The organism is Enterobacter sp. Li2LvB3 (assembly GCF_056156645.1).
In genome coordinates this window covers 1-114985 of sequence record NZ_JBSICG010000014.1, presented here as the reverse complement: position 1 = coordinate 114985, position 114985 = coordinate 1, and the positions used below count along the sequence as shown (strand labels likewise).

General features: G+C 52.0%; 117 protein-coding genes, 1 tRNA gene, 2 other RNA genes and 3 pseudogenes (1 of these 123 cut by a window edge). 51 read left to right on the top strand and 72 right to left on the bottom strand.

The annotated features are described in order from the left end of the window. Positions 1–916 carry the 3' portion of an EAL domain-containing protein gene (locus tag ACS603_RS13430; protein WP_315688343.1) on the top strand. Its footprint begins 596 nt before the window's first position, so the window shows 916 of its 1512 coding nt (coding positions 597–1512); its start codon lies beyond the left edge, outside the window; its stop codon occupies positions 914–916. A gap of 199 nt (positions 917–1115) precedes the next feature. Here ACS603_RS13430 and ACS603_RS13425 read toward each other — a convergent pair whose 3' ends face one another. The 3 genes and pseudogenes from ACS603_RS13425 to ACS603_RS13415 all read right to left on the bottom strand — a co-directional run. Beyond that, entirely contained in the window at positions 1116–1424 is a 309-nt protein-coding gene (locus tag ACS603_RS13425; protein WP_474944409.1) for a hypothetical protein, read from the bottom strand. 197 nt (positions 1425–1621) lie between these two features. Next, the gene (locus tag ACS603_RS13420) at positions 1622–1867 is read right to left on the bottom strand and encodes a YmjA family protein (protein ID WP_182060569.1); all 246 of its coding nucleotides are present in this window, start codon (positions 1865–1867) and stop codon (positions 1622–1624) included. 134 nt (positions 1868–2001) lie between these two features. Further along, positions 2002–2121, bottom strand: a pseudogene (locus ACS603_RS13415) (hypothetical protein); the annotation flags it as partial. 242 nt (positions 2122–2363) lie between these two features. Here ACS603_RS13415 and ACS603_RS13410 point away from each other — a divergent pair. Continuing rightward, positions 2364–2855: a lysozyme inhibitor LprI family protein gene (locus tag ACS603_RS13410; protein ID WP_474944408.1), complete on the top strand. Its 492-nt coding sequence runs from the start codon at positions 2364–2366 to the stop codon at positions 2853–2855. A gap of 348 nt (positions 2856–3203) precedes the next feature. Beyond that, the gene (locus ACS603_RS13405; RefSeq protein ID WP_474944407.1) at positions 3204–4565 is read left to right on the top strand and encodes a YncE family protein; all 1362 of its coding nucleotides are present in this window, start codon (positions 3204–3206) and stop codon (positions 4563–4565) included. A 212-nt stretch (positions 4566–4777) separates the two neighbouring features. On the opposite strand, the pseudogene ACS603_RS13400 reads toward ACS603_RS13405, so the two are convergent. Then, positions 4778–5249, bottom strand: a pseudogene (locus ACS603_RS13400) (IS66 family transposase); the annotation flags it as partial. Positions 5250–5328: 79 nt separating this feature from the next. After that, a complete protein-coding gene (locus ACS603_RS13395; RefSeq protein ID WP_182060566.1) occupies positions 5329–5802 on the bottom strand; it encodes an OsmC family protein in 474 nt (157 codons plus the stop codon). A gap of 119 nt (positions 5803–5921) precedes the next feature. On the opposite strand from ACS603_RS13395, the gene ACS603_RS13390 reads away from it, so the two are divergent. Next, positions 5922–6572, top strand: a complete 651-nt coding sequence (locus ACS603_RS13390) for a GntR family transcriptional regulator (protein WP_474944406.1) — start codon at positions 5922–5924, stop codon at positions 6570–6572. 149 nt (positions 6573–6721) lie between these two features. Here ACS603_RS13390 and ACS603_RS13385 read toward each other — a convergent pair whose 3' ends face one another. The 3 genes from ACS603_RS13385 to ACS603_RS13375 form a co-directional block, all read right to left on the bottom strand. After that, positions 6722–7123, bottom strand: coding sequence for a hypothetical protein (locus ACS603_RS13385; protein WP_182060565.1), 402 nt, complete (start codon positions 7121–7123; stop codon positions 6722–6724). Positions 7124–7349: 226 nt separating this feature from the next. Next, on the bottom strand, positions 7350–7829 hold the full coding sequence (locus ACS603_RS13380) for a hypothetical protein (RefSeq protein WP_474944405.1): 480 nt from the start codon (positions 7827–7829) through the stop codon (positions 7350–7352). Between the two features lie 221 nt (positions 7830–8050). Further along, entirely contained in the window at positions 8051–8290 is a 240-nt protein-coding gene (locus ACS603_RS13375; protein WP_474944404.1) for a hypothetical protein, read from the bottom strand. Positions 8291–8419: 129 nt separating this feature from the next. Here ACS603_RS13375 and ACS603_RS13370 point away from each other — a divergent pair, with 129 nt between their 5' ends. Next, positions 8420–8713: a YciI family protein gene (locus ACS603_RS13370; RefSeq protein WP_182060563.1), complete on the top strand. Its 294-nt coding sequence runs from the start codon at positions 8420–8422 to the stop codon at positions 8711–8713. Between the two features lie 12 nt (positions 8714–8725). Here ACS603_RS13370 and ACS603_RS13365 read toward each other — a convergent pair. Continuing rightward, a pseudogene (locus tag ACS603_RS13365) lies at positions 8726–9052 on the bottom strand (transposase); the annotation flags it as partial. Positions 9053–9508: 456 nt separating this feature from the next. On the opposite strand from ACS603_RS13365, the gene ACS603_RS13360 reads away from it, so the two are divergent. After that, positions 9509–10108 carry a helix-turn-helix domain-containing protein gene (locus tag ACS603_RS13360; protein WP_182060562.1) on the top strand — a complete coding sequence of 200 codons (600 nt, stop codon included), beginning with the start codon at positions 9509–9511 and terminating at the stop codon, positions 10106–10108. A 142-nt stretch (positions 10109–10250) separates the two neighbouring features. Here the strand turns inward: ACS603_RS13360 and ACS603_RS13355 are convergent, their stop codons facing one another. From ACS603_RS13355 to icd, 3 genes are all read right to left on the bottom strand, one after another. Continuing rightward, positions 10251–10787 carry a response regulator transcription factor gene (locus tag ACS603_RS13355; protein ID WP_474944403.1) on the bottom strand — a complete coding sequence of 179 codons (537 nt, stop codon included), beginning with the start codon at positions 10785–10787 and terminating at the stop codon, positions 10251–10253. Between the two features lie 17 nt (positions 10788–10804). Beyond that, positions 10805–11287: an outer membrane beta-barrel protein gene (locus ACS603_RS13350; protein ID WP_474944402.1), complete on the bottom strand. Its 483-nt coding sequence runs from the start codon at positions 11285–11287 to the stop codon at positions 10805–10807. Positions 11288–11701: 414 nt separating this feature from the next. Then, positions 11702–12952 carry an NADP-dependent isocitrate dehydrogenase gene (icd, locus tag ACS603_RS13345; protein ID WP_063142859.1) on the bottom strand — a complete coding sequence of 417 codons (1251 nt, stop codon included), beginning with the start codon at positions 12950–12952 and terminating at the stop codon, positions 11702–11704. A gap of 117 nt (positions 12953–13069) precedes the next feature. On the opposite strand from icd, the gene rluE reads away from it, so the two are divergent. The 8 genes from rluE (at position 13070) to ACS603_RS13305 (ending at position 20881) form a co-directional block, all read left to right on the top strand. Further along, on the top strand, positions 13070–13723 hold the full coding sequence (gene rluE, locus ACS603_RS13340) for a 23S rRNA pseudouridine(2457) synthase RluE (protein ID WP_182060559.1): 654 nt from the start codon (positions 13070–13072) through the stop codon (positions 13721–13723). A 9-nt stretch (positions 13724–13732) separates the two neighbouring features. Beyond that, a complete protein-coding gene (locus ACS603_RS13335; protein ID WP_315688337.1) occupies positions 13733–14206 on the top strand; it encodes an NUDIX hydrolase in 474 nt (157 codons plus the stop codon). A gap of 40 nt (positions 14207–14246) precedes the next feature. Beyond that, on the top strand, positions 14247–15359 hold the full coding sequence (mnmA, locus tag ACS603_RS13330; RefSeq protein WP_446492797.1) for a tRNA 2-thiouridine(34) synthase MnmA: 1113 nt from the start codon (positions 14247–14249) through the stop codon (positions 15357–15359). Between the two features lie 28 nt (positions 15360–15387). Further along, positions 15388–16017, top strand: a complete 630-nt coding sequence (gene hflD, locus ACS603_RS13325) for a high frequency lysogenization protein HflD (RefSeq protein ID WP_014069825.1) — start codon at positions 15388–15390, stop codon at positions 16015–16017. A gap of 19 nt (positions 16018–16036) precedes the next feature. Further along, on the top strand, positions 16037–17407 hold the full coding sequence (gene purB, locus ACS603_RS13320; protein WP_315688335.1) for an adenylosuccinate lyase: 1371 nt from the start codon (positions 16037–16039) through the stop codon (positions 17405–17407). A 125-nt stretch (positions 17408–17532) separates the two neighbouring features. Continuing rightward, complete coding sequence (gene phoP, locus ACS603_RS13315) at positions 17533–18204, top strand: two-component system response regulator PhoP (protein WP_182063557.1); 672 nt, start codon at positions 17533–17535, stop codon at positions 18202–18204. Next, complete coding sequence (phoQ, locus tag ACS603_RS13310; protein WP_182060555.1) at positions 18205–19668, top strand: two-component system sensor histidine kinase PhoQ; 1464 nt, start codon at positions 18205–18207, stop codon at positions 19666–19668. It begins immediately after the preceding gene. Between the two features lie 91 nt (positions 19669–19759). Then, the gene (locus tag ACS603_RS13305; protein ID WP_182060554.1) at positions 19760–20881 is read left to right on the top strand and encodes a ribosomal protein uL16 3-hydroxylase; all 1122 of its coding nucleotides are present in this window, start codon (positions 19760–19762) and stop codon (positions 20879–20881) included. Between the two features lie 91 nt (positions 20882–20972). Here the strand turns inward: ACS603_RS13305 and pepT are convergent, their stop codons facing one another. Then, positions 20973–22196, bottom strand: coding sequence for a peptidase T (gene pepT / locus ACS603_RS13300; RefSeq protein ID WP_474944401.1), 1224 nt, complete (start codon positions 22194–22196; stop codon positions 20973–20975). 267 nt (positions 22197–22463) lie between these two features. On the opposite strand from pepT, the gene potA reads away from it, so the two are divergent. Genes potA through potD form a run of 4 tightly spaced genes read left to right on the top strand, consistent with a single transcriptional unit; the run spans position 22464 to position 26242 of the window. Then, on the top strand, positions 22464–23582 hold the full coding sequence (gene potA, locus ACS603_RS13295) for a spermidine/putrescine ABC transporter ATP-binding protein PotA (RefSeq protein WP_182060552.1): 1119 nt from the start codon (positions 22464–22466) through the stop codon (positions 23580–23582). After that, positions 23566–24423 carry a spermidine/putrescine ABC transporter permease PotB gene (potB, locus tag ACS603_RS13290; RefSeq protein ID WP_315688331.1) on the top strand — a complete coding sequence of 286 codons (858 nt, stop codon included), beginning with the start codon at positions 23566–23568 and terminating at the stop codon, positions 24421–24423. The genes potA and potB overlap by 17 nt, the downstream gene beginning before the upstream one ends. Next, on the top strand, positions 24420–25211 hold the full coding sequence (gene potC, locus ACS603_RS13285; RefSeq protein ID WP_182060492.1) for a spermidine/putrescine ABC transporter permease PotC: 792 nt from the start codon (positions 24420–24422) through the stop codon (positions 25209–25211). Before potB ends, potC begins: the two co-directional genes overlap by 4 nt. Further along, positions 25208–26242, top strand: a complete 1035-nt coding sequence (gene potD / locus ACS603_RS13280) for a spermidine/putrescine ABC transporter substrate-binding protein PotD (protein ID WP_474944400.1) — start codon at positions 25208–25210, stop codon at positions 26240–26242. Before potC ends, potD begins: the two co-directional genes overlap by 4 nt. A 47-nt stretch (positions 26243–26289) precedes the next feature. Here potD and ACS603_RS13275 read toward each other — a convergent pair whose 3' ends face one another. Further along, positions 26290–27519 carry an EAL and HDOD domain-containing protein gene (locus ACS603_RS13275; RefSeq protein ID WP_315688329.1) on the bottom strand — a complete coding sequence of 410 codons (1230 nt, stop codon included), beginning with the start codon at positions 27517–27519 and terminating at the stop codon, positions 26290–26292. A 238-nt stretch (positions 27520–27757) separates the two neighbouring features. On the opposite strand from ACS603_RS13275, the gene ACS603_RS13270 reads away from it, so the two are divergent. After that, positions 27758–29689, top strand: coding sequence for a methyl-accepting chemotaxis protein (locus ACS603_RS13270; RefSeq protein WP_474944399.1), 1932 nt, complete (start codon positions 27758–27760; stop codon positions 29687–29689). Positions 29690–29748: 59 nt separating this feature from the next. Here the strand turns inward: ACS603_RS13270 and cobB are convergent, their stop codons facing one another. From cobB to lolC, 5 genes are read right to left on the bottom strand one after another with little or no spacing between them, the layout of a single operon-like run. Then, positions 29749–30570 (bottom strand): Sir2 family NAD+-dependent deacetylase, encoded by an 822-nt coding sequence (gene cobB / locus ACS603_RS13265; RefSeq protein WP_182060488.1) that lies wholly within the window; start codon positions 30568–30570, stop codon positions 29749–29751. 14 nt (positions 30571–30584) lie between these two features. Next, the gene (nagK, locus tag ACS603_RS13260) at positions 30585–31496 is read right to left on the bottom strand and encodes an N-acetylglucosamine kinase (protein ID WP_446492786.1); all 912 of its coding nucleotides are present in this window, start codon (positions 31494–31496) and stop codon (positions 30585–30587) included. A 54-nt stretch (positions 31497–31550) separates the two neighbouring features. After that, complete coding sequence (lolE, locus tag ACS603_RS13255) at positions 31551–32795, bottom strand: lipoprotein-releasing ABC transporter permease subunit LolE (RefSeq protein ID WP_474944398.1); 1245 nt, start codon at positions 32793–32795, stop codon at positions 31551–31553. Then, on the bottom strand, positions 32795–33496 hold the full coding sequence (lolD, locus tag ACS603_RS13250) for a lipoprotein-releasing ABC transporter ATP-binding protein LolD (RefSeq protein ID WP_010429765.1): 702 nt from the start codon (positions 33494–33496) through the stop codon (positions 32795–32797). The genes lolE and lolD overlap by 1 nt, the downstream gene beginning before the upstream one ends. Then, entirely contained in the window at positions 33489–34688 is a 1200-nt protein-coding gene (gene lolC / locus ACS603_RS13245; RefSeq protein ID WP_182060486.1) for a lipoprotein-releasing ABC transporter permease subunit LolC, read from the bottom strand. Before lolC ends, lolD begins: the two co-directional genes overlap by 8 nt. A gap of 257 nt (positions 34689–34945) precedes the next feature. Between lolC and ACS603_RS13240 the strand changes: the two genes are divergently transcribed. From ACS603_RS13240 to ldtC, 3 genes are all read left to right on the top strand, one after another. Further along, entirely contained in the window at positions 34946–36019 is a 1074-nt protein-coding gene (locus ACS603_RS13240; protein WP_474944397.1) for an acyltransferase family protein, read from the top strand. Between the two features lie 145 nt (positions 36020–36164). Beyond that, positions 36165–39611: a transcription-repair coupling factor gene (gene mfd, locus ACS603_RS13235; RefSeq protein ID WP_474944396.1), complete on the top strand. Its 3447-nt coding sequence runs from the start codon at positions 36165–36167 to the stop codon at positions 39609–39611. Positions 39612–39766: 155 nt separating this feature from the next. Next, positions 39767–40729 (top strand): L,D-transpeptidase LdtC, encoded by a 963-nt coding sequence (ldtC, locus tag ACS603_RS13230; RefSeq protein WP_474944395.1) that lies wholly within the window; start codon positions 39767–39769, stop codon positions 40727–40729. Between the two features lie 76 nt (positions 40730–40805). Here the strand turns inward: ldtC and bhsA are convergent, their stop codons facing one another. Then, positions 40806–41063 carry a multiple stress resistance protein BhsA gene (gene bhsA, locus ACS603_RS13225; RefSeq protein WP_315688324.1) on the bottom strand — a complete coding sequence of 86 codons (258 nt, stop codon included), beginning with the start codon at positions 41061–41063 and terminating at the stop codon, positions 40806–40808. A gap of 245 nt (positions 41064–41308) precedes the next feature. Here bhsA and ACS603_RS13220 point away from each other — a divergent pair, with 245 nt between their 5' ends. Both ACS603_RS13220 and ACS603_RS13215 read left to right on the top strand, forming a co-directional pair. After that, positions 41309–41944: a TetR/AcrR family transcriptional regulator gene (locus ACS603_RS13220; protein WP_182060481.1), complete on the top strand. Its 636-nt coding sequence runs from the start codon at positions 41309–41311 to the stop codon at positions 41942–41944. Between the two features lie 205 nt (positions 41945–42149). Then, positions 42150–44348 carry a TonB-dependent siderophore receptor gene (locus ACS603_RS13215; protein ID WP_474944394.1) on the top strand — a complete coding sequence of 733 codons (2199 nt, stop codon included), beginning with the start codon at positions 42150–42152 and terminating at the stop codon, positions 44346–44348. Positions 44349–44410: 62 nt separating this feature from the next. On the opposite strand, the gene ACS603_RS13210 is transcribed toward ACS603_RS13215, so the two are convergent. The 8 genes from ACS603_RS13210 to hinT form a co-directional block, all read right to left on the bottom strand. Next, positions 44411–44950 (bottom strand): glycine zipper 2TM domain-containing protein, encoded by a 540-nt coding sequence (locus tag ACS603_RS13210; RefSeq protein ID WP_182060479.1) that lies wholly within the window; start codon positions 44948–44950, stop codon positions 44411–44413. A 192-nt stretch (positions 44951–45142) separates the two neighbouring features. Beyond that, positions 45143–46447 (bottom strand): NAD(P)/FAD-dependent oxidoreductase, encoded by a 1305-nt coding sequence (locus tag ACS603_RS13205; protein WP_182060478.1) that lies wholly within the window; start codon positions 46445–46447, stop codon positions 45143–45145. A gap of 236 nt (positions 46448–46683) precedes the next feature. Next, positions 46684–47226 carry an alpha/beta hydrolase YcfP gene (ycfP, locus tag ACS603_RS13200; protein ID WP_182060477.1) on the bottom strand — a complete coding sequence of 181 codons (543 nt, stop codon included), beginning with the start codon at positions 47224–47226 and terminating at the stop codon, positions 46684–46686. Between the two features lie 34 nt (positions 47227–47260). Further along, the gene (gene nagZ / locus ACS603_RS13195; RefSeq protein ID WP_182060476.1) at positions 47261–48286 is read right to left on the bottom strand and encodes a beta-N-acetylhexosaminidase; all 1026 of its coding nucleotides are present in this window, start codon (positions 48284–48286) and stop codon (positions 47261–47263) included. A gap of 11 nt (positions 48287–48297) precedes the next feature. Continuing rightward, on the bottom strand, positions 48298–49122 hold the full coding sequence (gene thiK / locus ACS603_RS13190) for a thiamine kinase (RefSeq protein ID WP_182060475.1): 825 nt from the start codon (positions 49120–49122) through the stop codon (positions 48298–48300). Then, entirely contained in the window at positions 49103–49747 is a 645-nt protein-coding gene (lpoB, locus tag ACS603_RS13185; protein ID WP_474944417.1) for a penicillin-binding protein activator LpoB, read from the bottom strand. The genes thiK and lpoB overlap by 20 nt, the downstream gene beginning before the upstream one ends. A gap of 13 nt (positions 49748–49760) precedes the next feature. Beyond that, a complete protein-coding gene (locus ACS603_RS13180) occupies positions 49761–50135 on the bottom strand; it encodes a YcfL family putative periplasmic lipoprotein (RefSeq protein ID WP_182060474.1) in 375 nt (124 codons plus the stop codon). 1 nt (position 50136) lies between these two features. Next, a complete protein-coding gene (gene hinT / locus ACS603_RS13175) occupies positions 50137–50496 on the bottom strand; it encodes a purine nucleoside phosphoramidase (RefSeq protein ID WP_014069796.1) in 360 nt (119 codons plus the stop codon). Positions 50497–50849: 353 nt separating this feature from the next. Here hinT and fhuE point away from each other — a divergent pair, with 353 nt between their 5' ends. Next, complete coding sequence (gene fhuE / locus ACS603_RS13170; RefSeq protein ID WP_474944393.1) at positions 50850–53042, top strand: ferric-rhodotorulic acid/ferric-coprogen receptor FhuE; 2193 nt, start codon at positions 50850–50852, stop codon at positions 53040–53042. Between the two features lie 121 nt (positions 53043–53163). Here fhuE and ptsG read toward each other — a convergent pair whose 3' ends face one another. From ptsG to yceD, 14 genes are all read right to left on the bottom strand, one after another. Then, positions 53164–54597: a PTS glucose transporter subunit IIBC gene (ptsG, locus tag ACS603_RS13165; protein ID WP_182060472.1), complete on the bottom strand. Its 1434-nt coding sequence runs from the start codon at positions 54595–54597 to the stop codon at positions 53164–53166. 298 nt (positions 54598–54895) lie between these two features. Further along, positions 54896–55690, bottom strand: a complete 795-nt coding sequence (locus tag ACS603_RS13160; protein WP_182060471.1) for a metal-dependent hydrolase — start codon at positions 55688–55690, stop codon at positions 54896–54898. Between the two features lie 10 nt (positions 55691–55700). Further along, positions 55701–56705, bottom strand: a complete 1005-nt coding sequence (gene holB, locus ACS603_RS13155) for a DNA polymerase III subunit delta' (RefSeq protein ID WP_474944392.1) — start codon at positions 56703–56705, stop codon at positions 55701–55703. Further along, positions 56702–57343 (bottom strand): dTMP kinase, encoded by a 642-nt coding sequence (tmk, locus tag ACS603_RS13150; protein ID WP_315688319.1) that lies wholly within the window; start codon positions 57341–57343, stop codon positions 56702–56704. Before tmk ends, holB begins: the two co-directional genes overlap by 4 nt. After that, positions 57333–58355, bottom strand: coding sequence for a cell division protein YceG (gene yceG, locus ACS603_RS13145; protein WP_182060468.1), 1023 nt, complete (start codon positions 58353–58355; stop codon positions 57333–57335). Before yceG ends, tmk begins: the two co-directional genes overlap by 11 nt. Then, the gene (pabC, locus tag ACS603_RS13140) at positions 58352–59167 is read right to left on the bottom strand and encodes an aminodeoxychorismate lyase (protein ID WP_315688318.1); all 816 of its coding nucleotides are present in this window, start codon (positions 59165–59167) and stop codon (positions 58352–58354) included. Before pabC ends, yceG begins: the two co-directional genes overlap by 4 nt. A 119-nt stretch (positions 59168–59286) precedes the next feature. Further along, positions 59287–60528 (bottom strand): beta-ketoacyl-ACP synthase II, encoded by a 1242-nt coding sequence (fabF, locus tag ACS603_RS13135; RefSeq protein ID WP_182060466.1) that lies wholly within the window; start codon positions 60526–60528, stop codon positions 59287–59289. Positions 60529–60617: 89 nt separating this feature from the next. Beyond that, complete coding sequence (acpP, locus tag ACS603_RS13130; RefSeq protein ID WP_003857954.1) at positions 60618–60854, bottom strand: acyl carrier protein; 237 nt, start codon at positions 60852–60854, stop codon at positions 60618–60620. A gap of 154 nt (positions 60855–61008) precedes the next feature. Then, the gene (gene fabG / locus ACS603_RS13125) at positions 61009–61743 is read right to left on the bottom strand and encodes a 3-oxoacyl-ACP reductase FabG (RefSeq protein ID WP_014069787.1); all 735 of its coding nucleotides are present in this window, start codon (positions 61741–61743) and stop codon (positions 61009–61011) included. Between the two features lie 12 nt (positions 61744–61755). Continuing rightward, complete coding sequence (fabD, locus tag ACS603_RS13120) at positions 61756–62685, bottom strand: ACP S-malonyltransferase (RefSeq protein WP_315688317.1); 930 nt, start codon at positions 62683–62685, stop codon at positions 61756–61758. 16 nt (positions 62686–62701) lie between these two features. Further along, positions 62702–63655, bottom strand: coding sequence for a beta-ketoacyl-ACP synthase III (locus ACS603_RS13115; RefSeq protein ID WP_182060464.1), 954 nt, complete (start codon positions 63653–63655; stop codon positions 62702–62704). A 6-nt stretch (positions 63656–63661) separates the two neighbouring features. Then, a complete protein-coding gene (plsX, locus tag ACS603_RS13110; RefSeq protein ID WP_182060463.1) occupies positions 63662–64696 on the bottom strand; it encodes a phosphate acyltransferase PlsX in 1035 nt (344 codons plus the stop codon). Between the two features lie 79 nt (positions 64697–64775). Next, positions 64776–64949: a 50S ribosomal protein L32 gene (gene rpmF / locus ACS603_RS13105; RefSeq protein ID WP_003857964.1), complete on the bottom strand. Its 174-nt coding sequence runs from the start codon at positions 64947–64949 to the stop codon at positions 64776–64778. A gap of 16 nt (positions 64950–64965) precedes the next feature. After that, on the bottom strand, positions 64966–65487 hold the full coding sequence (yceD, locus tag ACS603_RS13100; RefSeq protein WP_182060462.1) for a 23S rRNA accumulation protein YceD: 522 nt from the start codon (positions 65485–65487) through the stop codon (positions 64966–64968). Between the two features lie 140 nt (positions 65488–65627). Between yceD and ACS603_RS13095 the strand changes: the two genes are divergently transcribed. After that, the gene (locus ACS603_RS13095; protein WP_315688316.1) at positions 65628–66212 is read left to right on the top strand and encodes a Maf family protein; all 585 of its coding nucleotides are present in this window, start codon (positions 65628–65630) and stop codon (positions 66210–66212) included. Between the two features lie 87 nt (positions 66213–66299). Here ACS603_RS13095 and rluC read toward each other — a convergent pair whose 3' ends face one another. Beyond that, positions 66300–67247: a 23S rRNA pseudouridine(955/2504/2580) synthase RluC gene (gene rluC / locus ACS603_RS13090; protein WP_182060460.1), complete on the bottom strand. Its 948-nt coding sequence runs from the start codon at positions 67245–67247 to the stop codon at positions 66300–66302. A gap of 571 nt (positions 67248–67818) precedes the next feature. On the opposite strand from rluC, the gene rne reads away from it, so the two are divergent. Then, positions 67819–70914: a ribonuclease E gene (rne, locus tag ACS603_RS13085; RefSeq protein ID WP_474944391.1), complete on the top strand. Its 3096-nt coding sequence runs from the start codon at positions 67819–67821 to the stop codon at positions 70912–70914. Between the two features lie 48 nt (positions 70915–70962). On the opposite strand, the gene ACS603_RS13080 is transcribed toward rne, so the two are convergent. Next, positions 70963–71895, bottom strand: coding sequence for a LysR family transcriptional regulator (locus ACS603_RS13080; RefSeq protein WP_474944390.1), 933 nt, complete (start codon positions 71893–71895; stop codon positions 70963–70965). Here ACS603_RS13080 and ACS603_RS13075 point away from each other — a divergent pair. Then, positions 71777–73219: an MFS transporter gene (locus ACS603_RS13075; RefSeq protein ID WP_474944416.1), complete on the top strand. Its 1443-nt coding sequence runs from the start codon at positions 71777–71779 to the stop codon at positions 73217–73219. The genes ACS603_RS13080 and ACS603_RS13075 overlap by 119 nt on opposite strands. A gap of 78 nt (positions 73220–73297) precedes the next feature. Here ACS603_RS13075 and flgL read toward each other — a convergent pair whose 3' ends face one another. The 11 genes from flgL to flgB form a co-directional block, all read right to left on the bottom strand. Beyond that, positions 73298–74251, bottom strand: coding sequence for a flagellar hook-associated protein FlgL (gene flgL / locus ACS603_RS13070; protein WP_474944389.1), 954 nt, complete (start codon positions 74249–74251; stop codon positions 73298–73300). 15 nt (positions 74252–74266) lie between these two features. Then, positions 74267–75907 carry a flagellar hook-associated protein FlgK gene (gene flgK, locus ACS603_RS13065; RefSeq protein WP_182060455.1) on the bottom strand — a complete coding sequence of 547 codons (1641 nt, stop codon included), beginning with the start codon at positions 75905–75907 and terminating at the stop codon, positions 74267–74269. Positions 75908–75982: 75 nt separating this feature from the next. Further along, entirely contained in the window at positions 75983–76939 is a 957-nt protein-coding gene (gene flgJ / locus ACS603_RS13060; protein ID WP_315688312.1) for a flagellar assembly peptidoglycan hydrolase FlgJ, read from the bottom strand. Beyond that, positions 76939–78036: a flagellar basal body P-ring protein FlgI gene (locus ACS603_RS13055; protein ID WP_182060453.1), complete on the bottom strand. Its 1098-nt coding sequence runs from the start codon at positions 78034–78036 to the stop codon at positions 76939–76941. The genes flgJ and ACS603_RS13055 overlap by 1 nt, the downstream gene beginning before the upstream one ends. Before the next feature lie 12 nt (positions 78037–78048). Next, complete coding sequence (flgH, locus tag ACS603_RS13050; RefSeq protein WP_182060452.1) at positions 78049–78747, bottom strand: flagellar basal body L-ring protein FlgH; 699 nt, start codon at positions 78745–78747, stop codon at positions 78049–78051. 57 nt (positions 78748–78804) lie between these two features. After that, positions 78805–79587 (bottom strand): flagellar basal-body rod protein FlgG, encoded by a 783-nt coding sequence (gene flgG, locus ACS603_RS13045; protein ID WP_014069773.1) that lies wholly within the window; start codon positions 79585–79587, stop codon positions 78805–78807. An 11-nt stretch (positions 79588–79598) separates the two neighbouring features. Beyond that, the gene (locus ACS603_RS13040) at positions 79599–80354 is read right to left on the bottom strand and encodes a flagellar basal body rod protein FlgF (protein WP_109081055.1); all 756 of its coding nucleotides are present in this window, start codon (positions 80352–80354) and stop codon (positions 79599–79601) included. A 20-nt stretch (positions 80355–80374) separates the two neighbouring features. Next, positions 80375–81643 (bottom strand): flagellar hook protein FlgE, encoded by a 1269-nt coding sequence (gene flgE / locus ACS603_RS13035; protein WP_474944388.1) that lies wholly within the window; start codon positions 81641–81643, stop codon positions 80375–80377. 26 nt (positions 81644–81669) lie between these two features. Continuing rightward, positions 81670–82377: a flagellar hook assembly protein FlgD gene (gene flgD / locus ACS603_RS13030; RefSeq protein WP_182060450.1), complete on the bottom strand. Its 708-nt coding sequence runs from the start codon at positions 82375–82377 to the stop codon at positions 81670–81672. Positions 82378–82388: 11 nt separating this feature from the next. After that, positions 82389–82793, bottom strand: a complete 405-nt coding sequence (flgC, locus tag ACS603_RS13025) for a flagellar basal body rod protein FlgC (protein ID WP_014069769.1) — start codon at positions 82791–82793, stop codon at positions 82389–82391. Positions 82794–82796: 3 nt separating this feature from the next. Beyond that, positions 82797–83213: a flagellar basal body rod protein FlgB gene (flgB, locus tag ACS603_RS13020; RefSeq protein ID WP_182060449.1), complete on the bottom strand. Its 417-nt coding sequence runs from the start codon at positions 83211–83213 to the stop codon at positions 82797–82799. A 157-nt stretch (positions 83214–83370) separates the two neighbouring features. Here flgB and flgA point away from each other — a divergent pair, with 157 nt between their 5' ends. From flgA to flgN, 3 genes are all read left to right on the top strand, one after another. Further along, a complete protein-coding gene (flgA, locus tag ACS603_RS13015; protein ID WP_182060448.1) occupies positions 83371–84060 on the top strand; it encodes a flagellar basal body P-ring formation chaperone FlgA in 690 nt (229 codons plus the stop codon). A 93-nt stretch (positions 84061–84153) separates the two neighbouring features. Further along, positions 84154–84447 carry a flagellar biosynthesis anti-sigma factor FlgM gene (gene flgM, locus ACS603_RS13010; protein ID WP_182060447.1) on the top strand — a complete coding sequence of 98 codons (294 nt, stop codon included), beginning with the start codon at positions 84154–84156 and terminating at the stop codon, positions 84445–84447. Between the two features lie 4 nt (positions 84448–84451). Beyond that, complete coding sequence (flgN, locus tag ACS603_RS13005; protein ID WP_014069765.1) at positions 84452–84877, top strand: flagella biosynthesis chaperone FlgN; 426 nt, start codon at positions 84452–84454, stop codon at positions 84875–84877. A 59-nt stretch (positions 84878–84936) separates the two neighbouring features. On the opposite strand, the gene murJ is transcribed toward flgN, so the two are convergent. The 4 genes from murJ to rimJ all read right to left on the bottom strand — a co-directional run bounded on the left by murJ (position 84937) and on the right by rimJ (position 88772). Then, on the bottom strand, positions 84937–86472 hold the full coding sequence (gene murJ, locus ACS603_RS13000) for a murein biosynthesis integral membrane protein MurJ (RefSeq protein WP_474944387.1): 1536 nt from the start codon (positions 86470–86472) through the stop codon (positions 84937–84939). A 129-nt stretch (positions 86473–86601) separates the two neighbouring features. Continuing rightward, positions 86602–87525: a Gfo/Idh/MocA family protein gene (locus ACS603_RS12995; RefSeq protein WP_182060445.1), complete on the bottom strand. Its 924-nt coding sequence runs from the start codon at positions 87523–87525 to the stop codon at positions 86602–86604. A gap of 2 nt (positions 87526–87527) precedes the next feature. Continuing rightward, positions 87528–88178 carry a YceH family protein gene (locus tag ACS603_RS12990; RefSeq protein WP_182060444.1) on the bottom strand — a complete coding sequence of 217 codons (651 nt, stop codon included), beginning with the start codon at positions 88176–88178 and terminating at the stop codon, positions 87528–87530. Positions 88179–88187: 9 nt separating this feature from the next. Further along, on the bottom strand, positions 88188–88772 hold the full coding sequence (rimJ, locus tag ACS603_RS12985) for a ribosomal protein S5-alanine N-acetyltransferase (RefSeq protein WP_182060443.1): 585 nt from the start codon (positions 88770–88772) through the stop codon (positions 88188–88190). A 236-nt stretch (positions 88773–89008) separates the two neighbouring features. On the opposite strand from rimJ, the gene mdtH reads away from it, so the two are divergent. The 9 genes from mdtH (at position 89009) to ACS603_RS12940 (ending at position 95683) form a co-directional block, all read left to right on the top strand. Continuing rightward, positions 89009–90217 (top strand): multidrug efflux MFS transporter MdtH, encoded by a 1209-nt coding sequence (gene mdtH, locus ACS603_RS12980; protein WP_182060442.1) that lies wholly within the window; start codon positions 89009–89011, stop codon positions 90215–90217. Between the two features lie 125 nt (positions 90218–90342). Next, a complete protein-coding gene (locus ACS603_RS12975; RefSeq protein ID WP_182060441.1) occupies positions 90343–90903 on the top strand; it encodes a lipoprotein in 561 nt (186 codons plus the stop codon). A gap of 128 nt (positions 90904–91031) precedes the next feature. After that, positions 91032–92078 (top strand): dihydroorotase, encoded by a 1047-nt coding sequence (pyrC, locus tag ACS603_RS12970; RefSeq protein ID WP_474944386.1) that lies wholly within the window; start codon positions 91032–91034, stop codon positions 92076–92078. A 75-nt stretch (positions 92079–92153) separates the two neighbouring features. Beyond that, positions 92154–92399, top strand: coding sequence for a DNA damage-inducible protein I (gene dinI / locus ACS603_RS12965; RefSeq protein WP_182060439.1), 246 nt, complete (start codon positions 92154–92156; stop codon positions 92397–92399). Positions 92400–92680: 281 nt separating this feature from the next. After that, entirely contained in the window at positions 92681–92935 is a 255-nt protein-coding gene (bssS, locus tag ACS603_RS12960; RefSeq protein WP_014069756.1) for a biofilm formation regulator BssS, read from the top strand. 115 nt (positions 92936–93050) lie between these two features. Further along, positions 93051–94169: an N-methyl-L-tryptophan oxidase gene (gene solA, locus ACS603_RS12955; protein ID WP_474944385.1), complete on the top strand. Its 1119-nt coding sequence runs from the start codon at positions 93051–93053 to the stop codon at positions 94167–94169. Between the two features lie 61 nt (positions 94170–94230). Further along, positions 94231–94344 (top strand): DUF2770 family protein, encoded by a 114-nt coding sequence (locus tag ACS603_RS12950; protein WP_315688308.1) that lies wholly within the window; start codon positions 94231–94233, stop codon positions 94342–94344. Positions 94345–94536: 192 nt separating this feature from the next. Then, on the top strand, positions 94537–95103 hold the full coding sequence (locus ACS603_RS12945) for a cytochrome b (RefSeq protein ID WP_446492754.1): 567 nt from the start codon (positions 94537–94539) through the stop codon (positions 95101–95103). Between the two features lies 1 nt (position 95104). Then, positions 95105–95683 carry a YceI family protein gene (locus tag ACS603_RS12940; protein ID WP_315688306.1) on the top strand — a complete coding sequence of 193 codons (579 nt, stop codon included), beginning with the start codon at positions 95105–95107 and terminating at the stop codon, positions 95681–95683. Positions 95684–95725: 42 nt separating this feature from the next. Here ACS603_RS12940 and trhO read toward each other — a convergent pair whose 3' ends face one another. Beyond that, the gene (trhO, locus tag ACS603_RS12935; RefSeq protein WP_182060434.1) at positions 95726–96775 is read right to left on the bottom strand and encodes an oxygen-dependent tRNA uridine(34) hydroxylase TrhO; all 1050 of its coding nucleotides are present in this window, start codon (positions 96773–96775) and stop codon (positions 95726–95728) included. Between the two features lie 222 nt (positions 96776–96997). On the opposite strand from trhO, the gene ACS603_RS12930 reads away from it, so the two are divergent. The 3 genes from ACS603_RS12930 to ACS603_RS12920 all read left to right on the top strand — a co-directional run bounded on the left by ACS603_RS12930 (position 96998) and on the right by ACS603_RS12920 (position 99786). Continuing rightward, a complete protein-coding gene (locus ACS603_RS12930) occupies positions 96998–97924 on the top strand; it encodes a Kdo(2)-lipid IV(A) acyltransferase (protein WP_474944384.1) in 927 nt (308 codons plus the stop codon). Between the two features lie 138 nt (positions 97925–98062). Beyond that, positions 98063–99313, top strand: coding sequence for a multidrug efflux MFS transporter MdtG (gene mdtG / locus ACS603_RS12925; protein ID WP_315688304.1), 1251 nt, complete (start codon positions 98063–98065; stop codon positions 99311–99313). Positions 99314–99411: 98 nt separating this feature from the next. Continuing rightward, positions 99412–99786 carry a MysB family protein gene (locus tag ACS603_RS12920; protein WP_315688303.1) on the top strand — a complete coding sequence of 125 codons (375 nt, stop codon included), beginning with the start codon at positions 99412–99414 and terminating at the stop codon, positions 99784–99786. 8 nt (positions 99787–99794) lie between these two features. Here ACS603_RS12920 and ACS603_RS12915 read toward each other — a convergent pair whose 3' ends face one another. The 3 genes from ACS603_RS12915 to mdoG all read right to left on the bottom strand — a co-directional run bounded on the left by ACS603_RS12915 (position 99795) and on the right by mdoG (position 104182). Then, complete coding sequence (locus ACS603_RS12915) at positions 99795–100022, bottom strand: YceK/YidQ family lipoprotein (protein ID WP_182060430.1); 228 nt, start codon at positions 100020–100022, stop codon at positions 99795–99797. Between the two features lie 85 nt (positions 100023–100107). Next, positions 100108–102636 (bottom strand): glucans biosynthesis glucosyltransferase MdoH, encoded by a 2529-nt coding sequence (gene mdoH, locus ACS603_RS12910; protein ID WP_182060429.1) that lies wholly within the window; start codon positions 102634–102636, stop codon positions 100108–100110. After that, positions 102629–104182 (bottom strand): glucans biosynthesis protein MdoG, encoded by a 1554-nt coding sequence (gene mdoG, locus ACS603_RS12905; protein ID WP_182060428.1) that lies wholly within the window; start codon positions 104180–104182, stop codon positions 102629–102631. The genes mdoH and mdoG overlap by 8 nt, the downstream gene beginning before the upstream one ends. Before the next feature lie 255 nt (positions 104183–104437). Between mdoG and mdoC the strand changes: the two genes are divergently transcribed. After that, the gene (gene mdoC, locus ACS603_RS12900; RefSeq protein WP_182060427.1) at positions 104438–105577 is read left to right on the top strand and encodes a glucans biosynthesis protein MdoC; all 1140 of its coding nucleotides are present in this window, start codon (positions 104438–104440) and stop codon (positions 105575–105577) included. Between the two features lie 36 nt (positions 105578–105613). Here mdoC and ymdB read toward each other — a convergent pair whose 3' ends face one another. The 5 genes from ymdB to csgB form a co-directional block, all read right to left on the bottom strand. Further along, complete coding sequence (ymdB, locus tag ACS603_RS12895) at positions 105614–106156, bottom strand: O-acetyl-ADP-ribose deacetylase (RefSeq protein ID WP_182060426.1); 543 nt, start codon at positions 106154–106156, stop codon at positions 105614–105616. Positions 106157–106263: 107 nt separating this feature from the next. Beyond that, positions 106264–106584 carry a type 1 fimbrial protein gene (locus ACS603_RS12890; protein ID WP_315688301.1) on the bottom strand — a complete coding sequence of 107 codons (321 nt, stop codon included), beginning with the start codon at positions 106582–106584 and terminating at the stop codon, positions 106264–106266. Positions 106585–106748: 164 nt separating this feature from the next. Beyond that, positions 106749–107081, bottom strand: a complete 333-nt coding sequence (gene csgC, locus ACS603_RS12885; RefSeq protein WP_166716973.1) for a curli assembly chaperone CsgC — start codon at positions 107079–107081, stop codon at positions 106749–106751. A gap of 61 nt (positions 107082–107142) precedes the next feature. After that, complete coding sequence (gene csgA / locus ACS603_RS12880; protein ID WP_182060424.1) at positions 107143–107592, bottom strand: curli major subunit CsgA; 450 nt, start codon at positions 107590–107592, stop codon at positions 107143–107145. Positions 107593–107634: 42 nt separating this feature from the next. Further along, the gene (gene csgB / locus ACS603_RS12875) at positions 107635–108090 is read right to left on the bottom strand and encodes a curli minor subunit CsgB (protein WP_182060423.1); all 456 of its coding nucleotides are present in this window, start codon (positions 108088–108090) and stop codon (positions 107635–107637) included. 763 nt (positions 108091–108853) lie between these two features. Here csgB and csgD point away from each other — a divergent pair. The 4 genes from csgD to csgG are packed head-to-tail and all read left to right on the top strand — an operon-like array spanning position 108854 to position 111195. Then, a complete protein-coding gene (gene csgD, locus ACS603_RS12870; protein WP_166716974.1) occupies positions 108854–109504 on the top strand; it encodes a biofilm master transcriptional regulator CsgD in 651 nt (216 codons plus the stop codon). 4 nt (positions 109505–109508) lie between these two features. Next, entirely contained in the window at positions 109509–109898 is a 390-nt protein-coding gene (csgE, locus tag ACS603_RS12865) for a curli production assembly/transport protein CsgE (RefSeq protein WP_182060422.1), read from the top strand. Positions 109899–109921: 23 nt separating this feature from the next. After that, positions 109922–110335 carry a curli production assembly/transport protein CsgF gene (gene csgF / locus ACS603_RS12860; RefSeq protein WP_014069736.1) on the top strand — a complete coding sequence of 138 codons (414 nt, stop codon included), beginning with the start codon at positions 109922–109924 and terminating at the stop codon, positions 110333–110335. 26 nt (positions 110336–110361) lie between these two features. Beyond that, positions 110362–111195, top strand: a complete 834-nt coding sequence (gene csgG, locus ACS603_RS12855; protein WP_182060421.1) for a curli production assembly/transport protein CsgG — start codon at positions 110362–110364, stop codon at positions 111193–111195. A 43-nt stretch (positions 111196–111238) separates the two neighbouring features. On the opposite strand, the gene ACS603_RS12850 is transcribed toward csgG, so the two are convergent. The 4 genes from ACS603_RS12850 to ghrA form a co-directional block, all read right to left on the bottom strand. Further along, positions 111239–111721 (bottom strand): DUF1097 domain-containing protein, encoded by a 483-nt coding sequence (locus tag ACS603_RS12850; RefSeq protein WP_182060420.1) that lies wholly within the window; start codon positions 111719–111721, stop codon positions 111239–111241. A 96-nt stretch (positions 111722–111817) separates the two neighbouring features. Continuing rightward, positions 111818–112372, bottom strand: coding sequence for a TorD/DmsD family molecular chaperone (locus tag ACS603_RS12845; RefSeq protein ID WP_182060419.1), 555 nt, complete (start codon positions 112370–112372; stop codon positions 111818–111820). Between the two features lie 20 nt (positions 112373–112392). Continuing rightward, positions 112393–113130 (bottom strand): phosphatase, encoded by a 738-nt coding sequence (locus tag ACS603_RS12840; RefSeq protein ID WP_182060418.1) that lies wholly within the window; start codon positions 113128–113130, stop codon positions 112393–112395. A gap of 83 nt (positions 113131–113213) precedes the next feature. Next, complete coding sequence (ghrA, locus tag ACS603_RS12835) at positions 113214–114152, bottom strand: glyoxylate/hydroxypyruvate reductase GhrA (protein WP_474944383.1); 939 nt, start codon at positions 114150–114152, stop codon at positions 113214–113216. Between the two features lie 231 nt (positions 114153–114383). Between ghrA and ACS603_RS12830 the strand changes: the two genes are divergently transcribed. The 3 genes from ACS603_RS12830 (at position 114384) to ACS603_RS12820 (ending at position 114833) form a co-directional block, all read left to right on the top strand. Then, positions 114384–114471 (top strand) — tRNA-Ser (locus tag ACS603_RS12830). 44 nt (positions 114472–114515) lie between these two features. Further along, positions 114516–114653, top strand: a non-coding RNA gene (locus tag ACS603_RS12825) — RtT sRNA. Positions 114654–114697: 44 nt separating this feature from the next. Then, positions 114698–114833, top strand: a non-coding RNA gene (locus ACS603_RS12820) — RtT sRNA. Positions 114834–114985: the final 152 nt, after the last annotated feature.

Below are 114985 nucleotides of genomic sequence, written 5' to 3'. Positions count from 1 at the left end.
ACGGTGGGATTTATGTGTGATTGTCAAGCACCATGATGCAGGTCTGGCGTCGTTATCCATTGCAATATTTATCCTGCTTACCATTGTCTTATACTTTATCTGGATATCCATTTCGCTCTATTCGTTCAGGCTTTACGAAGACCGTTTCTCACTGGAAAAGACGCTAATCAAAGCCGTGAAAGCAAACACCATCGGCGTTCATTACCAGCCCATCGTACGCCCGGGCGATAAAAAAATCGTCGGTGTAGAGGTTCTTTCCCGCTGGCGAGACAGTAACTATATGGATGTCTCACCCGAACTCTTCATCCCTCTCATTGAAAAGTTCGGGCTTTATGATAATTATTATACCAATATCATTAAGAAATCTTTCGCAGAGATATCCAGCCTCGTGAACGAACATCAGTTATTAATTTCATTGAACGTCGGGCGTATCGAAATTGAAAACGGGATGTTCAGTAAAATTTTGCGTCGCGAGTGTCTGCTCAACAACATTCCGTTGTCGCTGATCAAAATCGAGCTTTCTGAAAAAGCGGTTGCCCATCACGGTATTCTTATTGATTTTTGCAAAGAATTAAAATCAATGGGGGTTAAAATATCTATCGATGATTTCGGTGTACAGAACTCGAACATTGCAAGGTTAGCCAACCTCGAATATGACGAAATTAAAATAGACAAATCTCTCGTAGACGGCATCAGTGAAAGCCATAAAAGAGATATCTTCGTTATCTTTTGCGATGCACTTTTAAAGCTGAACAAAACGCTTGTTTTTGAAGGGGTGGAGAATGAAACACAATATGCGTTTATCTCTTCACGCTACCGTGATTCGCTGATCCAGGGCTGGTATTTTTCAAAATCACTCAGCCGAAACGAACTGTCGAAAATCCTCACAGGCTCAGTCAACTCCCCCAGTCGCTAGCGTAACGGGATAACAACGCGTCCAGTTGTTATTGATGCGCACTGCAACCTCTCCGTAACGCTGTGATCCGTGCTCAAGAAAGAACAACCTCAGGGACACAGGTAAACGTTCCGCCCCATAGCGCAGCAAAGTCGTATGCAAGAATGGCGCGGGTAACGGTGTGTGCGTGGCGCAACAGTAGCTCGTCTTTCCTGGGGGGTTAAGGACTTCTTCGCAAAAAGTCTGGCGAAGGGCTGGAGCAGGATTTTCGGGTCCAAGACTGTCGTTCACTGAACAGCAATTCAATGCCCCCGGACATCTGCGGCTGAAAACCTGTCGCCAGAGCAAACTTCTGAGGTGCATAATACGCTTGTATCAGGTTACCCGTATCTATACTCTCACGCCAAATCGCCAGCGCTTCTAAGTTGGTTGAGCTGTAGAGGTTGTCTAACTCAGGCGTTTGTATTTCATATTCCAACAATAAAGCCGTCATATTCAGGCTGTAGATTAGCCTGGCAAAATCACTCATTTGGTAAAAACGTGAAACTATCTTCAGCGGTTCCCTTGATACTCTTTTTCCTGACGCTTATGTTCGCCCTGTTCGTCGAACAGCCCTCTTCGCACGTGGTACGAAAAAAATGCCTGTGGTCCGATAGCGTCATGCTGAGCTGCATAGCAAAACATCAGGGCAAAACGTTTTAAGAGTACGGCACGGCGCTTTTGCCGTTACTCGTTACCCCATTGATTCAGGAAGTTGGCGATATCATCAATGCGCAACGCATTAATGCCAGCTTCACTGGCCATCTCTTGCTGCGCTTCTTCGCTGATTTCTTCGTTGTTCATTAAACGGGTGAGCAGCAGCTGGAAATAGTTAGCAAGCGAATCGCGCTCTGCCTCGCTCACCGTCTCAGCGGCTTCAGTCGAATACTCGTCTACGATGTCGTAGTATTTCAGGGGGATGTCGTTGTTCATCTTGTCTCTCGTCTGGCGATTAGCGGGTTCTGCAGTGCGCATCTTAAGGGTAAACGCCTGCTTCTTACAGATAAACGACACGAAAAAAAACGGGAACCCATCGGCTCCCGTTCTTGTTTAACCCAGAGTCTGGATTACATGTTCGCGATAATCGCATCGCCAAACTCTGAACATTTCAGCAGCTTAGCGCCTTCCATACCTTTAACAATCAGGTCTGCGGCTTCGAACCATTCCATATGGCGCAGCAGTAGTTTTAGTAATCAAGATTAGTCGATTGGATTTAATGGTTCACAGGCAACTATCTCAATGATTTTTACCTTCTTCATAACTAGCTGATTTTGTATGGTTTACGTAGAGTTTTGATAACCACTTTGCTGCTAAATGGAGGTAACTTTGAAAACTTCGGTCCTCATTCAGAAATTACCCAGGCAGGGTGCTCTTTGCATTCGAGATGTGCTACTGTCGATATAACAATAATCTTTAATAACTTCCCAATATGTCTCAACTACACTATCGCCTGATACCGCTAGCTATTTTATTAGGATACGGTTTACAAGGTCATGCCGAAGTTCCGCTGCCAGGCAGTGTACTCAAAGATAATGCCGAAACTTTTGAGATAGCTTGCCCTGACAATCCCCAGCAGACCACCATTGATATGAATGATTGTATGGGCACAAAACGTGATGCAGTTAAGTCTGTCGAAGCGAAGTATGTAAGCGCAGCACGTCAGCGCATTTTGGCAACACGGGATGAGCAGACCCTTAATGCCTTTGAGGCAGAAAATAAGGCGTGGGACATTCTGATTGATACGGCATCAAATGCTACTGGTGTAGAGTGGCAGGGAGGTAGCATTCAGGGGGTTAAAGCTGCTGATCGTGAAATAGCTCTGATTGAATTAAGGATTCATAACCAGTGGCAGAACTGGCTGCGCTATGAAGACTCTACCCCGCCGATACTACCGGAGCCACTATTCCAGAACGTAGAATGAGGTACTAAAAACTGCGCATGATACACCAATGTACTGTGGGTACTCTTCGGCGCTTTCACACTCTTACCCGCTCCCTGTTGAATAACACAGTTTGTTGTTAGTCACTTCAGCTTCTGGCACACTGCCGCCCTAACCGAAAAATCTCCAGCTCGTTCATCCGCTTACATCACCCCCCCCTGCATTTAAGATATCATCAAAAACAGTAATGATAATTATTTGCATCTGTATGGTATGTTGATTGCGCTTATAACAAGACATATTTCTCATAGCGGAAGGTAAGACTCAGTGCGTGGGGAATAACGTCTGGCTGCATTGAGATGCAGCATCAATACAGTTTATGGAGATAAGATGAGAAGAATTTCAGTCCGTTCAATGTTGCTGGCCTCCACTATTGCGATGTCAACCGCCACAACGGCATACGCCGATAGCCAATGGGTAGCCGCCAGCACCACCTTTCCGGGAAGTGTCCGTGCCGGATCACGGGAAGTTCCTGTTAAGCCCGGAGATAAAACGGTTATAACGATTAAGAGCCTGCAGGCGGGGGCGACCGTCACCGTGCTGAATGGCGCTGAAGTCCTGACACCGAAACCACTGACCGCTGACGAGAAGGGAAACCTTACTATTCCACTAAACGTTCCGGCCGATGCTGCTACAGGTCTTCATCCACTCACTGTGATCACGCAAAATCCCGCGAGCGTTTCGCAGGTCATGCTGAAATTATCCCAGGTTGTTCCCCCGAAAAACACCGAGGCTTTCAGGCTGCAACACGTTTCCGTCGGCGAGCGGGCTTATCAGTCGGCAGTTTCGGCCGACGGGAAGTTGTTCGTGACCTCTGCACGCGGCCCGAAGGATGGTAGCCGCCTGATGAGGATGAATGCCGCAACGCTGGCTGTCGAAGCGGAGGCTACGCTGCCTAAAGACAAAAAGGGTGGGCAGATTGGCGTCTTCGGCGTCGGTGTTGATAATGTCCATCATCATGTCTGGACGACGAACACGCTTGCCGAGACGGTGACCGTCTATGACGCCAAGACCCTTTCCGTTGTGAAAGTCTTTCCCGAGGGATCTGTCGCACATCCACGCGATGTGATTGTTGATGAAGCCCACAATCGGGCCTATGTCAGCGCGGCGTTGACCGGTTTTATCGAGGTATATGACACAAAAACGCTGGAACACATCGGTCAACTTGAGTTCGTGGTGGAGCGTGGCAAAAACCTCTTTAACAATACCGATCTTGCCCTCGATAGTGCTGGTGGGAAACTCTATGGCGTCAGCCGCGATACGCCATGGGTAGGTTGGATTGATCTTAAAACGGGCAAGAGCACGACGGTGAAGGTACCTGAGGCGCAAGGCGCAACCGACATCGCTCGCGATCCGGAGAGCGGCCGTCTTTACGTCGTTTCCCAGGAGACGAACAATGTCGTGGTTCTTGATGCGGAAGGCAAGGTTCTCGCTGATACTTACATTGGTGCCGGGGGCGTATCTGTCGTCTGGGATCCTGTGACGTCGCAGGTTTTCGCCGCCACCCGTGCAGGCGGAACCGTTGCTGTTCTGGACAAGGACGGTAAACTGGTCGCTAATATCCCGATGGACGAAACGCCAAACCACCTCACCGCCGCGACTGATGGTGCCGTTTATCTGGTGTCCATGTATGGAACTGCCGGGGATAAAGCTCAAACAGGTTCAGTGACGAAAATCACTCCTAAAAAATAGCGACATGAGTCCGCTATGTTATTCGCGGGCAGACCGGCTGACATTATTATTAGCCCCTGCCCCCTATATGGTGGGGGTATGTTCCCGATGTATCTGACCGAGATTCATATCCTCTTACTTGACACTGGCTGACGTGTATCGCTATCCATAAACACTTATTTTCAATAATACCCGGCATTGGTAAGCTCCCCACCAAGGACGTAGGGTAAAAATTAGTTTACAGAGAGGGTGACGTTCCATGGCAGTAACTCTTTCAGCCGGTTGGCGGACCAGATGTTGATGACGTGACGTAGCCACGTTTCCGGCTCGATGCCGTTGAGATCAGACTGTACATCGCTGCCGCACTGCCACCACCATCAGAGCCGAAGAACATGTAGTTACGGCATCCCAACGTAACCACACGGAGCGCGTTTTCACACAGGCTATTGTCGTTCCCCAATTCGATAGCATACAGCACCCCGATACGGCTGAGCGCCTCTGTTGTTACTGCCGTTGGATGGCGAACATGTACATCGTGGATCTTGCGTCGGACATGCCCATGCAGGCCGCTTCGGTTACCCGCCCAATTTCATAGAGGGCGTTGTAACCCGCGTACGCATCGGCCTGCAGGATACCGTTGTAGTCCGCCAGATGTCGCTGCGGGTGGATACCTTTGCGGTCGGGAGAGTAGGAGAACCACACCGCTGCTGGCACGGAGCGGACGTCGAGAATTATCAGACCTACCTGTGCCGCCTCTAACGGCCTAATGAACTTCTTCTGGTATTTAATCTACACTGTGGGTTATGACTGGCTGGCAGGAGATCTGGAAATTCAGTGAGTTGGCAATAAAACAAAGTTCATGCGCACGGTGATGAAGATGCAAAGCACGTTCAATATCATCACCTTTTCGGAGAGTTATTTCAGGTTTAAGACAAATTCCAGTGAAGCACCCTTTTTCCCCTTCAAGCATTGTGCCTTCAGCCCGGTCAATATACGAATAGACGCTTATCCCCGCTTCGGCGCATAAGTGCAGATACCATAGTTTGTGGCAGGCTGATGCCGAGGCAACAAGAAGATCTTCCGGATTCCAGCGAGCGGCATCGCCAAGAAAAGCCGGATCTGATGATCCCAAAATGACAGATTTTGAACCTGATGTTATTTCATAATTGCGATCATAGGCTTTATAGGATTCAGTACCTCTCCCTGTATTTCCTTTCCACTCAATATTCACCTGATAATGATGCTCACGCTTGCCCATGCCCGATCTCCTGATGAGTAAAACTTATTGATTTTCTTGATGTTAAGGAATTTAACTCCCGATTAACTAGACTCAATATATCAAATGGTATACCATTATTCCATGAGTTTATGGAGTAAATGATGAACCTGACCAGCCAATCCACTGCAGACCTGCTCGCTATTGAGCTAAGAAAGTTGATTAATAACGGAACCCTTCGTGACGGCGACAGACTTGTCGAAAGGGATCTTGCTGCCCATTTTTCTGTAAGCCGCATACCCATGAGAGAGGCCATCAGACAGCTGGAGCATGATGGCCTGGTTGATATTTATAGAAATCGTGGTGCAGTAGTCAGGACCCTTTCCGTAGACGATCTGGACGAGATATACCAACTTCGGGCATTACTGGAAGGTGAGGCTATTTTTCACGCTGTAAAGGCTCTGAATGAGGATACTCTGGCAAGAGCTGAACTGGCGCACTCCTTGCTTGCTTCTACGGCCGATTTTGAAAACCAGGGTGTATTGAACCGTGAATTTCATGACCTTCTTTATAGTGGATGCAAAAATCAACGTTTGCTGACGCTGATTAATGATTCCCGCAATCAGATTGAGCGCTATGAATATCTACAGCGGCAGCTGCTCGCTAAAACCCAGGCGTTTCAGGACGATCATGCTGCCATTTTAGCGGCTTGTCAGGAGCGTAACGCCGGGAAAGCACGAGATGAGGTGATTCGGCACATTCACATAGCAGGGAAGCTTTTGAAAGCATTCGTCAGCAGCAAAACTGCTTAGCGGTCCGAAAAAAAAGAAATACTGAAGGCATTCGTCCGCTCATGGCACGCAACGGACCGCCTGAAGCGCCGCGAAATATGCTATGCGCGACGCTTAAAAGTAACAAATGCGATGGCCGCAAAATAAGCGCATCAGCATGTATGGTGGATTTAACCAAAAACATGCATAGTTTCCAATTGCTTTTTTTTCATTTCATTACAAGAGGATAAAAAATTATCTTTAAAATCTGATGGGGGAGTTCTTAGTTGCTGTACTACCGCTTTATTTACTTCTAACTCCCGTAATTGTGCAATTGTGCTTCTACGAATCGAGGAGAGAAAAAAATCCCCTGCATTTTCTTTATGACTCTCCAAATAATTAGTTAGTATTTGAGACGATGCTTGAATTGCTTTTTCCTCAGAAAAACCCAAAGTAAAGCGAGCGTAGATGACATTGTATTGGTATAGACATGCTGCTTCAGCCATTTGTTTCGCTTGCTCCCCTGGGGAGGGTTGATTTGCCCACGATTGGGAAGTGACGAGCAATATAAGCAGTAACAATTGTTTTTTCATGTGTAGAATCCCTACCATTGTGAATGCAATATTTATAACTTTGAAGCCTGGCATTGACAACAACCGCTGACCTGCTCCCCGTTGACCAATTAAGACTCTTGTTCTCAATGTCCGCTCCTGGCACAGAGCAGAAGGGCTAACATCCCGCAGTCAGTAAGTAACGGATGTTTACAAGCACTCTTACTGCTGACAATGATCGCAGCCAAGATAAGATAGGTGGTGTCACTCAATCTATCCAGGTTACAGGTTCACCAATATAAGTGTGTGTGCAGCAACGGCAAGTCACCTTAACATCATTTCTCGTAATCGAAGGGTTTACCTGTTGCAGAACTCCATTCTTATCAACAAACAAACCCGGGTAAAAACTGCTTTCGCCAATGCAGACTAAATCCCTTCGCTGATGCTCATGTAGCGCGACCAACCAGAATACCGGCTCGGTGGTATCAAGACGTCCACATACTTCACTGAATATTTCATTCCACGGTTTGCCAATCTGTTTGATCAGAAAATAAAACAATGGTGTGTAGTCTCGGCCACGCTTCTGTCTGCCATGCATTGTCTCGCGCTTTACCAGTAGCTCATCTCCGACTTTTTTGCGATTGCGTTCCCACCGATACTCAGCACCTGGATTATTAGAATGATGCCGCGTCGTTGTGTTGACGCTGCGATATAGTTTACGGGACTTATTCTGTTGATGAATACGCATAGCTCGATCTCGTGCATCCTTTCATTTGTGGGTCAGTAGCCCCTTTTGGACCTGGATTCAATAGTGTGTGGTTGTATTAAAAACGGTCATACTTAAAGGCTGTCTCATTCTGCTCAAATATCGTCCTACTGACAACTACCAAAGGGCCGCTCCTGGCACACAGCGGGCATCTCAGCTTTGCCCCATCCCGGATATCTGAACTTAGCTTTGAAAAAATCCCATCACAATACCCTCTCCATGTTGCGCAGGATCCAGTAGCAGTTTTCGCTGCCGTCAATGGTCTTGTCGGCATAGTCTGGCTGATAATGTTCAATCCACTGGTTAGCATCAGCCTGGCTAAAGTGCCAGTTCTTCTCCCTCAGTCTGGCAATGAAGCTTTCCGTGCTGAGATAGAGGTAGCCTTTTGGGTTGAGCTGTATTGCCTCGATGAATGCAGCCCTTATCTCGTGTGGTCTCGGCATATAACACATCACAAAATACTGTATTCATATGGTTCTTCCCCGATCATGGTAGAAAGTCACAGGGTTACTTTATCCTTACCTTACAGAGTGATACCATTTTTAACACCTTCCTTTTACAGGGATTATAAAATGAGCATCATTTATGTTGTTGTTTTAACTTATGTAAAGCCACTAGAAGAAGTTGACTCTCAAATTTCAGAACATGTTGAATGGCTTAAAAAAGGCTACTCAGATGGTGTGTTTTTGGCCTCAGGAAGGAGAGTTCCCCGTAATGGCGGTGTCATTATCGCAAAGTGCGACAGTATTGAATCATTGGAAGAACGCCTCAGCCAGGATCCCTTCCAAAAGTTAAATATCGCTAAAGCTGAAATAATACCATTCGAAGCCACTATGAAGGCCGAGTTTCTGGAAAATATGTTCTGACCATGCATCGGCTCAATAGCTCATATTGAGCCGACCATAATGGAACATTACTGCTACTTTGAAACGTTCTTTGTTCCGGTATCATCTGGACTTGATTCTGAGCAACCGTATTTTCCTGTTCAGCGATTCGGCGCTACCGTTTGAAACCCGGTGCTTCATTGCATTCAAGATCCCATAGAGTCGTTTACGTAACGTCCGTGTAGCGCTTGTCAGTAGGGGAATGCCAACATCTTTTGCCATCGTCATCCATTCCAGCCACAGCCGTCTGCCGTGCTCGTCGTACTGCCGGTTCCAGAGTTCCCGAGTCAGTTCCTTTATTGCCCAGCAACTACTGGTATCAGTATCAATAAGACAATACAAGAAAGTAGAAGCAACATATTCAACCCTCTTTTTAACACTCAATTTAAAATCAACATAAGTTAAAACAGAATGAGTGGCCTGGTAATACGCATAGCAAAATATAGAATTGCAGGTTTTTTTAGCAATACTCAACCAAGGTAAACATTAGTATATAATTCATATATTACGATTAGTTATAACATAAGTTATTAGTATCATACAAAACGCTCAACTAACACAAAACCTACATCCAAACGACTATTAAGAATGATAGGTTGATAATTTTTAACGAACCCGGCACTAACTGTTGTAAATTTAAATAATAAAAAAAACAAATAAATTATGTATAATTACACAAAAACATATTTAAATTTAAACTTGTCATCTCCTAAAAAGATCATATGATTGCCTGACATCAAACTTTAAGAATGAAAATAATAGCAGAGGCATTAAATCATGTTTGACCATATCTTAGAGATTATTGAGGGATCTAACAAATTTATACGCGTTTATGCGTCAAATGGACAACGAATACACAGCACACTTAATAATAAACCACATGTTTACTTTCTCACCGAAGGTAGAGTGGATATCTATAGAAAAACAGACGATATTTTAATTTTCACTGTATATGCACCTTATATTCTAGGGATAGTTTTCATGTTCGAAAAGAATGATTACCATTATTTTCGAGCTTCAACAGATGCAACATTTACAGCAATTCCAACTATAGAACTGAACTGCCTGGCTGATAGTAATAATTTGTGGAAGCATTTTTTCTTAATGACTTGTGAAATAGCTTCAAACTTTTTCAAAAGAGATCAACGATTTTCATCAAAAAATGCCTACGACATTATAAAAAACAACTTAGAAGCTATATGGGAGTTACCAGAGAATGAAAGATCTCAAATTTCAGTTTTCAAATTCATTTTATCCAGAAGTACAATCTCTCGTAGTTCCTTAAATAAAGTTCTAAAAGATCTCAATGATGGTGGATATATTAAAATTCACAGAGGGAAGCTTTTAAACATTAAAAATCTACCGCTAAAATATTAATCATTTAGGGGGCAGGAAAATCTTTCGCCATAATGGTGTTGTTTCTGATGCAATTCTCTTCTTTTCATTTATGCGATAATTAGCATAAAGACAATAAATTGAGAATGGAATCAATACCATTATCGATACAATAGATATTATATTATACATGTTCATACAGCCCTTCCTTTGTTGCCAGAGCATACATATAAAGTTCATGTCTATTCTTTAAATTTAACTTTTGCAAAATATTACGCCGATGAGAGCTTATTGTCTTTTTTGTTATGTTAAGCATAATTGCAATGTTATCATCTGTTGTTCCTTCAGAAAATAAAGTGAACAAAAGAGTCTCTTTTGATGATAGCTTTTTAAAATGAAGCATATCATGAAATTCATTTTGGTTTGTTAAATCATTAAAACACTCAATATATTTATCCAGGTCATAATTACATGGCAAAATCAAAGTTTTTTCTGGTCTGTATTTTGAAACTGCATAACAATGTAAAAAATTATCTGTAATAATAATGTCTTGAGTATGATACTTATGATAAAAAATAAGTGTTGGAAGTTTTGTCGTTTGTTCAACGTTGTATGTATAAGATTCAAACACTTTTGAATCTTCAATGAGTTCCCTGATGCCGTGATATAAAAAATAATTGTCAGTAATAACGTATATTCTTAGTAATTTTTTAGAAATCATTTTATTCACCTTGAAAGTCAGAATAAATATCCTATCCCAATGATGAAAGTATCTATTTCTTTGTTATCAACAATACCCAATTCATATCCTGAATTTAATTGAATGCTGTCTGTTAAGTTGTAAAAAAAACCAGCACCAAAAGCAACTCCGTAAATCTCATGACTTTGATTAGGTTTCATTTTTGAACCAGAAGAAAGACCAGCAAGCCCATATAAGTTTATATCTTGTGTGATGTTAAACGCTATCCCCGGCATAATAGATGCATATTTGTTTTTTAAATATGAATCACCAGAACCGCTGGTACTCTGTATATAAGTACCTGATGCGACAAGTGCAAAATTATTCATATCGTGTTTAAACATCACATTCATTCCATGCATATTTTCTGCCCCATTCTCCTTGCCTATCGCATAATTCATAGACATTGAATTACTAGCAGATACACTCGTGGTAAAAACGCAAATAAAAAGAAACGCAACTGCAAGCTTAATTTTATGCATAGTTCCTCCAAAAATTTCCCTTAAATATACAGAGATAAAATTGTGTTACCAGCATATAAATACGCAAGCAAAAGTTTTAATAGCACAATAAAATGTATATTTTTGCATATTGACTAAGGATGGCAACACGAACCAGCCATTCCCAGATAAAGGAGTATAAGGATATGACAACCAAGCTTGTTTATATTTTTGGTAGTTTGGGAAGTACAACACGCGAATACATACTATATACTTATAGTAACTTATGTGCCGTGCGGTAAATTGTTATGGCAAATGCGGAAATAATAGGGAATAACATCTGATTAAGAGAGGGTTTTGACAATCTGTTTTGATAAATTGTTGATAACCGTTCGAAAACTAATAATAAAAACGGGAACCCATCGGCTCCCGTTCTTGTTTAACCCAGAGTCTGGATTACATGTTCGCGATAATCGCGTCGCCAAACTCTGAACATTTCAGCAGCTTAGCGCCTTCCATCAGACGCTCGAAGTCATAGGTTACGGTTTTCGCGTTGATCGCGCCTTCCATACCTTTAACGATCAGGTCTGCAGCTTCGAACCATTCCATGTGGCGCAGCATCATTTCTGCAGACAGGATGATAGAGCCTGGGTTCACTTTGTCCTGGCCTGCATATTTAGGCGCAGTACCGTGGGTCGCTTCGAACAGTGCGCACTCGTCGCCAATGTTAGCACCAGGGGCGATACCGATACCGCCAACCTGCGCCGCCAGGGCGTCAGAGATGTAGTCGCCGTTCAGGTTCATACAGGCGATCACGTCGTACTCAGCAGGGCGCAGCAGGATCTGTTGCAGGAACGCATCGGCGATCACATCTTTAATGATGATCTCTTTGCCGGTGTTAGGGTTCTTAATCTTCTGCCATGGGCCGCCGTCGATCAGCTCGCCGCCGAACTCTTCAGTCGCCAACTGGTAGCCCCAGTCTTTGAATGCGCCTTCGGTGAACTTCATGATGTTGCCTTTGTGAACCAGAGTCACAGAGTCACGGTCGTTGGTGATAGCGTATTCGATTGCTGCACGCACCAGACGTTTGGTCCCGTCTTCGGAGCACGGCTTAATGCCGATACCGCAATGTTCAGGGAAGCGGATTTTCTTCACGCCCATCTCTTCGCGCAGGAATTTAATCACTTTTTCTGCGTCAGCAGAGTCAGCTTTCCATTCGATACCTGCGTAGATGTCTTCTGAGTTTTCACGGAAGATAACCATGTCGGTCAGTTCCGGGTGTTTCACCGGGCTTGGGGTACCCTGGTAGTAACGCACAGGACGCAGACACACATACAGATCCAGTTCCTGACGCAGAGCCACGTTCAGGGAACGGATACCGCCGCCGACAGGGGTAGTCAGTGGGCCTTTGATAGCAACACGGTAATCGCGGATCAGGTCCAGCGTCTCTGCTGGCAGCCAAACGTCCTGGCCATAAACTTGAGTAGATTTTTCACCGGTGTAAATTTCCATCCAGGAAATTTTACGCTCGCCTTTGTAGGCTTTCTCAACAGCGGCATCAACCACTTTCAGCATTGCCGGGGTAACGTCTACGCCGATACCGTCACCTTCGATGAACGGGATAATCGGATTATGAGGAACGTTAATTTTGCCGTTTTGCAGGGTGATCTTTTTACCTTCCGCCGGAACAACTACTTTGCTTTCCATTAACCTCTCCTTCGAGCGCTTCTGGTTGTTACTGATCTTATGTTAATAAATTGTAATGAGCCTTTCGATAGTACCTGATTGTCCTGCGCCATGAAAGGTCTTCGTTATTAGGCTATAATGCGGCAATTGATAACGCCTGAAAATACCATGAAGAAAACTTCTTTTACAAAACACCGGGTTGAGCGATTCAGCTCGCGACAACCAGCCAGAAGACCACAGGAAAACCAGCCGAAGCGGGTTATTTTGTTCAATAAACCCTACGATGTTTTGCCGCAGTTTACCGATGAAGCCGGGCGCAGCACGTTGAAGGACTACATTCCTGTTCATGGGGTCTACGCGGCCGGACGCCTGGATCGGGACAGTGAAGGTCTTCTGGTCTTAACCAACGACGGCGCGTTGCAGGCGAAACTTACGCAACCCGGGAAACGCACCGGCAAAATTTACTTCGTACAGGTGGAAGGCGAGCCGGATGACGAGACGCTGGCAATATTACGCAGCGGCGTCACGCTGAACGACGGCCCAACCCTGCCGGCAGGTATTGAACGCGTGAATGAACCAGAGTGGCTCTGGCCGCGTAACCCGCCCATCCGCGAACGTAAATCGATTCCGACAAGCTGGCTCAAAATCACCCTCTATGAAGGCCGCAACCGTCAGGTTCGGCGCATGACCGCACACGTCGGCTTCCCTACCCTACGTCTGATTCGCTACGCCATGGGCAACTACACTCTGGAAACGCTGGCGAACGGCGAATGGCGAGACGTTGCCCCTTAAGGAGAAAACATGTTTAAACCTCATGTCACCGTTGCCTGTGTGGTGCACGCGCAGGGTAAATTCCTGGTCGTCGAAGAAACCATCAACGGAAAGGCGCTCTGGAACCAGCCTGCTGGCCATCTTGAAGCGGACGAAACGCTGGTTGAGGCTGCACGCCGCGAGCTGTGGGAAGAGACCGGCATTCATGCAGATCCGCAGCATTTCATTCGTCTGCATCAGTGGATTGCCCCCGACCGCACGCCGTTCCTGCGCTTCTTATTTGCCATTGAGCTTAACGAAACGTGCGCCACTGAACCGCATGATGACGATATCGATCGCTGCCTGTGGGTCACTGCCGACGAGATCCTGAACGCGCCAAACCTGCGTTCACCGCTGGTTGCTGAGAGCATTCGTTGTTATCAGAACGAAAACCGTCTACCGCTAGAGATCGTTGCAGAATTTAACTGGCCGTTTACAGAGGGTGTCAATGGTGGGGGCGCGTGATAGAATATGCCGCCTTGAAGTTCAATGTCGTGAGTATTCCATGTCAGATAACAGCCAGAAAAAAGTGATCGTCGGCATGTCCGGCGGTGTCGATTCCTCCGTTTCCGCCTACCTGTTGCAACAACAGGGCTATAAGGTGGAGGGCCTGTTCATGAAGAACTGGGAGGAAGACGATGGCGAGGAATACTGCACGGCCGCAGCGGATCTTGCCGATGCGCAGGCCGTGTGCGATAAGCTCGGCATCGAACTGCATACCGTTAACTTTGCCGCAGAATACTGGGACAACGTGTTTGAACTCTTCCTTGAAGAGTACAAAGCCGGTCGTACCCCAAACCCGGACATTCTGTGTAACAAAGAGATCAAATTTAAAGCCTTCCTGGAGTTCGCCGCAGAAGATCTGGGCGCAGATTACATTGCGACCGGGCACTACGTGCGTCGCGCAGATGTGAATGGCAAAAGCCAGCTGCTGCGTGGCCTGGATGGCAACAAAGATCAGAGCTACTTCCTTTATACACTTAGCCACGAGCAGATTGCCCAGAGCCTGTTCCCGGTCGGCGAGCTGGAAAAACCAGAAGTGCGTAAAATTGCCGAAGAGCTTGATCTCATCACCGCGAAGAAAAAAGATTCCACCGGCATCTGTTTTATCGGCGAGCGTAAATTCCGCGAGTTCCTCGGTCGTTATCTGCCTGCCCAGCCGGGTAAAATTGTCACCGTTGACGGTGAAGAGATTGGCCAGCATCAGGGCCTGATGTACCACACCCTCGGCCAGCGTAAAGGTCTGGGCATCGGCGGTACCAAAGAAGGTAGCGAAGATCCGTGGTACGTCGTCGACAAAGATGTTGAAAACAATATCCTGATCGTGGCTCAGGGTCATGATCACCCGCGTCTGATGTCTGTAGGTCTTATCGCCCAGCAGCTGCATTGGGTGGATCGTGAGCCGGTAACAGGCACGCTGCGTTGCACCGTAAAAACACGCTACCGTCAGACCGATATTCCTTGCACTGTTACCGCACTGGATGACGATCGCATCGAAGTGCGTTTCGACGAACCTGTTGCTGCCGTCACCCCGGGTCAGTCTGCCGTTTTCTATAGCGGTGAAGTTTGCCTGGGTGGTGGGATCATCGAACAGCGCCTGCCGCTGCCCGCTGTTTAACAGCGATTGCACACATAAAGGAGAACGTGTGGCGAAGAATTATTACGACATCACCCTGGCACTGGCGGGAATTTGCCAGTCAGCCCGTCTGGTGCAACAGCTTGCGCATCAGGGTCATTGCGACGCTGACGCCCTGCACGTTTCACTGAACAGCGTTATTGACCTTAACCCTGGCTCTACACTGGGTGTTTTCGGTGGCAGTGAAACCAATCTTCGCCTCGGTCTTGAAACGCTGCTCGGCGTACTCAACGCCAGCAACCGTCAGGGTTTAAACGCGGAACTGACCCGTTACACGTTAAGCCTGATGGTCCTGGAAAGAAAATTAAATGCCGCCAAAGGGGCTCTGGATACCCTCGGCGACCGCATTGGCGGGTTACAGCGTCAGCTCGATCACTTCGATCTGCAATCTGAAACCCTCCTGAGCGCCATGGCAGGCATCTATGTTGATGTGGTAAGCCCACTAGGGCCGCGCATTCAGGTAACCGGCTCCCCTGCCGTGCTGCAAAGTCCACAAGTGCAGGCGAAGGTTCGTGCCTCGCTGCTGGCAGGCATTCGTGCTGCCGTTCTGTGGCATCAGGTCGGTGGTGGCCGCCTGCAATTAATGTTTTCACGTAATCGCCTGACAACTCAGGCAAAACAAATTCTTGCTCATTGTTAACCTCCCGGAGTTGCGAATTATGGAATTATCCTCACTGACCGCCGTTTCCCCTGTCGACGGACGCTACGGCGATAAAGTCAGCGCGCTGCGCGGGATCTTCAGCGAATATGGCCTGCTGAAGTTCCGTGTACAGGTTGAAGTACGCTGGCTGCAAAAGCTGGCCGCCCAGGCAGCAATCAAGGAAGTTCCTGCTTTTGACGCCCAGGCAAACGATTACCTTGATAAAATCGTTGCTGACTTCAGCGAAGAAGATGCTGCGCGCATTAAAACCATCGAGCGCACCACCAACCATGACGTGAAAGCGGTCGAGTATTTCCTGAAAGAGAAAGTGGCCGCTGTGCCTGCTCTGCACGCGGTGTCTGAATTCATTCACTTCGCCTGCACATCAGAAGATATCAACAACCTGTCTCACGCGCTGATGCTCTCTACCGCACGCAAAGAAGTGGTACTGCCTTACTGGCGTAAAATCATCGATGCGGTGAAAGCCCTGACCGTTGAATATCGTGATATTCCGCTGCTTTCCCGTACCCACGGCCAGCCAGCCACCCCGTCTACCATGGGTAAAGAGATGGCAAACGTGGCGTACCGTATGGAACGCCAGTACCGCCAGCTGGAGCAAGTTGAAATTCTGGGTAAAATCAACGGTGCGGTCGGTAACTACAACGCCCACATCGCCGCCTACCCTGAAGTTGACTGGCACCAGTTCAGCGAAGAGTTCGTGACGTCTCTTGGGATCCAGTGGAACCCGTACACTACCCAGATCGAGCCACACGACTACATCGCCGAGCTGTTTGATTGTATCGCCCGTTTCAACACCATTCTGATCGACTTCGATCGTGACGTGTGGGGTTACATCGCGCTGAACCACTTCAAGCAGAAAACCATCGCGGGTGAAATCGGCTCTTCTACCATGCCGCATAAAGTAAACCCGATTGACTTCGAAAACTCCGAAGGCAACCTGGGCCTGGCAAACGCCGTACTGCAACATATGGCGAGCAAACTGCCGGTTTCTCGCTGGCAGCGTGACCTGACCGACTCCACCGTTCTGCGTAACCTGGGCGTGGGTATCGGCTATGCGCTGATCGCTTACCAGTCCACCCTGAAAGGCGTGAGCAAACTGGAAGTGAACCGCGATCGTCTGCTGGACGAACTGGATCACAACTGGGAAGTACTGGCAGAGCCAATCCAGACCGTAATGCGTCGTTACGGCATTGAGAAGCCATACGAAAAACTGAAAGAGCTGACCCGTGGTAAACGCGTTGATGCTGAAGGTATGAAACAGTTTATCGACAGCCTGGAACTGCCGGAAGAAGAGAAAACACGTCTGAAAGAAATGACTCCGGCGAATTACATCGGTCGCGCCATCACCATGGTTGATGAACTGAAGTAATCCTCCTTCTACCCTCTTTCCGCCCGGAAAGAGGGTTGCTTTTCCCCGGTTTAATAAATGTTTATCCCCACGACAACATAATCGGCGTTAAACTATTCATACCATTAATTTAGGGAGAAGAGATGATGCGCGTATTGGTTGTTGAAGATAATGCATTGCTACGCCATCACCTGAAAGTACAACTTCAGGAGATGGGACATCAGGTGGATGATGCCGAAGATGCAAAAGAAGCCGATTATTATCTCAATGAACACTTGCCTGATATTGCCATCGTCGATTTAGGATTGCCGGATGAAGACGGTCTGTCGCTGATTCGTCGCTGGCGCAGTCATGACGTTTCATTGCCGGTTCTGGTGCTGACCGCCCGCGAAGGCTGGCAGGATAAAGTCGAAGTGCTCAGTGCTGGCGCAGATGACTACGTGACCAAGCCGTTCCATATTGAAGAAGTGGCCGCGCGGATGCAGGCACTGTTGCGTCGTAACAGTGGGCTGGCATCGCAGGTTATCTCTATTCCTCCCTTCCAGGTTGATCTCTCCCGCCGTGAATTCTCCATTGACGACGAAGTCATCAAACTCACTGCATTCGAATACACCATCATGGAAACGCTTATCCGCAATAGCGGCAAAGTGGTGAGCAAAGATTCGCTGATGCTCCAGCTTTACCCAGATGCCGAACTGCGCGAGAGCCACACCATTGATGTGCTGATGGGACGTTTACGTAAAAAAATCCAGGCTCAGTATCCCCAGGATGTGATAACCACCGTTCGTGGCCAGGGTTATCTGTTCGAATTACGCTAAATGAAAAGGATACTCCGCCATATTTTACCTCTCTCGCTGCGGGTTCGTTTTCTGCTGGCGACCGCAGCCGTTGTGCTGGTGCTCTCCTTGTCTTATGGCATGGTCGCCCTGGTCGGGTATAGCGTTAGTTTTGATAAAACCACATTTCGCCTGCTGCGCGGTGAAAGTAACCTGTTTTACACCCTGGCAAAGTGGGAAGATGACCATATCAGCGTGGACATGCCGGAGAACCTGAATCAGCAAAGCCCTACCATGGCATTGATTTACAATGAAAAGGGGAAATTGCTGTGGGCGCAGCGTGATGTTCCCTGGCTTGTCCAGCGCATCCGCCCGGAGTGGCTCAAAACTAACGGTTTTCATGAAATAGAAGCCGATCTTAACGCCTCCAGCACCTTGATCCGTAACGATCTCTCCCTCCAGCAGCGACTGGATGAGATCCGTGCAGATGATAACGAAACGGAGATGACGCACTCCGTCGCCATTAACCTTTATCCTGCGACAACGCACATGCCGCAGTTGACCATCGTGGTGATCGACACTATTCCGGTTGAACTAAAACGTTCCTATAAGGTGTGGAGCTGGTTCATTTACGTTCTGGCAGCCAACCTGTTGCTGGTCATCCCTCTGCTTTGGCTGGCCGCCTGGTGGAGCCTGCGCCCTATAGAGTCGCTGGCGAAAGAGGTGCGCGAACTGGAAGAGCATCACCGTGAGAAGCTCAACCCGGACACCACCCGCGAACTGACGAGCCTGGTACGTAACCTTAACCGCCTGCTCAAAAGCGAGCGCGAACGCTACGATAAATACCGCACCACCCTCACCGACCTGACACACAGCCTGAAAACACCGCTTGCGGTGATGCAAAGCACGTTACGCTCAATGCGCAGCGCGAAGCTCAGCGTCGATGATGCCGAGCCGGTGATGCTTGAGCAGATCAGTCGTATTTCGCAGCAAATAGGCTATTACCTGCATCGCGCCAGTATGCGTTCGGGTAGTGCATTGTTAAGCCGTGAATTGCATCCGGTTGCTCCTCTGCTGGATAACCTCACTTCCGCGCTGAATAAAGTTTATCAACGCAAAGGGGTAAATATCAGCCTCGATATCTCCCCGGAAATCAGCTTTGTGGGTGAGAAAAATGATTTTATGGAAGTGATGGGGAATCTGCTCGATAACGCGTGCAAATATTGCCTGGAGTTTGTGGAGGTGTCTGCCCGACAGACAGAAAACGAGCTGCATATTATTGTTGAGGATGACGGCCCGGGAATTCCGCGCAATAAACGCGATGTCGTTTTTGACCGCGGGCAACGAGCCGACACGCTGCGCCCGGGCCAGGGCGTTGGTTTATCTGTCGCGCTGGAGATTGTTGATCAATACGATGGCAAGATTGAAACTGGCGAAAGCTTGCTGGGTGGCGCACGAATGGAAGCTATTTTTGGTCGTCAACAACCCACATCGAACGATAGTTAATCCATTATGTGAAAAATGCGAGGATCTCGCACCCAGTCTCTGCTGCTTCCGTTATAATCCGTTTCAGTAAGAGCCTGCGGAATAAAAAAATATGGAATATCACTTAACACTTAACTGGCCCGAATTTATTGAACGCTACTGGCAAAAACGCCCGGTCGTTCTGAAGCGCGGGTTCAGCAATTTCGTCGACCCCATCTCGCCTGATGAGCTGGCCGGTCTGGCAATGGAAAACGAAGTGGACAGCCGCCTGGTAAGCCACCAGGACGGGAAATGGCAAGTCAGCCACGGTCCATTCGAAAGCTACGATCACCTGGGTGAAAACAACTGGTCTTTACTGGTTCAGGCGGTCAACAACTGGCATGAACCTACCGCAGCGTTAATGCGTCCGTTCCGCGCCCTGCCCGACTGGCGAATGGACGATCTGATGATCTCCTTCTCCGTGCCCGGCGGTGGCGTTGGCCCGCATCTGGATCAATACGACGTGTTTATCATTCAGGGTACTGGCCGCCGCCGCTGGCGCGTGGGTGAGAAAGTGCCAATGAAACAGCACTGCCCGCATCCTGACCTGCTCCAGGTGGACCCGTTTGAAGGGATTATCGACGAGGAGCTGGAGCCTGGCGACATTCTCTATATTCCACCTGGATTCCCGCATGAAGGTTACTCGCTGGAAAACTCCCTGAACTACTCCGTTGGTTTCCGCGCGCCAAGCGGTCGGGAAATGATCAGCGGTTTTGCCGACTACGTGTTGCAGCGTGAGCTGGGCAGCTATCGTTACAGCGACCCGGATGTACCGGCACGTGAGCATCCGGCCGATATCCTGCCGCAGGAGCTGGATAAGTTGCGCGGGATGATGCTGGATTTGATTAACGAACCTGAACATTTCAGACAGTGGTTTGGTGAGTTTGTCAGCCAGTCCCGTCACGAGCTGGACGTTGCTCCGCCGGAGCCGCCATACCAGGCCGACGAAATTTATGATGCGCTGCAACAGGGCGATAAGCTGGTTCGTCTGGGTGGATTACGCGTGCTGCGCATTGGCGAAGATGTTTTCGTTAACGGCGAGAAGCTGGATTCTCCGCACCGCCCGGCGCTGGGATCCATCGCCAACAATATGGTGCTGACTGCCGATACCTTTGGTGATGCGCTGGAAGACCCGTCATTTCTCGCGATGCTGGCCGCGCTGGTGAACAGCGGGTATTGGTTCTTTGAGGACTGAGTCGTCTTAACGCCCGGTGGCGCCGCGCTTACCGGGCCTAAAATTTGAACGTAGGCCGGGTAAGGCGCAGCCGCCACCCGGCTTAACGTGGCTACCGTTTCGCCGTTAACTCCGCGATCCGCACGATCACTTTCACCGCTTTCTCCATGCCTTCCAGCGTCACGAATTCGTGTTTGCCGTGGTAGTTATACCCGCCGGTAAACAGGTTCGGGCACGGCAGCCCCATGAACGAAAGCTGCGAGCCGTCGGTGCCGCCGCGAATCGGTTTCAACAGGGGTTCAATATCGCAGTCCCGCATCGCCTGCTGGGCGATATCAAGGATATGCGGATGTTCCATCACCTTCTCGCGCATATTGTAATAGCTGTCTTCGATGATCAGCTCAATATAGCAATCAGGATGCAGCCCCTTGCCCACCTTTTTGGCGATTTCCATCATCTTGCGCTTGCGGGCTTCAAAGGCTTTGCGGTCGAAATCGCGGACAATGTAGTGCATCTGCGCGCTGTCCACGGTGCCTTTGATATTGGTCAGGTGGTAGAACCCCTCATACCCTTCGGTCAGTTCCGGGCTCTCTTCTGCCGGGACTTCTGCATGAATGCGTGCCGCCAGCGACAACGCATTCACCATCACCCCTTTTGCCGAACCTGGATGTACGTTGTTGCCCACAATTTTAATGGTGACCGACGCCGCATTGAAGTTTTCATACTCCAGTTCGCCAACGCCGCCGCCGTCAACGGTATAGGCCCATTGCGCGTTAAAGGCTTCAACATCAAAATGCTTCGCGCCCTTACCGACCTCTTCATCTGGCGTGAATGCCACGCGGATATCGCCGTGCGGGATATTTTTGCCTTTCAGTACCGCCAGCGCCGTCATTATCTCGGCAACACCGGCTTTGTCATCCGCACCCAGCAGGGTTTTACCGTCGGTGGTGATCAGCGTTTGCCCCAGCAGCTGATGCAATACCGGGAACATCACCGGAGAGAGCACTTCGTCACCATTGCCCAGCGCAATATCACCGCCGCGGTAGTTTTCGACAATCTGCGGGTTAACATGCTTACCGCTAAAATCCGGTGAGGTATCGACATGGGAAATAAAGCCGATGGCCGGGATATCTGCGTCGACATTCGCAGGCAGCGTCCCCATCACAGTGCCTTTATCGCTGAGTGTGACGTTGACCAGCCCCAACTCCTCGAGTTGCCCTTTCAGAAGGTTTAATAACTTCCACTGGCCTTCGGTGCTCGGCACCTGTCGGACACCCGGTTTAGATTGGGTATCCAGCGAAACGTACTGTAAAAAACGCTCAAGTAATTTATCCATGCAGTCACCCTCACTTTTTGTGACAACATTATCAATAAGCATCAAAACGCAAATATTGCGTCAGGTCACTTTTATCCCGCAAACGAGAATTTTTTCCGTTTATGCTGAGGTGCGATAATAAATGTAGCTTATGAATCAGTGACAAGGATTGGCGATTACAGTGGTTTGCCGTAAAATGTCCGCCCTCATTAAGAGTCACCAAGGTGGTTACACACAAACCCCGCTTCGGAATGCCACCCGGAGCGTCTATATGGGACAGCGCAAAAATTGAATACACAACCCCGTTCCCTTTCGCCGCTGGTGCAACTGGAACGAATTCGTAAAAGCTTTGATGGTAAAGAGGTGATTTCCGATCTCAATCTGACCATCAATGACGGTGAGTTTCTTACGCTGCTTGGCCCTTCAGGCTGCGGCAAAACAACCGTATTGCGCCTTATCGCCGGGCTGGAAAATGTCGATAACGGCCACATCCACCTTGAGAACCTCAATATAACCCAGGTTCCTGCCGAAGAACGTCACGTCAATACCGTCTTTCAGAGCTATGCCCTGTTCCCGCACATGACCGTGTTTGAGAACGTGGCGTTTGGCCTGCGGATGCAAAAAACGCCGGCAAACGAGATCCCACCCCGCGTAACCGACGCGCTGAAAATGGTGCAGCTGGAAGAGTTTGCCCAGCGTAAACCGCATCAGCTTTCTGGTGGCCAACAGCAGCGTGTCGCCATTGCGCGCGCCGTGGTCAACAAGCCGCGCCTGCTGCTGCTGGATGAATCCCTCTCGGCGCTGGATTATAAACTGCGCAAACAGATGCAAAATGAGCTGAAAGCACTGCAACGTAAGCTTGGCATTACGTTTGTCTTCGTGACCCACGATCAGGAAGAAGCGCTCACCATGTCAGACCGCATTGTGGTAATGCGTGACGGCAAAATTGAGCAAGACGGCACGCCCCGCGAAATCTACGAAGAGCCCAAAAACCTGTTTGTGGCAAGCTTCATCGGCGAGATCAATATCTTCAACGCAATGGTGATTGAGCGCCTGGACGAACAGCGGGTGCGGGCAAATGTTGAAGGCCGCGAATGCAATATCTACGTGAACTTTGATGTTCAGCCGGGGCAAAAACTGAATGTGCTGCTGCGCCCAGAAGACTTGCGCGTCGATGAGATCCACCATCAGGCGGATGCCGAGGGGCTTATCGGATATATCCGGGAACGGAACTACAAAGGGATGACCCTGGAGTCCGTGGTTGAGCTGGAAAATGGCAAAATGGTGATGGTCAGCGAATTCTTTAACGAGGACGACCCTGACTTTGACCACTCCCTCAATCAGAAAATGGTTATTAACTGGGTAGAAAGCTGGGAGGTTGTACTGGCTGATGAAGAACACAAGTAAATTCCAGAATGTGGTGATTGCCACTATCGTCGGTTGGCTTGTGTTGTTTGTCTTTTTACCCAACCTGATGATCATTGCGACCAGCTTCTTAACCCGTGATGATGCCAATTTCGTTACGCTGGTCTTTACGCTGGACAACTACTCACGCCTGCTCGACCCGCTCTATTTTGAGGTGCTGCTGCATTCGCTCAATATGGCGCTGATAGCGACCGTCGCCTGTCTGGTATTGGGCTATCCCTTTGCGTGGTTTCTGGCGCGACTGCCGCAGAAAGTGCGTCCCCTGTTGCTGTTTTTACTGATTGTTCCCTTCTGGACCAACTCATTAATCCGTATTTACGGGCTGAAGTTATTCCTCAGTACCAAAGGGTACATGAATGAATTTCTGCTCTGGCTTGGAGTGATCGATACGCCTGTGCGTATCATGTTTACGCCAGGGGCGGTGATCATTGGTCTGGTGTACATATTGCTGCCGTTTATGGTAATGCCGCTCTACTCAAGCATTGAAAAGCTCGACAAGCCGCTGCTGGAAGCCGCGAAGGATCTGGGGGCGAACAGGCTGCAAACCTTTATCCGCATCATTCTTCCACTGACCATGCCGGGGATTATTGCCGGATGTCTGCTGGTGATGCTACCTGCCATGGGGCTGTTCTACGTTTCCGACCTGATGGGCGGGGCGAAAAACCTGCTCATTGGTAACGTCATTAAGAGTCAGTTCCTTAACATCCGTGACTGGCCGTTCGGCTCTGCCACCAGCATTACCCTGACACTGGTAATGGGCCTGATGCTGCTGGTGTACTGGCGCGCCGCACGTTTACTGAACAAGAAGGTGGAACTCGAATGATCGGTCGACTGCTTCGCGGCGGTTTTATGACCGCCATTTATGCCTACTTATATATCCCGATTATCATTTTGATCGTGAACTCGTTTAACAGCTCGCGTTTCGGGATCAACTGGCAAGGCTTCACGACCAACTGGTACAGCCTGTTGATGAACAACGACAGCCTGTTACAGGCGGCTCAGCACTCTCTGACGATGGCTATCTTCTCCGCAACCTTTGCCACACTTATTGGCTCCCTGACTGCCGTGGCGCTTTATCGCTATCGTTTTCGCGGAAAGCCGTTCGTCAGTGGGATGCTGTTTGTGGTGATGATGTCGCCAGATATCGTGATGGCGATTTCACTGCTGGTGCTGTTTATGCTGCTGGGCATACAGCTTGGCTTCTGGTCGTTGCTGTTTTCCCATATCACCTTCTGCCTGCCGTTTGTGGTGGTCACCGTCTACTCGCGTCTGAAAGGGTTTGATGTCAGGATGCTTGAAGCGGCGAAGGATCTGGGTGCCAGCGAGATGACTATCCTGCGCAAAATCATACTACCGCTGGCAATGCCTGCCGTTGCCGCCGGGTGGCTGCTGAGCTTTACCTTGTCGATGGATGACGTTGTGGTCTCCTCTTTCGTGACCGGGCCTGGCTATGAAATTCTGCCGTTGAAGATTTACTCGATGGTGAAAGTTGGCGTTTCGCCTGAGGTGAACGCGCTGGCGACTATTCTGTTGGTGTTATCGCTGGTTATGGTTATTGCCAGCCAGCTTGTTGCGCGTGATAAAACAAAATCTCTGGGGACATCGAAATGAAAAAAATGTTTGCCGCTGCGGCGCTGGTGCTGGGTATGAGCACGGCGCACGCTGATGACAGCAAGACACTCTATTTCTACAACTGGACCGAGTACGTGCCGCCTGGTCTACTGGAACAGTTCACCAAAGAGACCGGCATCAAGGTTATCTATTCCACCTATGAGTCGAATGAAACCATGTACGCCAAGCTCAAAACGTACAAAGATGGCGCATACGACCTGGTGGTTCCATCGACCTATTTCGTCGACAAAATGCGCAAAGAGGGCATGATCCAGAAGATCGATAAAACGAAGTTGTCCCACTTCAATAATCTTGATCCACAGATGCTTAACAAGCCGTTCGACCCGAATAATGACTACTCCATTCCGTATATCTGGGGTGCAACGGCCATTGGGATCAACAGTGACGCCATTGACCCGAAAACCGTCACCAGTTGGGCAGATCTGTGGAAGCCTGAGTATAAAAGCAGCCTGCTGTTGACCGACGATGCGCGCGAAGTGTTCCAGATAGCACTGCGTAAGCTGGGGTATTCCGGTAACACCACCGATCCGAAAGAGATTGAAGCTGCCTATAACGAGCTGAAAAAACTGATGCCAAATGTGGCGGCGTTCAACTCAGATAACCCGGCTAACCCGTATATGGAAGGTGAAGTGAACCTCGGGATGGTCTGGAATGGCTCCGCCTGGGTTGCGCGTCAGGCCGGTACGCCGCTGACAGTGGTCTGGCCAAAAGAGGGCGGGATCTTCTGGATGGACAGCCTCTCTATTCCGTCTAACGCCAAAAACGTTGAGGGTGCACTTAAGCTTATCAACTTCCTGCTGCGCCCGGACGTGGCAAAACAGGTTGCCGAAACCATCGGTTATCCCACGCCAAACCTGGCCGCGCGTAAACTGCTAAGCCCGGAAGTCGCAAACGATAAGTCCCTGTATCCGGATGCCGACACAATCAGTAAAGGCGAATGGCAGAATGATGTTGGCGACGCGAGCCGCCTTTACGAAGACTATTACCAGAAGCTAAAAGCTGGCCGCTAATCGGCGTCACGTTCTTCCGCACTCCGTCTGCACGGAGTGAGGAAGAATTAATTAACAGCATTCTCCCCGGCCCAGAGCGTTGCCATTCGCATGGCCTCGATAACCTCTTCCTCTGACAGCCCCAGCGCATTGCACATTTTGGCCGCATCACTCCACTTCTGCTGTTCGTACAAACGACAAAGCGATACCATTTCGGCCAACACGCCTTCCTGATGACACAGCGCATTGCTCACACTTTGCGGCACCGCAATTTGCTTCATCAGCTCCGTCATCGGCAACTCAAGGATGGTATCGAGTAACGAGAACAGGCCGCAGATAAACGCATTTTCTGCCAGCAGCGGCTCATCCATTTTCGCTGACACCAGCTCGCAGAATTTGCCCCGCATCATGCTCAGAGGGTAAAGTTCGTTGACGGTGTCAGTGCCTGCACTGGCCAGCACCACGACCGCCACAAACCGTTTGAGCTGGTTTTCACCCAGATACATGAGCACTTCGCTCAGGGTTAACTTGCTGAAATTACAGGCACCCGCATATTTAAATGCCGTGTGTTTCATATACCGCATGATCTTATAGGACAACGTGAGGTCAGTTTTAATCAACGACTCAATTATCCTGAAATCGGGTTTATTGCGTCCCACTTCCGCCTGAAGCCGGAAAATCGCCAGCTGGTTTTGCGATAAGCGTTTATATTTAATGATCTCCGGGCGGCAAAAAAAGTATCCCTGAAAAAGCGAAAATCCTGCCTCACGATATTTTTCGAATTCCTCTTTAGTCTCAACTTTTTCAGCAAGATACTTAATATGTCCGGTCAGGTTTTTACGTTGTTGCAAATAATTTTCAATTTGCGCTAAGGTATTATTCCTTACATCAAATTTCAGTATCGAAATATAGGGTAAAAAAGCATCCCATTCCGCCGCCAGAGTAAAATCATCCAGCGCAAAACGATAACCATTAGCATTCATCTCTTTGACTGCCTGAAGAAGTTCCTCTCCGGGTATGGCGTCTTCAAGGATCTCAATGACCACGTTATTTTTATCCAGCGCTTCCCCGCTGCGATTAATGACCATGTGTGACGGGAAATTAATAAACGACGTCAATGCTCCTGCGATCCGCTGGGACGGAACACATAAAAATTGGTCAGAAATCATCCGGGATGTGGCATATTCCGCCGACACATCTGGGAAGCAGTTATTCATCCCATCTCTGAACAACAATTCATACGCAATGGTATTCATGTCCGTATTAAAAATGGGTTGTCTTGCGATAAATGCGTACATATACCGCCCTCCTTATCGGCCTTATTGTTATAAGCATCCTCTTTCTACACGAGTAGATCGACCATTATCGAGCGCTATTTTGATTTATTGCACAAATTAATATCAACCATACTAACCCAAGGGTTTTATGATTTGTAAAATTTAAATTAAATAAACTCTCCGCTATACAGAAAAATGGCGATATATCCGATAAATGATCTGTGCCTGCCTGCCAGGTACAACTTTACGGGAGAAGAGAATGAAAAACGCCATGGTCCAGAAGCAAAGAATAAGAGTCAAGACGTTGATGCTGTTATCTATTTTCGTCACCGTGACGGTGGGTTTTACGGCAACGATTGGTTTTATGATGTGGCAATGGATGGATCAGCAGGAACAGCTGGCTAAAAAACACGTCCAGCAAATTGCCCAGGTTCAGTCGTTACAGGTCAGCAAGCAGATGGATTCCGCGCTTGCTGCCGCCCATGATATTGGCAACAGCGCGCTGGCGCTGCGTGACGCGGGGATCCCCGAGCGCCAGGGGCTGAACCAGTTGCTGGTTCATTATCTTGCGGCTCACCCCAATTTTCTGTCTATGTCGATGGCTTTTGAACCCAACGCTTTTGACGACAAAGATGCCAGCTTTGCCGGTCAGAGCGGTGAGGATGCGGCAGGCCGCTACGCTCGTTACGTCGACCGAGATGCCACAGGTCAACCGGCTTTACACCTGTTGACCGACTTCGAAACGCCGGGCAGCGGCGACTACTATCTGCTGCCAAAGCAGCGCCAGAAGGATGTCATCATCGAGCCCTATATCTACCCCTATAACGGCGTGGATGTGATGCTCACCTCGATTGCGGCACCTGTCATGCACAATGGGCAGTTTCTGGGGTCGGTGACGTCTGATTTCTCGCTCGCCACGCTGCAAAAAATGATTGGGGCCATTAAACCCTGGAACGGCACAGGCTACGCCCTGCTCCTTTCGGCTGGCAATAACGTGGTCTCCAGTCCTGATAAAGGCGCAGTGGGTAAACCTTACTCCGGTAAAGTGACAGGCCGCGAGGTTTCACGCGCCGACGACCCGCTGCTGAAAGAAGAGGCGTTTATTACCTGGCAGACGATTAACATCGGTAACAGCCAGACGCCGTGGAAGCTGGCCATCGTGACGCCGGTGAGTGAAGTGATGTCCGAAGCGCGCCAGTTTTTGCTGAAAGCCATTATTCTGATGGTGTTAAGCATCGTGGTGGTGAGCCTGGTGATGGCGCAAATCTTTACCCGCAAAGTGGATCGGCCGGTTGGCGGAGAGCCTTTAGCGGCCGCAGGGATCGCCCTTGCGGTTGCCCGAGGAGATTTGAACAACGCCATTCCTGTGCGGGCAGGCGATACCAGCAGCATTTTTTACGCACTGCACACCATGCAGATGCAGCTTAAACGCATCGTCGATAACATCAATGAAGCCAGCCATTCTGTGCATGGCGGTACCAGCGAAATTGCGGCCGGTAATCTCGACCTGGCGTCCCGCACCGAAGAACAAGCAGCCGCCATTGTGGAAACCGCGGCCAGCATGGAGGAAATTTCTGTCACGGTGAAAAACAACGCCGACAATGCCCATAAGGCGACGCGCCTCACCGACCAGGCGGCTACCATTGCCGGTCACGGTGAAATGCTGGTGAATGAAGTGGTGGAGGTTATCGGCGAAATCGACGAGAGCGCACGTAAGATTGGTGAGATCAACAGCATCGTGGACGGTATCGCCTTCCAGACCAATATCCTCGCGCTGAATGCCGCCGTGGAAGCAGCCCGGGCAGGCGAACAGGGACGCGGTTTTGCCGTGGTAGCGGGTGAAGTTCGTAACCTTGCCCAGCGCAGCGCCAGTGCGGCCAAAGAGATCTCACAACTGATTGCCGAGTCTTCGGGTCGTGTCAGTAAAGGGGTTGAGCTGGTTAACGAAACCGGTGGAATGATGAAACAGATCATTGAGGCCGTTTCACATGTTCATCTGGTGATTAACGAGATTGTGCAGGCGCTGGACGAGCAGAACCGGGGCATTAGCCAGGTCAGCACAGCAGTCAATCAGATGGACAGCACGACCCAGCAGAATGCGTCGTTGGTTCAGCAGATCTCTGCGGCGGCCATGTCGCTGGACGAACAGGCCAAATCGCTGGAGAAGACGCTGGCGTTCTTTAATTCATAACCAAAAACAAGGCCGGGTAGCTTTTCGCACACCCGGCCTCGCCAATACACCATGCGCAGTTACAGCCCTTTCAGCAGCTTATCGACAAAATCCGGTACAACCTGACTTGCCAGCCCGTAGTGCTTCTCTTCAAACTCGCTACCGACCTGACTCGGTTCCAGATTAAGCTCAACGGTATGCGCCCCCTGTAACCGGGCTTCATGAACAAACCCTGCCGCCGGATAGACATGGCCTGAGGTGCCGATGGCGATAAACACATCCGCCATGGCCAGCGCGCTATAGATTTCATCCATTCCCAGCGGCATCTCACCGAACCAGACCACATGCGGGCGCAGGCGCGAAGGGAACTGGCAGCAATGGCAACGGTCATCGGGCTGCACATCATCTGTCCAGTCGAGCACCTGTCCGCTCCAGGCGCAGCGCACCTTCAGCAGTTCGCCGTGCATATGGATGATATTGCGGTTACCGGCACGCTCGTGCAGATTGTCGATGTTCTGGGTTATCAGCAGAAAACGGTCACCCAGCGTATCTTCCAGCCGGGCCAGCGCCAGATGAGCCGCGTTCGGGGCCACCTCAGGTTGCTGAAGCTGCCGACGGCGCGCGTTATAGAACCCCTGGACTAAATCGGGATCCCTGGCGAAGCCTTCCGGGGTTGCCACATCCTCTACACGATGCTCTTCCCACAGCCCGTCAGCCGCACGAAACGTGCGAATGCCGGACTCGGCAGAGATCCCCGCGCCGGTCAGTACCACCACTCTGGGTTTGTCCATCGCTTCTGGCATCATCCTGTCTCTGAAAAAGATCCGCTGGCGCAAGCGCTCACGCAAACGACGTTTATTTTTACGAAAACGGCTGAGTCGACCTAACCGACGCGACAGCATAGTAACCTCGTAGACTAATCGGAGAGATGAAGGAAAGCGGCTCCGCGCATTCCTCCTGCGTCCCCGTGGCGCGCACGTTCAATACGCGGCACACGGGCAACGGGCAATAAATGTCGGGGCAAACGCCCTGACAACTGTTCTGTTATCGCGGTAAAGTTTGATAACCCGCCGCCAATCACCAGCAGATCGGGGTCGACGATGGTCAGGATATTCCCCAGACACACCGCCAGCAAATCCAGGTAGCGTTCAACATGTTCACGCGCCTGTTCATTACCCTGTTCCCACAACGTAATGATGTGTGGGGCATCAATTTTCTGATGATAGAAGTGTTCGTATAGCCATGCAAACCCACCCCCGGAGAGATAGTTCTCGATGCAGCCATGCTGGCCGCATCCGCATCGGGTGAGCGGAAAATCACGCCCCACGACCTCCAGCGCATCCACTGGCAGGCGAATATGGCCAAACTCACCGGTGATGTAACTGCGCCCGGTAATAGGCTTACCGTTGACAACGATTCCCCCGCCGACGCCCGTGCCGAGGATAAGCCCCATCACCAGCGGATACTGTCGAAACTCGTCATCCCAGGCTTCGGAAAGGGCAAAACAGTTGGCATCGTTGTCTAAACGCACGTCGCGTTCAAGGAGAGCGGAAAGGTCGGCACGCAGCGGTTTGCCGCTGGCCGCAGGCACGTTGGCGGCATACAGCGTGCCGTCGTCGGTTTCGGGCATCCCCGGAATACCAATGCCCACCGTGCCTTTCACGCCAAAACGCGCGTCGGCTTGCGCCACCAGCGTGGCAATAGCGGTTAAGAATTCATCGTAGCTTTCGCGCGGCGTGGGAACGCGGGTTTCCCACTGCAATTTGAGGTTTTCATCAAATACGCCCAGCGCAATTTTGGTGCCGCCAATATCAAATCCATAATACATAACGCATTCCTCTTTCTGATTTGGCGACCCAATAGCCGCTAAATCATGACGAAATTACTGGCCACTTAATACCCTCGCCGGATCAATTCGGCTTGCGCGACGCGCCGGATACCAGCTTGCCAGCAGACTCAGTAAAAGTGCTGTAACCAGCACATAAATAACGTCCAGCCAGTGCAATTCAGACGGCAGGAAGTCAATAAAATAGATATCACCTGACAGGAACTGGTGGCCGATAAGCTTTTCAATCAAGTTAATAATCGGCGTCAGCTGGAGAGAAACCACCACGCCAATCACCACACCGCAGAGGCTGCCAAACAGCCCAGCCAGTAAACCATACCAGACAAAAATGGCGCGAATAAGACCGTCTTTCGCCCCCAGGGTACGCAGCACGGCGATGTCACCGCTCTTGTCTTTAACGGCCATCACCAGGGTCGACACGATATTAAAGCAGGCTACGCCAATCACCAGCACCATGGCCAGGTACATAATGGCGCGGATCATCTGAATATCACGGTACATATAGCCGTACGTGCCAATCCAGCTCTTGATGTAGACGTAATTATTGGTGACCCCACCCGCATCACGGACCAGCTTATTGGCGTTAAAGACGTCGTTGACCTTAATGGCAATGCCCGTCACGCTGTCACCCATGTCCAGATACTGACGCGCATCTCCCATCGGCACCATTGCAAAGCTGTGATCGAGCTGGCCGCTCAGCTGGAGAATTCCCGTGACGTGCAGACGCACACGTTTTGGCTGCTGTAATTTATGGTCCGCACTGGCATTGGGGATCATGATGGAAACCCAGTCACCCTGCTTCACTTTCAGCGCGTCAGCCACGCCTTTACCCATAATGATTTGCTGCTCGCCGGGCTTAAAGTTCGCCCACGCGCCGTTCTGAACATATTTCGGTAATGCGCTTAAACGCTCTTCCTGCTGCGGGTTTACCCCTTTAACCTGAATGGCTCGCAGGTTTACCCCGCTTTCAACCAGCCCGGTAAAGTTGATATACGGCGCAGCAGCAGCAATGCCGGGCACTTTTTCCACTTTACTGAGCGCATCACTCCAGTTCGTCCAGGGTTGGTTAACCGGCTCGATTTCGCCGTGAGGCACCACCGCCAGAATGCGGTTGTTGAGCTCGCGCTCAAAGCCGTTCATGGCGCTCAGCCCCACAATCAGCACGGCAACACCCAACGCAATCCCCACGGTGGAAATCACCGAGATAAGCGACACCATGCCGCCGCGACGGCGACCACGGCTAAAGCGTAAACCGATGAGTAACGATAACGGTGAAGCCATTACTCCGCTCCCATCAGGGTCAGCTCGGCGTTCAGATGACCATCGCGCATCTCAAGCTGACGGCCCATGCGTTTAGCCAGTTGCAGATCGTGGGTCACCACCAGAAATGCGGTTCCCTGGGACGCGTTAAGTTCGCCCAGTAGCTGGAAAATGCTGTCTGCATTACGCGCATCCAGGTTACCGGTTGGTTCATCTGCCAGCACCAGGCGCGGGTTGTTCACCAGCGCACGGGCAATCGCCACACGCTGACGCTCGCCGCCAGACAGCTCAGACGGACGGTGATTACCGCGATGCCCAAGCCCCACTGCTTTCAACATATCGCTGGCGCGGGCGTTAATTTCTGCCGGTTTCTTTTTGCCAATCAGCAGCGGCATCGCCACGTTTTCCAGCGCCGTGAAATCCGGCAGCAGGTGGTGGAACTGGTAGATAAAGCCCAGCTCTCGGTTACGCAATTCAGCTTTCGCCGCAGAAGACATTTTACTCATCGGCTGGCCGGAGAAAATCACGTCGCCCTCCGTCGGCGTATCCAGCCCGCCCAGCAGGTGCAGCAAAGTACTTTTACCGGAGCCGGAGCTGCCGACAATCGCCATCATCTCGCCTTCACCCACGCTAAAGCTCACATTGTGCAGGACATCAGTCTGTACAGTGCCTTCCTGATAGCGTTTGGACAGGTTGTCGCATTGCAACAGGATCTTATTCATAACGTAAAGCCTCAGCGGGTTGAGTGGCGGCAGCGCGCCATGAAGGATAAAGCGTGGAAAGCAACGCAATGGCCATCGCGGCCAGTGCAATGCCAATCACCTGCAACGGCTCAATAGCGACTGGCAGCGCCGCGCCATCGAGAAGTGCACCGATAATTGGCATTAAATTATTGAGCTGACTGGCCAGCAATGCGCCCAGCACTGCACCTAACAGCGCGCCGATAATCCCGGCGCTGGCCCCCTGAACCATAAACACGGCCATGATCTGACGCGGCGTTAGCCCTTGGGTTTGCAGAATGGCGACTTCGCCCTGTTTTTCCATCACCATCAGCCCAAGTGAGGTGATGATGTTAAACGCGGCAACCGCCACGATCAGGCTCAGAAGCAGCCCCATCATGTTTTTTTCCATGCGCACGGCCTGGAACAGCTCGCCTTTGCGTTCACGCCAGTCCTGCCATTTTGTCCCTTCCGGCAGCTTTTGCTGGCTGAGAACATCCACTTTTAACGGCGCATCAAGCCACAGACGCCAGCCGGTGATATTACCCGCCGGATAGCGCATCAGGCGCGATGCATCCTGAATGTTCACCAGCATCTGATAGCCATCGACTTCGCTGTTGGCGGCAAAGGTACCAATAATGTTGAACAGACGCTGGCTTGGCAGACGCCCCATCGGCGTGAACTGGCTGGCTGACGGCACCATCACACGCAGTTGATCGCCACGGTTAACGCCAAGTTGCCCGGCAAGCTGCTCGCCAAGGATCACGTTGTATTGCCCCGCCACGAGATCGGTTTGTTTCACGTTAACCAGATACGGTGTGAGCGGATCGTCCTGTGCCGGGTCGATCCCCAGCATCACTCCAACCGCCACGCTGCGGGCGCTTTGCAGCACCACGTCACCGGTTGTGAGCGGCGCAACGCGCGTCACACCCTGCAATTTCGCGGCACTTTCCGGCAGCTGTTGCGGGTTAACGGAACCGTTTGAAGAAGAGAGTACGGCCTGTGGCATCAGCCCCAGGATGTTGTTTTGCAGCTCGCGCTCGAAGCCATTCATCACGGAGAGAACCGTCACCAGTGCCATCACGCCAAGCGTGATACCAATAGTGGAAAGCCAGGAGACAAAGCGACCGAATCGGTCCGCGGCGCGCCCACGCATGTAACGTAAGCCTATGAAGAGTGCGACAGGTTGGTACATGAAATCCGTCTGTTTGCTGATAGCAGACCCACGAGTATATAAGCGAATCCGTTAAGCGTAAATGACTGAAACCGTAAGCTTTGGTAATCATTTTTCCGAAAAAATCAGATAAATCATAGTGCTACTCGCTGAACGTAGATACTGCGCCCTCCACCTTTTCCGAAAAACGTACTGATACAGACTGTTACTGATTACATCCCCTGCCCCTTCACCCAGGATAAACGGTTCGTTTATGGCAATACAGGTACCGTTTCCCGATGAAACAAAAAGCATTATGGATTAACCAGATAAAAGGGCTGTGCATCTGCCTGGTGGTGATTTATCACTCGGTTATCACCTTTTATCCACATCTCAGCGGGCTACAACATCCTCTGTCCGGCCTCCTCGCCAAATGCTGGGTCTATTTTAACCTCTACCTCGCACCGTTTCGGATGCCGGTATTTTTCTTTATTTCAGGCTATTTGATACGCCGGTATATCGATGAAGTGGGCTGGCGAACCAGCCTCGATAAGCGCATCTGGAGCATTGTCTGGGTGCTGGCCCTGTGGGGTGTCCTGCAATGGCAGGCGCTCAGCCACCTGAATGCCTGGCTGGCCCCAGAGCGCGAATTAGCCACCTCATCCAACGCCGCCTACGCGGATTCGGTCCCGGCGTTTATTCTGGCGATGCTCACCGCCAGCACCAGCCTGTGGTATCTGTACGCCCTGGTGGTCTACTTCACGCTGTGTAAGCTCTTAAGCCGCTGGAAACTGCCGGTGCTGGGGCTTCTGGCGCTGGCGAGCATCGCGATAAACTTCCTGCCGCTGCCGTGGTGGGGGATGAACAGTGTGGTGCGCAATATGGTCTACTACAGCATGGGCGCATGGTATGGTGCTCAGCTCATGGCATGGATGAAAGGACTGTCACTGCGCCGCGCCTGGCTGCCCATTGCCGCGTTCGGTGCGGTATCTGTTGTGCTGTGGTTTGCCAATGCCCCTCTATTGCTCTCCCTGCTGTCCGTACTGCTTATCATGAAACTCTTCTATAGCGTTGAACAACGCTACGCTGTACATCCCAATAATTTGCTTAATGTGATTGGCTCAAACACGATTGCCATTTACACCACGCATCGCATTTTAATCGAGGCATTTAGCCTGTTCCTCATTGGCGAAATGAATGGCGCGTACTGGCCTGTCTGGGCGGAACTGGCGCTGCTGCTCATCTATCCGTTTGCCAGCCTGTTGATCTGTACACTTTTCGGTCTTGGTGCACGCAAGCTTTCTACCGCGCTGTTTGGCGACCTGTTCTTTTCCCCACCTGCTCGTCTTTCTCTGGCGTCAGCCGCCCGCTAACGTCCAACTCGCCCTGATTCAGGGCGAGTTTACCGCCTGTGCGGTTCCAGTTTGCTTATGCAAAACGATCGAGGATAATAAAGACATTGCGTATCAGTGATATGCCCCAATACTGGGTATACCCATAAGAGACTCTGACATAGCCATGCCTGAACACTACCGTTATTCCTTGCCCGGCAAAGCGGGCGACCAACGCCAGCTGGGTGAACTCACGGGCGCGGCGTGCGCCACACTGGTGGCAGAAATCGCAGAGCGGCATCCCGGTCCGGTCGTACTTGTCGCCCCGGATATGCAAAATGCATTACGCCTGCATGACGAAATCCGCCAGTTCACCGATAACCTGATCTTCAGCCTGGCTGACTGGGAAACGCTGCCGTATGACAGCTTCTCCCCGCACCAGGAGATCATCTCCTCTCGCCTGTCCACGCTCTACCAGTTACCGTCCATGCAGCGCGGCGTGCTGATTGTGCCGGTAAATACCCTGATGCAGCGCGTCTGTCCGCACAGCTATTTGCATGGTCATGCGCTGGTGATGAAAAAAGGCCAGCGTCTGTCGCGCGATGCCCTACGCGCGCAGCTTGAAAGCGCCGGATACCGCCATGTTGATCAGGTAATGGAACACGGCGAATACGCCACGCGCGGCGCCCTGCTGGATCTGTACCCGATGGGCAGCGACCAGCCTTACCGTCTGGACTTTTTTGACGACGAAATCGACAGCCTGCGTGTCTTTGATGCCGACACTCAGCGTACGCTGGAAGAAGTTGAATCCATCAACCTGCTGCCTGCTCACGAATTCCCGACCGACAAAACCGCCATCGAGCTTTTCCGCAGCCAGTGGCGCGACAAGTTCGACGTGAAGCGCGATGCGGAGCATATCTATCAGCAGGTCAGCAAAGGCACGCTACCTACCGGGATCGAATACTGGCAGCCCCTGTTCTTTAACGAGCCATTGCCTGCGCTGTTTAGCTATTTCCCGGCCAATACGCTGATTGTTAACACCGGAGATGTCGACGCCAGCGCCAGCCGTTTTGAAGGTGAAACCCGCGCCCGTTATGAGAGCCGTGGGGTTGACCCGATGCGCCCATTGCTGCCACCCGAACAGCTGTGGCTGCGTACCGATGAGTTAAATGCAGAACTTAAGCGCTGGCCGCGTGTGCAGCTCAAAACGGACACCCTTGCCGATAAAGCCGCGAACACCAACCTCGCCTTCCAGAAACTGCCTGATTTGGCCGTACAGGCGCAGCAAAAATCGCCACTGGATAGCCTGCGAAAATTCCTTGAGGCCTTTACCGGGCCAGTGATTTTCTCGGTAGAAAGTGAAGGCCGCCGCGAAGCATTAGGTGAACTGCTCGGGCGCATTAAAGTCGCCCCTAAACGTATATTCCGTCTTGATGAAGCCAACGCTAACGGGCGTTACCTGATGATCGGCGCCGCCGAGCACGGTTTTATCGATACGCTCAACAATCTGGCCCTGATCTGCGAAAGTGACCTGCTTGGCGAACGTGTGGCACGCCGCCGCCAGGATAGCCGCCGCACCATTAACCCGGATACGCTTATCCGCAACCTGGCGGAATTGCACCCGGGCCAGCCCATTGTTCACCTTGAGCACGGTGTTGGTCGTTATCAGGGGATGACCACCCTTGAGGCGGGCGGCATTAAGGGTGAATACCTGATGCTGACCTACGCCAACGACGCCAAACTTTACGTACCAGTTTCGTCACTGCATCTGATTAGCCGTTATGCCGGGGGTGCCGAAGATAACGCACCGCTGCATAAACTGGGCGGTGATGCCTGGGCCCGCGCGCGCCAGAAAGCCGCCGAGAAAGTGCGTGATGTGGCCGCTGAACTGCTGGACATTTACGCCCAGCGCGCAGCAAAAGAAGGTTATGCCTTTAAGCATGATAAAGAGCAGTATCAGCTGTTCTGCGACAGCTTCCCGTTTGAAACCACGCCGGATCAGGCCCAGGCCATCAACGCGGTATTGAGTGATATGTGTCAGCCGCTGGCAATGGACAGGCTGGTCTGCGGAGACGTAGGCTTTGGGAAAACCGAAGTGGCGATGCGCGCAGCGTTTCTGGCCGTGGAGAACAACAAGCAGGTCGCCGTACTGGTGCCGACCACGCTTCTTGCCCAGCAGCATTATGACAACTTCCGCGACCGCTTTGCCAACTGGCCGGTACGTATCGAGATGCTTTCCCGTTTTCGCAGCGCCAAAGAGCAGACGCAAATTCTGGAGCAGGCAAGCGAAGGCAAAATCGATATTCTTATCGGCACCCACAAACTTCTGCAAAGCGATGTGAAGTGGAAAGATTTAGGGCTGCTGATTGTCGATGAAGAGCACCGTTTCGGCGTGCGTCATAAAGAGCGTATCAAAGCGATGCGCTCCGATGTCGACATCCTGACCTTAACCGCCACGCCAATTCCGCGAACCCTGAATATGGCCATGAGTGGAATGCGCGATCTGTCGATTATCGCCACACCACCGGCACGCCGCCTGGCGGTAAAAACCTTCGTACGCGAGTACGATAGCCTGGTCGTACGCGAAGCCATTCTGCGTGAGGTGCTGCGCGGCGGGCAGGTTTACTATCTCTTTAACGATGTCGAAAACATCCAGAAAGCGGCAGATAAACTGGCGGAGCTGGTTCCTGAAGCACGTATCGCCATTGGGCACGGGCAGATGCGTGAACGCGAGCTGGAACGGGTGATGAACGATTTCCACCACCAGCGTTTTAACGTGCTGGTCTGTACCACCATTATTGAAACCGGTATCGACATCCCAACGGCAAATACCATCATCATTGAACGCGCTGATCACTTTGGTCTGGCGCAGTTGCACCAGTTGCGTGGCCGCGTTGGGCGTTCGCACCACCAGGCCTACGCCTGGCTGCTGACGCCGCATCCGAAATCGATGACCACTGATGCACAAAAGCGTCTGGAAGCCATCGCCTCGCTCGAAGATCTGGGTGCAGGGTTTGCCCTGGCAACGCACGACCTGGAGATCCGCGGTGCCGGTGAATTACTGGGTGAAGACCAGAGTGGTTCCATGGAAACCATAGGCTTCTCGCTGTATATGGAGCTGCTGGAAAACGCCGTTGATGCGCTAAAAGCCGGGCGTGAACCGTCACTGGAAGATTTGACCAGCCAGCAAACGGAAGTCGAGCTGCGGATGCCGTCCCTGCTGCCGGACGATTTTATCCCGGATGTGAACACTCGCCTTTCGTTCTACAAACGCATTGCCAGTGCGAAAAGTGAAAACGAACTGGAGGAGATCAAAGTTGAGCTTATTGACCGCTTTGGCCTGCTGCCAGATGCCGCGCGAAACCTGCTGGATATTGCCCGACTGCGTCAGCAGGCACAGAAACTGGGCATTCGTAAGCTGGAAGGTAATGAGAAAGGTGGCGTGATTGAGTTTGCCGAGAAGAATCACGTCAATCCGGTGTGGCTGATTGGTTTACTGCAAAAACAGCCGCAGCATTTCCGCCTGGACGGGCCAACGCGTCTGAAATTCACCCAGGAGTTGGCTGAACGTAAAGCCCGCATGGACTGGGTGCGTAACTTTATGCGCCAGCTGGAAGAAAACGCGATCGCATAACTTGCCCTCACTCCCCGGCAGTATGAACGCTGCCGGGGAGACAATTTACAAACTCTTTGCAAACCCCCTGGATTTCCCGACACATCCATTCGTCATAATTATCATTAACTTCTTGAATAACAATAACCTTATCATTTATATGGATTATGGTAATAATGACCTCTTCGCGTATGACTCGCTGGATAACGTTGTTTGCGCTGGCTGCGGCGGTGGCAATAGCGCTTCCTGCCCGGGCTAACACCTGGCCTCTTCCCCCTGCCGGCAGCCGTGTGGTGGGTGAAAACCGCTTTCATGTGGTTGAAAACAATGGCGGTTCACTTGAGGCGATTGCAAAAAAATATAACGTGGGCTTCCTGGCGCTGTTACAGGCTAACCCGGGCGTTGACCCGTATGTGCCGCGCGCCGGGAGCGTGTTAACCATTCCTCTGCAAACGTTGCTGCCTGATGCGCCGCGCGAAGGGATTGTGATTAACCTCGCCGAATTGCGCCTCTATTACTACCCACCGGGTAAAAATGAAGTGACCGTCTACCCTATTGGCATTGGTCAACTGGGCGGCGATACGCTCACCCCAACCATGGTGACCACAGTGTCGGATAAACGCGCCAATCCGACCTGGACGCCGACCGCCAATATTCGCGCACGCTATAAGGCTCAGGGGATAGATTTACCGGCGGTGGTTCCTGCTGGCCCGGATAACCCGATGGGTCACCATGCTATCCGCCTTGCCGCTTACGGTGGCGTCTATCTTCTGCATGGAACCAATGCTGATTTTGGTATCGGAATGCGGGTTAGCTCCGGCTGTATTCGCCTGCGTGATGACGATATCAAGACCCTGTACAGCGTGATAGCGCCAGGAACAAAAGTGAACATCATCAACACGCCGATCAAGGTGTCTGAAGAGCCTGGCGGCAAACGCCTGGTGGAGATCCATCAGCCTTTATCGAAGAACATCGGTGATGATCCACAAACGCTGCCGATCCCCCTCAATGCAGAGATGTATCGTTTCAAAACCAGCGTCGATACTGACGATACGGTAATAGAGCGAGCAATGGAGGCGCGCGCGGGGATGCCGGTTGACGTTACACGTCATCAGGATATTCCCCAGCAGACGCTGTAAAAGCGCAAAAAAGCAAAACGCCCTGCATATGCAGGGCGTTTTTTTTGCAGTGGCAAGTATGAGGGTTCTGCAAAACTTATTTGTAAATTACCGCAGTACCGTGAAGGGTGTTAGGACCGGTCACAGAGGTGATACGGAAGGATTTAGCACCCATCGCTTCTGCTTTTTGTGCCAGTTGATCTTCCAGAGAACCCAGGTTAGTACCTGCTGTCGCAGAAATCGTACCGGCTTTATGCTGGTCAACCGGAGTAGATTGCACTTCAACAGCCGCAAAGCTTGCGAATGACAGAGAACTCAGTACAGCGGCAGCGATCAGGGTTTTTACGTTTTTCATGATGTTTACCTTTAGGCAGATGAATTTGGAGGTCGTTAGTTATTTACTTAACGATCGATAGGTAAATCATAAGTGTGATCTACATCACGCGTCAACATATTTTTATAACGATCGTTACATTAATTTTAATTTCGTTATTTTTCATACCCATATGAATAATTTATTTTTGCTGAATCAGCGCTGGTCGCGGGCTGCGAATATTTTTATAATGGTCATTCAACAAACCAACAGAGGATCCGCGGCAAATGACAACCGATGTAACGAGTTGCGCAAAGAAAAGCCGTGGCCGACCAAAAGTGTTCGACAGGGAAGCGGCGCTCGATAAGGCCATGACACTCTTCTGGCAGCACGGGTATGAAGCCACCTCGCTCTCCGATCTTGTGGAAGCCACAGGCGCCAAAGCACCTACGCTGTATGCGGAATTTACGAATAAAGAGGGTCTGTTCAGGGCGGTTCTGGACAGATACATTTCCCGCTTTGCGGCGAAACACGAAGCGCAGCTTTTCTGTGAAGAAAAAACGGTTGAGCAGGCGCTGCAGGACTATTTCACCGCCGTCGCCACCTGCTTTACCAGCAAAGATACGCCGGCAGGTTGCTTTATGATCAATACCTCCGCCACCCTTGCGGCCTCCTCTAAAGAGATTGCCAACACGGTGAAATCGCGCCATGCGATGCAGGAGGAGACGCTGTGTACATTTCTGACCGAGCGCCAGCGGCGCGGTGAGCTTCCTGCCCATTGCCATCCACAGGTGCTGTCGCAATACCTGAGCTGTATTTTGCAGGGTATGTCGATAAGCGCCCGTGAAGGCGCAAGCCTGGAAAAACTGCAAAGCATCACCCAGACCACGCTACGCCTGTGGCCTGAACTGCTTAAAGTCTGACCCCCTGGGCGGCCTCCCTTGCCGCCCTCTCTTCCCTTCCCCCCTTTTTTGTTCCTCGCTACGCTTATCCTCTTTTTTGATTGGTTGATAATGAGACTCTTTATCGGCAGTATTCGCATTTGCATTTTTTACATTTGTTACACAATGCAAAATTGTGATGTTGACCTGCCTATAAAAAAGAGCGAACGCTCAACAAGGAATGATGATGAAGAAAAGTCTCTGGGTGCTAAATCCTGTATTGCTGGCCATCGCGATGCCGCTTTACGCCGAACAAACCAATGAAGAAAACCTGATTGTCAGTGCCAGCCGCAGCCATCGTACCGTGGCAGAAATGGCGCAAACCACGTGGATTATCGAAGGACATGAAATTGAACAACAGGTCCAGGGTGGCAAGGAATTCAAGGATATTCTCGGGCAATTGATCCCCGGTATGGATGTCAGCAGCCAGGGACGAACAAACTACGGCATGAACATGCGTGGCCGTGCCATTGTGGTGTTAATTGATGGCGTGCGTCTTAACTCTTCGCGTACCGACAGCCGCCAGCTTGATTCGATTGATCCTTTTAACATCGAACATATTGAAGTTATTTCTGGCTCTACGGCCCTGTACGGCGGCGGCAGCACCGGTGGTCTGATTAACATCGTGACCAAAAAAGGTCAGCCAGAAACGCAGGTTGATCTGGAGCTTGGCAGCAAGACAGGCTTTAACAACAGCAACGACCATGACGAGCGCGTGGCAACAGCCGTCAGCGGAGGGAATGACCATGCATCGGGTCGCCTCTCGGTGGCCTATCAACGTTTTGGCGGCTGGTATGACGGCAACGGGGATGCCCTCACCTTCGATAACACCCAGACAGGATTACAACATTCTGATCGTCTGGATGTGATGGGTACAGGCACAATCGACATCAGCGATACCCGTCAGTTGCAGGTGGTGACGCAGTATTACAAAAGCCAGGGTGACGATGATTACGGGCTTTATCTCGATAAAAACATGAGTGCCGTGACCGGAAGTGGCACCGCCCGGACCCGTAGCGGGTTCAGTTCTGATCGTATTCCGGGTACAGAGCGCCATCTCATCAGCCTGCAATATTCCGATTCCGACTTCTGGGGGCAAGAGCTGGTAGGGCAAATTTACTACCGTGATGAATCCTTGCGTTTCTATCCCTTCCCGACTGTGGATCAAAAAACCAAAACCATCACTAGCTTCGCGGCTTCTGAGCAAAACACCGATCAGTACGGCGCAAAACTGACCCTGAACAGCAGGCTGCTCGACAGCTGGCAGGTGACCTGGGGTATCGATGCCGACCATGAAACATTCGATTCCAACCAGATGTTCTTTGACCTGGCGAAGTCAGTGCCATCAGGCGGGATGAATAACCACTCTGCCTACACCACTGGTCGTTATCCGGGTTACAGCATTACCAACTTCGCGCCCTTCCTGCAAAACAGCTATGACATCAATGACATCTTCACCTTAAGTGGCGGGGTTCGCTATCAATGGACTGAGAACCGCGTTGATGACTTTATTGGCTATTCGCAGCAGCAGGCGATTGCGAATGGCAAAGCTACCTCAGCAGATGCAATCCCGGGCGGTAAAACGGATTACGATAACCTGCTGTTTAACGCCGGCATTCTTGCACACATTACGGAACGCCAGCAGCTCTGGTTTAACTTCTCTCAGGGTGTTGAACTGCCAGATCCGGGCAAATATTACGGGAACGGCGCGTACGCAAAAGCCGATGCACAAGGCCACCTGGCGCTGCTGAAAAGCGTTAACCCGAATGACGCGAAGCTTGAAGGGATCAAAGTCGATTCCTATGAGCTGGGCTGGCGCTATACCGGAGATAACCTGCGCACGCAAATTGCGGCCTATTACTCTCTCTCGGATAAATCCATCGACATCAACCGTAGCGACATGACCATTGACGTTAACCCGCAGGAACGCCGGATCTATGGCGTGGAAGGTGCGGTGGATTACGTTATCCCTGACAGCGTCTGGAGCGTGGGTGGTAATTTCAACATCCTGAAATCAGAGATAAAAACTAACGGTTCATGGGAAAAATGGGATGTGACTCAGGCCTCGCCGTCGAAAGCTACGGCCTATGTAGGCTGGGCGCCTGAACCCTGGTCACTGCGTGTTCAGACTCAGCAAACTTTTGACCTGACGGACGCCGCAGGCAATGAAATTGAGGGTTATAACACCGTCGATTTCCTCAGCAGATATCAGTTGCCGCTGGGTAAACTGTCGTTCAGCATTGAAAACCTGCTGGATAAACAGTACACCACCGTCTGGGGCCAGCGTGCACCGTTGCTCTACAGCCCAACTTACGGCAATGCCGCATTGTACGAGTACAAAGGGCGCGGTCGTACCTTTGGGCTTAACTATGCTCTGACCTTCTGATTGCCAAAAAAAAAGCTCCTCAGCCTGAGCGCTTGAGGAGCTAAATTCAGAGAACGTCTTTTTTACACTTTGTTATTCAGGACCAGCTGACCATTTCCGTCCAGCGGAATTTGGCTGCCAGGGTCTTTATCCATGCGGATTTTGCCCTGCTGGTCACCAATTTTGTACGTCACGTCATAACCCAGCATTTTTTCTGACTTGTCATAGACGGTTTTGCAGCGCTGCTGAGTCGTGGTGTAGGTATCGTTATCCTGCATTGCGCCCTGAACCTGGTTACCGGCATAGCCGCCACCCAGCGCGCCAACCACGGTCGCCACAGATTTACCACGACCGTTACCAAACTGATGACCGAGCACACCACCTGCAACCGCACCCAGGACTGAACCGGCGATACGGTTTTCATCCTGAACCGGACGGCGATGCGTAACGGCCACGTTGCGGCATTCCTGACGCGGTGTTTTTACTGATTCTTTAATAGGGGTAGCAGAAACGACCTGAGCATACTGCGGGCCGCGATCAAGCACGTTGAGACTGGCAACCGCTGCCACACCTAACGCAGCAGCAACACCAATCCCGATACCCGCCAACATTGATTTATTCACGGGACTTCCTCCTTTGTTGCTATTGGTAACAATTCTGCAATTAACGACAGACTTAGCCAATCAGAAAAAGGATTAAAAATGTGGGGATGTAGGCAGAATCGCCCTGTTTAGGAGAACTCCTAAGAGGTGCAGATGGAATGACCAGCATGATATGCTAAAAATCCCTCCGGGGAGCCCGGAGGGAGAGCGGGATTAGTGCAGTTTAAGGCGAGGACGGATCACGCGGTTGATTCTACCCACCAGCATCATCAGGCCGGTTTTGAAGTAACCGTGCAGCGCAATCTGATGCATACGGTACAGCGAGATGTACACGAAGCGTGCAATGCGCCCTTCTACCATCATTGAGCCGCGCATCAGGTTACCCATCAGGCTGCCTACGGTAGAGAAGTTAGAGAGCGACACCAGGGAACCGTGGTCTTTATAAACGTACGATTTCATTGGTTTACCTTTGGTCTGCGCCAGAATATTGTGCAGCACAAGGCTTGCCATCTGGTGCGCTGCCTGAGCACGTGGCGGCACGAAACCACCTTCAGGACGCGCACAGGATGCACAGTCACCAATCGCGTAGATTTCCGGGTCGCGGGTGGTTTGCAGCGTTGGCTCAGTCACCAGCTGGTTAATACGGTTCGTTTCCAGGCCACCGATATCTTTCATGAAATCTGGCGCTTTAATCCCTGCCGCCCAGACCATCAGATCCGCTTCGATGTATTCGCCATCTTTGGTATGCAGACCGCCTTCATCAGCGCTGGTTACCATTGTCTGGGTCATTACGCGAACGCCCAGTTTGGTTAACTCACTGTGCGCCGCACCGGAAATACGCGGAGGCAGAGCAGGCAGAATGCGTTCGCCCGCTTCGACCAGCGTCACGTTCAGCGCTTCGTTGGTCAGCCCTTTGTAGCCGTAGCTGTGCAGTTGTTTGACCGCATTGTGCAGCTCAGCAGAGAGCTCCACGCCCGTAGCACCACCGCCGACAATCGCGATGTTAACCTTGCCGTTGGCACCCATGTTATTGGTGTACTTCAGGAACAGGTTAAGCATTTCCTGATGGAAACGGCGCGCCTGATGCGGGTTATCCAGGAAGATGCAGTGTTCTTTCACGCCAGGCGTGTTGAAATCGTTGGAGGTACTGCCCAGAGCCATCACCAGCGTGTCATAAGGCAGCTTGCGTTCAGGAACCAGCAACTCGCCCTTTTCATCACGCAACTCGGCAAGCGTGATGGTTTTGCTTTCACGGTTGATGTCAACCACGGAACCCAGCTGGAACTGGAAGTGGTGATTACGCGCATGTGCCAGATAGCTCAGCGCATCAACCCCTTCATCCAACGATCCGGTTGCAACTTCGTGCAACAGTGGTTTCCACAGGTGGCTGTGGTTACGATCGACCAGCGTAATTTTAGCTTTTTTACTGCGACCCAGCTTTTTGCCCAGCTGTGTAGCCAGCTCCAGCCCGCCAGCACCACCGCCTACAATCACTATTTTTTTCAATGGCGTAGTCAACGTGACCCCCTCAAATTATTAACCAATTGTTAATTAAAAGTTATAAAAATAACCCTTAATTAACAACAGGTTACAGCACTGAAACCATTCAGGTGCATTGAGAATAACACGCCAGGCGCATTGGTCATACCAAAATTGATATGCATCAAGTTTTGATGGCTGATATTTGTACAGTTTTAGCAAAAAGAAAGCCCGGCAAGCTTACGCCGCCAGGCTTTAGAGAACGTCAGATGCCTTTAACCCAGGGTTTTAAAGGCCTTGATGCGTTGCAGATGCGGGGAGATACTTTTGAACTTGTGGGTCTGTTCTTCGTCCCAGACAATTTCATAGTAATGGTGAAGCAGCTCGGCGGCACGGGTGCTGCTCAGGGCTTCATCATTACGCGACAGGATCACCAGACAACGATCGCGATTCTTTTCACGGAAGTTGCTGACGCACTTGGTTCCGATATCAGCATACTCTTCCGGACGGTCGATCTTCCCTTCCATATTTTCATGCGGGAACAGGTTCGGGTTGAACACCACCTGACGGATATCGCACAAGAATCCAATCCTCTCAGCCCAATATCCGCCCAGACCCACCCCACAAATCAGCGGGCGATCGTCGACATTAAGCTGCAACATTTTGTCCACTTCTTTGAGCAAATGCTGCATATCATGTTTCGGATGGCGCGTGCTGTAGCTAATCAGCCGTACATCCGGATCGATAAACTGCAGTTGCAGCACTTTCTCATGATTACCAGGACTGTTTGAGTCAAAACCGTGTAAATAGATGATCATCGTCTTCTCACCACGCTACGCCTACCAGGAGGGATTAAAGGCCTGCCTTATGTGCCTGCCAGCGCTCATTCAGCGCCTCAAGCTGTGCATTGACCGTCTTCCAGCGCGCCGAGCCCATCAGCTCCTGACGGCTAAATGAACCTTTATGATACAATTGTGTAACACGCTCAGCATTGATCGGCGACAGGTTATCCAACACACTGACTGCGCCTTTACGATTATTGCAGACCAGGATCATATCGCAACCTGCATCCAGCGATGCCTGTCCGCGTTCAGCATAGCTGCCCATAATGGCAGCCCCTTCCATCGACAAATCGTCAGAGAAGATCACGCCGTTAAAACCTAATTCCTGACGCAGCACGGTTTTCAGCCAGTGTGCCGAGCCGCTCGCCGGGCGCGGATCGACATCGCTGTAGATAACATGTGCCGGCATAATGGCATCAAGTTTGTTATCGGTGATAAGCGAACGGAACACCGACATGTCTTTGGCACGGATCTCCGCTTCAGGGCGCGGGTCGCGTGGGGTTTCTTTGTGAGAATCCGCCGTGACCGCCCCGTGGCCCGGGAAGTGTTTGCCGGTAGTTTTCATCCCGGCATCGTGCATCCCGTCGATAAAACGTGTGGCCATCGCCAGTGCGATGCGCGGGTCTTCATGATATGAACGCTCGCCGATAGCCGCGCTGATATGCCCGACATCCAGCACGGGTGCAAAGCTGATATCAATATCCATCGCAATCATTTCGCTTGCCATCAGCCAGCCTGCGTCCTGCGCCAGCTTGCCGCCCTCTTCGGAGCCCAGCAGCGCTGCGAAAGACTGCGCAGCTGGCAGGCGGGTAAAGCCCTCGCGAAAACGCTGCACGCGCCCGCCTTCCTGGTCTACCGCCACCACCAGCTGATTGCGTGACGCCGCGCGAATTTGTCGAACCAGTTCCCGCAGCTGCTCCGGGTCGTGATAGTTGCGGGTAAACAGAATCAGGCCACCAACCAGCGGGTGCGCCAGAATTTCGCGCTCCTCCGCATCCAGCTCAAAGCCTTCTACATCCAACATGACTGGACCCACACGAACCTCTCTTATCCTTTAGTTTGTAACTGGCGCCAGACGTCATCTGCCAGCGCGATAAATTGTTTGTCGGCCGATTGCTGCAAGCGTACTTCAAACCAGCCAGCCATCAGCATCAGGACCCAAGGCCGCCAGCGCCAGACCTGGTGTGCAAGCGTCTGAGGGTCTATATGCGCGCCTCTGGCGTAGGCCTGAATTAACAGCCTGCGCGCAGCATCATCCGCCGTCCAGACTGCCGCAAGCTCCAGCGCAACGTCCCCGTCACCGGCATATTCCCAGTCGATCAGTCTGTCACCCACTGGCGTGTGGACGATATTTCCGGCGTGAACATCCATATGCAAAGGCGCAAGCCGCAGCGGCTGTGGCTCACCCGCTTTACGCAGCCGTTTGAGCTGCGCCAGCCAAAAAGGCGTGCGTCTGGTGGGCGACGCCTGCTGCCAGTATTGTTCAAGCAAGGGTAAAAGCGTGATGCGCCAGCCCAGACGCCGTTGGCGGTGCAGATGATACAACATGGCGGCGAGCGTGGGAGTATCCGGTAATCCGGTTTTGATCTCGCCCGCAAGATATTCCACCGCCATCCAGCCCTGCATAAAAAACCGGGGTTTCGGCACAAGCTCTGCGGGAAGCCGCGTTAATGCGCGGTACTGTCGACGAAAATGGGAAGCCGGAGCGGAGTCATCATGGTGCTGGCGTAACACCAGCCGATGTTCGCCCCGGGCGATAATGCAACTCGCGCCGCCAAGCCCGGAATGGGCCTGCGGCGCGATAAGGCGATACTGCGGAAAATAACGTGTCAGAACGTCATCACGCGTGATGTTATTGTTGCGTAACGGCACCTTTACCCGACCAGATAATTTCGCCTGTCTGAACCAGCATCAGCTGCATCTGCAACGCTGGCGTATTCACGTTACCGCTGGCGTTAGAATAAAGCACATACTGGGCGCCGACGTTACGGGCGATACCAATCGCCTTGCTACGCGAACCGAGACTATCCTGTGCAGACAGCCCCAGTTGCTGTTTTGCAACAGCGAGCTGCTGCGCAGAAACCAGCGTAAATTTACCGTTATTCGCCAGAGCATTACGCAGCGTTTCGGTCGCTTCCCCCGCATTCAGGGAACCGTTAGTGCGGTTATTCACGCTATCCACCAGCAGCACACTGCCAGGGGTAACGCCCTGCGCCTGCAACATTTTACCGACCATTGGCTGCATTGCGCCGTTCCAGTCGTAGTGACGCACGCGCGGTGCAGGCTGTGCCGTTGCATCAGGATGTTCGATTGGGCCAGGCTGCGCCGGGATGGTCGGAACAGAAGGCACGGTTGGCACCGGCTGCGTTGGCTGTACAGGTTGTGCCGTGCCCGGTTTCGCCTCTTCCACAGGAGCAGGTTGTTCCATGCGCGTCATACACCCTGAAAGGAAGAGTGCAAATGCGGTAACGAGCGCAAAACGGCTCATATTTTTAATCAAGGTTCACCCCTTACAAATAAAGATAAAGTCTGACCTTATGCGCACCCAGGTAGTTCGCGCTGCCATACAGCGTGACCGATGACCTCGCCGGAATGATTACCGTGCGCGTCGCTTCAAGGGGGTGCATTTCAAGACCTCGTACGTCGTACCAGTAGAAACGGTAATGCACCGTTACTGGTTCGTGTCTTTCGTTATAAAGCGCAGAGGACGCAGAGGCCTGAATTTCGCTGATGGTCAGCGAAGGTTGTTCTGCCGTGATACCCGCCGCCAGAACAGAGGACTCCATCACCAGCGTCTGTTCATCATTCACCGGGATTGCGGGACGCGCGCTGCACCCGACCATCACCAGCGTCATTACCAGCGCTGCAAAACGCCCTCTTAGCATGTCAAAGACCTTTATGTGCCAGCATCGGCCCCAGCGGGCGGCCACCCAGCAGATGCATGTGAATGTGATAGACTTCCTGCCCGCCATGGCGATTGCAGTTCATGATCAGGCGATAGCCGTCCTGCGCAATGCCTTCCTGCTCAGCAATTTTTGCCGCCACCGTCAGCATACGGCCTAATGCCACTTCGTGCTCGGTTTTCACATCGTTCACGGTAGGAATCAGAATATTGGGAATAATAAGGATGTGTGTCGGCGCCTGAGGTGAAATGTCCCGGAAGGCTGTGACCAGCTCATCCTGATACACGATATCCGACGGTATTTCGCGGCGGATAATTTTACTGAAAATCGTTTCTTCAGCCATGACCTTTTCCTTTTTTGTTTAATCTGGCGTGGTGGGTCTGCCAATAACACACATTGTCTGCATTACTGTGTGACACAACTCAAGAGTATGAGCGAGTTTCTCCTGTCCTTTCAACCTTCTCCCTCGATTTCTTTCCTTATTGCACGACAGCTGCATGAAGAGTGAGCGCTCTTGTGCGTTGATATCCTGAAACAATATTTCACTTCCGTTCGAAACATCTGTTTACAGCATTAATCACAATGAGTATATTTCGCATTTGCATTTTCATGCGCATTTCAAACATAGAAAACGACTTCAGCCCGGTTTCACGGGACTGACGCACACAACTTTCACCATTCATTAAGGGTTTGATGATGTCTTTCATTAATCACACCAGGGATGGGCAACGTCAGCCCGCCACAACACCTTCGTTGCTGGCAGCCTGCATTGCTATGGCATTGATGCCAACCGTAAGTTTCGCTGCTGCCACTTCCACTGAAGACACCGTTGTTGTTGATGGCGGTTTTGATAACGCGCAGGATCCATCTGCCGGCCAGGAGCAGGATTACAGCGTTAAAACCACCACTACCGGTACAAAACTGCTGCTCGTGCCGCGCGATATTCCCCAATCCGTCAGCGTTATCAGCCAGCAACGCATGGCTGACCAGAATCTGCAATCTATCGGGCAGGTATTGACCAATACCACCGGGGTGACGTCGCAGGTTCAGGACAGCGACCGTTCTGTATTTTACTCCCGTGGTTTCTTCGTGAGTAACTATGCATACGATGACCTGCCAACCTCCATCAGTGAAGTGTGGAATTTTGGCGATACGGCGGCCGATACCGCCATTTACGATCGCATTGAAGTGGTTCGTGGCGCAACAGGCCTGATGTCCGGCACGGGTAACCCGGCCGCCTACGTCAACATGGTGCGTAAACATGCTGACAGCAATGAATTCAAGGGCAACGTATCGGCCAGCTATGGCAGCTGGGATAAAGAGCGCTATGTACTCGATTTACAGGCTCCGCTGGTTGAGTCCGGTAAAGTCCGTGGGCGGTTGATCACCGGTTATCAGGACAACGACAGCTTTGTCGATAACTATCACTACCGTAAGAAATTCCTGTACGGTGTGGTGGATGCCGATGTCACCGACAGCACTACCCTCTCTCTGGGATACGAATACCAGGAGAGCAAGACCGAAGATCCTACCTGGGGCGGCCTGCCAACCTGGTACAGTGACGGTAGCAAAACGCATTACAACCATAGCCAGACCGTTGCACCAGACTGGGCGTATTCGGACAAAGACAACACCCGCATTTTTGCCAACCTGACCCAACGTTTCGACAACGGCTGGGAAGCGCACATCAACGGGATGCACGCGGAAACCAACTTTGATACCAAGCTGATGTACATGTCCGGCTACCCGGATAAAGACACGGGAGCAGGGATGGTGGGTTACGGCGGCTGGAATCGTGGTGAGCGTAAACAGGATGCGGTCGATGCCTTCCTGCGCGGTGGATTCGATCTCTTCGGTCGCCAGCACGAAATGATGTTTGGCGGCAGCTTCAGCCGTCAGCGCAACCACTACGACAACTCAATGCCGGATGCCCAGTACGGTATGGTTGATGTGGGTGATTTCAAAAACTGGAACGGTAATATTGCCGACCCACAGTGGACGCCGTGGAAACTCTACAGCCAGGACGATATTCGTCAGTCGTCAGCATACACCTCTGCCCGCTTCTCGCTGGCCGATCCGCTGCACCTGATCCTGGGCGCGCGCTACACCAATTACAACATTCGCTATAACCCGGCCGGGTCCCCGGACACCCGACTGGAGAGCACCAAAGACAACGTGACGCCGTACGCGGGCCTGATCTATGACATCAACGAAGACTGGTCAACATACGTCAGCTATACCTCTATCTTCCAGCCACAGGACAAGCGTGATGCCAATGGCCGCTACCTCGATCCTACAACGGGTAAAAGTTACGAGGCGGGCGTGAAGGCAGACTGGTTTAACACCCGCCTGACCACCTCTCTGGCCATCTTCCGTATTGAGCAGGATAACGTTGCCAACAATACCTATACCTATATGCCAAGCGGTGAGTCAATTTATGAATCACTGGATGGGGTGGTGAGTAAAGGGATTGAGTTTGAGCTGAACGGCGCCCTGACCGATAACTGGCAGCTGACCTTCGGTGCGACCCGCTTTATCGCCGAAGATAAGAACGGTAATGCAGTGAGCTCTGACCAGCCTCGCACCACCATGAAGCTTTTTACCCGTTATCAACTGCCGATGCTGCCAGAGCTGGCCGTGGGCGGCGGTGTTAACTGGCAAAACAAGGTCTGGACGGATGTTGATGGCGGCCCTGCCGGACGCTCCCGTGCTGAACAGGGCAGCTACGCGCTGGTGAATCTGTTCAGCCGCTACCAGGTGACCAAAAACTTTGCTGTTCAGGCGAACGTGAACAACCTGTTCGATAAAGATTACTACGACTATGTCGGGTCTTATCTCGTGTACGGCGCACCGCTTAGCTTCTCGGTGAGCGCGAGCTACGATTTCTAAGACAGTATCAACAACAAAGGGAGCCAGATGGCTCCCTTTGTTTGTGCCCGTTTTTCGCACTCCGGTGCACAAGCAATAAAAAAGGCAGCCAGTCGGCTGCCTTAGTCTCCCCAGTCACAACTTAGTTGCCGCGGATGTATTCATCCATTTCGGTTTTCAGGTTATCGGATTTAGTACCGAAGATTGCCTGAACACCGGAACCTGCAACAACAACGCCCGCTGCGCCAAGTTTTTTCAGACCAGGCTGGTCAACTTTCGCTACGTCGGCAACACTCACACGCAGACGAGTGATACACGCGTCCAGGTTAGTGATGTTTTCTTTGCCGCCGAACGCTGCAACCAGAGCCGGAGCCATTTCGCTGGTAGCTGTTGCTTTGTTGTCTTCAGACACATCTTCACGACCTGGAGTTTTCAGGTCCAGTGCTTTGATAAGCACACGGAAGATGGTGTAGTAAACAACGGCGTAGCACGCACCAACGATTGGGAACAGCCACAGTTTGCTGCTGTTACCGGACAGAACGATAAAGTCGATCAGGCCGTGAGAGAAGGACGTACCATCACGCATACCCAGCAGGATACAGATTGGGAATGCCAGACCAGCCAGTACCGCGTGAATGATGTACAGGATCGGCGCAACGAACATGAAGGAGAACTCGATCGGCTCGGTGATACCGGTCAGGAACGAGGTCAACGCTGCGGAGATCATGATACCGCCCACTTTTGCACGGTTCTCTGGTTTAGCAGAGTGCCAGATTGCAATCGCAGCAGCCGGCAGGCCGTACATTTTGAACAGGAAGCCACCAGACAGTTTGCCTGCGGTTGGGTCACCTGCCATGTAACGTGGGATATCACCGTGGAACACCTGACCTGCTGCGTTGGTGAATTCACCAATCTGCATCTGGAATGGAACGTTCCAGATGTGGTGCAGACCAAATGGTACCAGGCAGCGTTCAACGAAGCCGTAGATACCGAATGCCACAACCGGGTTCTGGTAAGCAGCCCACTGAGAGAAGGTCTGGATTGCAGAGCCGATCGGTGGCCAAATGAAGGACAAGATCACGCCAGTGAAAATCGCTGCCAGACCAGAAATGATCGGAACGAAACGCTTGCCCGCGAAGAAGCCCAGATACTCAGGCAGCTTGATGCGATAGAAGCGGTTAAACATGTACGCTGCAATCGCACCGGAGATAATCCCACCGAGAACACCGGTATCAGCCAGGTGTTTCGCTGCGATCTCTTCAGCAGGTAAATGCAGGACCAGTGGTGCAACCACAGCCATGGTTTTCACCATGATGCCGTAGGCAACAACTGCGGCCAGCGCAGATACACCATCGTTATTGGTGAAGCCCAGAGCAACACCGATAGCGAAGATCAGCGGCATGTTAGCAAAAACAGAGCCGCCTGCTTCGGCCATCACGTGGGAAACTACGGCTGGCAGCCAGCTGAAGTTAGCAGAACCGACACCCAGCAGGATACCTGCGATAGGCAGTACGGATACTGGCAGCATCAGCGATTTACCGACCTTTTGCAGGTTAGCAAATGCATTCTTAAACATAATTGAGAGTGCTCCTGAGTATTTGTGCTTTTTTTTACGTTTTCACGCATTGGCCCGGGGGGAGTACCGCGCCGTGGACAGGACATCTAAGCGCCCTTTATTTATTACACAGAGTAAAATAAATCCCTCTGAGTTTGTTTGACGGCTATCACGTTTCAGCTCAAGGCAGACCAAAAACTTTCAGTTTTTTACAAAAAGCATTTCTGGATGTGTCTAAAAACACCGTCACCGCCCCAAATGAGGCGGTGAACTTTACTCGCTTTATTTATTAATTACGAGCCTAAAAAAAACAGGTGTATCAAACAGATTGCAGGCGGGCGGGGTCGATGTGGAACAGATTTGCGAAGTTTTCCGTCGTGACGCGAGCCAGCTCATCGATGCTGACACCCTTCAGAACGGCCATATACTCAGCCACATCTCTTGTCATGGCAGGTTGATTCTCTTTGCCGCGATGCGGCACCGGTGCCAGATAAGGAGAGTCTGTTTCCACCAGAATGCGATCGAGAGGGACATAGCGCGCAGCATCACGAAGCTGCTCTGCGTTACGAAACGTCACGATCCCAGAAAACGAGATATAAAAACCTAAATCAAGCAGCTTACCCGCCGTTTCTCTGTCTTCTGTGAAACAGTGTAGTACGCCACCACAATCCGTCACGTTTTCTTCCTGGAGGATCGCCAGCGTATCGGCTCGTGCATCACGCGTATGCACGATAACCGGCTTGTTCAGCTCGCGGCCAATGCGGATGTGGTTACGGAAAGACGCCTGCTGACGAGGTTTAGTTTCAGGTGTGTAGAAATAGTCCAGCCCCGTCTCGCCCATCGCGACAACACCCTCTTCCGCCGCAAGACGACGTAAGTCCTCAACGTCGTATTCTTCATCCTGATTCAGCGGGTGCACGCCGCAGGAAAATACTACGTTATCGCGGACACCCACCAGCTCGCGCATGGTGCGATAGCCCGGCAACGTGGTTGCCACCGCCAGGCAGAATTTCACATCGCGGGCGGCAGCTTTCGCCAGCACATCGTCCACGTTTTTATGCAGGGATTGGTAATCCAGGCCATCAAGATGGCAGTGTGAGTCGACTAAAAACATAATGTCTCTCTCAGAGATGGGAACCAGGCAACGGTGTGCCTGGTTGCAGGTAATGTTCGATACGCAGTAACTGGTCCGTTAGTAAAAGCTCGCGATTAAGACCGGTTACCGTTAAGAGTTGTTCACGGCTCTGGCAGACATCATGAAGGATCGCACGCAGCATATTGCCAGAAAGACGGTTGGCCAGAGTATTGATAACCCCCCAGGCATCCACGTTGGACAGCAATGTTGCGCCCTGCTGACATTTCAGCGCATCCAGCAGCATTGACGCCAGCCAGTGCAACCGCTCAGCCGCCTGGTCATGGTTCAGAACAGCCAGTAAACTCAGCCAGTCACGACTATCCAGCGCTGACGCCACGGCACGGCAGAGCGCCTCACGCTGTGACCAGCTATCAGGTTGCAGCAGTGCCAGTGCTGCCGCCGGCGCACCGCTGCATAAGCGCAATGCAGTGAGGGCTGCTTCTTGTGACGTTGTCACTTCACGTTCAAGCCAGCTTAACGCCCAGGATTCTTGCGGTACAGAGAGATGATGAAGACGACAGCGGCTACGCAATGTTGCCAGCAATCGCCCCGGTTCACGGCATGACATAAAGAACCAGGTCTTCTCCGGGGGTTCTTCAAGCGTTTTCAGCAGTGCGTTTGCCGCTGCCTCGGTGAGTAACGCCGCATCTTTCAGCCAGACTACTTTTGCCCCGCCCAGTCGCGCATGTTCGTACAGTTTTTCACTGACCTCACGCACGGCATCAATACCGAGGGTCGTTTTGCCTTTTTCTGGCTCCAGGGTGTAGTAATCAGGATGGGTGCCCGCCTGCATCAGCTGGCAGCCCCGGCATTTACCGCAGCTTTTGTGCCCTTCTGGCTGCTGGCACATCAAAAAACGGGTGATCGCGTAAATCAGCGCATCATCCCCCATGCCTGGCAACGCCTGAATCAGTAACGCATGATGCCCCCGACCGGCCTGATAGCTGTTAATCAGCTGCTCAAAGTGTGGGCGCAACCATGGATACCATTTCATGCCTGCTGCTCCTGTACCCACTGGGTCACCGCTTCACGAATAGAGCGCGCCACATCATCGAGTGACTGGGTAGCATCAATTGTGCGGATGGAACTGTCCTGCCCGGCAAGCTCAAGATAGCGCGCGCGAGTACGGTTGAAGAAATCCAGCGACTCCTGTTCAATGCGGTCCAGCTCGCCACGCGCACGGGCGCGTTTCAGGCCCACTTCGGGGGTAACATCCAGATAGAGCGTCAGGTCCGGGCGGAAGTTACCCAGCACCGCATCGCGCAGCGTGGCTAACATCGTCTGGTCGATACCCCGACCACCGCCCTGATAAGCCTGGGTCGACAGATCGTGACGATCGCCAATCACCCATTTGCCTTCAGCCAGTGCAGGTTTGATAACGGTTTCAACCAACTGAACGCGCGCGGCATAAAACATCAGAACTTCGGCTTTATCTGTGATGATTTCGTCACCCACTGATTTGATATCCAGCACCAGGCTTCGCAGTTTTTCCGCCAGCTGCGTGCCGCCCGGCTCGCGGGTGAACACCATATCCCCGATACCCAGCGTTTTGAGTGTATCCACCACCAGATTACGCGCGGTCGTTTTACCTGCGCCTTCCAGTCCCTCAATAACAATGTATTTACTGCGCATTTTTTTCCTTAAGTGCCTTCAGATAGTCCTGAACAGAGCGATTGTGGCTGGCAAGGTTAGTATTAAAAGTATGCCCGCCTTTTCCATCAGCCACAAAATAGAGATAAGGTGTTTTTGCCGGATGAGCCGCCGCGTTAAGTGAGGCTTCGCTCGGTGTGGCAATTGGGCCTGGCGGTAATCCGCTAATCACGTAGGTATTATACGCGGTCGGCGTTTCCAGGTCTTTTCTCGATATCTTACCGGTGTAATTCTCACCCATGCCGTAAATCACCGTAGGATCGGTTTGCAGCCGCATCCCGATGCGCAGTCGGTTGATAAACACCGATGCCACCTGGTCACGCTCTGCAGCAACCGCCGTCTCTTTTTCGATGATAGAGGCCATGGTCACGAACTGGTTCTGATCTTTATACGGCAGCCCATCTACGCGCCCTTCCCAGGCAGCATCAACGGCGGTAACCATTTTTTTGTGCGCACGCTTCAGGATGGAAACATCGGTAGTCCCGGCGGTATACATCCAGGTATCCGGCCAAAACCAGCCTTCAACCCATTCAGGGTGTTCGAGTTTCAGCACCTCAGCAACCGTCTGGTAGTTATCATCTTTCAGGGTATGTTTGATGTAAGGTGCATCGCGCAGCTGTTTGAGATAGTCGCTCAGACGCATCCCCTCGACAAAGCGCAGCGGGAATTGTGCCTCTTTGCCGCTTTCGAGTAATTGCAGCATTTCTCTTACCGTCATGCCTGGCGTCAGGCGATACGTGCCTGCTTTAAAATGCGACAGGTCAGGCTCAACGCGCAGCAGCCACTGGAACACCCGAGGGCGGTTAATCACTTTATCGCCGTAAAGCTGTTCGCCGAGCGCCAGACGTCCGGTTCCTGCTTTAAGGGTAAATATTGTCTCTTCTTTAATCAGGATTTTACTGTCCGCCAGTTGACGAACCTTCCACACTCCGGCTCCGCCAGCAACAGCCAGCACAACAACCAGGAGCAGGATAAAGCGCAACATTTTCTTCATGACGTTCTGGTTTGCTCACATAACGGGGCTAAATAATGATACAGCTCGCGCGATGACCAGCGTTGCTGGCCGCAGGCGCGAACAGGTACAACTGGCATCAGTGCGTTACAGACAACGACTTCATCTGCCGCTAACAGCGCATCCTCAGTTGCGTTAACTTCGACAACGCGAAAACCAGAGTGTGCCAGCTGCTGCATACAAAACTGGCGCATGATGCCATTTACGCCAGCCTGATCAAGCTTCGGCGTGAAGACATCACTGCCCCGCCGCCAGAATAAATTAGCCGCACAGCATTCAGTAATGAGCCCTTCGCTGTCAAGGACCAGCGCCTCATCGGCTTCTGACTGCTCAAGATGAGCACGGATCAAGACCTGTTCAAGACGATTCAGGTGTTTTATTCCGGCAAGCGCAGGGTTTCGCCCAAGACGTATAGGGCTTAATTCAAGTGTGATGCCATCCTGACGCCAGCGCGCATAATGTGCAGGATAAGCAGAAACGCTGAGGATCCGTGTCGGATGCTGGCAGTTCGCGCCGCTGTAGCCCCGGCCACCGCTGCCACGGCTGATGATCACTTTCAGTACGCCACTGGCGTGTCCTGCCGCCAACTGAACCATCTCATCAGCCAGAGTGTCCCATGCGGTAAACGGGATCAGCAGTTTTTCACAGGCACCCTGTAACCGACGGATATGCTCTGCAAGAAAACAGACCTCGCCCTGAAGAATACGCGCCGTGGTGAAGCAACCATCACCAAACTGAGTCGCCCTGTCGCTTGCAGGAAGCGTGTCCTGCTCAAGGCCATTAATTAGAAACATGCTGGCTCCTTATGCGTGGTCGTTCAGTCTGGCAAGGTGAATAAAATAGGACAAGGGGATAAAACCGAATAAAAAAGGTCCGACAAGCGGACCTTTTTATCGCCATCAGGCAGTCAGGCTCAGACCTTTTTAAAGATCAGGGAACCGTTAGTACCACCAAAGCCGAAGGAGTTACACAGGGTATACTCCATGCCGCTAACCTGGCGCGCTTCGTGCGGAACGAAGTCCAGATCGCAACCTTCATCCGGGTTATCCAGGTTGATGGTTGGCGGAACAGCCTGATCGCGCAGCGCAAGGATAGAGTAGATAGACTCTACTGCACCCGCCGCACCTAACAGGTGACCGGTCATGGATTTCGTCGAGCTCACCATTACGCGGCTGGCAGATTCACCGAAGATAGACTTAACAGCCTGAGTTTCTGCTTTATCGCCTGCCGGAGTGGACGTACCGTGCGCATTGACGTAGCCAATCTGTGCAGGAGTGATACCTGCATCACGAATCGCATTTTCCATCGCCAGCGCAGCACCTGCACCGTTCTCTGGAGGTGACGTCATGTGATAAGCATCGCTACTCATACCAAAGCCAACGACTTCAGCATAGATTTTAGCGCCACGTTTTTTCGCGTGTTCGTACTCTTCCAGTACGATCATACCGGCACCGTCACCCAGCACGAAACCATCACGGTCTTTATCCCACGGACGGCTCGCCGCCTGAGGATTTTCGTTACGGGTAGACAGCGCACGCGCTGCACCAAAACCACCAACACCCAGTGGGGTACTGGCTTTTTCAGCACCGCCCGCTACCATCGCATCAGCATCGCCATAAGCGATAATGCGCGCAGCCTGACCGATGTTATGCACACCAGACGTACAGGCAGTAGCAATGGAAATGCTTGGGCCACGCAGCCCGAACATAATGGTCAGGTGACCTGCCACCATGTTAACAATCGTTGACGGAACGAAGAATGGGCTAATCTTACGCGGGCCACCGTTCATCAGAGATGTGTGGTTTTCCTCGATTAGGCCAAGACCGCCAATCCCGGAGCCAATAGCGGCACCAATGCGGGTTGCGTTCTCTTCCGTAATGACAAGGCCAGAATCCTGCATGGCCTGAACGCCAGCGACAATTCCATATTGAATGAAGGCATCCATCTTGCGCTGTTCTTTGCGCGAGATGATCTCTTCACAGTTAAAATCCTTTACTAAGCCAGCAAATTTCGTTGCATAGGCGCTAGTATCGAAATGGTCGATTAGGCTGATGCCGCTCTGACCGGCAAGGAGAGCTTTCCAGGTGGACTCTACGGTATTGCCGACAGGAGACAACATGCCAAGTCCGGTCACAACTACACGACGCTTAGACACGTTTGTCCTCCAGGGAGGGATAAAAAGGGATTCGTGGGACTAAAAAAGATAAAACTCAGGCGGTCGAATGACCGCCTGGAGATGTTCACTTACGCCTGGTGACCGTTGATGTAATCAATGGCAGCCTGAACGGTGGTGATTTTCTCAGCTTCTTCGTCCGGAATCTCAGTATCAAACTCTTCTTCCAGAGCCATTACCAGCTCAACGGTGTCAAGAGAATCTGCGCCCAGGTCTTCAACGAAGGAAGCGGAGTTCACAACTTCTTCCTGCTTAACGCCCAGCTGTTCGCCGATAATTTTCTTAACGCGTTCTTCGATAGTGCTCATACTCTTAAATTTCCTATCAAAACTCGCTTTCGCGATGGTTTTCGTAGTGTATAAAATGTTGAAAAATTTGCAACTAAATCCCGGCAGGTCTTACCACGATTTTACGTTATTTTGAGGCCATTCGCCCTAATAACGCAAATATTTTCGATCGTGATTAAACCATATACATCCCGCCGTTGACGTGGAGGGTCTCACCAGTGATGTAACCCGCTTCGTCAGAGGCTAAAAATGCAACCGCACTGGCAATTTCTTTAGGGTCGCCAAGACGGCCCGCAGGAACTGCTGCCAGTGTACCCGCACGCTGATCATCTGTCAGCGCACGCGTCATGTCCGTTTCAATAAAACCCGGAGCAACAACGTTTACAGTAATACCGCGGGACGCAACTTCACGTGCCAACGACTTACTGAAACCGATCAGGCCTGCTTTCGCCGCAGCGTAGTTAGCCTGACCAGCATTTCCCATGGTACCAACCACAGAACCAACAGTGATAATACGACCATGACGCTTTTTCATCATAGCGCGCATTACCGCTTTTGACAGACGGAATACAGATGACAGGTTGGTTTCGATAATATCGTTCCACTCATCATCTTTCATTCGCATCAGCAGGTTGTCGCGAGTGATCCCGGCATTATTTACCAGAATATCCACTTCGCCAAACTCTGCGCGAATATTTTCCAGAACAGATTCGATAGATGCCGGTTCGGTCACATTCAGTACCAGACCTTTACCGTTTTCACCCAGATATTCGCTGATGGCTTTAGCGCCATTCTCGCTGGTTGCTGTACCAATCACTTTCGCGCCACGCGCAACCAGTGTTTCAGCAATTGCGCGCCCGATACCGCGGCTTGCGCCGGTGACCAGTGCGATTTTTCCTTCAAAACTCATGGTATTCCTCTTTTATTGCGAGAGTGCCGCTGACATCGCTTCCGGCTCGTTAATCGCCGAGGCAGTCAGGGTGTCAACAATACGTTTTGTCAGACCGGTGAGGACCTTACCAGGACCGACTTCATACAGATGCTCAACGCCCTGTGAGGCCATAAACTCAACGGTTTTGGTCCACTGTACCGGGCTATAAAGCTGACGAACCAGCGCATTACGGATAGCTTCCGGCGTAGTTTCGCATTTCACATCGACGTTGTTCACAACGGAAATCGTCGGTGCGTTAAAGGTGATTTTTTCCAGCTCAACCGCCAGTTTGTCGGCAGCTGGCTTCATCAGCGCACAGTGTGACGGCACGCTGACTGGCAGTGGCAGAGCACGCTTCGCGCCCGCAGCTTTACAGGCAGCACCCGCACGTTCAACCGCTTCTTTATGACCGGCGATAACCACCTGGCCTGGCGAGTTGAAGTTGACCGGAGAAACAACCTGACCTTCTGCTGATTCTTCACATGCTTTGGCGATAGACGCATCATCAAGACCGATAATCGCAGACATGCCACCCGTGCCTTCTGGTACCGCTTCCTGCATGAACTTACCACGCAGTTCAACCAGACGTACTGCATCGGAAAATGCGATCACACCTGCACAGACCAGTGCAGAGTATTCGCCAAGGCTATGACCCGCGAGCAGCGCTGGCGCTTTACCGCCCTGCTGCTGCCATACACGCCACAGCGCAACGGATGCGCTCAGCAGTGCTGGCTGCGTCTGCCAGGTTTTGTTCAGCTCTTCAGCAGGACCCTGCTGAGTCAATGCCCACAGATCATAACCCAGTGCATCAGAAGCTTCACGGAAAGTCTCTTCGATTACCGGGTAGTTTGCTGCCATTTCAGACAACATCCCAACGGTTTGAGAACCCTGTCCCGGGAACACAAAAGCAAATTGCGTCATCTTTTTAATCCTTATACTAGAAACGAACCAGCGCGGAACCCCAGGTGAACCCGCCACCAAAGGCTTCAAGCAAGACCAACTGGCCCCGTTTGATTCGTCCATCGCGTACCGCTTCATCAAATGCGCAGGGTACCGACGCCGCAGAGGTGTTGCCGTGACGATCCAGGGTCACCACAACGTTATCCATCGACATGCCCAGCTTTTTCGCTGTTGCGCTGATAATGCGCAGGTTCGCCTGATGCGGAACCAGCCAGTCGAGCGCGGAGCGTTCAAGATTGTTCGCTTCCAGCGTTTCATCGACAATGTGAGCCAGTTCGGTCACTGCCACTTTGAACACTTCATTACCCGCCATGGTCAGGTAGATGGAGTTGTCAGGATTAACGCGATCCGCGTTAGGCAGAGTTAACAGCTCGCCGTAGCTACCGTCAGCATGTAAATGCGTGGAGATGATACCCGGCTCTTCGGACTGCCCAAGCAGTACCGCACCCGCGCCATCGCCGAAAATGATAATGGTCCCGCGATCTTCCGGGTTGCAGGTGCGTGCCAGCACGTCAGCGCCGATAACCAGCGCGTGCTTCACTGCACCGGATTTAACATATTGATCGGCAACGCTCAGTGCATAGGTGAAACCTGCACAGGCTGCGGCGACATCAAATGCCGGGCAACCTTTAATGCCCAGCATGTTTTGAATCTGACATGCGGCACTTGGGAAGGCGTGCGTCGCGGACGTTGTTGCGACCACGATCAAACCAATCTGTTCTTTATCAATACCAGCCATTTCAAGCGCACGTTGTGCAGCTTCATAGCCCATAGTGGCAACGGTTTCGTCTGGCGCGGCAATACGACGTTCACGGATACCTGTGCGCGTGACAATCCACTCGTCAGACGTATCTACCATTTTTTCCAGATCGGCGTTGGTTCGCACTTGTTTTGGCAGGTAGCTGCCGGTACCTATAATCTTCGTATACATGTACGCTCAGTCACTTTTAGCTAATACAGATTCCAGGCGAGCGGCAATCCGCTGTGGGACTTGTCGCTGCACCGCCTGCACTGCCTGTTCAATCGCGACGGAAAAAGCTCGCTGATTGGCCGCACCGTGACTCTTAATCACGATACCGCGCAATCCTAACAGACAGGCGCCATTATACTGGTCGGGGTTGAGGTGACTGAATCGCCGCGTCAGGCTTTTTTGTAACCAACGCTTTAATAAAATCAGCCACCAGGACCTTTTTTTCCCTTCGCCCTGTGATTTGAGCAGCGAAAGGAACATTCGAACAACCCCTTCCATGGTTTTTAACGTTACGTTACCGGTGAACCCGTCGCACACCAGCACATCAGTTTTGCCGGTGAGCAACTCATTGGCTTCGAGATAACCAATATAGTTGATAGAAGGCACCTGTTTTAACAATTCAGCTGCTTCGCGAATGTTATCCAGACCTTTTGTCTCTTCTTCACCAATATTCAGTAACGCAACACGGGGATTGTTGATCCCGACAACCTCTTCTGCCAGCACCGATCCCATGACGGCAAACTGAGCCAGCATTGTACTATCACAATCAACGTTAGCGCCCAGATCCAGCACTACCGTTTTGCCCTTTTGCTGATGCGGTAACACCGTCACCAGCGCCGGACGCTCAATGCCCTCTATCGGCTTGAGCAATAATTTCGACAGCCCCATCAGCGCACCGGTATTCCCGGCACTGACGCAAGCCTGTGCTCGCCCTTCTTTCACCAGCTCCAGCGCTATTCGCATAGAGCTGCCACGGCTATTGCGAATAGCCTGCGATGGCCGGGCATCACTGGCAATAACTGACTGCGCAGGAATAATCTGCAGACGCGAACGTTGTTCGAAGTCAGCTTTTGCAAGTAATGGCGTGATTGTGTCGGGATTACCGACTAAAAGAAGTGTGAGTTGCGAATTAGAATTCAGTGCCTGCAATGCTGCAGGCACTGTCACAGAAGGGCCAAAATCGCCCCCCATGACATCTAACGCCAGGGTTAGACGTGTCAAGGTGTCGTCACTGCCTGGTTTGGTGTTTCCCCAGTTGCCTGGGGAAATCCTCACTAAGCTTCATCACGCTTGCGCGTAATTACTTAGTGATTACCTTGCGGCCACGGTAGAAACCGTCAGCAGTGATGTGGTGACGCAGGTGTTTCTCACCAGAAGTCTTGTCTACAGACAGGCTGGTAACTGCGGTCAGCGCGTCATGGGAACGACGCATGCCACGTTTGGAACGGGTTGGTTTATTCTGTTGTACGGCCATGGACCTTACTCCTCAATTACTTACGCTTTAAGCTGGCTAATACGGCAAATGGGTTTGGTTTTTGCGCTTCATCAGGCAATTCCCCAAAGACCATGTCCGCCTCGGACACTTCACAGTGTTCAGAATCATGCACCGGAACGACTGGCAAGGAGAGGATGACTTCATCTTCAACCAGAGCCAGAAGATCGATTTCACCGAATTCGTTAACCTCAATCGGCTCATACGCTTCCGGGAGTGCTTCAGCCTGTTCGTCAGAACGAACCGGACTAAAACAATACGTTGTGTGAACATGCTGTACAAACGGTTTCCCGCAACGCTGACACGCGAGCGTTACCGTAACCTTTGCATCACCGGTTAAAACGGCAAGGCGCTGGTTATCGATAGCGAACGACATGGAGCATTCTACATCACTGTCCACACTGACTACGGATTCGGCGATACGCTCTGCCTGATCGGAAGAATAGATTCCTTCGTAATCGAGGCGTTTCTGAGCCGTACGAACCGGATCAAGAGTCAGGGGTAATTTTACCTTTTGCATAGGGCGCGCATATTAACTTTGTAACGTCATATAGTCAAAGAAAAAGGCAACCAGGGCTGCCTTTTGCCAATTATTCGCACACATTGCGGCCTGTAGTTTAAAATGGCTGGCATCGATACGCTATATCTGGTGATAAAAATATGCCAAATCTCGTTCTCGCCTCCACTTCACCCTACCGTCGAATGTTGCTGGAAAAACTCGGTATCCCGTTTGAATGTGCCGCACCGGCCGTTAACGAAACACCACAATCCGGTGAGTCGCCACGGCATCTGGTTACCCGTCTGGCGCAGGAAAAAGCTCAGTCTCTGGCTGCACGTTACCCTGCCCATTTGATTATAGGCTCCGATCAGGTTTGCGTGCTCGATGGCGTTATCACCGGAAAACCTCACACCGAAGAGAATGCCATCCAGCAACTGATGAGCGCACGCGGCAATATCGTTACCTTTTATACTGGTCTGGCGCTGTATAACTCGGCCACTGGCCATCTGCAAACCGAATGCGAGCCTTTCGATGTGCACTTCCGCCATCTCAGCGAGCAAGAGATTGTGGATTACGTTCGTAAAGAGCGTCCGCTGAACTGCGCAGGCAGTTTTAAAAGTGAAGGATTGGGGATTGCGTTGTTCGAAAGACTGGAAGGCCGCGACCCTAACACGCTGGTCGGTTTACCGCTGATTGCGCTGTGCCAGATGTTAAGGCGTGAGGCGTTAAATCCGCTCAGTGCGTGATTTAACCGTTGCGGCCTGATGCCCTCTCCCACAGGGAGAGGGTGCAAACATTAAAAACGACAACTTCGTTGCCGTTTTACTTTTACCTTAGCCGCGCAGAACTTTGAGGCAGCGTTTCAGCTGGTCGTCCAGCGGCGCTTCAACACGCATCACCTCACCCGTCCCCGGATGGGTGAACTTCAGCGCGGCGGCATGAAGGAACAGGCGCGTTAACCCGGTGCCAGCCAGCTGTTTGTCGAACTCCCTGTCACCGTAACGGTCGTCAAATGCGATAGGATGCCCGGCATATTGCGTATGCACGCGGATCTGGTGCGTACGGCCCGTCACCGGGCTACAGCGTACCAGGGTGGCAAACTCAAAGCGCTCTTCGACTTTAAAACGCGTCTCAGACGGCTTGCCTTCCTGGTTAACGCGAACAATGCGCTCACCGCTTTGCAGGATATTTTTCAACAATGGTGCCTGAACCACTTTCACATGGGATTGCCACTGACCACGCACCAGCGCCAGGTAATCCTTCTGCATTCCTTTATCACGCAACTGCTCGTGCAGGGAACGCAACGCGGAGCGCTTTTTCGCTACCAGTAACACGCCAGAGGTGTCGCGGTCGAGGCGATGCACCAGCTCAAGGAAACGTGCTTCCGGTCGCAAGGCGCGCAGACCTTCAATCACGCCAAAACTCAGACCACTACCGCCGTGTACCGCCGTGCCAGATGGCTTGTTCAGCACCAGAATGTGATCGTCTTCATATAAAATCACATCGCTAAGGGCCGCGACTTTCTGCAATTTTGGTGAAACCGCCTCTTCTTCACGCTCAGCAACACGTACTGGCGGAATACGGACTTCATCGCCCGCTTCGAGTTTATATTCAGGTTTCACGCGTTTTTTGTTCACCCGCACCTCGCCCTTACGCAAGATGCGATAAATCATACTCTTTGGTACGCCTTTCAGTTGGGTACGCAAAAAGTTATCGATACGTTGCCCCGCTTCATCATCGGTGATGGCAACCATTTTTACGGCTGGAGTCTCTGTTTTCATGGTTGGCGATTCTAAATATCGTCACGCATTAGCGCCACTCATTTTTCTATGCTTATATTTACTTTTATCCGGCACGCTTTCTTCGTGCGCAATCGATTTGGTGGATATTAGACCAATCGCTTCGCTGAAGTGGAGAAACTGTGAGTAACCGGGTGATAATTGGTAAAAGTCATCTTGCTATAACCCGGCGAGCAGTGGAATAATGAGGCCGTTTTCCGTGTTAAATCCTGGTTAAGTAAGGATACTGACGGAATGACCAATTTTGTCTGACCGATCATCCACGCAGCAATGGCGTAAGACGTATTGATCTTTCAGGCAGTTAGCGGGCTGCGGGTTGCAGTACTTCCCGGTATAAGGATTGTTCTCTGGAGAGTTTTACCCAGGCAATTCCCCTGATAATTGCGCTGTGTTTCCGTATGAATCACAGGCAACCGACACTCTGCGCCTCTTAAGCGAGCGACAACCGTGAGGTTGGCGACGTGAATAGACACGAGGCCATCGGTTCATACCCCGGAAAGCGTCACCTTGCCCGCAGCTTTGTCGTCAATGTAAGAATAATGAGTAAGTTACGATGAAAAGAATGTTAATCAACGCAACTCAGCAAGAAGAGTTGCGTGTCGCCCTTGTGGATGGGCAGCGCCTGTACGATCTGGATATCGAAAGTCCTGGACACGAACAGAAAAAAGCGAACATTTACAAAGGCAAAATCACCCGCATTGAACCAAGCCTTGAAGCTGCATTCGTCGATTACGGCGCTGAGCGTCACGGTTTCCTTCCTCTTAAAGAAATTGCTCGCGAATACTTCCCTGCCAACTATAACTCCCACGGTCGCCCGAACATCAAAGATGTTCTGCGCGAAGGTCAGGAAGTTATTGTTCAGATTGATAAAGAAGAACGTGGCAATAAAGGCGCTGCGCTGACCACCTTTATCAGCCTGGCAGGCAGCTATCTGGTACTGATGCCAAACAACCCGCGTGCGGGTGGTATCTCTCGCCGTATCGAAGGCGACGATCGTACCGAGCTGAAAGAAGCGCTGGCAAGCCTTGAGCTGCCGGATGGCATGGGGCTTATTGTTCGTACCGCAGGCGTGGGCAAATCTGCCGAAGCCTTGCAGTGGGACTTAAGCTTCCGCCTGAAGCACTGGGAAGCTATCCAGAAAGCAGCTGAAAGCCGCCCAGCTCCATTCCTGATCCACCAGGAAAGTAACGTCATCGTGCGTGCTTTCCGTGACTATCTGCGTCAGGACATCGGCGAAATTCTGATTGATAACCCGAAAGTGCTTGAGCTGGCTCGCCAGCACATCGCGGCACTGGGTCGCCCGGATTTCACCAGCAAAATCAAACTGTACACCGGTGAAATCCCGCTGTTCAGCCATTATCAGATTGAATCCCAGATTGAGTCCGCCTTCCAGCGTGAAGTGCGCCTGCCATCCGGTGGTTCTATCGTTATCGATACCACTGAAGCGCTGACCGCAATCGACATCAACTCCGCACGTGCAACACGCGGTGGTGATATTGAAGAAACAGCCTTCAACACCAACCTTGAAGCAGCCGATGAAATCGCCCGCCAGTTGCGCCTGCGCGACCTGGGTGGCCTGATTGTTATCGACTTCATCGATATGACCCCTGTACGCCACCAGCGTGCGGTTGAAAACCGTCTGCGTGAAGCGGTACGTCAGGATCGTGCGCGTATCCAGATTAGCCATATCTCTCGTTTTGGCCTGCTGGAGATGTCCCGTCAGCGTCTTAGCCCATCACTGGGTGAGTCCAGCCATCACGTCTGCCCACGCTGTTCTGGTACAGGTACTGTTCGTGACAACGAATCACTGTCCCTGTCTATTCTGCGTCTGATCGAAGAAGAAGCGCTGAAAGAGAACACCAAAGAAGTCCACGCCATTGTTCCGGTGCCGATTGCCTCTTACCTGCTGAACGAAAAACGCGCGGCAGTCAGTGCAATCGAAGCGCGTCAGGGCGGCGTGCGCTGCATCATCGTGCCAAACGACCAAATGCAGACCCCGCACTACCATGTGCTGCGCGTCCGTAAAGGCGAAGAAACCTCTACGCTGAGCTACCTTCTGCCTAAGCTGCACGAAGAAGAGATGGCGTTGCCTGCTGATGAAGAGCCTGCCGAACGCAAACTGCCTGAGCAGCCTGCATTAGCGACCTTCATCATGCCGGAAGCACCACCAGAAACCGCACTGGAAAAACCAACTGAGAAACCTGCTGCACAAAAACCTGCTCCAGAAGCGGTTAAAGCACAGCCTGCTCAGCCTGGTCTTCTGGGTCGTTTCTTCGGCGCACTGAAAAAGATGTTCGCAGGCGAAGAAACACAGCCGGAACAAGTGCAGGAAACGCCGAAAGAGGCGAAACCAGAGCGTCAGCAGGATCGTCGTAAACGTCAGAACAACCGTCGCGATCGCAATGACCGTAACGATCGTAACGAGCGCCGTGATAACCGTTCCGATAACAACGAAGGCCGTGAGCAACGCGAAGACAACCGTCGCAACCGTCGTGAGAAACAACAGCCAAACGTTGAAGATCGCGAAATTCGCCAGCAGGCGGGCGATGAGTCTGAGAAGAGCAAACAGCGCGACGAGCAGCAGCCTCGCCGTGAGCGTAATCGTCGCCGTAACGACGATAAGCGTCAGGCTCAGCAGGAAGTTAAAAACCTGAACCGCGAAGCGCCTGTTGAACAGCCGGAAACTGAGCAGGAAGAACGTACTCAGGTTATGCCGCGCCGTAAACCGCGTCAGCTGTCCCAGAAAGTTCGTTTTGCGTCAGAGCAAACGGAAGAGACGGCAATCGTCACTGCTGAAACCGTCGCTGAAATCGCGCCGAACACCCAGCTGGCTAAAGTAGACTTGCCAGCCGTGGTCGACAACAGCGCAGAGCAGGATGAAAACGCTGAAGGCCGAGATAACGCCGGGATGCCACGTCGCTCCCGTCGTTCTCCTCGTCACCTGCGCGTAAGCGGTCAGCGTCGTCGTCGTTACCGTGACGAGCGTTATCCAGCTCAGTCGCCAATGCCATTAGCCGTAGCCTGTGCTTCCCCGGAAATGGCCTCGGGTAAAGTCTGGATCCGCTATCCGGTTGCACGCCCAGAGCAGCTGGTTGAAGAAGCGGTTGTGGCTGAAGAGATCGTCGCTCCAGTTGAAGCTGTGCAGGAAGTGGTAACAGAAGCAGCAACCGTTGTTGAGCCTCAGGCTGTTGAGAGTGCTCCTCATGCGGTTGTCGTTGAAACGACCCATCCGGAAGTAATTGCTGCGCCGGTTGATGACGCTGTGCACATCATCGCGGAAGAAGACACTGTGGTTGCTGAGCAGGTGGCTGAAGAAGTTGAACCTGCCGCACCGGTTGAAGAGATCGTTGAAGCTGTCACTGAAAACGTGGTCGCCGAAGCACCAGTTGCAGTTAAAGCTGAACCTGTCGTTGCCGAAGCCATTGTTACAGAAGTGAAGCCTGAACCGGTTGTCGAAGTGGCTGCTCATGCTCACGTTGCCACTGCGCCAATGACGCGTGCGCCAGCGCCAGAGTACGTTCCGGAAGCACCTCGTCAGAGCGACTGGGTTCGTCCGAGCTTTAACTTCGACGGCAAAGGCTCTGCCGGTGGTCACAGTGCAACGCAACAGGCGACTGCACCGGCTACCCGCCCACAGTCTGTTGAGTAAGCCTGCGTAAAATAAGAAAAGCCGACCTTCGGGTCGGCTTTTTTATTGCTACTGCCCGGGTTTTCTCATGCCGGCAATGTCCGGCATCACCTGGCGCATCATCTCCAGAAAACGCCGCAGGCGCGCCGGGTAATAGCGTGACCACGGATAAACCAGATGCACAGGCAACGCCGCAGGTTGCCAGTCGGAAAGTAAATGCACTAGCCGCCCTTCCTGAATATCCTCTTTGACCGTCCAGCTTGAAACAACCGCCACGCCCAGCCCGCTCAGCACGGTATTGCGTGCCACATGCAGGCTATCGGTACTCAGTCTTGGGGTGATGGCAACACGCGCGGGCAACTCAGAAACGCCATCGAATAACTCGACATGGCGCTGATAGAAGGTGTTGATCGCAATCCACGGCAGCACAGAGAGATCTTCCGGGGTTTTCACTGGCGCAAACTGAGCCAACAGCTCCGGCGATGCCACCACACAGCGCGGGACCTCTGCCAGCAGCACAGAAACGGTCGCTGGATCGATTTCTGCCCCCACGCGGATGGCACAATCGAGGTTGTCGCTCAGGAAGTCGACCGACTTATCATTCAGCATCCACTCAACGGACAATTGCGGGTAGCGCTGCAAAAATTGCGTGAGCGGTTTCAGAAGCTGATCCTGCCCGAAAGCATGGGGTGCACGTACCCGCAGTACGCCAACCGGTACATCTTCGGTCTGCCCGACTTCATCTTCCAGCGCCAGCCAGCTATCAATCACCCGCCGGGCATGTTGATAACAGCGCTCGCCATCATCCGTTAATTTAGTTGCATGGGTGGTACGGAGCAACAACCGGACACCCAGAACGGTTTCCAGCGATTGCAGACGTCGGCTGACTGTCGCCTGCGTTGTGCCAAGCTGCCTTGCTGCCGCAGACAACGAGCCCGACTCCACGATGCGAACAAACGTCCGCATCAACTCAACCCTGTCTATACGCTCAGTTCGTTTCATTATTTTACTGGTAATACGTTTAACGTATAAGCGTTTTACCACCAGGCCGTCTACCACCACAAGGCTGACTGCGAAAAAATGTCCTCACACTATGACTGAGGAACGTCTTATGAACACAACAACTGCCACCCATGCCGTAAGCCGCTGGGTTATTTTTATGCTGGCGATGGGTGCCGGATTCAGCGTGGCATCGATTTACTATGCCCAGCCTCTGCTGCCCCTGATGGGTTCAGACCTGCATTTAAGCATCGAAGGCATGGGTCTGGTACCCACGCTGACCCAGGCAGGCTATGCGCTTGGTATTCTTTTCCTGCTGCCGCTTGGCGATCGCCATGACCGCAGAACGCTAATCCTGATAAAGAGTGCCGCACTGGCCCTCTTCTTACTGGGCTGTAGCCTGACCGGGCAATTGCATTCCCTGCTGCTGGCAAGCCTGTTAATCGGGATGGCCGCAACCATGGCACAGGATATCGTCCCTGCGGCAGCCATTCTCGCGCCGGAAGGTAAACAAGGGAAAACCGTGGGCACGGTCATGACCGGTTTGTTACTGGGTATTTTGCTGTCGCGTACCGTCAGCGGCGTGGTGGGTGAAGCCTTTGGCTGGCGCGTCATGTATCAGCTGGCCGCCGTCAGTATTGCCATTATCGGCGCGGTGATGTGGGCGGTACTGCCGCGTTTTGCGACCCACTCAACACTCAGCTATCCGGCACTGATGCGCTCCATGGAGCACCTGTGGCGTCGTTATCCGGCCCTGCGCCGTGCGGCTCTGGCTCAGGGTTTCCTTTCCGTGGCGTTCAGTGCGTTCTGGTCAACGCTTGCCGTAATGCTGTTTGAGCGCTATCACCTGGGCAGCGCCGTTGCTGGTGGATTTGGTATTGCCGGTGCGGCGGGTGCACTGGCCGCACCGCTGGCGGGAGGGCTGGCGGACAAACTGGGCGCGGGTAAAGTCACCCAGCTTGGTGCGGTACTGGTGACCGTCTCTTTTGCCCTGATGTTCCTGATGCCTGCTCTTGGCACACACGGGCAATTGTTCCTGATTGCACTGTCCGCCGTCGGTTTCGACCTGGGTCTGCAATCGAGCCTGGTGGCACACCAGAACCTGGTTTACAGCCTGGAGCCTCAGGCACGCGGTCGTCTTAACGCCCTGCTGTTTACGGTGGTCTTTATCGGGATGGCGCTGGGTTCAGTAGCGGGCACGAACATCTATTCTCTGGCAGGCTGGTCTGGCGTGGTAGCGCTGGCAACCCTGTGTGGCGCCATTGCACTGGTGATCCGCTTGATTGAAAGCGCCCGTGTGATGTCTGCTCAGGCTGAAGCGTTATAAAAAAAATGCCCAATCCAGATACGGATTGGGCAGTCAAAACATGTCCAGTTTCGAGACATGTTCTAAGAGGTCAAGATGTTACTTGTTCATCTGGAACAGAGACATGCCCTGCATATCGCTGAAGGCTTTATAAGACGCCTGCAATGCCGCCTGCTGCATGGTGTAAGACGAAATCACCGAGTTCCAGTCAACGTCAACCAGGTTGCTCATCTGCTGAGTTTGCCCCAACGCACGGTCATCACCCAGCGCATCCAGTTTATCCAGCTCATTCAGCTTCGTACCCAAATCAGCGCGCACCGTCAGGACGTTATCCAGGGAGTTGCTCAGGCCACGGTTGGTTTTATCAACTGCAGCGGTCAGAGCGTCAGCGGCGGTCTGGTCGTCGGCAATAGGGGTATTCAGTGCGGCAATCGCTGTGTCCAGGATCTTGAACAGGTTCGTTTCCGGGGCACTGCCATCTGGCTCTGGTTTCGCGCTGCTGGTGAACTTATCGAAAACTTCAGAGCCGGTATGGCTGATTTGCATTGAACGTGCTGAATCAACCTGCTGACTGATTGGCGTCGTGCCGCCAGCGTAAGTACCGGTCGTTGAATCAAAGGCTGCCGCTTCGGTTTTGTAACCGGCAAAGATATAGCGGCCATTACCGTCGGTGCTGTTCGCCAGGTTCATCAGCTGATCGCGGATACCCTGGAGGTCAGTCGCCAGTGAAGCGCGGTCGGTATCACTCAGCGTGCCGTCACCCGCATACACGATCTTTTCCTGCGCGCTCTGGATAGCCGATGTCACCTGCGTCAACACGTTCTCTTCAAGAGAGACTTTGGTCGTTGCGAAGGTACGCGCCAGTGCATACTGACTGTTCTGGGTTTGCGCCTGAGACAGGACAACAGCCTGAGACGCGGCAATCGGGTCATCGGATGGGCGGTTTACACGCTTACCGGTAGACATCTGTTCGCCATAACCGAGCCAGAGACTCTGGGAGTTTGTCACCCCACGCATACTCTGCTCATACATCATTTGAGTGCTAATACGCATTTTTCACTCCGGTCCTTAGCGAATATTGATTAACGCATCAAAGAGCGTGCTGGCAGTCTGAAGTACCTGCGCATTCGCCAGGTAATACTGCTGATAGCGTTGCAGGTTGCCGTATTCTTCGTCCAGGTTAACCCCGGAGATAGACTGCTGCTGCTTGGTCAGCTGCGTCACGACGTTAGTCTGCGTTTCGCTACTGGTTTTCAGCGATGCGGTGGTGCTACCCACCGTACTGACCAGTGCAGCGTAGGCATCGTTGAAGGTCTTATTGCCACCAACCACTTTGGCGCTTTGCAGATCCAGCAGTTTTTGACCGTTGGTGTTATCGCTATCGCCACTGCCGCTGGCAGATGCCATTGCCAGTTTGGATTCGTCGCTAATCGCCAGATCCATATTGATGATGACATCGTTCACCGGCTTCACCACGAAACTGTCTTTGGTGTTAGCAGAACCGCTGATGTTGACGTTCAGGCCGTCAAACGACAGGTTGCCGCTGGCATCAGCCGTTGCGGTAAAACTGGTTTTATCCGCCAGACGCGTTACGGTCCAGTTCGTGCCGTTGTATTCGACTTTGTAGTTAGTCGCCTGCACCGCAGAGCTGTCGGTTACGCTCGCCGTCACAGCTGCACTGCCGGTATTTCTGCTGTTGCTCAGTACTGACGGAGATCCATAATCAAACAGTTTGCCGCCCGCATCGCCATTCGCATCAAACCCGGCTTCATGCTGGGTATTCATGGCATCGGCAAACGCCAGCGCCATCTGGTTCAGGGAGTTACGTGCTTTATCCAGATCCTGAGAACGGAAGGTTAACAACCCGCCCAGAGAACCGGAGGTTATCTGTTTTTCCGGGATCTCAACGTTGCCAGAAGCCGCATCTACATACGCAACAGTGATACGCGAAGGATCAGCGCTGGACTGAACTGCCGCCAGCTGATTCGCGGTGCTTCCCTGAACCAGGGTATAACCGTTCGCGAAGGAGATGTTGTAAGTACCGCTGTCCTGCACGGCCACTTCAACACCCACAATCTGGTTCAGGTTATTGACCAGCTGGTCACGCTGATCGAGCAGTTCGTTCGGGGATGAACCAGCACCCACACCAGTCAGACGTGAAATCTGATCGTTGAGGTTCGCGATTTGCTTCGCGTAGGCGTTGATCTGGTCGACGCTGCTGGTGATAGAGGTATTAACCTGCTTATCCTGATCGCGCAGATACTGATCGTTAACTTTGAACTGGTTAACCAGGCCATCGGCTTTGCCGAGTACCGTCTGACGCGCAGCCGGATCTTCTGCGTTACTGACCAGCGTTTGCAGGCTGGTAAAGAAGTCCTGCAACGTCGTGGACAGCGAGTTTGTGGTATCAGAGAGCACGTCATCAATTTTCGACATCTGCTGATAACGCGTTGTCAGCCCGCTGTTCTGGGTATCTGCCGCACGCAGCTGGTTAGTGATGAATGCATCATACTCACGCTGAACGCCGGAGACATAAACCCCGTTGCCAACCCAGCCACCGCCTGTCAGCGTGCTGTTAGAGGCTCCCAGAATGGTGTTCTGGCGAGTGTAACCGGCCACGTTGTAGCTTGAAATATTATTACTGACGGTATTGAGTGCCGCCTGTGCAGCACTGAGGCCACTCATGGCGCTGTTAATCAAACTGGACATGGGGGTTCCTTTTATACTTTCAGACACGAGTCCTGATGAAGGTTATCGGCAGCCTCCACCGGGACTTGAGAACTTTCAGAACAGATTTTCGAGATCTGTGCTATAGGCTTTGCTGACTTTCTCGCCCATTGATTTCAGCTGCTGGATCATACTGGTGAGCTTACGCGCATAGTTTGGATCGGTGGCGTAGCCCGCATTCTGCAACGCTTGCGCGCCCTGCTCCGGCGTTGCCGCCTGGGTCACGGCGGTATAGCGCGGGTTGCGGCTCAGAACGTTCACGTAATCCGACAAGGCTTCCAGATAAGAGCTATACACACGGAATTTCGCTTTCACTTTCACGGCAGCGCCGTTTTCGTATTCCGTGGTGGTTATCTCGGTGGTTGGCCCTTTCCAGTTGGCGTTGGCCTTAACGCCAAAGATGTTAAAGCTTGGCTCACCGTTTTCTTTACGGATCTGACGTTGCCCCCAGCCCGACTCCAGCGCAGCCTGCGCCAGAATCAGGTGATGCGGTACGCCGCTCTGCTCACTGGCAAGCCGCGCAGGCAGGGAAAGCTGAGCCAGGAAGTCCTTGCTGTCACCGGAAAGCGGCTCGTCACTGTTATCCGTCGCCTTCGGCATCGCTTTACGCACCATCTGCGTCAGCGCCTGGTTCTGATAACTGGTCACCGTTTCCAGGTCAAACTTCATCGGCACCTGCTGCGGCTGCTCTTCCTGTGCCTGCACACCCTGCGCGGCTTCGGTCTGTTTCACAATCATGTCAGCCAGACCTAAGCCCTTCCCGGCCGTCATCTGCTGCGCAATCTGCTGGTCATACATGCTGGTATAGAGTCGCGTTGAGTCGCTGCTGAAAATCCCGTCTTTCGGCAGGGTTTCACGCATACTTTTCAGCATCATCTGTACAAACATCCCTTCCACCTGGCGGGCGACCGGGCGAATATTCGCCGATGGATCTTTACCCGCTTTGGTTTTCAGTTCGTTGAGCGACTGGGCATCCCAGGCGGCACTGGTCAGCAGTTTGCTATCGGTCAGCATTAGATGATTTCCACTTTGGCACGCAGGCAACCTGCAGTTTGCATCGATTGCAGAATGGACATCAGATCTATCGGCGTTGCGCCCAATGCGTTCAGCGCACGTACCACGCTATTCAGGTTGGCACTGGAGCGCACGCTTTGCAGCGAACCGCCGCTCTGGCGCATATCAATCTGCGTTTGCGGCGTCACAACCGTCTGGCCGCCACCAAATGGCGTATTCGGCTGGCTGACGTTCGCGGAACGGTTCACCGTCACCGAGAGGTTACCCTGCGCCACGGCACAGCTGTCCAGCATCACTTCACGGTTCATCACCACAGAGCCTGTACGCGAGTTAATAATGACTTTGGCATCCTGAAGCGGAACGTTCACTTCCATATTCTGGATATCCGCCAGCATCCGCACCTGGTTGCTGCTGCCTGTAGAGGTACGGATCTGCACGGTACGTGCGTCCAGCGCGGTTGCGCTGCCATAGCCACGGCTGCGGTTGATGGTGTCAGCAATTTGCTGCGCCATCGTGAAGTCTTCATTATTCAGTTGCAGGTTAATGGTGTTACCGGAACCGAACTGGGTTGGCAGTTCACGTTCGATAATCGCCCCGCCGGTAATACGCCCGCCGTTGAGCTGGTTCACCTGCACGCTGCTGCCGCCCGCGGATGCACCCGCCCCACCGACCAGGATGTTCCCCTGCGCCAGCGCATACACCTGGCTATCAACACCTTTTAATGGCGTCATCAGCAGCGTACCGCCGCGCAGGCTTTTGGCGTTACCCATAGAGGAAACGACCACATCAATGGTTTGCCCCTGGCGCGCAAACGCCGGGAAAGAGGCGGTGACCATTACCGCGGCCACGTTTTTCAGCTGCATGTTCGTGCCCGCCGGTACGGTAATACCAAGCTGGGAGAGCATGTTGTTTAAGCTCTGGGTGGTGAACGGTGTCTGGGTGGTCTGGTCACCCGTACCGTCCAGCCCCACGACCAGGCCATAACCAATCAATGAGTTTTCACGTACGCCCTGTACGCTGGTCAGGTCACGAATACGGTCTGCCTGAGCAAAGGTAGCCACCAGCGCCAGCGCCGCTGCGAAGAGGAATTTAAACATGAGTTACCTCGCTTACATCGGCGATAAGTTAAGGAAGAAGCGCTGCAGCCAGCCCATATTTTGCGCTTCGTTGATGTAGCCGTTGCCGACGTACTCGATGCGCGCATCCGCCACCTGGGTGGACGGTACGGTATTGGTGCCGCTGATGGTGCGAGGGTTAACCACACCGGAGAAACGAATGAACTCAGTGCCCTGGTTGATGGCAATCTGTTTTTCACCCACAACGTGTAAGTTGCCGTTAACCAGAACCTGGTCAACCGTCACCGTCAGCGTACCGCTGAAGGTGTTGCTGGCATTTGCGCCACCTTTACCATTAAAGGTGTTACCGCCAGATGCATCAACATCGGCACGCGCATTGCCAAACAGGCCCTGCAGATAGCGTGGTACGGTGTCGAAGCCAAAATTAGTTTTGCCATCGCGGCTGGCGTTCGCCGACGAACTCTTGCTCGCACTGACGTTTTCCTGCAACACAATGGTCAGGGTATCGCCGACGTTACGTGGGCGACGGTCTTCAAACAGCGGCTGATAGCCATAGTTAATCGGCTGCGCGGTCTGGAAAATTGAACCGTTCACGACTGGCGAAGGGCCAGGAACGGGTTGGGCGGTCGTCGCACCCTCAACCAGTGGTTTAGACGGGACCCAGGCACACCCACTGAGGGTAACAGCCAGCACAGTCAGTATTGGATAACGAAACGCCGCGTTTTTTTGCATTGCCTTCATCTTCGAAAACAGGGAGCCGGTGTGGCAGTTACCACACCGGGCTACACCTTAGAGTTGCGTCAGTTTTTGCAGCATCTGGTCGGTCGTCGACACTGCTTTACTGTTAATTTCATACGCGCGCTGAACCTGGATCATATTCACCAGTTCTTCCGCAACGTTAACGTTCGAGGTTTCGACATAACCCTGATACAACAAACCTGCGCCGTTCAGGCCAGGCGTGCTTTCATTTGGCGTACCGGAGGATTGCGTTTCGGTGTAGAGGTTCTCACCAATGCTTTCCAGACCAGTATCGTTCATGAAGGTGGTCAGGTTGAGCTGCCCTACCTGCACCGGGTTGGTCTGCCCCTGCTGCGTTACGCTGACCACACCATCACGTCCGATGGTGATGCTCAGGGCGTTCGCCGGGATAGTGATCGCAGGCTGAACCTGGAAACCACCCGCTGTTACCAGCTGGCCGTTCTGATCAACCTGGAAAGAGCCATCGCGAGTGTAGGCAGAGGTTCCGTCAGGCAGCTGCACCTGGAAGAAACCCTGACCTTTGATTGCCACGTCTTTACTGTTGTTGGTCTGAGACAGGTTGCCCTGGCTGTGCAGACGCTCGGTCGCCACCGGACGAACACCTGTACCTATCTGCAAACCGGACGGCAGCGTGGTTTGTTCAGAAGACTGAGCACCTGGCTGACGAATAGTTTGGTAAAGCAAATCTTCGAAAACGGCGCGCTGACGCTTGAAACCATTGGTACTGACGTTTGCCAGGTTGTTGGCAATAACGTCCATATTGGTTTGTTGTGCGTCCAGGCCCGTTTTCGCGATCCATAAAGAACTGATCATAAGAAGTCCTGTTAACTCATAGCCAGAAGTTGGTTAGCTTTGCTCGCGTTTTCATCAACGCTGCTGATAATTTTCATCTGCATTTCAAAACGACGGGCGCTGGCGATCATATCGGTCATGGCTTCAACCGGTTTGACGTTACTGCCTTCCAGCACACCAGACATCACACGAATACTCGGATCAGCCTGTAATGTGGCACCGCGCGTGGCTTGCGCCGCCTGGGTCAGACGGAACATCCCGTCATCACCACGCTGCACTTCTTTACCTTCCGCTTTAACCAGCTTCAGACGACCGACAGGCGCAACGGTGTTTGCCGGGTCACCTGGGTTTAATGCCGAGATGGTCCCGTCAGCAGCGATGGTCAGCTCTGAGCCTTCCGGTACGGTAAGCGGGCCAGCTTCACCCATAACCGGGTGTCCCTGGATCGTCAGTTGCCCGGTGGCGCTCACCTGGATATTACCGTTGCGGGTATATCCCTCGCTGCCATCGGCAGTTTGCACGGCCAGCCAGCCGTCCTGCTGAAGCGCAACGTCCAGTGGACGCGAGGTGTAATCCATCTGACCCGGCGTCATATCCGCACCTGGTGTAGAAGCCGTTACCAGCGTACGCGTGGGTAACGACAGCCCTTCTACCGGCACGGCGCGCAGCGCATTAAGCTGCGCACGAAAACCCGGCGTAGAGGCGTTCGCGAGGTTGCTGGCGGTGACGGCCTGCTGATTGAGCGTCTGGCTTGCGGCGCCCATCGCTGTATATATTGCGTGATCCATTGCGCTTTCCTGTTAGCCGCTTAACGCAGGTTAACCAGCGTGTTGAGGATCTGATCCTGAGTTTTGATGGTCTGTGCGTTCGACTGATAGTTACGTTGAGCAACAATCATGTTCACCAGCTCTTTACTCAGGTCAACGTTAGAGGCTTCCAGGGCACCGTTAGTCAGCGTACCGAAGTTACCGGTTCCTGCTGTACCCAGCAGCGCAACGCCGGATGACTGGGTTGCAGACCAGACGTTATCGCCTTCAGACTGCAAACCTTCGTTGTTAGCGAAGTTTGCCATCACGATCTGGCCCAGAACCTGAGTCTGTTCGTTGGAGTAGTTACCCACAACGGTACCGTCATCGTTGATCTGGTAGCTCACCAGGTCGCCAGGCTTGTAGCCGTTCTGAGTGGTCGCCACAACGTTGTTGGAACCGGTGTTCTGCTGCATGGAGTTCAGGAAGCTCAGGTTGAACGATGCAGGGGTTGCGCCACTGACTGAATCGGTAACGATATTGATAGACGGGGTGGTGTTGGCGGTAGTCGCCAGTGACCAGGTTTGCGGCGTGGTGCCAAGCGCAGTGTAGTTATACACGCCTGCCAGGTTACCGTTGTTGTCAAAACTCATCTGCGCCGCTTTGTTCGCAGTAGCGTTAGCAACGCTTGCATCCTGGGTATACAAATCCCAGGTGTTGTCCGCGGTTTTGACATAGTAAACGCTCATATTATGTTCGTTACCCTGGCTGTCATAAACCGTGACCGAACCCTTCTTGTTGTAGCTGTCCGCGTTGGTCGGATCAAATGCCACTGTCGGGACATCGTCCGTGGAGTTCAGGTTGATCTGCTGCGTTGCCGTGGTGGTCGATTTCGCGGCCATCAGGGTATTCGGAATCGAAATAGGCTGCGGGTTCGCACCGGTCTGTACCGATGGCGGTGTACCCGCAACAGGGTAACCGGTCAGTTGCAGACCCTGCATGTTCACCAGGTTACGGTTTTCATCCAGTTTGAACTGGCCGTTACGGCTGTAGAACACGGAACCGTTCGCATCAACCATACGGAAGAAACCGTTCTGGCTAATTGCCACATCCAGGCCACGACCGGTGTTGGTGGTGGTGCCGTCGGTGAAGTCCTGAGTGATGCCTGCAACTTTAACGCCCAGGCCTACTTTGGAACCGGCAAACATGTCTGCAAAAGAGGCAGAGCCGGATTTAAAACCGTAGGTCGCGGAGTTGGCGATGTTGTTGCCAATGACATCCAGGTTGGTGGCCGCAGCATTCAGGCCGCTGACCGCTTGAGAAAAGGCCATGACTTACTCCTGATAAGTGTTAAGGCTTAGATAATCTGCCGAACTTCGTCGAGTGTGGTGGTACCTGTGGTACCCAAATCCAGTTTGTTGCCGTCGCTGCCTTTAATCACGCCCTGCACCAGGCCAAACTGAAGTGGTTGTGCAACCAGCTGAGTGGTCCCGCTACTGGCCGCGATAGAAACGGTGTAAGAACCGTTCGGCGCAGTGGAGCCATCGGTCGCGCTGCCATCCCAGGTAAAGGTGTGAACACCGGCCGACAGTGCACCAATATCAATGGTACGAATCACGGCTCCGGTGGAGTCTTTAATCGTGGCGGTAACTTTGTCAGCAGCCTGTTGCAGCTCCACGCCAAACGGTGTAGTAGAGGTGGTTGTCGAGCCATCGGTAGTGGTGCTTCCGGCAAGCACCGTGGTGCCAGGGATCATAACGCCGTGGCCAATCAGGTTCGCCGCCTGAAGCGACTGGCTGCTGTCGATTTGGCCGGATACTGAACCAAGGGTGGTGTTGAGCTTTTCAATGCCGCTAACGGTACTGATCTGCGCAAGCTGCGTGGTCAGTTCGTTGTTCTGCATCGGGTTGGTTGGATCCTGGTTCTTCAGCTGCGCCACCAGCAGCGTCAGGAAGCTGCTTTGCAGATCGGAAGCACTGCTTCCCGTCAGGGAGCTGGAGCTGGTAGAGCTGGTACTGGTTACGCCCGAGTTAGTGGTGTCATTCACATTGACGGCGATGGACATGCGTGTCTCCTTTACTGGCCGAGAGTGAGTGTTTTGAGCATCATGCTCTTCACGGTATTAAGCACTTCGACGTTGGCCTGATAGCTACGCGAAGCCGACATGGAGTTGACCATTTCACCGACCACATCCACGTTTGGCATTTTCACGTAACCACTGGCGTCGGCGAGCGGATTACCCGGCTCGTAGACCAGTTTGTCCGGTGCCTGGCTCTCTACCACGTCAGAGACTTTCACGCCGCCCGTCGCCGCACCTGGCGCAGCATCGACCTGAAAGACAACCTGTTTTGCGCGATAAGGCTGCCCGTCCGGGCCGGTCACGCTGTCGGCGTTTGCCAGGTTACTGGCTGCCACGTTCAGGCGTTTGGACTGCGCTGTCAGCGCCGAACCGGCGATATCGAAAATATTCAGCAAGGCCATGAATTAGTTGCCCCCCTGGAGGACGCTCATCATGCTTTTGATTTGTCCACCGAGTACGCTCAGGCCTGTCTGGTACTGAAGGCTGTTATCGGCAAACTGTGTACGTTCCCGGTCCATGTCTACGGTGTTACCGTCGAGTGAAGGCTGATCGGGGACGCGATAAAGTAAGTCAGTGGTTGGCGCAGTCATCGCCTGAGCGGGAATATGGCGTGAGGATGTCAGTGCAAGCGCAACCCCTGTCCCTTCGGTACGTCCCCGCTCCATCACTTTTTTAAGCTCACTGGAAAAATCAATATCGCGCGCCTGAAACCCGGGGGTATCCGCGTTAGCGATATTGGCGGCTAAAATTTCCTGCCGCTGGGCGCGTAAATTGAGCGCTTCCTGCTGAAAACGTAAGGCAGCGTCGAGTTTATCGAGCATGTCTCCTCCGCTGATGGCAAAATTTCAGTTCACAGCTTAAATCTCAACCCGTCTGCCTTATCGACGGAATAAGCGCAAAATGCGTCGCTATTTATTGCGTTGATGCAAAACCACTGAAGGTAGAATCCTCTCAATTCTGAAAACGGTGGAACGTGCGATGCGGACGTTGAAACATGGCCTTGCGGCAACCTTATTGTTTTTAAGCCCCTTTGTTCAGGCAGATAATGTTCAGGCCGACAATAGTCAGGCCAATGGCCTTAGCGACCAGTTGACGAGCTTCTTTGCCCAGCAGCTGGCGGGCTTTAGCGATGACGTCACGGTTATCGTGCGCACACCGCCCAATATGTATCCTTCCTGCGACCAGCCCTCTTTCAGCGTGACCGGCAGTGCAAAACTGTGGGGCAATGTGAACGTGCTGGCGCGCTGCGCCAATGAAAAACGTTATTTACAGGTTGCAGTTCAGGCGACGGGCAATTATGTTGTCGCCGCCCAGCCTATCGCCCGGGGAAGCGTGTTACAGACAGGCAGCGTGACGCTAAAGCGTGGCCGCCTGGACCAGTTGCCGCCTCGCACCATGCTCGACATTAATCAGGCGCAGGACGCGGTAAGCCTTCGCGATGTCGCCCCAGGCCAGGCCATTCAGCTGTCTATGCTGCGCCAGGCATGGCGAGTAAAAGCAGGCCAGCGGGTGATGGTCGTAGCCAACGGAGATGGGTTTAGCGTCAACAGTGAAGGCCAGGCGTTAAATAACGCCGCCGTTGCACAAAATGCCCGTGTGAGGATGTCCTCAGGCCAGGTGGTTAGCGGAACTGTCGATACTGATGGGAATATTCTGATTAACCTATAATCTTTTTAAAGATTTCGCTGCGACTGCCGATAAATAATCAACTAATGATGATGTCAGGCGCAAACGCCGCGAACCCTCGATGAGGACAACATAATGAGCATTGATCGTACATCAGCCCTAAAACCGGTTAGCAGTGTACAACCTCGCGAAACGAATGACGCTACGCCGCAGAAAACGCGTCTGGAAAAACCGTCGACTGCAAACAGCACCAGCGTCACCCTGAGCGATGCGCAGGCGAAACTGATGCAGCCAGGCAGCAGCGATATCAACATGGACCGTGTTGAATCACTGAAAACCGCTATTCGTAACGGCGAGCTGAAAATGGACACCAGCAAAATCGCTGATGCACTGATTCAGGAAGCGCAGAGTTTCTTACAGAGTAACTAACCGTATGAGTCGACTGCCAGAAATACTGGATCAAATGACGGTTGTCCTGAACGACCTGAAAACGGTAATGGATGCAGAACAACAACACCTGTCTTCCGGTCAGATCAACGGCAGCGCGTTGCAACGTATTACCGAAGACAAAAGTTCGCTCCTGGCGACGCTGGATTACCTGGAGCAACAGCGACGCGCGGAACAAGATCCGCGACGCAGTGCAAACGATGAGATTGTCGAACGCTGGCAGACTATTACAGAAAAGACCCAGCACCTTCGCGACCTCAATCAGCATAACGGCTGGCTGTTAGAAGGACAGATCGTTCGTAATCAGCAGGCGCTTGAAGTGTTAAAACCCCATAAAGAAACGGGGCTTTACGGCGCAGATGGTCAAACATCCAGTGCGAGAATTACGGGCGGGAAAAAGATTTCGATTTGACGTTTTAACGGCGAATCAGGGAACGGGGAGCACCATCGGGTGAACTCCCCTTTTGGCGTTTATGCCGTACGGCGGGCAAACTCTTTCACTTTAAACCCAAGTACTGCAAGCGTTGCGAAGTAAGCCACAATACCGACCACCACTACAGCCATCAGACGCAGCAGGCGATAAGGCATCGTACCCTGGGCCCAGTCTGGCATCACGTACATCATGCCGAGTAACGCCGCTGACATCACCAGCACCGCAATCAGTAAACGCACCAGGAAACTCGCCCATCCCGGCTGGGGGGTGAAGATATCCTGTTTACGCAGCTGCCAGTACAACAGCCCGGCGTTCAGGCAAGCCGCAAGGCCAATCGACAGTGACAGGCCGGCATGTTTCAGCGGGCCAATAAACGCAAGGTTCATCAACTGCGTCATGATCAGGGTCACGATGGCAATCTTCACCGGGGTTTTAATGTTCTGACGGGAATAGAAACCGGGAGCGAGCACTTTAACGACAATCAGCCCCATCAGCCCCACTGAATAGGCCACCAGCGCGCGTTGAGTCATGGCGGCATCAAAAGCGGTGAATTTTCCGTACTGAAAAAGAGAAACGGTCAACGGTTTAGCGAGGATCCCTATCGCCACCGAAGCAGGCAACGCCAGCAGGAAGCAAAGACGCAAGCCCCAGTCCATCAAACGGCAGTATTCATCATGATTGCCGCTGGCGAAGCTTTTCGACAGCGATGGTAGCAGGATAGTCCCCAGCGCAACGCCCAGCACGCCTGACGGGAACTCCATCAGACGGTCAGCGTAATACATCCAGGAAACGGAGCCGGACACCAGGAAAGAGGCAAAGATGGTGTTGATGATAAGCGAGATCTGGCTAACGGATACGCCCAGGATCGCCGGGCCCATCTGCTTAATCACCCGCATCGCCCCGGCATCGCGGAAGTTAACGCGCGGCAGCACCAGCATCCCAATTTTTTTCAGATGCGGCAACTGATAGGCCAGCTGTAATACACCGCCCACGGTAACGGCCCAGGCCAGCGCCAGAACCGGTGGATTAAAATGCGGGGCCGCGAACAGCGCAAAGCCAATCATGCTGACATTAAGGAACGTGGGCGCAAACGCCGGAACGGAGAAGCGGTTCCAGGTGTTCAGAATGGCACCAACCAGTGAGGCCAGCGAGATAAGCAGAATATAAGGAAAGGTAATGCGCAGAAGCTGGCTGGTGAGGGCAAATTTATCGGCCGTATCAGTAAAGCCTGGCGCCGTCACCATAATTACCCAGGGGGCCGCCAGCATCCCGATAACGGTCACTACCGCCAGTGCAAGCGTCAACAGGCCAGAAACATAGGAGACAAAAACGCGGGTGGCATCTTCGCCCTGCTTGCTTTTATATTCCGCAAGGATGGGAACAAACGCCTGTGAAAATGCCCCTTCGGCAAAAATACGGCGCAGCAAATTCGGCAGCTTGAACGCGACGAAAAAGGCGTCAGTGGCCATCCCAGCGCCAAAAACCCTTGCCACAATGGCATCGCGCGCAAAGCCAAGCACGCGGGAAAACATGGTCATCGAGCTGACTGCCGCCAGCGATTTTAATAAGTTCATTAACGTGAATTTCCAGAACCATACGGATTTGTAGGCCGGGTAAACGAAAGCGCCACCCGGCAAAGCCAACGAGCGGCGCTTAGTCTAACCCGATTTCAACGAATTACTATCCGCAGATGTTACAGCGAGTTATTCACTCATGGCATCTCGCCAGAGCCTTTCCACAATACGCTGCGCCAGGATTGCCTGCTCGCCAGAGGTTTCCGGAACCGTCTGATTTTGCACGCAGGTGATAAAGTGACGCGCACACCCGACAAAGCCACGTTGCTCGAGCGTGCTCTGCCACCCTGGAACGGGCTGCATCACCACGCCGTTGCCCTTCTCTTCCCGCCACTCGCGCATATCGGTAATGTCATACAATGCGCCATCGGTAACGGCCTGCACCGATTCCCGCTGGCTTCCTGCCCGGCGGTGCATACTGGTTGTTACCTGGAGATGATCCACCGAAAAGTGATGTTCGGCATACACCATTTCGCCCTGCTCGCTGGTTAACAGCGTTCCGCTTTTCAGCTGCGCGTTGCCGTTGGTGAGCCACAGTGCGGTGTCCACAACATGCAGATAATCATCGAGCAACGTAAAGCGCAGATCGTTCGGCCCAATGCTGTCAGTACGGTGCTTGTCCATGCGCAGCGAGGCAAGGTTCCCGGACTGGGCTTTGAGTTGCTGATAGAGTGGCGCAAAGCGACGGTTGAAACCCACCATCAGTTGCAGGTTTTTGCTGGCCGCAAGGTCAATAAGGCGCTCGGCATCCTGAACGTTTTCCGCCAGCGGCTTATCCACGCAGACATGCACACCGGCGTTCAGCAATTCGCTGACCACCTGATAATGCGTTGAGGTTGAGGTATGCACAAACACCGCATCACAGTCGCGGGCTAAATCCAGCAGCGAGTTGGCATACGGGATGCGCCAGGTATCACAGATGCGCTGCGCTTTTTCGCGAGTAGGCGACCACGCCCCTTGCAGCGTCCAGTCCGTCGCTGCGCCTAATACCGGCAACCAGGCTTTTTGAGCAATACCGCCAAGCCCGACGACTCCCACGCGTAATTTTGTCACCGTTAATCTCCCAAATGAGCAAGCAAGGCATCCAGACGCTGTTTAAGCCCGGCGACTTCTTCTTCAAGCGCTTCCACTCGCGCCGTCAGGCTGTCATTGCCCTCTGGTGCATCGGTTTCGGTATAACTGTCCAGCGGTTCCACATCACCGCTGAACAGGTGCATAAAGCGGCTTTCGCGCTTGCCCGGCTCCCGCGCAAGGCGTTGCACGTAAGGGCCATCTTCGCGTGTCGCCAGCCCTTCCAGCGTTTGCTCGACTTCCTGCATATCGCTGAATTCATGCATTCGGGAGGCACGTGAACGCAGTTCGCCAGGGGTTTGCGCGCCACGCAACAGCAGCGTGGTGATGACCGCCACTTCTGCGCTACTTAATTTGAGATCGCCAAACTCGGAATTACAAAAACGTTGTTCGTACTTGGTCACCCGGTTGCCAAACCCGCTCACCGTGCGCAGATAATGCCGTTTGACCAGCGCGTCCAGTACATCCTGCACGTCGTGTTCACCGAGATTCATCACCGGCTCGCGGTTGGTCTTTTGATTACAGGCCATGGTCACCGCATTCACAGATAACGGATATTGCTCTGGGGTGGTCACCTGCTTTTCAAGCAGGCAGCCAATGACCCGCGCTTCGGTGGCGGTTAACTGATATTTCATCTTTTCTCCTTAACGACCTGCTGTCCAGTCTGGGGTGGTTAACGCCGTCAGCACATGGTCACGCCATTCACCATCGATAAGCAGATAATCTTTGGCGTAACCTTCTTTCTCAAACCCTAAACGCGCCAGCAAATTTCCGCTGCGTTGGTTATGCGGCATATAGTTCGCCATGATGCGATGAATGTGTTGAGTGCGTTGCATGTAGCGAATTGCCGTGGTCAGCGCTTCAAACATCAACCCCTGACCTTGCCACTTCTGTCCGATGGAATACCCAAGATAACAGGCGTGAAATGACCCACGCACTACATTGGAAAAGTTAGCGATACCAACGATCTCTTTTTCTTCCGGGTCCAGCAGCGCAAAATAGAACGCACTACCTTGCTTGTGAAACTCCGTAATCATACTGAGCCGCGCCTGCCAGCCTGACGGGTAACAATGGCTCTCATCCCGAACGGGTTCCCAGGGTTTTAAAAACTGGCGATTCTCGGCGTAATAATCCGCCAGACGCCAGGCATCACGCTCATGCACCAGACGGACGACAAGCCTGTCCGTTGTCAGGCGCACTTTTGGCACATTACTGCGATAGCCAAACATCGATACCACTCCTTCCCGTCGCTTCTGCTCTACCCATTAGCTTTACTATACCTGCGCCTTTGCCGTCTGTGAAAACAGTGACATACCATTTTGACCTCTTTTCACATTTTTCGATGAGAAGTCTCTATCAAAGCACCCTTTTGATAAAAAAATATTGTCGCTGGCGGGGTGGGAAAAAGCCTGACGACCCCGCAGAATATTAGCGTGCTCACCATCTTCTTTTCCCTGGAGGGGAAATGTCCCGCGTATCACAGGCCAGGAACCTGGGTAAATATTTCCTGTTAGTCGATAACATGCTGGTCGTGCTCGGCTTTTTTGTCGTTTTTCCGCTTATTTCGATTCGCTTTGTCGATCAAATGGGCTGGGCGGCATTAATGGTCGGCATCGCGCTGGGTTTACGCCAGTTTGTCCAGCAGGGGCTGGGCGTATTTGGTGGGGCTATCGCTGACCGTTTTGGTGCCAAACCAATGATTGTCACCGGGATGTTGTTACGCGCGGCAGGTTTCGCCACCATGGGAATTGCGCATGAACCCTGGCTGCTGTGGTTCTCCTGCTTCCTTTCCGGTATCGGCGGCACCCTCTTCGATCCCCCACGAACGGCACTGGTGGTCAAGCTGATCCGCCCGCGCCAGCGAGGCCGCTTCTTCTCTGTGCTGATGATGCAGGATAGCGCCGGTGCGGTGGTAGGCGCACTGCTGGGAAGCTGGTTGCTGCAATATGATTTTCGTCTGGTGTGTGCCACCGGCGCAGTGCTCTTTATTCTGTGTGCAGCCTTTAACGCATGGCTGCTGCCTGCATGGAAATTATCGACGGTAAAAGCCCCAGTGCGTGAAGGTCTGGGCCGCGTGCTACGTGACAAACGCTTCGTCACTTATGTACTGACCCTGACGGGCTATTACATGCTCGCGGTTCAGGTCATGCTGATGCTGCCCATCATGGTCAACGATATTGCCGGCTCACCCGCGGCCGTCAAATGGATGTATGCCATTGAAGCCAGCCTCTCATTGACGCTGCTTTATCCGATTGCTCGCTGGAGCGAACGCCGGTTTCGTCTTGAGCATCGGCTGATGGCCGGGCTGCTGCTGATGACCCTGAGCATGATGCCGATTGGGCTAGTGAATACCTTGCAGCAGCTCTTTATGCTGATATGCACGTTCTACATCGGTTCGATTATCGCCGAACCGGCGCGTGAAACGCTGAGTGCCTCTCTGGCAGACGCCCGCGCCCGTGGCAGCTATATGGGGTTCAGCCGTCTTGGGCTGGCCTTTGGCGGTGCGCTGGGCTATGCCGGCGGTGGCTGGCTGTTTGATGCGGGCAAAGCGCTGAATCAACCAGAGCTTCCGTGGATGATGCTGGGCGTGGTGGGCTTTATTACACTTCTTGCATTGTGGTGGCAGTTCAGCCAGAAACGCAGTGCGCGCGGGATGCTCGAGCCTGGCGCATAACCTCTCTGTTCGGCGGGAGCGCTCTCCCGCCCTTCTTTATCAGTTTTTTCTGCTGGTTTCTGCCAGATCTCACTGACATACTGACGCATCAGGACAGAAGCGCCGATATTTTTTTGAGGAACGCCATGAAGAAGATCGTCTTTGCCGCAGCATTCGTCGTTAGTGGCCTGCTGGTGGGTTGTAACCAGCTTACGCAATATACCGTCAGTGAGCAGGAGATTAATCAGGCGCTGGAAAAGCATAACAACTTTTCAAAAGACATTGGCGTGCCGGGCCTTGCCGACGCGCATATCGTGCTGAGCAAGCTCACCAGCCAGATTGGGCGTGAAGAGCCGAACAAAGTCACCCTTACCGGTGATGCAGACCTGGACATGAATTCACTCTTCGGTAGCCAGAAAGCGAATATCAAACTCAAGCTCAAAGCACTGCCGGTCTTCAATAAAGAGAAAGGGGCCATCTATCTGCAAGAGATGGAAGTGGTGGATGCAGTGGTTTCACCCGATAAGATGAAACCGGTGATCCAGACCCTGATCCCCTACCTCAACCAGTCGCTGAGTAGCTATTTCAACCAGCAGCCAGCCTATGTTCTGAGTGAAGATAAGAGCAAAGGCGAATCGCTTGCCAAAAAATATGCAAAAGGGATAGAGGTGAAACCGGGAGAAATCATCATTCCATTCACCGATTAACCCCAGGGGCGCTCAGGCGCCCTTTTTTTTACGGAAATGTGTGCAAACGAAAACGTTTCCGCTTATGATTTGTGTCCGGCAAAAACGGCCATCCCAATGACTGATTCCTGACAAGCCGGAGCTCATCCATGACTGCACAACCCCAGGTTCTTAAAATCCGCCGCCCTGACGACTGGCATATCCATCTGCGTGATGGCGATATGCTGAAAACCGTCGTGCCTTATACCAGCGAAATTTATGGCCGCGCGATTGTTATGCCTAACCTGGTTCCGCCAGTCACCACCGTCGATGCTGCTATCGCATATCGCCAGCGTATTCTTGATGCCGTCCCTGCGGGCCATGATTTCACCCCGCTGATGACCTGCTATCTGACGGACTCACTCGACCCGAACGAGGTGGAGCGTGGGTTTAACGAAGGGGTGTTCACCGCCGCTAAGCTCTACCCGGCCAATGCGACCACCAACTCCAGCCACGGTGTAACCAGTATCGACGCCATTATGCCGGTGCTGGAAAGAATGCAGAAACTGGGGATGCCGCTGCTGATCCACGGCGAAGTTACCCATGCTGATATTGATATCTTCGACCGTGAGGCCCGTTTTATTGAGACGGTGATGGAGCCGCTGCGTCAGCGTCTGCCTGCACTGAAAGTGGTGTTTGAGCACATCACCACCAAAGATGCCGCCGAATATGTTCGCGACGGCAACGAGCTTATCGCTGCTACCATCACCCCACAGCATCTGATGTTTAACCGTAACCACATGCTGGTAGGCGGTGTTCGTCCGCATCTCTACTGCCTGCCGATCCTCAAGCGTAATATTCACCAGCAGGCACTGCGCGAGCTGGTGGCAAGTGGCTTCGACCGCGCATTCCTGGGCACCGATTCCGCGCCACACGCGCGTCATCGTAAAGAAGCGAGCTGCGGCTGTGCGGGCTGCTTTAACGCGCCAACGGCACTTGCCAGCTACGCAACCGTGTTTGAAGAGATGAACGCGCTGGCGCATTTTGAGGCCTTCTGCTCCCTGAACGGCCAGCGTTTCTATGGCCTGCCGGTCAATGAAACCTTTATCGAACTGGAGCGCACCGCGTACCAGGTAGAAGACGCCATTCCACTGACTGACGACACGCTGATCCCATTCCTGGCGGGTGAAACCGTGCAATGGACAGTTAAACGCTAAAAATATCAATGCCCCTTGTTGTCAAACCCATAATATACCTGTATAAATAAACAGTATATTACACAGGGGGCATTTATGCGTATTGAAGTTACCATCGCCAAAACAACCGTTCTGCCTGCTGGCGCGCTTGATGCGCTTGCCGGTGAATTATCCCGCCGTATTCACAACAGTTTCCCGGAAAACGATGGCGCCGTAACGGTACGTTATGCTGCCGCGAACAATCTGTCCGTTATTGGCGCTGCGAAAGAAGATAAAGATCGCATCAGCGAAATCCTGCAAGAAACGTGGGAAAGTGCCGACGACTGGTTCATCACCGATTAAATCTTGCTCCCTCATTGTGTTTTTTTGCCGGGTCGCCCCGGCTTTTTTTTATCTGCTATCCGGCATTCGGGATAGTTCAAAATAATTGGGTGTCTTCTTTAAAAAACGTGAACAAGATGGTGTTTTATTGTTCGAACAATCCTAAAACACAGAAAAATGTGTTGCCAGCTATTTATTTTTCCCGTCATAACCCTTATTTATTGATATACTGAAGTTGCTTCAGAAAAACATGCATTGAACCTCAAAGTCGTTGTCTTCTAGCACGTATTAAGGGGGTTATCATGGAAAAGAATAGTGAAGTCATCCAGACCCATCCTCTCGTTGGTTGGGATATCAGTACCGTAGATAGCTACGATGCTTTGATGCTGCGTTTGCACTACCAGACCCCGAATCAGCCAAACCGTGAAGAAGCGGAAATTGGGCAGACGCTGTGGCTTACCACTGCCGTCGCACGTCAGTTTATTTCTATTTTGGAAGCAGGTATTGCAAAAATAGAATCTGGCGACTACCAGGAAAATGAGTATAAACGGCATTAACCTTATGCCCACATTTCACTCAACAGGCACCCTCGGGGTGCCTTATTTATTTCTCCCTTGTATAACCCTCCGATGTTAATTACTCTGCTACAAAGTGTTGGTTTATGAGATACCTATGAAATACGACTTAATCATTATAGGCAGCGGCTCCGTGGGTTCTGCAGCAGGTTATTATGCAACGCGGGCCGGTCTTAACGTTCTGATGATAGACGCCCATCTTCCTCCGCATTCTGAAGGCAGCCATCACGGTGATACCCGTCTGATTCGTCATGCCTATGGCGAAGGTGAACGCTATGTGCCCCTGGTGCTGCGTGCCCAGACGCTTTGGGATGAACTGGCCACGCTCACCGAAGAGCGCGTCTTTGACCGAACAGGCATTATTAACCTCGGACCTGCCCATTCCGCTTTTCTGGCCACCGTCGAACACAGCGCGCGTGAGTTTAATCTTGATGTTGAGCGTCTTGACGCCGAAGCCATCATGAAACGCTGGCCGGAGATCCGTGTTCCTGATGATTACTTTGGGCTGTTTGAAGCCAATTCCGGCGTGTTGCATTGCGAGACGGCTATCAAAACCTGGATTTCTCTTGCTGAAAAAGCAGGATGCGCTCAACTATTCAACTGCCCGGTAACTGCCATTACCCATCACGAAGATGGCGTCACCGTCAGCACCCAGGAAGGCGACTACTCTGCCTCTCGTTTGCTTATCAGCGCTGGCACCTGGGTAACAAAACTGCTGCCTGACCTGCCCGTACAGCCAGTGCGTAAAGTCTTCTCCTGGTTTCAGGCGGATGGTCGTTACAGCAGCCAGAATAAGTTCCCGGCCTTCACTGGCGAATTGCCCAATGGCGATCAGTTCTACGGCTTCCCGTCAGAAAAAGACGCGCTCAAGATTGGTAAACACAACGGCGGGCAAGTTATCTCTTCACCAGAAGAGCGTAAACCTTTTGGCGCTTACCCGACCGACGGTTCTGAAGCCTTTACGTTCCTGCGAAATATCCTGCCAGGTATTGGCGGCCTGCTCTACGGTGCAGCCTGCACCTATGACAACACGCCGGATGAAGATTTCATCATCGACACCCTGCCTGGCCATGACAACACGCTGCTCATCACCGGGCTTAGCGGCCACGGGTTTAAATTTGCCTCTGTGCTGGGCGAAATCGCTGCACAATTTGCGCAGGGGATCGCGCCACAGTTTGATCTGAAGCCCTTCTCCCTCTCCCGTTTTAACGGATAATACGCCCTCAGGCTCCGAAGATGCGGAGCCTGTTTTTTATCACTACATCTCTCGGGGTATTATGCGCAAAATCGTTAGCTACCTTATCAATAATATTCGCGAGCATTTAATGCTTTATATTTTATTGTGGTCGCTGCTGGCAATCATCGATTTTATTTATATTGTATTTTACTAAAAACAAACACTGACAATAACTGACATAACTTTATATTAATTTAATTGCACGAACTTACTGAATTACACCACCTCATCATTTTCAAAATCACTGAAATAAATTAAATAAATATCGTCATTCGGTTTTTTAAGTTGCAATATCTTTTTACTCAGTCCATTTTTACCGTTCTGTTTATTACGAATGGTAATATTTATGCAACTGCGAAATTCGTCTTCGCGCTACGGCATTATATCCATGTGCTTACACTGGGTATTTGCTCTGGCTATTTATGCCATGTTCGGTCTTGGACTCTGGATGGTGACGCTCAGCTATTATGATGGCTGGTATCATCAGGCACCTGAGTTGCATAAAAGCATTGGCATTCTGCTGATGATGGGGCTCGTTTTCCGCGTGGTGTGGCGACATATTTCTCCACCGCCGCCGGCTCCGCAAAGCCACGGTAAATTCACGCGTCTTAGCGCAAAAGGGGCACATATTGCCCTCTATGCCCTGCTCATCGCCATTTTGGTTAGTGGGTATCTTATCTCCACCGCAGATGGCAAGCCGGTCAGCGTCTTTGGCATTTTTGATGTTCCCGCCACATTGACGGATGCCGGTTCACAGGCCGATATCGCGGGCATTGTTCATCTGTGGCTTGCCTGGAGCATCGTTATCTTTTCAGTCCTTCATGGGCTTGCTGCGCTCAAACACCACTTTATTGATAAAGACGATACGCTGAAGCGAATGCTCGGCCGTTCGTCAGTTGACTCTGGAGCATAAAATGAAAAAACACCTGTTGGGTATCGCGTTAGGTTCGCTGTTATTTACCACCGGTTCTGCGGTGGCCGCTGATTATAAAATTGATAAAGAAGGCCAACATGCTTTCGTCAATTTCCGGATTCAGCATCTTGGTTATAGCTGGTTATATGGCAGTTTTAACGATTTCGATGGCACATTTCGTTTTGATGACAAAAACCCCGCCGCGGATAACGTCAACGTCACCATAAATACCAGCAGCGTGGACACAAACCATGCTGAGCGCGATAAGCATTTGCGCAGTGCCGATTTTCTTAACGTAACCAAATTCCCGCAGGCCACATTCACTTCAACAGAGGTGAAGAAAGCCGGAGATAAACTTGATATTACCGGTAATCTCACACTCAACGGGGTAACAAAACCGGTCACACTTCAGGCAACGTTAATCGGCCAGGGTGATGATCCGTGGGGCGGAAAGCGTGCAGGTTTTGAAGCCACCGGGAAAATTCACCTGAAAGACTTTAATATCACCACGGATTTAGGACCGGCGTCCCAGGATGTCGAATTGATTATTTCTGTGGAAGGTGTTCAGCAGAAGTCGTAATAATGCAGCCCGGTGAGCCAACACACCACCGGGCTTATTTCTTTACTCCGGGTCAGGAATACCCAGTTTGGTATTCAGGCGACCACGAGATTTATTAAAGATCTTGTTGCCGTTTTCACGGCCAGCGCGACGGCGGCGTTGCTCTTCTTCAGGCAACATGCTCTCTTCACTGCACAGCTCGCTACAACAGTTGTGGTACTTCTCGGCACACGTCGGACACTGGATAAACAACAGATGGCAGCCATCATTTTTGCAGTTCGTGTGTGTATCGCACGGTGTACCGCACTGGTGGCAGTGTGAAATCACATCATCTGAAATCCGCTCGCCCATACGCTCATCAAACACGAAGTTCTTGCCGATAAAGCGCACCGGCAGCCCTTGCTCGCGGGCACGACGGGCATACTCAATGATGCCACCTTCAATGTGCCAGACTTTATTAAACCCGTTGTGTTTCATCCAGGCGCTGGCTTTTTCGCAGCGAATACCTCCGGTGCAGTACATAACGATTTTTTTATCTTTATGTTCCTGCATCATTTCAACGGCTTTCGGCAGCTGTTCACGGAAGGTATCCGCCGGGATTTCCAGTGCGTTTTCGAAATGACCCACTTCGTATTCGTAGTGGTTACGCATATCGATGAACACCGCATCCGGGTCGTCCAGCATCGCATTCACTTCGGCCGCTTTGAGGTATTCCCCCACATCGCCCGCATTAAAACTCGGGTCGTCGATACCGTCGGCAACAATACGTTCGCGGACTTTCATACGCAGCACCCAGAACGATTTACCGTCATCGTCCAGCGCAACATTCAGACGCAGGTCGTTCAGCGCAGGGTCAAACGCGTAGAGGAAATCACGGAACGCATTTACTTTGCTTTCAGGGATGCTGATCTGCGCATTAATACCTTCACGTGCCAAATAGACGCGCCCGAACACATTCAGCGCAGTGAATGCCTGGTAAAGTGCATCGCGGGTCGCTTGTGGATCGTTGATGGTGAAATATTTGTAGAATGAGATTGTCGTGCGCGGTTCGGTTTCAGCCAACATACGCTCTTTTAACATCTCATTCGATACGCGGTTGTGTAACACTGGCATGGTGTACAAGTCCTGCAATCGTTAAGAGTAAGAAAAATCGGTCGGCATCATATAGCAAACAATGACAATTTACATCCACACAATTTACGCTACATTTCACTCAGCCCGAATTATTGCGTGTAACATTTGCTGCATTAATGCTCGATTCGATGACAGACATTTTGGCTAAGCCTTAAAAAATGAGACAATAAGACCTTCAGGACGAAAGAAAACAGGACAGACATGACCCAGTTACCGAAATTTACTGCCGCCCTTTTGCATCCCCGTTATTGGTTAACCTGGCTTGGTATTGGCTTTTTGTGGCTGCTTGTACAACTCCCTTATCCGGTTATTTTCCGTCTGGGTAAAGGATTGGGTCGTATCGCACTAATGTTCATGAAGCGTCGCGCCAGAATTGCTTACCGCAATCTGGAACTCTGCTTTCCGCAAATGAGCGAATCAGAACGTCATGATATGGTCGCCAAAAATTTTGAGTCTGTGGGCATGGGGCTAATGGAAACCGGTATGGCATGGTTCTGGCCTGACAAACGCATGGCACGCTGGACTGAGGTAACCGGAACAGGCATGGAGCCAGTGCATTCTCTTCAGGAGAATCAGACCGGGGTTCTGTTAATTGGTGTGCACTTTCTGACGCTGGAAATCGGCGCGCGTATGTTCGGAATGCAGGCACCAGGTATTGGTGTTTATCGCCCGAATGACAACCCGGTAATCGATTTAGTGCAGACCCATGGCCGGATGCGCTCAAACAAAAGCATGATCGACCGTAAGGATCTGAAAGGGATGATCCGTGCACTCAAGTCAGGTGAAGTTGTCTGGTATGCCCCGGACCATGATTACGGCCCGCAGGCCAGCGTGTTTGTCCCCTTTTTTGCGGTCGATGAAGCCGCCACAACAACCGGCACCTGGATGCTGGCGCGGATGTCCAAAGCCGCTATCGTTCCCTTTGTTCCGCGCCGTAAACCCGATGGTTCAGGCTATCAGTTAATCATGCTGAAACCGGAAATGACACCGCCGCTGGACGATGCCGAAACCACGGCCAAATGGATGAACGGCGTCGTTGAACAATGCATTATGCTGGCGCCGGAGCAATACATGTGGTTGCATCGCCGCTTCAAGACCCGCCCGGAAGGTGTTCCCTCCCGTTATTAATCCTGTGCGGCCGCAGTGGCCGCATTTTGTTTTAGCTTTAAAAGCTCCTGACATTGCAGCAATCATAACCCAGGCGCATAATTAGCAGGCTTATTACCTCTACTTTATCGTGCGCTGCACCTCGTTATGCGGATTGTTATGTCACCCTCAGATGCCCCCATAAACTGGAAACGTAACCTCACGGTTGCATGGCTTGGCTGTTTTCTCACTGGTGCAGCATTCAGCCTTGTGATGCCTTTCCTCCCTCTCTATGTCGAACAGCTTGGCGTGACAGGCCACAGCGCGCTGAATATGTGGTCAGGACTGGTGTTCAGTATCACCTTCCTGTTCTCGGCGATTGCCTCACCGTTCTGGGGTGGGCTTGCCGACCGTAAAGGGCGAAAAATCATGCTGCTGCGTTCCGCGCTTGGCATGTCCATTATTATGGTGCTGATGGGAATGGCGCAGAACGTCTGGCAGTTCCTGATTTTACGCGCACTGCTGGGTCTGCTGGGCGGGTTTGTGCCCAACGCTAACGCGCTTATCGCCACGCAAATTCCCCGTCATAAAAGCGGCTGGGCACTGGGGACGCTTTCAACAGGTGCAGTGAGCGGTGCGCTACTGGGGCCACTTGCTGGCGGGTTACTGGCAGATAATTACGGGTTGCGACCGGTCTTTTTCATCACCGCCAGCGTGTTGTTCCTCTGTTTTATCGTCACCTTGCTCTGTATCCGGGAAAAATTTACCCCGGTTGCCAAAAAAGAGATGCTCCACGCAAGGGACGTTCTGGCTTCGCTGAAAAATCCGAAACTGGTATTAAGCCTGTTTGTCACCACCATGATAATCCAGGTCGCCACGGGTTCTATTGCCCCGATTCTGACGCTCTACGTGCGTGATCTCGCGGGTAATGTGAATAATATTGCCTTTATCAGCGGGCTTATTGCGTCTGTGCCCGGGGTTGCCGCGCTGCTGAGTGCGCCGCGTCTGGGAAGACTGGGCGATAAGATTGGCCCGGAGAAAATCCTGATTTGCGCGCTGGTCATCTCGGTATTGTTGCTCATCCCGATGTCGATGGTGCAATCCCCGTGGCAGCTGGGCCTGCTCCGTTTCCTGCTGGGCGCCGCAGATGGCGCACTTCTTCCCGCGGTTCAGACCCTGCTGGTTTATAACTCCACCAACCAGATCGCCGGGCGTATTTTTAGCTATAACCAGTCGTTCCGTGACATCGGCAATGTCACCGGGCCGCTCGTTGGCGCAGGGGTTTCTGCAAGCTTTGGTTTTCGCGCCGTATTTATCGTGACAGCAGGTGTAGTCCTGTTTAACGCCATCTATTCCTGGTTCAGTTTATCGAGAGCATTACGCCCTGCTCCCGGCGAGCCAGGTGAACAAAATAGCCCTGCCCGCGAATAAGACGAAGGCGTGACGGCATATTTTCGTATTCATACTTGCAGGATCTGATAATCAGCTATTCTTTCCCTGAATACCTTCTCGAAAACAGGGAGAAACTGATGACCATGTACGCCACGCTGGAAGAAGCTATTGATGCCGCTCGCGAAGAGTTCCTCGCCGATAATCCCGGTATTGAGGAAGAAGACGCTGACGTGCAACAACTCAATATTCAAAAATATGTCCTTCAGGACGGGGATATTATGTGGCAGGCCGAATTCTTCGTTGATGACGGTGATGAAGGGGAATGTTTGCCGATATTGAGTGGTGAAGCGGCGCAGGCCGTCTTCGACGGTGACTATGACGAAATAGAACTGCGTCAGGAATGGCTTGAAGAAAACACCCTGCACGAGTGGGATGAGGGCGAGTTCCAGCTCGAACCTCCGCTGGATACCGAAGAGGGGCAAACCGCAGCAGATGAGTGGGACGAGCGTTAAGCGTCGTTTTATTCGTAAGGGCCGTGGTGCGCGTCAATCGGTAACAGCAACGTATCAAACACCAGAGAGAACGGTAAATCGAGCACGGTCAGATAGCGCCAGGCTGAATCGCGAACATCCCATTTCACTCCCGGGTAATACTGATTCCCGTGGCCTTGCCCTGGAATGGTGCGGCTGATAATACTGCCGCAGCCGCTAAGCAGCATCGCCATCATGGCCACAATGACTATTTTCATTCATTACCTCATAAAAAAATACCGGCCTCTCAGCCGGTATTTTATTTGCCGGGTAGCGCACAGCGATCCCGGCCTGGTTTAAAACTTACTTCGCCTTCAGCGCCAGCGGATTAAGCTTCAGCGTGTTGTAGTAGCTGACCCAGGAAGAATATTTCTCCGGGGCAGACCACACACGATAGTGAAGCCGGGACATGGTGACCGGATCGCTCAACAGGACCAGACGGCGGTCGCGGTTCAGTTTTTCCGGTGTCTCGTTCAGCGCCTGCTCAACGTGGCGATCGCGGGCAATTTCCAGCACCTGACTTGCACGGTGACGGGCAGTTGCCATTGCGGTTGCCAGGGCGTTGAATGACGGGTTAAACACCGCGTGCATAAAGCCATCATCCAGCGAGCGTTTACGGTTCATCTCCAGGAAACGGTCAGTGTCCACCAGCACCTGCGGCGGTGAATACTCTTCCGGGATCAGGAACAGTTTCCAGCGTTTGGTACGCAAACCCACCGTTGAACGGCTAGACACCACAGACACAAATGGTGACAGGATCAGCGAGAAGACAATCGGTGCCAGCCAGAACAGGAAACGCAGATCCAGCCATGCCATACCCACTGCCCACACCAACCCTAACAGCAGCTGTGAACCATGACGCATAAAGGCTTCACTCCACGGAGTCGAGTCATCGTCACGCTGTGGAGAGTTCCAGACCACTTCCCAGCCCAGGAACGCGCTGACCACAAACACGGTATGGAACAGCATACGAACCGGTGCCAGCAGCACAGAGAACAGCACTTCAAGCAGCAACGAAACCGTCACGCGGAAGAAGCCGCCATACTCTTTCGACCCTTTGCACCAGATCAGAATGATGCTGAGCAACTTCGGCAGGAACAGCAGAACCATGGTTGAGGCGAACAGCATAATCGCCAGCTCAGGACGCCACTGCGGCCACACCGGGAACAGCTGGCGCGGCTGCAGGAAGTATTGCGGTTCTGTCAGAGCGTGCACTACCTGCAAAGCAGTAGAAAGCGCCAGGAACATAAACCACAGCGGAGCTGACAGATAGGACATGACGCCGGTCAGGAATACCGCACGGTGAACCGGGTGCATCCCTTTGACCAGGAACAGGCGGAAGTTCATCAGGTTACCGTGGCACCAGCGACGGTCACGCTTGAGTTCATCCAGCAGGTTCGGCGGCAGTTCTTCGTATGAGCCCGGCAGATCGTAGGCAATCCACACGCCCCACCCTGCACGACGCATCAGCGCGGCTTCCACGAAGTCATGCGACAGGATAGATCCCGCGAACGACCCTTCACCCGGCAGCGGCGCAAGCGCACAGTGCTCAATGAACGGTTTCACGCGGATAATCGCGTTATGCCCCCAGTAGTGGGATTCACCCAACTGCCAGAAGTGCAGACCCGCCGTGAACAGCGGCCCGTAAACACGCGTTGCGAACTGCTGACAGCGCGCATAAAGCGTATCCATACCGGATGCTTTTGGCGAAGACTGAATAATACCGGCGTTCGGGTTGGCTTCCATCAGACGCACCAGGCCGGTCAGACACTCACCCGTCATCACGGAGTCAGCATCCAGTACCACCATGTAGCTGTACTGATTACCCCAGCGGCGGCAGAAGTCATCGATGTTACCGCTTTTACGCTTCACGCGACGGCGGCGGCGACGATAGAAAATCTGACCTTCGCCCTGCACTTCTGCAATCAGCTCCATCCAGGCTTTTTGTTCTGCCACGCAGATATCCGGGTTGTAGCTGTCGCTCAGGATATACACGTCGAAATGCTCTGCGTTACCGGTCGCCTTTACGGACTCCCAGGTGGCGCGCAGACCCGCGAATACGCGATCAACGTCTTCGTTACAGATAGGCATAATAAGCGCTGTACGGTGCTCAGGATTTAGGGGTTCATCCCCGACCGTCGACGCAGAAATGCTGTATTTGTCCCGTCCCATCAGCAGTTGCAGGAAGCCCATCAGCGCCGTCCAGAAACCGGCGGACACCCAACAGAACAGCACGGCAAACAGAAGAAGGATGCCACTTTGCAGGATATACGGCAGCAGCTGCATAAAGGAGACCCACAGATCCTGCCCTGTCATATCCGCAGGGTTGATCAGCGCCCAACCCTGATAAGGCAGGATGGTCTTCATGTACCAGGTGGCCACAACCGTCTGTGCCAGCGTCAGCACCAGCAGAATGTAACGACGAATTGTCCCGACAGTACGCCATTTTTGCTCGGCTGCTTGCTGCTCTTTCGTCAGACGAGAGAGATAGCGTGGCGCAACTTCACGCCCACGCAGACGATCCCAGAAGCGGCCCACCGGGTTGGTGCGCCACGGGTCCGGGAACATAGAGGAACGCGTTGCTTTCGGCATTGCCTGAAGCTGATCGCGGCCTTCATCGTCTTTAACCAGCTGCCCTTCTGCCAGCGAGTCCGGCCATGCTTGCTCCAGACGCGCCTTCACTGACCCCAGCGGCGTATCATCATCACGGGTAAACTGATGATGTTCACCATCCAGCGCGGTTTGCACCGCGCGGATGTCGCTCTTAGGCAGTGCCGCTTTTTCAATATCGCTCAGCGGCATGGCATCAATATATTCAGTTATATTATTCATTAGCAGGTAGCTGATAGCTCCAGGTTTCGCTCAGCGGCTGATCGTCACTGACCAGCGCAGCGCGCATTTCAGTCGTCTGTTTCGGATCTTTCACTTTCACGCGCAGGGTTAAACGCCACCCTTTCGTTACTGGGTTGTAACGTACGGTGTTTTCGACAATTTCACCGTTATCACCAATGCTTGCCTGTGCAGTCACTGCCGTGTCAGGGGACAGTTTCTTCATATCCTGGCCGGCAAAGTCGACAACAAACGCGAGCGTGCCGTCAGGCTGACGGATAAGGTTAGACTGCTTCACATCACCAGTAGAGCGACGTGTCTGCATGACATAAGCGTTATCCGGTGCGTGCAGTTTGTCTTCATCACGGCTGAAGGTAATGGTGTACTTGAAGTTCATCTCTTTACCGGATTCCGGGAGTTGATCCGGCGTCCAGTAAGCGACGATGTTGTCGTTGGTTTCATCGTTGGTTGGGATCTCAACCAGCTCAACCTTCCCTTTACCCCAGTCACCTTTCGGCGTTACCCACGCACTAGGACGCTGATCGTAACGATCGTCCAGGTCTTCAAAGCGTGAGAACTGACGACCACGCTGCAACAGACCAAAGCCCTGCGGGTTTTCCATAGCGAAGCTACTGACCGCCAGATGTTTCGGGTTGTTCAGCGGACGCCAGATCCATTCACCGTTACCGGCATGAATAGAAAGACCGTTGGAGTCGTGCAGTTCCGGGCGGAAGTTGGTCGCAGGAGACGGCTGGTTCGGCCCAAACAGGAACATGCTGGTTAATGGTGCAACGCCCAGTTTGCCCACTTTATCGCGCAGATAGACCTTAGACTGCACGTCAACAACCGTGTCACGCCCTGGCATAATGACAAAACGATATGCGCCTGTCGCACGTGGGGAATCCAGCAGTGCATAGATGGTCAGACGCTTATCCGCAGGTTTTGGACGTTCAATCCAGAATTCGCGGAAGCGTGGGAACTCTTCACCTGATGGCAGCGCGGTATCGATCGCCAGACCACGAGCAGATAGCCCGTACACCTGGCCCGCACCAATGACGCGGAAATAGCTGGCGCCAAGCATACTGACGATTTCGTCGTTTTTATCTTTGCTGTTGATTGGGTAAAGCACTTTGAAGCCGGCAAAGCCAAGGTCTTTAACCGTGTCTTTGTCGTGCTGCACATCACCAAAATTGAAGTAATCCGGGTTGTACTTGATTTTACGCACCGAGCTTGCCGTCACTTCGTTGATGGCAACAGGCGTATCGAAGTACATGCCCTGGTGGTAAAACTCAAGCTTGAACGGGGTCTTAATATTGCTCCAGTACGCTTTGTCGTGATTGAACTGGATCTGCTGATAGTCCGCATATTTCATATCGCGGAAAACGGAGGGCAGGTTACTTTTCGGCGCTTCGTAGCTCTTGCCAGCCATCGATTTTGCCTGTTTTGCGACATCATCGATGTTAAAGGACCAGGCCGATGAGGTATACAGGGACAACAATACTGCTGCACCTAACCAACGCATTTTCATCATTTGTGGTTTATGTTTCATAATAAGTAAGCACTTCCCCCTTTGTGTGCTTATATCGATCCGATCCATTTTAATGGAAACTTAGGCAATCCGACAACATAATCACCGCTTTGTTCAGCTCGCTGGCTCAGGGATTAAGCAAGTGGAAGAACCTACATTTCACTTTGCGTGCTTATCCTGGAGACAGGGTGTCGGTCTTGGTGTAGGGTTGGCCTCGAATGTTACCATTATGAGTCTTAGGGATAAGGCGAAAAGTCTGAGAATGCACAAAGTTATATGAGCACTACTATACCTGTACAACGTGAATATTTCCTCGACTCGATCCGGGCATGGCTGATGCTATTGGGGATCCCCTTTCACATTTCATTGATTTACTCAAGCCACACCTGGCACGTTAACAGTCTGGAGCCCTCCTGGTGGCTCACCCTGTTTAATGACTTTATCCACGCCTTTCGGATGCAGGTGTTTTTTGTCATTTCCGGTTATTTTTCCTACATGCTGTTTTTGCGTTATCCGATTAAACGCTGGTGGAAGGTGCGTGTCGAGCGCGTGGGTATTCCAATGCTCACGGCAATTCCACTGCTGACGCTACCGCAGTTCATCATGTTGCAGTATGTCAAAGGTAAGGCAGATGGCTGGCAAAATCTGTCGCTGTATGAAAAGTACAACACCCTGGTGTGGGAACTGGTATCCCATCTCTGGTTCCTGCTGGTTCTGGTCGTGCTGACGACAATCAGCGTGCTGATTTTTAGCCGTTTGCGTCACCGCCTGAGCAATAAAGCCGGCACGTTCTTCGCCAGCATTACGCTCGGCAAACTGTCGCTGCTCTTTTTATTTCTGGGCATCGCGTATGCCGCGGTAAGGCGTACCCTCTTTATTGTCTATCCGCCTATTCTCAGCGACGGCCTGTTCAACTTTGTGGTCATGCAAAGCCTGTTCTATATTCCCTTCTTTATGATTGGGGCGCTGGCGTTTGTTTACCCAAAGCTGAAAGCCCTCTTTACCACCCCTTCCCCGTGGTGCGCTATTGGCGCGGCAGTGGCTTTTATCGCCTATCTGCTGAACCAGCGTTACGGCAGTGGTGATGCGTGGATGTATGAAACGGAAAGCGTGATCACCATGCTGCTGGGCCTGTGGATGGTCAATGTGGTGTTTGCCTTAGGCCACCGTCTGCTGAATTTCAAATCCACCCGGGTGACCTATTTCGTCAACGCCTCATTATTCATTTACCTGGTGCATCATCCGTTGACGCTGTTCTTCGGGGCATACATCACCCCGCACATTGCCTCAAATACCCTGGGCTTCTTCACCGGGCTGGTGTTTGTGATTGGGCTGGCACTGGTGATGTACGAAATTCATCTGCGGATCCCACTGCTGCGCTTCCTGTTCTCGGGTAAACCGCAAACTAAAGCATAAATAATTAGCGGCGCCTTCAGGGCGCCGCTGCTGTATTCAGACATCAAACTCCTGCCCGCGCTGGGTCAGAAGCCGCTGGTACAGGTGGGCCGTGTCTTCATCAAAACAGACAAAGAACACCTGTTCGGGCATCGGTTTCAGGGAAAGGTAGCGATAGACCGTATCCACCGCAATCGCCGCCGCCGCGGCTTTGGGATAGCCATACACCCCTGTACTGATTGCCGGGAAAGCTATGGTCTTATAGCCATTATCGGCCGCCAGGCGCAGGCAGTTGCGATACGCATCTTCCAGGATCCGCGCCTCATGATGTTCCCCCCCATGCCATACCGGCCCTACGGTATGAATCACCGCTTTGGCAGGCAGATTCCCCGCCAGCGTGATGACGGCGTGGCCAGGAGGGCACTCTCCTTGCTGCTGGCGCACTACTTTGCACGCCTCAAGTAATTGTGGGCCCGCAGCACGGTGGATAGCACCGTCCACACCGCCCCCGCCCATGAGTGATGGATTAGCAGCATTGACTATCACGTCAACATGCAATGTCGTGATATCACCGTGGATAACCTCTATTTGCGGTTTCATAAACACCCTCTGCGACCCGCCTTTTTATTAAGTGTACCGCACAGAGGTTGGGGAGAAAAAACTATTGCGGGAAAACCTCTCCCGCCTGATGGCAGGAGAGCGAGAAATCAGCGGTAATCAACCTGCACAATTGCCAGCGATTTTTCAGGATTAATGTACTTCATGCTGACAGAAGCCAGATCAGGGTAAGCACTCTGGCCATTCAGGGCATCAGCATAGCTCAGCACACGCGTCTGCATCCGGTTATTCTCCGGGCATGACATGGAAAGTTGTTGAGGTCTGGCAGTGATTTCGCAGGGGTTGGAAACGATTGCGCCGTGAAAATGGATGACTCCACCGTTAACGAGAGTTTCTGAAAATGCAGGGTTCAGCGCGGCAGACATCGCCAGGCCAAGCCCTGTGATGAATTGAAATGTAAATCTGGTCACGATAATACTCCTCAATGAAAGTCGTCCTTGAGGGGTAAAAGCACTCCATGATGGCTAACAATGCGCAATGAAACATATTTGCAACATTGACTCACATTTTATAACAGCATAGTGACAAGAATCCGTTGCCGCCAGCCATTTCAATTCATTGATTTATTGAATGATTAGAGCACACTGCCCGGCGGCGACCACTGCTGGGATAAATGGAGCGATTTCCCGTCAGAAACGGTCACAGTGATCTTCACTGTGTCCCCTGCATCAATATTTAAACTCAGGCGCGTTAAATCAATCGTCTGATTAGCGGGTATAGAGACGGTATTTTGTTGTTGTGAAGTACTTTGACCGCCCTGCCCTTGTCGCATAGAAAGCACCTGGACCTGGCATTCACACGGCTCTGTCAGAATAACCTGCGGGATAATGGTCGTCATATTGCCTTGCTGGGAGGTTTTAAACGTAATTTGACTGGAGAGCGCCGCGAGGAGAATTAAGGTTTGCATGATGAACTCCCGAAAAAAAACAGGGCATATGCCCTGTTTTTTTGTAGCACAGATTTCAGTATTAGTACTGATGAGCTGACACGTGGTTACCAATACCAACCTGAGTAACGCTTACAGAAGAGTTAGAGGCAGTCTGGTCAACCAGTGCACCGTTAAGACCACCGTACTGGCTAACAGTCATAGTGGAGTCTTTGCTGTTCCACTGATCAAGTGTTGCACTGTTGCCAAAACCATTCTGAGTCAGGGAAATAGTACTGTCGTCAGAGCCCTGTCCAACATCTGCGCCATTACCGCCGCCGGTCTGGCTAATAGACAGAGTTGAATTTCTTGCATCCGACTGCAAGGCAACAGCTGAGTTACCGCCACCGCTCTGGTAAATATTCATGGTTGAATTTGGACCACCGTAACCACCATGACCACCATGACCCCAACCACCTTGATCAATAAGACCCGCCATAGCACTACCAGAAACTACGATTGCTGCAAGTGCTGCCACTTTGAAAAATTTCATGGTAAAACCCCCATCGGATTGATTAAAGTCGCCGCTAAATAACTAGCGTTGAATAACGCGAATGGCCATTTGCGACTGTTTCTGCACTACAACTGCGGTTTTCTGCGTACCGTACTGCGTAATACTCGCCCTGTTACCCGACCCTTGCTGGATAATCTTTGCCGTATTACCGTATCCGCCCTGCGAAATATCAGCATCATTCGCGTAGCCGCTCTGAGCGATATATGCATAATTATAAGTCCCTGATTGATCAACTCTCGCTCTGTTGCCGACTCCATCCTGAGAAACAACGGACAGTAATTTAGAACCGCCCTGGCGAACCTGTGCATCATTATATGCACCCTGCTGACCAATAATGGCTGCCTGATTTAATGAGGAACGACTTAATTCATTAACTGCGAAGTTATATTCAGTATTTGCTAAATCTGAACCTGCCGCAGCTACAAATCCAGGCACACCCAGAAATGTAAACATCACAAATAACGATATGTTTTTCATGTTGTCACCCTGGACCTGGCTATACACTAATCGTAATGTGACTTCGTGTTAACCTGACTTGTATTTTGTTAACGCGTCGTTACGGTGAAGAGTATGTCTGCCGAAACATTTTAAATATCTCACCCACGAGTCTTATTTTTATTCTTCGTTTCACCTCAAAGTATTAATTAATGCAAAAAAACGCTGTAATCAGTGCAGCTTAGTTTTTGTAAAAATATTTCCAGGGTAGAGGTTGTACAAAGCGGCAACGGCCTGTCCACCCTTTCCAGCCCGCACGTCTCACCCGCTGGCGGGATCATAATTTACACAGTGCGTGACACGAGGCATGTTTTCTTAAGGACACAACTCTCTCATTCGAAGGCTTAGGATTTTTCCAGAGCTCATACCTTACCGCTGCGTTTATTTAATAAATAATGTTATTTAAAATCATATCGATATAAATATTTGTATGATTTTTAAAATGTGTGCAGGGTTATTACTATGTACAACTTTCCTATCAAAACTGAACAATTGAAATGTGTGTTTTTCACAAATTAATATTGATTTTTACATCTTGTTACACGTTTAACACTTGCTTTAAAGTTTGTAAAAGCTAGATTGAAATCAGATGTACGAAATTTGTTTTATATTTACCTCCCGCTCTCCCGCTGGAGGTTATGGTCTGATTCTACACACAGCAGTGCAGCATCTGTCAGTACTTCTGGTGTCCGTTAATCCAATTAAGGGACAGCTGCCAGGTGTCATAAAAAAGTGGGGTTTCATCATGTATAATGAAGTCCATAGTTTACATGGTCATACATTACTGTTGATCACAAAACCTTCTTTGCAAGCGACAGCTTTATTACAACATTTAAAGCAATCTTTATCACTGAACGGGAAATTGCATAATATTCAACGTTCTTTTGATGATATTGCACCTGGCAGCATCATTCTTCTCGATATGATGGAAGCTGATAAAAAGCTTATTCATTACTGGCAAGATAATTTAAGCAGGAAAAACAATAATATCCGTTTGCTATTATTGAACACTCCTGATGAGTATCCTTTCAGAGACATTGAAAGCTGGCCGCATATCAATGGCGTTTTCTACGTCACTGAAGAAGAAGATCGCGTGGTAGAAGGGTTGCAGGGCATATTGCGAGGTGAATGTTATTTCTCGCAAAAACTTGCTAGCTACCTCATCACGCATTCTGGTAATTACCGCTATAACAGTTCAGAGTCCGCACTGCTGACGCATCGCGAGAAAGAGATCCTGAACAAGTTGCGCATTGGTGCTTCAAATATTGAGATCGCCCGTTCGTTATTTATCAGCGAAAACACGGTTAAGACGCACCTTTATAATCTTTTCAAGAAGATAGCTGTTAAAAACCGAACTCAGGCGGTGTCATGGGCAAACGATAACCTCAGGCGTTAACACCATGAAACGCACGTTGAGTTGGATTGCCGCAGCAGGCCTTCTGCTTGCTGCCGGGAACCTTCAGGCCGTTGAAGTGGAGATTCCCGGATTGTTAACTGACCATACGGTGTCATCTGTTGGCCACAATTTTTATCGTGCCTTTAGTGACAAGTGGGAAAGTACTTACCCTGGTAACATAACAATCAACGAACGGCCCAGTGCACGATGGGGAAGTTGGATAACGATAACGGCTAATCAGGACGTTATTTATCAAACGTTTTTATTCCCAACGAAAATAGACTTCGATAAAAACGTAGCCTTAGCTCTGGCACAAACTGAAGAGGCTATAAATCGCCTGCAAATAGACAAAGCGCTATTAAGCACACGCGATTTAGCAAAAGACGAGTTCTAGCGACCCTATATCCGGAGGCTGTCATGCGTATTGCACATGCAGTTATTTCGTTAATGCTAATTACACCGTTAAGCTGGGCCGGAAATATGACGTTCCAGTTCCGTAACCCGAACTTTGGAGGCAACCCCAACAACGGGGCATTCATGTTGAATGAGGCGCAGGCCCAAAACTCCTATAAAGACCCGAGTTATAAAGACTATACCGTTGACACGCCGTCAGCGCTGGATAACTTCACGCAGGCTATTCAGTCCCAGATCCTGGGCGGTTTGTTAACCAATATCAACACCGGCAAGCCTGGCCGAATGGTGACTAACGACTTTATTGTCGATATTGCCAACAAAGATGGGCAGCTTCAGTTAAATGTGACAGACCGGAAAACTGGAAAAACATCGACCATCCAGGTTTCTGGCCTACAAAGTAACTCGACAGACTTCTGAAAAACATCAAAATAAGGACAACGATCATGCAGCGCTTCCTGATATTTGTTGCAGTGTGCTTATTGAGCGGTTGTTTAACTGCTCCACCAAAAGAAGCTGCAAAACCTACATTAATGCCTCGGGCTCAGAGTTATCGTGATTTAACCCATTTGCCAGCACCAACCGGCAAAATATTTGTCTCGGTTTACAACATCCAGGATGAAACTGGACAATTTAAACCGTACCCTGCAAGTAACTTCTCGACTGCCGTACCGCAGAGTGCCACCGCAATGCTGGTCACCGCGCTCAAGGATTCTCACTGGTTCATCCCGCTGGAACGTCAGGGGCTTCAGAACCTGTTGAATGAACGCAAAATCATTCGTGCCGCTCAGGAAAATGGTACCGTTGCGAGTAACAACCGGATGCCTTTGCAATCACTCGCCGCAGCCAACGTTATGGTTGAAGGTTCGATTATCGGTTACGAAAGTAACGTTAAATCAGGCGGCGTGGGCGCGCGTTACTTCGGTATCGGGGCAGATACGCAATATCAGCTCGATCAGATAGCCGTTAACCTGCGCGTGGTGAACGTCAGCACCGGTGAAGTGTTGTCATCCGTGAACACCAGCAAGACCATTCTCTCGTATGAAGTGCAGGCTGGGGTGTTCCGCTTTATTGACTACCAGCGTTTACTGGAAGGTGAAATTGGTTACACCTCCAACGAGCCGGTTATGATGTGTCTGATGTCAGCCATCGAAACTGGCGTTATCTTCCTGATTAATGACGGTATCGACCGTGGCCTGTGGGATCTGCAAAACAAAGCCGATGCACAAAACCCGGTATTGGTGAAATACCGCGATATGTCGGTTCCTCCGGAATCCTGACAGGAAGCGCATAAAAAAGGCGAGATGATTATCTCGCCTTTTTTTATTCACTCACGGCCGTGATGTTTTGCGCTTTTTCGCGTCGGGCTGCAAGCCATAGACCGCTGTTCTTCATGGCATAGCCAAACAGTAAGCCCACGACCAGCGACGGCACCACCAGCCTCCAGTCGCCCTGCCCGGCAAATGTCGCGCAGGCACCAATAAAGGTGCCCGGCACAAACGACAACAGCATTTGCTTTGCCTGAATGCACATCAGAAATGCCACAACGCCCGTCATCACGTAGCCTACAATCTCGACATGCGGCGCCAGCGCGCTGCCTTTCATTATAACCAGCGCCCAGATAACACCGCTCAGCAACGTGCAGGCAGAGATAAACAGCCCTTTAACACCGCCCTGAGGGCAGGCAAAGTAAGCCGTACAGCCGAGGAACCCGGCCCAGCTTAATAGCCCGAGAGAAACCGCCACCCATCCCCATAAGCCGGAGAGAATGCCCGTTGTCATTGCAATGCAGAGTAATATGTTCATGGCGCGCATCTTAGCAGATACGCACCATAGAAATGCGATCAGAAGCACATTATGTGCAAGTTGAAATGTATCGTTGCAGGAATTGTGTGATCTAAATCACTCTTCATTCTCTTCCTGAAGATCGTCCCACATGGCCGCAATAGCATCGCGGGTCAGCGGAGCCAGAGTTCTCCAGAACGGTGATGTGGCGTGCGCTTCCACTTTGCCGAGGAACGTTCCGCACCACGGCAGCAGGAACTCTTCGAACAGTGTTTCGATAGCTTCACTTTCATCATCGCCAGACTGATCTTCAATCCAGGACGCCGCAAGAAGCAGCGTACCAATGTGGTCAGCCGGAGTATCCGCCAGCGGCATCCCGCGCTCAGTCAGAAACGCGCGGACTTCCGCTTCAGTTGCCCCTTCTTCCCACGCTGAACGATACGGGGCCACGCGGCACTCTTCACCCACGAACAACGCGTTGTAATCGGCAGAAACCTGCTGCATGTCGCAGCTTTTTTGCAGACGCACCAGCAGCTCATCCTGTTCCAGCGGCCAGTTTTGCGCCAGCTTTCCTTCCTGGATCATCGTATACAGCGGAGCCAGCAGCGGGTCTTGCGGCTGACGGTAGAACAGGGTACCCAGCACGCGGCAAAGGATAGAGAACTCATTCATTTTTTTATTCCATTACACAATTAAAGATCGGCAAATTCATCAATACGCGGCATCCCGCGCGATTCCAGGAAGTCGAGCATCCGGCGTGGCGTCACGTTCAGGATCTGCCCTTCCGGGAAACCAACGTCATTAAGCACTTTCAGGCACTCGCCGAAATCGCCGAGCGTAAAGGCGGTGTGCGAGTCAGACCCGAGCGCGACCATACCTCCTGCATCACGAACCGCAGCAGCCACTTCGCGGCAGTTGGCCTCGCTGCCTTTGCGCGAGTGAACAAATGAGGAGTTATTAATTTCCAGTGCTACGCGGTGTTTTGCTGCCGCCTGAGCAACAGCCTGAATATCAATCGGGTACTTAGGGTTCCCTGGGTGGCTGATGATATGCACGTTGCCGCTGGCAATAGCGGCGATCATCGCCTTTGTATTTGTTTCTTTATCCTGCGGAGCGAAAACAGGCTCATGGAAGCCCGCAATAATCAGATCCAGCGAGGTCAGCATCGGGCCGGTGCAGTCGATTTCACCGTCAGTGTTCTTAATGTTCGCTTCGATGCCGCGAAGGATCCCGACACCTTCAACCAGCCGTGGCCAGATGCGCATATTCACAAAATGCCAGTAGTGCGGAGCATCAGCCATATCAGGACCGTGATCGGTTATCGCAAAAAGCTTGATGCCTTTTAGCTTTGCTTGCGCGATGTAGTCATGGAGGGTGCTATAGGCGTGGGTACTGGCGACGGTGTGCATGTGCAGGTCAACGGGATACATCTTTCTCTCCTCTGCTGTTTTCCCAAGGATAGCAGTTATCAGCGGCGAATATTAGCAAAAACCCGGCGAACGCCGGGTTTCTCTTAGTAACCGCGCTGTCTGTCGACCTGCCCGGTAACGGTGTTGCCCTGCTCCATCTCACTGATGGTATGGGATATATAGGCTACTGCCTCCGCCGGACGCGTGACTGCGGCAACGTGCGGCGTCATGGCCACGCGTGGATGCGCCCACAGCGGGCTTTCCGTTGGCAGCGGTTCGCGGCTATAGACATCCAGCATCGCGCCTTTGAGTTTGCCGATGTCCAGCGCCGCCAGCAGATCAGACTCGACCAGGTGAACACCGCGTGCCAGATTCATTAAATAGCTCTGATCCGCCAGTTGGTTCAGAAGCGCTTTGTTGATGATCCCCACCGTTTCCGCAGTATTAGGCAGCAGGTTAATCAGCACGCGGGTGCCTTTCAGGAAGGCCGGGAGTTCGTCTGTTCCGGCAAAGCTTTTCACTCCAGGATAATCTTTACGGCTGCGGCTCCAGCAACGCAGAGGGAAACCCCACGGGGCAAGTGCTTCTGCCACTTTTGAGCCAAGCACGCCAGCCCCCAGAATACCGATGGTAAAATCTTCGCGGTGATAATCTGGCAACGGCTCCCAGTGGGATTGCTGTTTGAAGGCCTGGTAATCATCAAAACGGCGGAACCAGTGCAGAACCTGGCTCACGGCATATTCCTGCATTTGCTGGCCCATTCCGGTATCTTCCAGTCGGAACAGCGGGATATGTTCAGGCAACATCTCTGGATGCGCTTTCAGCTTACTCAGGATCGAATCCACGCCCGCCCCAAGTGCGAAGACGGCTTTCAGTTCTCGGCCCTGGAGCATCTCTACTGGCGGATGCCACACCAGCGCGTAGTCGGCATGTTCATGATCACCCCGTTTCCACTCGCGAACGCGCGCGCCCGGCAATGCTGCCGACAGTGCATCAATCCAGTAAGCCGTATCAAAAGTTGGGTGATAAAAGATAATATCCATAGCGATTTCTGCCTTTTATTGCGCGATTTTGTTTTCGTTTTCAACTGGATTGCCAGCATACCAAATTTACTGGCATTTGCGTTGTTGATAAAAAAACCGCTTTCCGCACATTTCGGAATCAGGTTGTTTGAAGTTTGTCTAAACACGCTAATTAACTGAAAAAGTTGATTGACGGCAGTTCGGGTTTTCCTTACATTAGCGCCCGTCCCGGCAACAACGGGATGACAATATGGTGAGGTGTCCGAGTGGCTGAAGGAGCACGCCTGGAAAGTGTGTATACGGCAACGTATCGGGGGTTCGAATCCCCCCCTCACCGCCATATTCGAGATGAGAGCTCGTACGAAAGTACGGGCTTTTTTCTTTTATATTCTCCGAAAGGGGGGGATGAGAATCCCCGACCGGGGTTCGACAACTGGCGACAGCCAGTTGGACAGACTGAGAGCGCAGCGAACAGGCTGCCCGAAGGGCGAGCGAAGCGAGTCAATCCCCCCCTCACCGCCATATTTGAGATGAGAGCTCGTACGAAAGTACGGGCTTTTTTCTTTTATATTCTCCGAAAGGGGGGGATGAGAATCCCCGACCGGGGTTCGACAACTGGCGCAGCCAGTTGGACAGATGACGAGCCTGCGAGGAATCTGCCCGAAGGGCGAGCGAAGCGAGTCAATCCCCCCCGGTGCTATATGCGACCCGGTGCGGTCTGAGCCCCACGAAAAATACGTGCACGAATGACTCCCTCTTCTCTTGGGGAGATGGGGAACATACAGCTAAGGTAGTCATTCCGTTCACTTTACGTTCCTTGCTACTCTGTCACCACAATACCGGTGAACGTGCCA

Coding starts and splice junctions, on each gene's coding strand:
- ACS603_RS13425 (WP_474944409.1), bottom strand. CDS start 1,424: ATGAGTGATTTTGCCAGGCTAATCTACAGCCTGAATATGACGGCTTTA.
- ACS603_RS13420 (WP_182060569.1), bottom strand. CDS start 1,867: ATGAACAACGACATCCCCCTGAAATACTACGACATCGTAGACGAGTAT.
- ACS603_RS13410 (WP_474944408.1), top strand. CDS start 2,364: ATGTCTCAACTACACTATCGCCTGATACCGCTAGCTATTTTATTAGGA.
- ACS603_RS13405 (WP_474944407.1), top strand. CDS start 3,204: ATGAGAAGAATTTCAGTCCGTTCAATGTTGCTGGCCTCCACTATTGCG.
- ACS603_RS13395 (WP_182060566.1), bottom strand. CDS start 5,802: ATGGGCAAGCGTGAGCATCATTATCAGGTGAATATTGAGTGGAAAGGA.
- ACS603_RS13390 (WP_474944406.1), top strand. CDS start 5,922: ATGATGAACCTGACCAGCCAATCCACTGCAGACCTGCTCGCTATTGAG.
- ACS603_RS13385 (WP_182060565.1), bottom strand. CDS start 7,123: ATGAAAAAACAATTGTTACTGCTTATATTGCTCGTCACTTCCCAATCG.
- ACS603_RS13380 (WP_474944405.1), bottom strand. CDS start 7,829: ATGCGTATTCATCAACAGAATAAGTCCCGTAAACTATATCGCAGCGTC.
- ACS603_RS13375 (WP_474944404.1), bottom strand. CDS start 8,290: ATGCCGAGACCACACGAGATAAGGGCTGCATTCATCGAGGCAATACAG.
- ACS603_RS13370 (WP_182060563.1), top strand. CDS start 8,420: ATGAGCATCATTTATGTTGTTGTTTTAACTTATGTAAAGCCACTAGAA.
- ACS603_RS13360 (WP_182060562.1), top strand. CDS start 9,509: ATGTTTGACCATATCTTAGAGATTATTGAGGGATCTAACAAATTTATA.
- ACS603_RS13355 (WP_474944403.1), bottom strand. CDS start 10,787: ATGATTTCTAAAAAATTACTAAGAATATACGTTATTACTGACAATTAT.
- ACS603_RS13350 (WP_474944402.1), bottom strand. CDS start 11,287: ATGCATAAAATTAAGCTTGCAGTTGCGTTTCTTTTTATTTGCGTTTTT.
- icd (WP_063142859.1), bottom strand. CDS start 12,952: ATGGAAAGCAAAGTAGTTGTTCCGGCGGAAGGTAAAAAGATCACCCTG.
- rluE (WP_182060559.1), top strand. CDS start 13,070: ATGCGGCAATTGATAACGCCTGAAAATACCATGAAGAAAACTTCTTTT.
- ACS603_RS13335 (WP_315688337.1), top strand. CDS start 13,733: ATGTTTAAACCTCATGTCACCGTTGCCTGTGTGGTGCACGCGCAGGGT.
- mnmA (WP_446492797.1), top strand. CDS start 14,247: ATGTCAGATAACAGCCAGAAAAAAGTGATCGTCGGCATGTCCGGCGGT.
- purB (WP_315688335.1), top strand. CDS start 16,037: ATGGAATTATCCTCACTGACCGCCGTTTCCCCTGTCGACGGACGCTAC.
- phoP (WP_182063557.1), top strand. CDS start 17,533: ATGCGCGTATTGGTTGTTGAAGATAATGCATTGCTACGCCATCACCTG.
- phoQ (WP_182060555.1), top strand. CDS start 18,205: ATGAAAAGGATACTCCGCCATATTTTACCTCTCTCGCTGCGGGTTCGT.
- ACS603_RS13305 (WP_182060554.1), top strand. CDS start 19,760: ATGGAATATCACTTAACACTTAACTGGCCCGAATTTATTGAACGCTAC.
- pepT (WP_474944401.1), bottom strand. CDS start 22,196: ATGGATAAATTACTTGAGCGTTTTTTACAGTACGTTTCGCTGGATACC.
- potB (WP_315688331.1), top strand. CDS start 23,566: ATGAAGAACACAAGTAAATTCCAGAATGTGGTGATTGCCACTATCGTC.
- potC (WP_182060492.1), top strand. CDS start 24,420: ATGATCGGTCGACTGCTTCGCGGCGGTTTTATGACCGCCATTTATGCC.
- potD (WP_474944400.1), top strand. CDS start 25,208: ATGAAAAAAATGTTTGCCGCTGCGGCGCTGGTGCTGGGTATGAGCACG.
- ACS603_RS13275 (WP_315688329.1), bottom strand. CDS start 27,519: ATGTACGCATTTATCGCAAGACAACCCATTTTTAATACGGACATGAAT.
- ACS603_RS13270 (WP_474944399.1), top strand. CDS start 27,758: ATGAAAAACGCCATGGTCCAGAAGCAAAGAATAAGAGTCAAGACGTTG.
- cobB (WP_182060488.1), bottom strand. CDS start 30,570: ATGCTGTCGCGTCGGTTAGGTCGACTCAGCCGTTTTCGTAAAAATAAA.
- nagK (WP_446492786.1), bottom strand. CDS start 31,496: ATGTATTATGGATTTGATATTGGCGGCACCAAAATTGCGCTGGGCGTA.
- lolE (WP_474944398.1), bottom strand. CDS start 32,795: ATGGCTTCACCGTTATCGTTACTCATCGGTTTACGCTTTAGCCGTGGT.
- lolD (WP_010429765.1), bottom strand. CDS start 33,496: ATGAATAAGATCCTGTTGCAATGCGACAACCTGTCCAAACGCTATCAG.
- lolC (WP_182060486.1), bottom strand. CDS start 34,688: ATGTACCAACCTGTCGCACTCTTCATAGGCTTACGTTACATGCGTGGG.
- ACS603_RS13240 (WP_474944397.1), top strand. CDS start 34,946: ATGAAACAAAAAGCATTATGGATTAACCAGATAAAAGGGCTGTGCATC.
- mfd (WP_474944396.1), top strand. CDS start 36,165: ATGCCTGAACACTACCGTTATTCCTTGCCCGGCAAAGCGGGCGACCAA.
- ldtC (WP_474944395.1), top strand. CDS start 39,767: ATGACCTCTTCGCGTATGACTCGCTGGATAACGTTGTTTGCGCTGGCT.
- bhsA (WP_315688324.1), bottom strand. CDS start 41,063: ATGAAAAACGTAAAAACCCTGATCGCTGCCGCTGTACTGAGTTCTCTG.
- ACS603_RS13220 (WP_182060481.1), top strand. CDS start 41,309: ATGACAACCGATGTAACGAGTTGCGCAAAGAAAAGCCGTGGCCGACCA.
- ACS603_RS13215 (WP_474944394.1), top strand. CDS start 42,150: ATGAAGAAAAGTCTCTGGGTGCTAAATCCTGTATTGCTGGCCATCGCG.
- ycfP (WP_182060477.1), bottom strand. CDS start 47,226: ATGATCATCTATTTACACGGTTTTGACTCAAACAGTCCTGGTAATCAT.
- ACS603_RS13180 (WP_182060474.1), bottom strand. CDS start 50,135: ATGCTAAGAGGGCGTTTTGCAGCGCTGGTAATGACGCTGGTGATGGTC.
- hinT (WP_014069796.1), bottom strand. CDS start 50,496: ATGGCTGAAGAAACGATTTTCAGTAAAATTATCCGCCGCGAAATACCG.
- fhuE (WP_474944393.1), top strand. CDS start 50,850: ATGTCTTTCATTAATCACACCAGGGATGGGCAACGTCAGCCCGCCACA.
- ptsG (WP_182060472.1), bottom strand. CDS start 54,597: ATGTTTAAGAATGCATTTGCTAACCTGCAAAAGGTCGGTAAATCGCTG.
- ACS603_RS13160 (WP_182060471.1), bottom strand. CDS start 55,690: ATGTTTTTAGTCGACTCACACTGCCATCTTGATGGCCTGGATTACCAA.
- holB (WP_474944392.1), bottom strand. CDS start 56,705: ATGAAATGGTATCCATGGTTGCGCCCACACTTTGAGCAGCTGATTAAC.
- tmk (WP_315688319.1), bottom strand. CDS start 57,343: ATGCGCAGTAAATACATTGTTATTGAGGGACTGGAAGGCGCAGGTAAA.
- yceG (WP_182060468.1), bottom strand. CDS start 58,355: ATGAAGAAAATGTTGCGCTTTATCCTGCTCCTGGTTGTTGTGCTGGCT.
- pabC (WP_315688318.1), bottom strand. CDS start 59,167: ATGTTTCTAATTAATGGCCTTGAGCAGGACACGCTTCCTGCAAGCGAC.
- acpP (WP_003857954.1), bottom strand. CDS start 60,854: ATGAGCACTATCGAAGAACGCGTTAAGAAAATTATCGGCGAACAGCTG.
- fabG (WP_014069787.1), bottom strand. CDS start 61,743: ATGAGTTTTGAAGGAAAAATCGCACTGGTCACCGGCGCAAGCCGCGGT.
- fabD (WP_315688317.1), bottom strand. CDS start 62,685: ATGACGCAATTTGCTTTTGTGTTCCCGGGACAGGGTTCTCAAACCGTT.
- ACS603_RS13115 (WP_182060464.1), bottom strand. CDS start 63,655: ATGTATACGAAGATTATAGGTACCGGCAGCTACCTGCCAAAACAAGTG.
- rpmF (WP_003857964.1), bottom strand. CDS start 64,949: ATGGCCGTACAACAGAATAAACCAACCCGTTCCAAACGTGGCATGCGT.
- yceD (WP_182060462.1), bottom strand. CDS start 65,487: ATGCAAAAGGTAAAATTACCCCTGACTCTTGATCCGGTTCGTACGGCT.
- ACS603_RS13095 (WP_315688316.1), top strand. CDS start 65,628: ATGCCAAATCTCGTTCTCGCCTCCACTTCACCCTACCGTCGAATGTTG.
- rluC (WP_182060460.1), bottom strand. CDS start 67,247: ATGAAAACAGAGACTCCAGCCGTAAAAATGGTTGCCATCACCGATGAT.
- rne (WP_474944391.1), top strand. CDS start 67,819: ATGAAAAGAATGTTAATCAACGCAACTCAGCAAGAAGAGTTGCGTGTC.
- ACS603_RS13080 (WP_474944390.1), bottom strand. CDS start 71,895: ATGAAACGAACTGAGCGTATAGACAGGGTTGAGTTGATGCGGACGTTT.
- flgL (WP_474944389.1), bottom strand. CDS start 74,251: ATGCGTATTAGCACTCAAATGATGTATGAGCAGAGTATGCGTGGGGTG.
- flgK (WP_182060455.1), bottom strand. CDS start 75,907: ATGTCCAGTTTGATTAACAGCGCCATGAGTGGCCTCAGTGCTGCACAG.
- flgJ (WP_315688312.1), bottom strand. CDS start 76,939: ATGCTGACCGATAGCAAACTGCTGACCAGTGCCGCCTGGGATGCCCAG.
- ACS603_RS13055 (WP_182060453.1), bottom strand. CDS start 78,036: ATGTTTAAATTCCTCTTCGCAGCGGCGCTGGCGCTGGTGGCTACCTTT.
- flgH (WP_182060452.1), bottom strand. CDS start 78,747: ATGCAAAAAAACGCGGCGTTTCGTTATCCAATACTGACTGTGCTGGCT.
- flgG (WP_014069773.1), bottom strand. CDS start 79,587: ATGATCAGTTCTTTATGGATCGCGAAAACGGGCCTGGACGCACAACAA.
- ACS603_RS13040 (WP_109081055.1), bottom strand. CDS start 80,354: ATGGATCACGCAATATATACAGCGATGGGCGCCGCAAGCCAGACGCTC.
- flgE (WP_474944388.1), bottom strand. CDS start 81,643: ATGGCCTTTTCTCAAGCGGTCAGCGGCCTGAATGCTGCGGCCACCAAC.
- flgD (WP_182060450.1), bottom strand. CDS start 82,377: ATGTCCATCGCCGTCAATGTGAATGACACCACTAACTCGGGCGTAACC.
- flgC (WP_014069769.1), bottom strand. CDS start 82,793: ATGGCCTTGCTGAATATTTTCGATATCGCCGGTTCGGCGCTGACAGCG.
- flgB (WP_182060449.1), bottom strand. CDS start 83,213: ATGCTCGATAAACTCGACGCTGCCTTACGTTTTCAGCAGGAAGCGCTC.
- flgA (WP_182060448.1), top strand. CDS start 83,371: ATGCGGACGTTGAAACATGGCCTTGCGGCAACCTTATTGTTTTTAAGC.
- flgM (WP_182060447.1), top strand. CDS start 84,154: ATGAGCATTGATCGTACATCAGCCCTAAAACCGGTTAGCAGTGTACAA.
- flgN (WP_014069765.1), top strand. CDS start 84,452: ATGAGTCGACTGCCAGAAATACTGGATCAAATGACGGTTGTCCTGAAC.
- murJ (WP_474944387.1), bottom strand. CDS start 86,472: ATGAACTTATTAAAATCGCTGGCGGCAGTCAGCTCGATGACCATGTTT.
- ACS603_RS12990 (WP_182060444.1), bottom strand. CDS start 88,178: ATGAAATATCAGTTAACCGCCACCGAAGCGCGGGTCATTGGCTGCCTG.
- rimJ (WP_182060443.1), bottom strand. CDS start 88,772: ATGTTTGGCTATCGCAGTAATGTGCCAAAAGTGCGCCTGACAACGGAC.
- mdtH (WP_182060442.1), top strand. CDS start 89,009: ATGTCCCGCGTATCACAGGCCAGGAACCTGGGTAAATATTTCCTGTTA.
- ACS603_RS12975 (WP_182060441.1), top strand. CDS start 90,343: ATGAAGAAGATCGTCTTTGCCGCAGCATTCGTCGTTAGTGGCCTGCTG.
- pyrC (WP_474944386.1), top strand. CDS start 91,032: ATGACTGCACAACCCCAGGTTCTTAAAATCCGCCGCCCTGACGACTGG.
- dinI (WP_182060439.1), top strand. CDS start 92,154: ATGCGTATTGAAGTTACCATCGCCAAAACAACCGTTCTGCCTGCTGGC.
- bssS (WP_014069756.1), top strand. CDS start 92,681: ATGGAAAAGAATAGTGAAGTCATCCAGACCCATCCTCTCGTTGGTTGG.
- solA (WP_474944385.1), top strand. CDS start 93,051: ATGAAATACGACTTAATCATTATAGGCAGCGGCTCCGTGGGTTCTGCA.
- ACS603_RS12950 (WP_315688308.1), top strand. CDS start 94,231: ATGCGCAAAATCGTTAGCTACCTTATCAATAATATTCGCGAGCATTTA.
- ACS603_RS12945 (WP_446492754.1), top strand. CDS start 94,537: ATGCAACTGCGAAATTCGTCTTCGCGCTACGGCATTATATCCATGTGC.
- ACS603_RS12940 (WP_315688306.1), top strand. CDS start 95,105: ATGAAAAAACACCTGTTGGGTATCGCGTTAGGTTCGCTGTTATTTACC.
- trhO (WP_182060434.1), bottom strand. CDS start 96,775: ATGCCAGTGTTACACAACCGCGTATCGAATGAGATGTTAAAAGAGCGT.
- ACS603_RS12930 (WP_474944384.1), top strand. CDS start 96,998: ATGACCCAGTTACCGAAATTTACTGCCGCCCTTTTGCATCCCCGTTAT.
- mdtG (WP_315688304.1), top strand. CDS start 98,063: ATGTCACCCTCAGATGCCCCCATAAACTGGAAACGTAACCTCACGGTT.
- ACS603_RS12920 (WP_315688303.1), top strand. CDS start 99,412: ATGACCATGTACGCCACGCTGGAAGAAGCTATTGATGCCGCTCGCGAA.
- ACS603_RS12915 (WP_182060430.1), bottom strand. CDS start 100,022: ATGAAAATAGTCATTGTGGCCATGATGGCGATGCTGCTTAGCGGCTGC.
- mdoH (WP_182060429.1), bottom strand. CDS start 102,636: ATGAATAATATAACTGAATATATTGATGCCATGCCGCTGAGCGATATT.
- mdoG (WP_182060428.1), bottom strand. CDS start 104,182: ATGAAACATAAACCACAAATGATGAAAATGCGTTGGTTAGGTGCAGCA.
- mdoC (WP_182060427.1), top strand. CDS start 104,438: ATGAGCACTACTATACCTGTACAACGTGAATATTTCCTCGACTCGATC.
- ymdB (WP_182060426.1), bottom strand. CDS start 106,156: ATGAAACCGCAAATAGAGGTTATCCACGGTGATATCACGACATTGCAT.
- csgC (WP_166716973.1), bottom strand. CDS start 107,081: ATGCAAACCTTAATTCTCCTCGCGGCGCTCTCCAGTCAAATTACGTTT.
- csgA (WP_182060424.1), bottom strand. CDS start 107,592: ATGAAATTTTTCAAAGTGGCAGCACTTGCAGCAATCGTAGTTTCTGGT.
- csgB (WP_182060423.1), bottom strand. CDS start 108,090: ATGAAAAACATATCGTTATTTGTGATGTTTACATTTCTGGGTGTGCCT.
- csgD (WP_166716974.1), top strand. CDS start 108,854: ATGTATAATGAAGTCCATAGTTTACATGGTCATACATTACTGTTGATC.
- csgE (WP_182060422.1), top strand. CDS start 109,509: ATGAAACGCACGTTGAGTTGGATTGCCGCAGCAGGCCTTCTGCTTGCT.
- csgF (WP_014069736.1), top strand. CDS start 109,922: ATGCGTATTGCACATGCAGTTATTTCGTTAATGCTAATTACACCGTTA.
- csgG (WP_182060421.1), top strand. CDS start 110,362: ATGCAGCGCTTCCTGATATTTGTTGCAGTGTGCTTATTGAGCGGTTGT.
- ACS603_RS12850 (WP_182060420.1), bottom strand. CDS start 111,721: ATGAACATATTACTCTGCATTGCAATGACAACGGGCATTCTCTCCGGC.
- ACS603_RS12845 (WP_182060419.1), bottom strand. CDS start 112,372: ATGAATGAGTTCTCTATCCTTTGCCGCGTGCTGGGTACCCTGTTCTAC.
- ACS603_RS12840 (WP_182060418.1), bottom strand. CDS start 113,130: ATGTATCCCGTTGACCTGCACATGCACACCGTCGCCAGTACCCACGCC.
- ghrA (WP_474944383.1), bottom strand. CDS start 114,152: ATGGATATTATCTTTTATCACCCAACTTTTGATACGGCTTACTGGATT.